Annotated in this window: 87 protein-coding genes, 1 other RNA gene and 2 pseudogenes (1 of these 90 cut by a window edge); 36 read left to right on the forward strand and 54 right to left on the reverse strand. The window is 53.6% G+C overall.

Annotation, left to right across the window (positions count from 1 at the left end; genetic code table 11):
* From rpoN to ABRZ26_RS16100, 7 genes are all read right to left on the reverse strand, one after another.
* On the reverse strand, positions 1-603 hold the 5' end (the start) of the coding sequence (gene rpoN / locus ABRZ26_RS16070) for an RNA polymerase factor sigma-54 (RefSeq protein WP_319605162.1). Its footprint begins 831 nt before the window's first position; 603 of the gene's 1,434 nt are visible here — the first part of the coding sequence; the start codon lies at positions 601-603; the stop codon falls past the left edge of the window.
* 206 nt (positions 604-809) lie between these two features.
* Positions 810-1,535 carry an LPS export ABC transporter ATP-binding protein gene (lptB, locus tag ABRZ26_RS16075; RefSeq protein ID WP_319605163.1) on the reverse strand — a complete coding sequence of 242 codons (726 nt, stop codon included), beginning with the start codon at positions 1,533-1,535 and terminating at the stop codon, positions 810-812.
* A 3-nt stretch (positions 1,536-1,538) separates the two neighbouring features.
* Positions 1,539-2,114, reverse strand: a complete 576-nt coding sequence (lptA, locus tag ABRZ26_RS16080; RefSeq protein ID WP_319605164.1) for a lipopolysaccharide ABC transporter substrate-binding protein LptA — start codon at positions 2,112-2,114, stop codon at positions 1,539-1,541.
* Positions 2,092-2,661: an LPS export ABC transporter periplasmic protein LptC gene (gene lptC, locus ABRZ26_RS16085; protein WP_319605165.1), complete on the reverse strand. Its 570-nt coding sequence runs from the start codon at positions 2,659-2,661 to the stop codon at positions 2,092-2,094. Before lptC ends, lptA begins: the two co-directional genes overlap by 23 nt.
* Complete coding sequence (gene kdsC, locus ABRZ26_RS16090; RefSeq protein WP_319605166.1) at positions 2,658-3,224, reverse strand: 3-deoxy-manno-octulosonate-8-phosphatase KdsC; 567 nt, start codon at positions 3,222-3,224, stop codon at positions 2,658-2,660. Before kdsC ends, lptC begins: the two co-directional genes overlap by 4 nt.
* 39 nt (positions 3,225-3,263) lie before the next feature.
* Positions 3,264-4,250, reverse strand: a complete 987-nt coding sequence (kdsD, locus tag ABRZ26_RS16095; protein ID WP_319605167.1) for an arabinose-5-phosphate isomerase KdsD — start codon at positions 4,248-4,250, stop codon at positions 3,264-3,266.
* A gap of 33 nt (positions 4,251-4,283) precedes the next feature.
* Entirely contained in the window at positions 4,284-5,249 is a 966-nt protein-coding gene (locus tag ABRZ26_RS16100; protein WP_319605168.1) for a calcium/sodium antiporter, read from the reverse strand.
* 305 nt (positions 5,250-5,554) lie between these two features.
* Between ABRZ26_RS16100 and mlaF the strand changes: the two genes are divergently transcribed.
* The 7 genes from mlaF (at position 5,555) to murA (ending at position 10,443) form a co-directional block, all read left to right on the forward strand.
* Positions 5,555-6,370, forward strand: coding sequence for a phospholipid ABC transporter ATP-binding protein MlaF (mlaF, locus tag ABRZ26_RS16105; protein WP_319605169.1), 816 nt, complete (start codon positions 5,555-5,557; stop codon positions 6,368-6,370).
* A gap of 7 nt (positions 6,371-6,377) precedes the next feature.
* A complete protein-coding gene (gene mlaE, locus ABRZ26_RS16110) occupies positions 6,378-7,160 on the forward strand; it encodes a lipid asymmetry maintenance ABC transporter permease subunit MlaE (protein WP_319605170.1) in 783 nt (260 codons plus the stop codon).
* A gap of 4 nt (positions 7,161-7,164) precedes the next feature.
* Positions 7,165-7,725 (forward strand): outer membrane lipid asymmetry maintenance protein MlaD, encoded by a 561-nt coding sequence (gene mlaD / locus ABRZ26_RS16115; protein ID WP_319605171.1) that lies wholly within the window; start codon positions 7,165-7,167, stop codon positions 7,723-7,725.
* Between the two features lie 12 nt (positions 7,726-7,737).
* Complete coding sequence (mlaC, locus tag ABRZ26_RS16120; protein WP_319605172.1) at positions 7,738-8,367, forward strand: phospholipid-binding protein MlaC; 630 nt, start codon at positions 7,738-7,740, stop codon at positions 8,365-8,367.
* 15 nt (positions 8,368-8,382) lie between these two features.
* Complete coding sequence (gene mlaB / locus ABRZ26_RS16125) at positions 8,383-8,685, forward strand: lipid asymmetry maintenance protein MlaB (RefSeq protein ID WP_319605173.1); 303 nt, start codon at positions 8,383-8,385, stop codon at positions 8,683-8,685.
* A 188-nt stretch (positions 8,686-8,873) separates the two neighbouring features.
* Positions 8,874-9,128, forward strand: coding sequence for a BolA family iron metabolism protein IbaG (gene ibaG, locus ABRZ26_RS16130; protein ID WP_319605174.1), 255 nt, complete (start codon positions 8,874-8,876; stop codon positions 9,126-9,128).
* Positions 9,129-9,180: 52 nt separating this feature from the next.
* Positions 9,181-10,443, forward strand: a complete 1,263-nt coding sequence (gene murA / locus ABRZ26_RS16135; protein ID WP_319605175.1) for a UDP-N-acetylglucosamine 1-carboxyvinyltransferase — start codon at positions 9,181-9,183, stop codon at positions 10,441-10,443.
* A 77-nt stretch (positions 10,444-10,520) separates the two neighbouring features.
* On the opposite strand, the gene degS is transcribed toward murA, so the two are convergent.
* From degS to zapG, 3 genes are all read right to left on the reverse strand, one after another.
* Entirely contained in the window at positions 10,521-11,615 is a 1,095-nt protein-coding gene (gene degS, locus ABRZ26_RS16140; protein ID WP_319605176.1) for an outer membrane-stress sensor serine endopeptidase DegS, read from the reverse strand.
* Positions 11,616-11,764: 149 nt separating this feature from the next.
* On the reverse strand, positions 11,765-13,138 hold the full coding sequence (degQ, locus tag ABRZ26_RS16145) for a serine endoprotease DegQ (RefSeq protein WP_319605177.1): 1,374 nt from the start codon (positions 13,136-13,138) through the stop codon (positions 11,765-11,767).
* Between the two features lie 203 nt (positions 13,139-13,341).
* Positions 13,342-13,746: a Z-ring associated protein ZapG gene (gene zapG / locus ABRZ26_RS16150; protein ID WP_319605178.1), complete on the reverse strand. Its 405-nt coding sequence runs from the start codon at positions 13,744-13,746 to the stop codon at positions 13,342-13,344.
* 221 nt (positions 13,747-13,967) lie between these two features.
* Here zapG and zapE point away from each other — a divergent pair, with 221 nt between their 5' ends.
* The 6 genes from zapE to ABRZ26_RS16180 all read left to right on the forward strand — a co-directional run bounded on the left by zapE (position 13,968) and on the right by ABRZ26_RS16180 (position 18,263).
* Positions 13,968-15,089 (forward strand): cell division protein ZapE, encoded by a 1,122-nt coding sequence (gene zapE / locus ABRZ26_RS16155; protein WP_319605179.1) that lies wholly within the window; start codon positions 13,968-13,970, stop codon positions 15,087-15,089.
* Between the two features lie 236 nt (positions 15,090-15,325).
* The gene (gene rplM / locus ABRZ26_RS16160; RefSeq protein WP_319605180.1) at positions 15,326-15,754 is read left to right on the forward strand and encodes a 50S ribosomal protein L13; all 429 of its coding nucleotides are present in this window, start codon (positions 15,326-15,328) and stop codon (positions 15,752-15,754) included.
* Positions 15,755-15,769: 15 nt separating this feature from the next.
* The gene (gene rpsI / locus ABRZ26_RS16165; RefSeq protein WP_048636503.1) at positions 15,770-16,162 is read left to right on the forward strand and encodes a 30S ribosomal protein S9; all 393 of its coding nucleotides are present in this window, start codon (positions 15,770-15,772) and stop codon (positions 16,160-16,162) included.
* A gap of 435 nt (positions 16,163-16,597) precedes the next feature.
* A complete protein-coding gene (gene sspA / locus ABRZ26_RS16170; protein ID WP_319605181.1) occupies positions 16,598-17,239 on the forward strand; it encodes a stringent starvation protein SspA in 642 nt (213 codons plus the stop codon).
* A gap of 5 nt (positions 17,240-17,244) precedes the next feature.
* Positions 17,245-17,745: a ClpXP protease specificity-enhancing factor gene (gene sspB, locus ABRZ26_RS16175; RefSeq protein ID WP_319605182.1), complete on the forward strand. Its 501-nt coding sequence runs from the start codon at positions 17,245-17,247 to the stop codon at positions 17,743-17,745.
* Between the two features lie 110 nt (positions 17,746-17,855).
* Positions 17,856-18,263 (forward strand): GFA family protein, encoded by a 408-nt coding sequence (locus ABRZ26_RS16180; protein ID WP_319605183.1) that lies wholly within the window; start codon positions 17,856-17,858, stop codon positions 18,261-18,263.
* Between the two features lie 72 nt (positions 18,264-18,335).
* On the opposite strand, the gene ABRZ26_RS16185 is transcribed toward ABRZ26_RS16180, so the two are convergent.
* From ABRZ26_RS16185 to gltB, 3 genes are all read right to left on the reverse strand, one after another.
* A complete protein-coding gene (locus tag ABRZ26_RS16185) occupies positions 18,336-19,109 on the reverse strand; it encodes a (S)-acetoin forming diacetyl reductase (protein WP_319605184.1) in 774 nt (257 codons plus the stop codon).
* A gap of 176 nt (positions 19,110-19,285) precedes the next feature.
* Positions 19,286-20,704: a glutamate synthase small subunit gene (locus ABRZ26_RS16190; protein ID WP_319605185.1), complete on the reverse strand. Its 1,419-nt coding sequence runs from the start codon at positions 20,702-20,704 to the stop codon at positions 19,286-19,288.
* Positions 20,705-20,713: 9 nt separating this feature from the next.
* On the reverse strand, positions 20,714-25,174 hold the full coding sequence (gltB, locus tag ABRZ26_RS16195; RefSeq protein WP_319605186.1) for a glutamate synthase large subunit: 4,461 nt from the start codon (positions 25,172-25,174) through the stop codon (positions 20,714-20,716).
* A gap of 654 nt (positions 25,175-25,828) precedes the next feature.
* On the opposite strand from gltB, the gene mnmL reads away from it, so the two are divergent.
* The 4 genes from mnmL (at position 25,829) to mtgA (ending at position 30,914) form a co-directional block, all read left to right on the forward strand.
* On the forward strand, positions 25,829-26,758 hold the full coding sequence (gene mnmL, locus ABRZ26_RS16200; RefSeq protein ID WP_319605187.1) for a tRNA modification radical SAM protein MnmL/YtqA: 930 nt from the start codon (positions 25,829-25,831) through the stop codon (positions 26,756-26,758).
* 125 nt (positions 26,759-26,883) lie between these two features.
* A complete protein-coding gene (gene arcB / locus ABRZ26_RS16205) occupies positions 26,884-29,238 on the forward strand; it encodes an aerobic respiration two-component sensor histidine kinase ArcB (RefSeq protein WP_319605188.1) in 2,355 nt (784 codons plus the stop codon).
* 291 nt (positions 29,239-29,529) lie between these two features.
* The gene (elbB, locus tag ABRZ26_RS16210; protein ID WP_319605189.1) at positions 29,530-30,183 is read left to right on the forward strand and encodes an isoprenoid biosynthesis glyoxalase ElbB; all 654 of its coding nucleotides are present in this window, start codon (positions 29,530-29,532) and stop codon (positions 30,181-30,183) included.
* Complete coding sequence (gene mtgA / locus ABRZ26_RS16215) at positions 30,180-30,914, forward strand: monofunctional biosynthetic peptidoglycan transglycosylase (protein WP_319605190.1); 735 nt, start codon at positions 30,180-30,182, stop codon at positions 30,912-30,914. The genes elbB and mtgA overlap by 4 nt, the downstream gene beginning before the upstream one ends.
* A 163-nt stretch (positions 30,915-31,077) precedes the next feature.
* Here mtgA and dolP read toward each other — a convergent pair whose 3' ends face one another.
* The 4 genes from dolP to ABRZ26_RS16235 all read right to left on the reverse strand — a co-directional run bounded on the left by dolP (position 31,078) and on the right by ABRZ26_RS16235 (position 34,803).
* Complete coding sequence (gene dolP / locus ABRZ26_RS16220) at positions 31,078-31,653, reverse strand: division/outer membrane stress-associated lipid-binding lipoprotein (protein WP_319605191.1); 576 nt, start codon at positions 31,651-31,653, stop codon at positions 31,078-31,080.
* Between the two features lie 10 nt (positions 31,654-31,663).
* Positions 31,664-32,254: a DnaA initiator-associating protein DiaA gene (gene diaA / locus ABRZ26_RS16225; RefSeq protein WP_319605192.1), complete on the reverse strand. Its 591-nt coding sequence runs from the start codon at positions 32,252-32,254 to the stop codon at positions 31,664-31,666.
* A gap of 141 nt (positions 32,255-32,395) precedes the next feature.
* Positions 32,396-32,752 (reverse strand): YraN family protein, encoded by a 357-nt coding sequence (locus ABRZ26_RS16230; protein WP_319605246.1) that lies wholly within the window; start codon positions 32,750-32,752, stop codon positions 32,396-32,398.
* Positions 32,749-34,803, reverse strand: a complete 2,055-nt coding sequence (locus ABRZ26_RS16235) for a penicillin-binding protein activator (RefSeq protein ID WP_319605193.1) — start codon at positions 34,801-34,803, stop codon at positions 32,749-32,751. Before ABRZ26_RS16235 ends, ABRZ26_RS16230 begins: the two co-directional genes overlap by 4 nt.
* A gap of 61 nt (positions 34,804-34,864) precedes the next feature.
* On the opposite strand from ABRZ26_RS16235, the gene rsmI reads away from it, so the two are divergent.
* The 3 genes from rsmI (at position 34,865) to ygiD (ending at position 37,216) form a co-directional block, all read left to right on the forward strand.
* A complete protein-coding gene (gene rsmI, locus ABRZ26_RS16240; protein ID WP_319605194.1) occupies positions 34,865-35,728 on the forward strand; it encodes a 16S rRNA (cytidine(1402)-2'-O)-methyltransferase in 864 nt (287 codons plus the stop codon).
* A gap of 32 nt (positions 35,729-35,760) precedes the next feature.
* An RNA gene (gene rnpB, locus ABRZ26_RS16245) (RNase P RNA component class A) lies at positions 35,761-36,137 on the forward strand.
* Between the two features lie 293 nt (positions 36,138-36,430).
* Positions 36,431-37,216 (forward strand): 4,5-DOPA-extradiol-dioxygenase, encoded by a 786-nt coding sequence (gene ygiD / locus ABRZ26_RS16250; RefSeq protein WP_319605195.1) that lies wholly within the window; start codon positions 36,431-36,433, stop codon positions 37,214-37,216.
* A 46-nt stretch (positions 37,217-37,262) separates the two neighbouring features.
* Here the strand turns inward: ygiD and ABRZ26_RS16255 are convergent, their stop codons facing one another.
* From ABRZ26_RS16255 to tolC, 3 genes are all read right to left on the reverse strand, one after another.
* Complete coding sequence (locus tag ABRZ26_RS16255; protein ID WP_319605196.1) at positions 37,263-38,423, reverse strand: glutathionylspermidine synthase family protein; 1,161 nt, start codon at positions 38,421-38,423, stop codon at positions 37,263-37,265.
* 11 nt (positions 38,424-38,434) lie between these two features.
* The gene (locus ABRZ26_RS16260; RefSeq protein WP_319605197.1) at positions 38,435-39,103 is read right to left on the reverse strand and encodes a DUF1190 family protein; all 669 of its coding nucleotides are present in this window, start codon (positions 39,101-39,103) and stop codon (positions 38,435-38,437) included.
* Positions 39,104-39,326: 223 nt separating this feature from the next.
* Positions 39,327-40,730, reverse strand: coding sequence for an outer membrane channel protein TolC (gene tolC, locus ABRZ26_RS16265; RefSeq protein ID WP_319605198.1), 1,404 nt, complete (start codon positions 40,728-40,730; stop codon positions 39,327-39,329).
* Between the two features lie 344 nt (positions 40,731-41,074).
* Here tolC and nudF point away from each other — a divergent pair, with 344 nt between their 5' ends.
* From nudF to ABRZ26_RS16295, 6 genes are all read left to right on the forward strand, one after another.
* Positions 41,075-41,707, forward strand: a complete 633-nt coding sequence (gene nudF, locus ABRZ26_RS16270) for an ADP-ribose diphosphatase (protein ID WP_319605199.1) — start codon at positions 41,075-41,077, stop codon at positions 41,705-41,707.
* Between the two features lie 4 nt (positions 41,708-41,711).
* Positions 41,712-42,143: a DUF1249 family protein gene (locus ABRZ26_RS16275; RefSeq protein WP_319605200.1), complete on the forward strand. Its 432-nt coding sequence runs from the start codon at positions 41,712-41,714 to the stop codon at positions 42,141-42,143.
* 81 nt (positions 42,144-42,224) lie between these two features.
* Positions 42,225-43,052 (forward strand): 3',5'-cyclic-AMP phosphodiesterase, encoded by an 828-nt coding sequence (cpdA, locus tag ABRZ26_RS16280; protein ID WP_319605201.1) that lies wholly within the window; start codon positions 42,225-42,227, stop codon positions 43,050-43,052.
* Positions 43,052-43,633, forward strand: coding sequence for an esterase YqiA (gene yqiA / locus ABRZ26_RS16285; protein ID WP_319605202.1), 582 nt, complete (start codon positions 43,052-43,054; stop codon positions 43,631-43,633). The genes cpdA and yqiA overlap by 1 nt, the downstream gene beginning before the upstream one ends.
* 126 nt (positions 43,634-43,759) lie before the next feature.
* On the forward strand, positions 43,760-45,655 hold the full coding sequence (parE, locus tag ABRZ26_RS16290; protein WP_319605203.1) for a DNA topoisomerase IV subunit B: 1,896 nt from the start codon (positions 43,760-43,762) through the stop codon (positions 45,653-45,655).
* Positions 45,656-45,734: 79 nt separating this feature from the next.
* Positions 45,735-46,613, forward strand: a complete 879-nt coding sequence (locus tag ABRZ26_RS16295) for a LysR substrate-binding domain-containing protein (protein WP_319605204.1) — start codon at positions 45,735-45,737, stop codon at positions 46,611-46,613.
* A 34-nt stretch (positions 46,614-46,647) separates the two neighbouring features.
* Here the strand turns inward: ABRZ26_RS16295 and ABRZ26_RS16300 are convergent, their stop codons facing one another.
* Positions 46,648-47,229 carry an NAD(P)H-dependent oxidoreductase gene (locus ABRZ26_RS16300; protein ID WP_319605205.1) on the reverse strand — a complete coding sequence of 194 codons (582 nt, stop codon included), beginning with the start codon at positions 47,227-47,229 and terminating at the stop codon, positions 46,648-46,650.
* Positions 47,230-47,486: 257 nt separating this feature from the next.
* The gene (locus ABRZ26_RS16305; protein WP_319605206.1) at positions 47,487-49,883 is read right to left on the reverse strand and encodes a TonB-dependent hemoglobin/transferrin/lactoferrin family receptor; all 2,397 of its coding nucleotides are present in this window, start codon (positions 49,881-49,883) and stop codon (positions 47,487-47,489) included.
* Between the two features lie 397 nt (positions 49,884-50,280).
* Here ABRZ26_RS16305 and parC point away from each other — a divergent pair, with 397 nt between their 5' ends.
* From parC to ftsP, 3 genes are all read left to right on the forward strand, one after another.
* Positions 50,281-52,551, forward strand: coding sequence for a DNA topoisomerase IV subunit A (parC, locus tag ABRZ26_RS16310; protein WP_319605207.1), 2,271 nt, complete (start codon positions 50,281-50,283; stop codon positions 52,549-52,551).
* 151 nt (positions 52,552-52,702) lie between these two features.
* Positions 52,703-53,443 carry a 1-acylglycerol-3-phosphate O-acyltransferase gene (locus tag ABRZ26_RS16315; protein WP_319605208.1) on the forward strand — a complete coding sequence of 247 codons (741 nt, stop codon included), beginning with the start codon at positions 52,703-52,705 and terminating at the stop codon, positions 53,441-53,443.
* A 95-nt stretch (positions 53,444-53,538) separates the two neighbouring features.
* Positions 53,539-54,957 carry a cell division protein FtsP gene (gene ftsP / locus ABRZ26_RS16320; protein ID WP_319605209.1) on the forward strand — a complete coding sequence of 473 codons (1,419 nt, stop codon included), beginning with the start codon at positions 53,539-53,541 and terminating at the stop codon, positions 54,955-54,957.
* A 23-nt stretch (positions 54,958-54,980) separates the two neighbouring features.
* Here the strand turns inward: ftsP and ABRZ26_RS16325 are convergent, their stop codons facing one another.
* Together ABRZ26_RS16325 and ABRZ26_RS16330 are read right to left on the reverse strand one after the other, a co-directional pair.
* Positions 54,981-55,916, reverse strand: coding sequence for a PfkB family carbohydrate kinase (locus ABRZ26_RS16325; RefSeq protein ID WP_319605210.1), 936 nt, complete (start codon positions 55,914-55,916; stop codon positions 54,981-54,983).
* The gene (locus ABRZ26_RS16330; RefSeq protein WP_319605211.1) at positions 55,913-57,343 is read right to left on the reverse strand and encodes a purine-cytosine permease family protein; all 1,431 of its coding nucleotides are present in this window, start codon (positions 57,341-57,343) and stop codon (positions 55,913-55,915) included. The genes ABRZ26_RS16325 and ABRZ26_RS16330 overlap by 4 nt, the downstream gene beginning before the upstream one ends.
* 228 nt (positions 57,344-57,571) lie before the next feature.
* Here ABRZ26_RS16330 and ABRZ26_RS16335 point away from each other — a divergent pair, with 228 nt between their 5' ends.
* Positions 57,572-57,901 carry a hypothetical protein gene (locus tag ABRZ26_RS16335; protein WP_319605212.1) on the forward strand — a complete coding sequence of 110 codons (330 nt, stop codon included), beginning with the start codon at positions 57,572-57,574 and terminating at the stop codon, positions 57,899-57,901.
* Between the two features lie 185 nt (positions 57,902-58,086).
* The gene (locus ABRZ26_RS16340; RefSeq protein ID WP_319605213.1) at positions 58,087-58,824 is read left to right on the forward strand and encodes a GntR family transcriptional regulator; all 738 of its coding nucleotides are present in this window, start codon (positions 58,087-58,089) and stop codon (positions 58,822-58,824) included.
* A 45-nt stretch (positions 58,825-58,869) separates the two neighbouring features.
* Here the strand turns inward: ABRZ26_RS16340 and dkgA are convergent, their stop codons facing one another.
* The 7 genes from dkgA to ABRZ26_RS16375 form a co-directional block, all read right to left on the reverse strand.
* Positions 58,870-59,697: a 2,5-didehydrogluconate reductase DkgA gene (gene dkgA, locus ABRZ26_RS16345; protein WP_319605214.1), complete on the reverse strand. Its 828-nt coding sequence runs from the start codon at positions 59,695-59,697 to the stop codon at positions 58,870-58,872.
* A 205-nt stretch (positions 59,698-59,902) separates the two neighbouring features.
* The gene (locus ABRZ26_RS16350) at positions 59,903-60,562 is read right to left on the reverse strand and encodes a DedA family protein (RefSeq protein WP_319605215.1); all 660 of its coding nucleotides are present in this window, start codon (positions 60,560-60,562) and stop codon (positions 59,903-59,905) included.
* A 239-nt stretch (positions 60,563-60,801) separates the two neighbouring features.
* Positions 60,802-61,995, reverse strand: a complete 1,194-nt coding sequence (gene metC, locus ABRZ26_RS16355) for a cystathionine beta-lyase (RefSeq protein ID WP_319605216.1) — start codon at positions 61,993-61,995, stop codon at positions 60,802-60,804.
* A 348-nt stretch (positions 61,996-62,343) separates the two neighbouring features.
* On the reverse strand, positions 62,344-63,645 hold the full coding sequence (locus ABRZ26_RS16360; protein ID WP_319605217.1) for an anaerobic C4-dicarboxylate transporter: 1,302 nt from the start codon (positions 63,643-63,645) through the stop codon (positions 62,344-62,346).
* A gap of 217 nt (positions 63,646-63,862) precedes the next feature.
* Positions 63,863-65,302, reverse strand: a complete 1,440-nt coding sequence (gene aspA / locus ABRZ26_RS16365; protein WP_319605218.1) for an aspartate ammonia-lyase — start codon at positions 65,300-65,302, stop codon at positions 63,863-63,865.
* A 266-nt stretch (positions 65,303-65,568) separates the two neighbouring features.
* On the reverse strand, positions 65,569-66,564 hold the full coding sequence (locus tag ABRZ26_RS16370) for a LysR family transcriptional regulator (protein WP_319605219.1): 996 nt from the start codon (positions 66,562-66,564) through the stop codon (positions 65,569-65,571).
* Between the two features lie 321 nt (positions 66,565-66,885).
* Positions 66,886-68,046 carry an MFS transporter gene (locus ABRZ26_RS16375; RefSeq protein ID WP_319605220.1) on the reverse strand — a complete coding sequence of 387 codons (1,161 nt, stop codon included), beginning with the start codon at positions 68,044-68,046 and terminating at the stop codon, positions 66,886-66,888.
* Between the two features lie 97 nt (positions 68,047-68,143).
* On the opposite strand from ABRZ26_RS16375, the gene ABRZ26_RS16380 reads away from it, so the two are divergent.
* Positions 68,144-68,497 carry a MerR family transcriptional regulator gene (locus tag ABRZ26_RS16380; RefSeq protein ID WP_319605221.1) on the forward strand — a complete coding sequence of 118 codons (354 nt, stop codon included), beginning with the start codon at positions 68,144-68,146 and terminating at the stop codon, positions 68,495-68,497.
* Positions 68,498-68,619: 122 nt separating this feature from the next.
* Here ABRZ26_RS16380 and ABRZ26_RS16385 read toward each other — a convergent pair whose 3' ends face one another.
* The 3 genes from ABRZ26_RS16385 to ABRZ26_RS16395 all read right to left on the reverse strand — a co-directional run bounded on the left by ABRZ26_RS16385 (position 68,620) and on the right by ABRZ26_RS16395 (position 72,918).
* Positions 68,620-71,289, reverse strand: a complete 2,670-nt coding sequence (locus tag ABRZ26_RS16385) for a DEAD/DEAH box helicase (RefSeq protein WP_319605222.1) — start codon at positions 71,287-71,289, stop codon at positions 68,620-68,622.
* 149 nt (positions 71,290-71,438) lie between these two features.
* The gene (locus ABRZ26_RS16390; protein ID WP_319605223.1) at positions 71,439-71,759 is read right to left on the reverse strand and encodes a hypothetical protein; all 321 of its coding nucleotides are present in this window, start codon (positions 71,757-71,759) and stop codon (positions 71,439-71,441) included.
* Between the two features lie 391 nt (positions 71,760-72,150).
* Positions 72,151-72,918, reverse strand: coding sequence for an HNH endonuclease (locus tag ABRZ26_RS16395; RefSeq protein ID WP_319605224.1), 768 nt, complete (start codon positions 72,916-72,918; stop codon positions 72,151-72,153).
* Between the two features lie 151 nt (positions 72,919-73,069).
* Here ABRZ26_RS16395 and ABRZ26_RS16400 point away from each other — a divergent pair, with 151 nt between their 5' ends.
* The gene (locus ABRZ26_RS16400) at positions 73,070-74,170 is read left to right on the forward strand and encodes a DUF1615 domain-containing protein (protein ID WP_319605247.1); all 1,101 of its coding nucleotides are present in this window, start codon (positions 73,070-73,072) and stop codon (positions 74,168-74,170) included.
* A 27-nt stretch (positions 74,171-74,197) separates the two neighbouring features.
* Here ABRZ26_RS16400 and cfa read toward each other — a convergent pair whose 3' ends face one another.
* Positions 74,198-75,346: a cyclopropane fatty acyl phospholipid synthase gene (cfa, locus tag ABRZ26_RS16405; protein ID WP_319605225.1), complete on the reverse strand. Its 1,149-nt coding sequence runs from the start codon at positions 75,344-75,346 to the stop codon at positions 74,198-74,200.
* Positions 75,347-75,504: 158 nt separating this feature from the next.
* Here cfa and ABRZ26_RS16410 point away from each other — a divergent pair, with 158 nt between their 5' ends.
* Positions 75,505-76,269 (forward strand): helix-turn-helix domain-containing protein, encoded by a 765-nt coding sequence (locus ABRZ26_RS16410; protein ID WP_319605226.1) that lies wholly within the window; start codon positions 75,505-75,507, stop codon positions 76,267-76,269.
* Between the two features lie 115 nt (positions 76,270-76,384).
* Here the strand turns inward: ABRZ26_RS16410 and ABRZ26_RS16415 are convergent, their stop codons facing one another.
* The 6 genes from ABRZ26_RS16415 to ABRZ26_RS16440 all read right to left on the reverse strand — a co-directional run bounded on the left by ABRZ26_RS16415 (position 76,385) and on the right by ABRZ26_RS16440 (position 82,324).
* Entirely contained in the window at positions 76,385-77,077 is a 693-nt protein-coding gene (locus ABRZ26_RS16415; RefSeq protein ID WP_319605227.1) for a CidB/LrgB family autolysis modulator, read from the reverse strand.
* Complete coding sequence (locus ABRZ26_RS16420) at positions 77,070-77,483, reverse strand: CidA/LrgA family protein (protein ID WP_319605228.1); 414 nt, start codon at positions 77,481-77,483, stop codon at positions 77,070-77,072. The genes ABRZ26_RS16415 and ABRZ26_RS16420 overlap by 8 nt, the downstream gene beginning before the upstream one ends.
* Positions 77,484-78,007: 524 nt before the next feature.
* Positions 78,008-79,153, reverse strand: coding sequence for an aryl-sulfate sulfotransferase (locus ABRZ26_RS16425; protein ID WP_319605229.1), 1,146 nt, complete (start codon positions 79,151-79,153; stop codon positions 78,008-78,010).
* A gap of 267 nt (positions 79,154-79,420) precedes the next feature.
* The gene (locus ABRZ26_RS16430; RefSeq protein ID WP_319605230.1) at positions 79,421-80,215 is read right to left on the reverse strand and encodes an ABC transporter permease; all 795 of its coding nucleotides are present in this window, start codon (positions 80,213-80,215) and stop codon (positions 79,421-79,423) included.
* A gap of 16 nt (positions 80,216-80,231) precedes the next feature.
* Entirely contained in the window at positions 80,232-81,059 is an 828-nt protein-coding gene (locus tag ABRZ26_RS16435) for an ABC transporter ATP-binding protein (protein ID WP_319605231.1), read from the reverse strand.
* 116 nt (positions 81,060-81,175) lie between these two features.
* Entirely contained in the window at positions 81,176-82,324 is a 1,149-nt protein-coding gene (locus ABRZ26_RS16440; RefSeq protein ID WP_319605232.1) for a taurine ABC transporter substrate-binding protein, read from the reverse strand.
* A gap of 326 nt (positions 82,325-82,650) precedes the next feature.
* On the opposite strand from ABRZ26_RS16440, the gene ABRZ26_RS16445 reads away from it, so the two are divergent.
* Positions 82,651-83,400 (forward strand): GntR family transcriptional regulator, encoded by a 750-nt coding sequence (locus tag ABRZ26_RS16445; RefSeq protein ID WP_319605233.1) that lies wholly within the window; start codon positions 82,651-82,653, stop codon positions 83,398-83,400.
* Between the two features lie 599 nt (positions 83,401-83,999).
* Complete coding sequence (locus tag ABRZ26_RS16450; protein WP_319605234.1) at positions 84,000-84,731, forward strand: hypothetical protein; 732 nt, start codon at positions 84,000-84,002, stop codon at positions 84,729-84,731.
* Positions 84,732-84,768: 37 nt separating this feature from the next.
* On the opposite strand, the pseudogene ABRZ26_RS16455 reads toward ABRZ26_RS16450, so the two are convergent.
* The 13 genes and pseudogenes from ABRZ26_RS16455 to ABRZ26_RS16515 all read right to left on the reverse strand — a co-directional run.
* Positions 84,769-84,903 (reverse strand): annotated as a pseudogene (locus ABRZ26_RS16455) (tyrosine-type recombinase/integrase); the annotation flags it as partial.
* Positions 84,899-85,313: pseudogene (locus tag ABRZ26_RS16460) on the reverse strand (HipA N-terminal domain-containing protein); the annotation flags it as partial. The pseudogenes ABRZ26_RS16455 and ABRZ26_RS16460, both read right to left, overlap by 5 nt.
* A gap of 374 nt (positions 85,314-85,687) precedes the next feature.
* A complete protein-coding gene (locus ABRZ26_RS16465) occupies positions 85,688-86,635 on the reverse strand; it encodes a nucleotidyl transferase AbiEii/AbiGii toxin family protein (RefSeq protein ID WP_319605235.1) in 948 nt (315 codons plus the stop codon).
* On the reverse strand, positions 86,628-87,023 hold the full coding sequence (locus tag ABRZ26_RS16470; RefSeq protein WP_319605236.1) for a DUF6088 family protein: 396 nt from the start codon (positions 87,021-87,023) through the stop codon (positions 86,628-86,630). The genes ABRZ26_RS16465 and ABRZ26_RS16470 overlap by 8 nt, the downstream gene beginning before the upstream one ends.
* Before the next feature lie 171 nt (positions 87,024-87,194).
* A complete protein-coding gene (locus tag ABRZ26_RS16475) occupies positions 87,195-87,437 on the reverse strand; it encodes a CopG family ribbon-helix-helix protein (protein ID WP_319605237.1) in 243 nt (80 codons plus the stop codon).
* A 121-nt stretch (positions 87,438-87,558) separates the two neighbouring features.
* Complete coding sequence (locus tag ABRZ26_RS16480; protein ID WP_319605238.1) at positions 87,559-88,392, reverse strand: DUF4942 domain-containing protein; 834 nt, start codon at positions 88,390-88,392, stop codon at positions 87,559-87,561.
* A 95-nt stretch (positions 88,393-88,487) separates the two neighbouring features.
* Positions 88,488-88,835: a TA system toxin CbtA family protein gene (locus tag ABRZ26_RS16485; protein ID WP_319605239.1), complete on the reverse strand. Its 348-nt coding sequence runs from the start codon at positions 88,833-88,835 to the stop codon at positions 88,488-88,490.
* A 64-nt stretch (positions 88,836-88,899) separates the two neighbouring features.
* On the reverse strand, positions 88,900-89,373 hold the full coding sequence (gene radC / locus ABRZ26_RS16490) for a RadC family protein (RefSeq protein WP_319605240.1): 474 nt from the start codon (positions 89,371-89,373) through the stop codon (positions 88,900-88,902).
* A 58-nt stretch (positions 89,374-89,431) separates the two neighbouring features.
* A complete protein-coding gene (locus ABRZ26_RS16495; RefSeq protein WP_319605241.1) occupies positions 89,432-90,253 on the reverse strand; it encodes a DUF932 domain-containing protein in 822 nt (273 codons plus the stop codon).
* Between the two features lie 84 nt (positions 90,254-90,337).
* Positions 90,338-90,550, reverse strand: a complete 213-nt coding sequence (locus ABRZ26_RS16500) for a hypothetical protein (protein ID WP_319605242.1) — start codon at positions 90,548-90,550, stop codon at positions 90,338-90,340.
* Positions 90,551-90,662: 112 nt separating this feature from the next.
* Entirely contained in the window at positions 90,663-91,031 is a 369-nt protein-coding gene (locus ABRZ26_RS16505) for a hypothetical protein (protein WP_319605243.1), read from the reverse strand.
* Positions 91,032-91,452: 421 nt separating this feature from the next.
* Positions 91,453-91,983, reverse strand: a complete 531-nt coding sequence (locus ABRZ26_RS16510; RefSeq protein WP_319605244.1) for a hypothetical protein — start codon at positions 91,981-91,983, stop codon at positions 91,453-91,455.
* The gene (locus ABRZ26_RS16515; RefSeq protein ID WP_319605245.1) at positions 91,973-92,467 is read right to left on the reverse strand and encodes a hypothetical protein; all 495 of its coding nucleotides are present in this window, start codon (positions 92,465-92,467) and stop codon (positions 91,973-91,975) included. The genes ABRZ26_RS16510 and ABRZ26_RS16515 overlap by 11 nt, the downstream gene beginning before the upstream one ends.
* Positions 92,468-92,643: the final 176 nt, after the last annotated feature.

Genomic DNA, 92,643 nt, shown 5'->3' on the forward strand with positions numbered 1-92,643 from the left:
AACCAGCAGGCAATCGCGCAGATCGCGCGCCGCCACGCCGACGGGATCAAAACGCTGAACCCGCTTCAGCACCGCTTCGACTTCATCCAGCGTGACGTTTTCATCGCCGATGCTGTCAAGAATGTCTTCCAGCGGCACGGTGAGATAACCCGTGTTATCCACGGCATCGACGATGGATGTCGCTATCGCGGCGTCGGTATCGGAAAAAGGCGTCAGCTCGACCTGCCACATCAGATAGTCCTGAAGGGTCTGGGTGGTTTCCCCCTGGTAGATCGGCAATTCCTCATCGCGATAATCGGTGCCGGTGCCGGACGGCGTGCCGGCGGAATAAATTTCATCCCAGGTCGCGTCAAGCGGCAACTCTTCCGGCATATCTTTTTGTTCGAGGGCTTCACCGGTATCCAGTGAATCGCTGTCCGTGGTCTCAAATGACTCTACTTCTTCGTGATTGTCCGTCTGCTCAAGTAACGGATTGCTTTCCAGCGCCAGTTGAATCTCTTGTTGCAGTTCAAGCGTGGACAGTTGCAGCAGACGGATTGCCTGCTGTAGCTGTGGAGTCATGGCCAGTTGCTGGCTAAGCCTGAGTTGCAAACCTTGCTTCATAAGTTGCGCTAAATTCCTTATATTCCGTTGTGTTTTCCGGTTATAGCGGCGCGTGTTCCGGTCTGAAATCCTGGAAAATCATGCGGTTGTCGCCTTGTTATACCTTGAAGAAAACGCCGGGAGCATTTTTTAACAACGCGCGGCGTCGGCCCCAGAAGACGGGCAGGGCAGCCCGCCATAGGACATGCAATAAAAACTCTACCCTATCAGAGTCTGAAGCCTTCGCCCAGATAGACGCGTTTTACCTGCTCGTCGGCCAGTATCTCCGCCGGTGAACCGTGAGCGATCAAATGGCCCTGACTGACGATATAGGCGCGCTCACAGACATCCAGCGTTTCGCGGACGTTATGATCGGTGATCAACACGCCGAGTCCGCTGTCACGCAGGTGTTCGATTATTTTTTTTATATCAATCACCGAAATGGGGTCAACACCGGCAAAAGGCTCATCCAGCAGAATGAATTTCGGATTCGCCGCCAGCGCCCTGGCGATTTCCACCCGGCGCCTTTCCCCACCGGAAAGCGATTGTCCCAGACTATCGCGCAAATGAATAATATGGAATTCTTCCATCAGTTCGTTGGCGCGATCCTGCTGCTGCTCGGCGGTCAGATCTTTGCGGATCTGCAATACCGCCATGAGGTTGTCATACACGCTTAAGCGGCGAAAAATCGAGGCTTCCTGCGGCAAGTAGCCGATCCCTCTGAGCGCGCGATCGTGCAGCGGAAGCAGACTGATGTCTTCGTCGTCAATCACGATCCGTCCTTCGTCGCGCGGAACGATGCCCACGACCATATAAAACGTGGTGGTCTTCCCGGCGCCGTTCGGGCCTAACAGGCCGACTATCTCACCGGAGTTAACGGTCAGGCTGACATCTTCCACCACCCTACGGCCTTTATACGCCTTAGCCAGGTTTTCTGCGATTAATGTTGCCATAAGTTATTCGGTGACTCGTGGTTTCTGTTGTTGAGAGTTGGGCGTTTGTCCCTTGTCGTCTTTCTGCTGCAACTGGGAAGGAACCAATACCGTGGTAACGCGTTTGCCCTTGTCGCTGAACGCCTCCATCTGCTGCTGCTTCACCAGATAGGTGATGCGATCGCCTTTGACGTTGCTATCCATCTGCTCCAGATAGGCGTTGCCGGTCAGGATCAGAAAATCATTGGCCAACTCGTAGCGAATCTTCTGGGCGCGGCCTTTTACCGGCTTGCCGTTGTCCTGCATTTGGTAAAAGGTGACCGGATTGCCGTAGCCTTCCACCACTTCGCGTCCCTGCGCGCCCTGCGGACGGGTGACCACCACCTTATCGGCTTTGACCTCAATCGTTCCCTGTTTGACCACCACGTTGCCGGTAAAGGTTACGGTGTTGCCTTGCATATCCAGAGATTGCTGCTCTGAATCAATGTGAATCGGCTGATTGCTATCTCCCGTCACGGCGAAGGCTGAAACGCTGGCGGCCAACAGCGAGCTGGCGAGCAGGGTGTTGCGCATCCGGTTATTTATTGTTTTGAATTTCATAAGAGGTTTTTACCTTTTCGATCAACTCGGCGGTCTTCTCACGCAGATTACCACGCATTTTCATTCCGTTAGAGGTGAAACTCGCGCCATACAGGGTGACCTCGTCGTCGGAAGAGACATCCTGCGTCGCCAGATTGACCTGAGCGTTGTCGGTTTTAATCCGCTCCAGTTGCGAATCATTCGTCAGGCTTTTGACCTCGACGTGACCATACAGATAGAGCATTTTGTCTTTGGTCAACTTGGCGCGATCGGCCCGCACCGACCAGGTGGCGGCGCCCTGTTCGTTAAACAGCGTGGCGACGGGCGTCGTGAACCAGCTCAACTGCTCTTCATCGAAGTACTCCGCTTTGTCGGCAATCAGTCGGTAGCTCAGCCTCCCGGCCGGGCTGTAAACCAGCGTGGTGGTTTTTTCGCTGGTGTAAACCGGTTTGACGTTAGCCGGGGTTTCCGGCGGCGACTCCGCATCCTGCCCGCTCAGATTCAAGCCGATCAAAATCAGCACCAGCAGTGCCAGCAAGGCCGTCAGCCAACGCTTTGCTTTACTCATATCGACAACCCTTTGGCATCTTCCAGCTTATCCTGCGAGAGCAGAATCAAATCGCAAAGTTCACGCACGGCGCCGCGTCCGCCGGCGATACGCGTGACATAATCGGCACGCGGCAGCAGCATCGGGTGCGCATCGGCCACGGCGACGCTTAAGCCCACCTGGGACATCACCGGCCAGTCGATCAGGTCGTCGCCGATATAGGCAACCTGAGCGGCTTGCACCGACAGTTTATCCAACAGATCGTTGAAGGCCAAAATCTTGTCCGACTGCCCCTGATAAAGATGCGTGATCCCCAGGGTCTTGCAACGATCGTCGAGCAGCTTGGCCGAACGACCGGTAATGATGCCGACTTCGATCCCGGAAGTCAGCAAACAGCGGATGCCGTAACCGTCACGGACGTTGAACGCTTTCAGCTCTTCGCCCTGATTGCCCATGTAAATCAAGCCGTCGGACAGTACGCCATCCACATCGCAGATCAACAGACGAACATCACGGGCCTTATCCACTACCCGACGATCGACAGGTCCGTAACAGGTATCGATTTGCGCCCCGGTTTTACTCATTCAGGTTTATCCTTGGTTGTTTTTTATACGGCTGGGGCATCACACTACGCCGGCGCGCAGCATGTCGTGCATATGAACGATACCCAGCAGCCGGCTGTTCTCGGCGACCAGCAACGATGTAATATGGCGGGATTGCATCAGATTCAGGGCATCTACCGCCAGCGTTTGCGGCGTAACGCGAATGCCGCCCGCGGTCATCACATCAGCAATGCGCGCGCTGTTCAAGTCTATATTCATGTCGAAAATCCGGCGCAGGTCGCCATCGGTGAAGATCCCCTGAATGTTCATCTCCGCATCGCAGATTACCGTCATCCCGAGATTTTTGCGCGTAATTTCCAGCAGCGCGTCGCGCAGGGAGGCGTCCAGGGGAACGTGCGGGATCTCGTCGCCCGAGTGCATAATATCGCTGACGCGCAGCAAAAGTTTGCGTCCCAGCGCGCCGCCGGGATGGGATAAGGCGAAATCCTCCGCAGTAAAGCCGCGCGCCTGCAAGAGCGCCACCGCCAGGGCATCGCCCATCACCAGCGTGGCGGTGGTGCTGCTGGTCGGCGCCAACCCCAGCGGACAGGCTTCCTGCGGAACGTGAACGCATAAATGGATGTCGGCGGCTTTACCCATGGTGCTGTCGGGATTGCCGGTCATACAGATCAGGAATATTTTCTGGCGTTTCAATACCGGGATCAGCGACAAAATCTCATTGGATTCGCCGGAGTTGGAAATGGCGATCACAATATCATGCGGGGTGACCATGCCCAGATCGCCGTGGCTGGCTTCCCCTGGATGAACGAAAAAGGCCGGAGTGCCGGTGCTGGCGAAGGTGGCGGCCATCTTGCAACCGATATGGCCGGATTTCCCCATGCCCATCACCACCACTTTCCCCTGACAGTAGAATATCTTTTTACAGGCCTGGGTGAAGTTGTCGTCGATGTAGCGATCGAGCTGCGCCAGTCCGTCGCGTTCGATGTTCAGAACCTGTTTGCCCGCCTGTTGAAAATCAAAACCGGGTTGTAGTTCAAAATGTGACATAGCTGGATAATCCTGCTTGTTTTGATGTTCTGGTTAGGAAAAAAAGAACAATACCGAAAGGTAAACGACGAAAGCGCACAATAAAAGCGCGCCGGCGCCCTGTCCGATGCGGCGTTTCCTGCTGAGGCAAAGCGCGGTCAGCAGCGCGCTGGCCCCCAGCATCACCCAGTAATCGCGCTGGAATGCGAGCGGATTAAGCACGCCCGGAGAAAGCAGCGCCGGTACGCCCAGAACGATCGCGATGTTAAAAATATTCGAGCCGATCAGATTGCCCAGCGCAATATCATCTTCTTTTTTCAGCGTACCAACAATCGCCGTCGCTAACTCCGGCAGGCTGGTGCCGATCGCCAGCACGGTCAGGCCGATGGTCAGTTCGCTGATATTGAAATGGCGGGCGATCACGGTGGCGTTGTCGATCACCATGCGGGCGGCCATCGGCAGAATAATCAAGCCGAGGATGAGCCATAAAATGGCGACCGTCTGATTACTGTCTTCCTGCGGCAGCTCCGCCATTTGCTCCCGGGTCAGGCTGTCGGATCCTTCCTGCTGGGCCAGACGCGTCATTCTGAACATCAGCAAGACGAACAGCGCGGCGGCGATCAGCAGTATCACGCCGTCGATGCGGCTCAGGTAGCTATCATGCAGCAAAAAACCGCACAAGACGGTGACCAACAGCATAAGCGGGAATTCGCGGCGCAACAGCTCGGAATGAACCGTCAACGGACGAATCAGCGCCGCGCTGCCGAGGATTAACAGAATATTCGCTATATTTGAACCCAGAACATTTCCCACGGTCATATCGATCTGCTGGTTTAACGCCGCCGTGACGGACACAATCAGTTCGGGCAGGGAAGTGCCGAAACCCACGATGGCGATGCCGATAATCAGCGGGGAGATACCCAGGGAACGCGCCAGCACCGCGGCGCCATAGACCAGACGATCGGCACCATAAACCAGTAAAACTAAACCAACTATCAAGAGTACTGTTGCAAAAAGCATGCAGCGTCCTTTATTGAGGTATAATCACCGGTTTATTAGCCATATAAACCAGCCGTTCTGGACGAAATCTGAACGAAAAGGGTGCTTCTCATCATTAGCGCTAATTCTGACTGTGTGAGACGGAAAAGTAAAACCTATGGCGGTTTTGTTCCGCTCCTTTGGACAAGAACGCGCCGTAATTTTTTGTAAAACTCGGCCCACAAACAAGGTCAGCCGTTACGCTTTACAGTGGCGTTCACATTACAGTTATTCGTCAAACAGCGACGAATATACGTAACCTGCTGATTGGTAAGGAACATAAGATAATGGACCATGAGATTACTAATCTGGTTGAAATTCGCGGTCTGAGTTTTCGTCGCGGGAAACGACAGATTTTCACCGATATCACGCTCAATGTCCCCAGGGGGAAGGTCACCGCCATTATGGGGCCGTCCGGTATTGGTAAAACCACGTTGCTGCGTCTGATTGGCGGGCAGATACCGCCCGATAGCGGCGAGATCTGGTTCGACGGCGACAATATCCCGGCGCTTTCGCGCTCGGCGCTGTATGAGTCCCGTAAAAAAATGAGCATGCTGTTTCAGTCCGGCGCGTTATTTACCGATTTGAACGTGTTCGATAATGTCGCCTGGCCGCTGCGCGAGCACAGCCGTTTGCCGGAGCCGCTGTTACGCAGCACCGTGCTGATGAAGCTGGAAGCGGTGGGCCTGCGCGGCGCGGCCGACCTGATGCCCGCGGAGCTGTCCGGCGGGATGGCGCGCCGCGCCGCGCTGGCGCGGGCGATTGCGCTCGATCCGCAACTGATTATGTTTGACGAGCCTTTCGTCGGGCAGGACCCGATAACCATGGGAACGCTGGTGAAGCTGATCGATGAGCTGAATCACGCATTGGGCGTCACCTGCATCGTGGTTTCCCATGATGTGCCGGAAGTGATGAGCATTGCCGATTACGCCTACATCATTGCCGATCGGCAGGTCATCGCCGAAGGCACGGCGGCGCAGTTGCAAGTGAACGACGATTCGCGCGTTCGCCAGTTTCTGGACGGCGTTGCTGATGGGCCCGTTCCTTTTCGCTATCCGGCGGGTGATTATAAAACCGCGCTGTTAGGTTCGGTTGGGGGTTAAAAAATTCATGTTTTTACAGGCATTGGCGTCGCTCGGACGTCAGGGAATCGCGACCTGCGCTTCTTTTGGCCGCGCCGGACTGATGCTGTTTAATGCATTAGTGGGCAAGCCTGAATTCAGGCGGCAGTGGCCGCAGTTGATCAAACAGCTTTATAGCGTGGGCGTTCAGTCGCTACTGATTATTATGGTGTCCGGCCTGTTTATCGGTATGGTGCTGGGGCTGCAAGGTTATCTTATTTTGAACACCTACAGCGCCGAGGCCAGCCTGGGCGTGATGGTGGCCTTGTCGTTGCTGCGGGAACTCGGCCCGGTGGTGACGGCATTGTTGTTCGCCGGTCGCGCCGGGTCGGCGCTGACGGCGGAGATCGGCCTGATGAAGGCCACCGAGCAGTTGTCCAGTATGGAAATGATGGCCGTCGATCCGCTCAGGCGCGTGGTCGCGCCGCGCTTCTGGGCCGGCGCGATCAGCATGCCGCTGCTGTCGATCATCTTCGTCGCCATCGGCATCTGGGGCGGGGCGCTGGTCGGCGTGAACTGGAAAGGCATAGACAGCGGGTTTTTCTGGTCGGCCATGCAGGGAGCGGTCGAGTGGCGGCAGGACATACTGAACTGCGTGATTAAAAGCGTCGTTTTCGCCATTACCGTGACCTGGATTGCGCTGTTTAATGGTTATGATGCGATTCCTACTTCAGAAGGGATCAGCCGTGCAACGACCCGTACCGTCGTGCATTCATCATTAGCGGTATTGGGATTGGATTTTGTGCTGACAGCACTGATGTTTGGGAACTGAGTCGATGCAAACGAAAAAAAGTGAAATCTGGGTTGGCGCATTTATGTTGATTGCGCTGTGCGCCATCATCTTTTTGTGTCTGAAAGTCGCCGATCTCAAGTCAATCGGCAGTGAGCCAACGTACCGTTTATACGCGACGTTCGACAATATCGGCGGCCTGAAAGCCCGTTCGCCGATCAAGATTGGCGGCGTGGTGGCCGGCAGAGTCGCGGATATTTCGCTCGATGAGAAAACCTACCTTCCTCGCGTGGCGATGGACATTGAGCAACGTTATAACCATATTCCGGACACCAGTTCGCTGGCGATTAGGACATCGGGTCTGTTGGGCGAGCAATATCTGGCGCTGAATATCGGTTTTGAGGATGAAGAGATGGGAACCTCGATCCTGAAAGACGGCGGGGTTATTCAGGATACCAAATCCGCTATGGTGCTGGAGGATCTCATCGGCCAATTCTTATATAAGAGCGGCGGCAATAACGAAGATAATGCCGGTCAGGAAAATTCTGCGCCGGCCGCTACGGCGACGCCGGCGCCGCAGAACCAACCCGTTACTTCACATCCATAAGAGGATAGCTGTATGTTTAAACGTTTACTGATGGCAGCTCTGCTGGTGGTTGCGCCGTTAGCCAACGCCGTGGATCAAACCAACCCTTATCGTTTGATGAGCGAGGCGGCGCAAAAAACCTTTGATCGCCTGAAAAACGAACAGCCGCGTATCAGACAAAACCCGGATTATCTGCGCAGCGTGGTGCGTGAAGAACTGCTGCCGTATGTGCAGATCAGATATGCCGGGGCGTTAGTGCTGGGCCGTTACTATAAAGAGGCGACGCCGGCGCAGCGCGATGCCTATTTCAAAGCGTTTGAAGCCTATCTGGAGCAGGCATACGGTCAGGCTCTGGCGTTATATCACGGGCAGACCTACCAGATCGCCCCCGATCAGCCGCTGGGCGACGCCAATATTATTTCTATCCGCGTCACCATTATCGATCAAGGCGGCCGCCCGCCGGTGCGTCTTGATTTCCAATGGCGTAAAAACAGCCAATCCGGCAACTGGCAGGCTTATGACATGATTGCCGAAGGCGTCAGCATGATCACCACCAAGCAAAATGAATGGGCGGCGACACTGCGTCAGAAAGGCGTCGACGGCCTGACTCAGCAGCTGGAAGCCGCTGCAAAACAACCGATTACGCTGGATAAGCAAAACTGAGCAGAGTAAGAACGAATGGATAATGCACTGAGCTGGCAGTCGCAGCAATCAACGCTGGTTTTAACCGGCGGGCTGGATCGTGAAACGTTGTTGCCGCTCTGGCAGCAACGCGACCCGTTACTGGCCGATAAGACAACGCTGGATGTGTCCGGGCTAAGCCGCGTCGACTCCGCCGGCCTGGCCTTGTTGATTCATTTTTATTATCAACGTTCCCAAAACGGGGGAGAATTGAAAATTATCGGGGCGGGCGATCGGTTAAAAACGCTGATAGCGCTGTATAACCTGAAAGAAATCATCCCTGTCGAACCGGTTGCATAGCCAGTCTCTTATGCGTATCTCCTTCAGGCGTTAGACATCTATCCCATCGCTTTCAAGCCGCTGGCGGCCGACCCGCCTGCGGCTTGAAAGATGAAGGGGCGGGGCTTTTTCTTTGTTTAAGATAGCGCCGGTTTCATCTAATATACCAACCTGTTTATCATCCCCCCCAGACATAGAAATCGAGAGCGATGGAAAATAATGAAATTAAAGACGTGCTGATGAATGCATTGGCACTGGACGAAGCCCACGTATCGGGCGACGGCAGCCACTTTCAGGTGATTGTTGTGGGTGAGCTGTTCGCCGGAATGAACCGGGTGAAGAAACAACAGGCCGTTTATGCTCCGTTGATGGAATATATCGCCGATAACCGTATTCACGCTCTGTCGATCAAGGCGTATACGCCGGAAGAATGGCAGCGTGACCGCAAGCTTAATGGTTTTTAAGCCAGTGGCTTGTGATGCAATATTGAATTTAGAACACTGAGAAACAGCCGCTATGGATAAATTTCGTGTGCAGGGGCCAACCCGGCTTACTGGTGAAGTCACCATTTCCGGAGCCAAGAACGCTGCTCTGCCCATCCTGTTTGCCGCCTTGCTCGCGGAAGAGCCGGTGGAGATCCAGAATGTACCAAAGCTGAGAGACATTGATACGACAATGAAACTGCTCAGCCAACTGGGCGCGCGTGTTGAACGTAATGGTTCGGTACATGTCGACGCCGGCAAGGTTAATGTATTCTGCGCGCCCTATGATTTGGTAAAAACCATGCGCGCATCCATTTGGGCGTTGGGACCGTTGGTGGCGCGTTTTGGTCAGGGGCAGGTGTCATTACCGGGCGGATGCGCCATCGGCGCGCGTCCGGTTGATTTGCATATCAACGGCCTTGAGCAGTTGGGCGCCGAGATTGTGCTGGAAGAAGGCTATGTCAAGGCCTCGGTGAACGGTCGTCTGCAAGGGGCGCACATCGTCATGGATAAGGTCAGCGTGGGCGCCACGGTGACGATTATGAGCGCGGCCACGCTGGCCGAAGGCACCACCGTGATTGAAAATGCGGCGCGCGAGCCGGAAATCGTCGATACGGCAAATTTCCTGAATACGCTGGGCGCCAAAATCAGCGGCGCGGGTTCGGATAAAATCATCATTGAAGGCGTCGCGCGTTTGGGCGGCGGCGTATACCGCGTTTTGCCCGACCGTATCGAAACCGGAACCTTTCTGGTCGCGGCGGCGATTTCCGGCGGTAAGGTGATCTGCCGGCATACTCGTCCCGACACCCTGGATGCGGTGCTGGCGAAACTGCGTGAAGCGGGGGCGGATATTGAAACCGGCGAGGACTGGATCAGCCTTGATATGCACGGTCAGCGTCCGAAAGGCGTGACGATCCGCACCGCGCCTCATCCCGGTTTCCCGACGGATATGCAGGCGCAGTTCAGCCTGCTGAATCTGGTTGCCGAAGGAACCGGCGTAATCACCGAGACGATTTTTGAAAACCGTTTTATGCATGTGCCGGAGCTGATCCGCATGGGCGCGCAGGCTGAAATCGAGAGCAACACGGTGATTTGCCACGGCGTGGAAAAACTGTCCGGCGCGCAGGTGATGGCGACGGATTTACGCGCCTCCGCGAGCCTGGTGCTGGCCGGCTGTATCGCCGACGGCGTGACGGTGGTCGATCGTATTTATCATATCGATCGCGGCTACGAGCGTATCGAAGATAAGTTACGCGCGTTGGGCGCCAATATCGAACGCGTCAAAGAAAGCGACTAGCCAATGAAAGCGGACCGGGCGGCTTATCGCTACCCGGTTTTTTTCTGATTATCTGTCTATCCACGCGGTAAACGCGGTTAATTGACCGGAAACTCCTGGATCGTCATATTCAACGTTATCGATTTCTTATCTCTCTCGATAGTCACCGGAATGACGGTACCCGGATGTAATTCCGCCACCTGATCCATGGTTTCAATAACCGAGCGGGTGGGTTTATTGTTGACGCTCAGCAGAATATCATTCACCTGGATACCCGCTTTATCCGCCGGGCCGCCCGGATCGATGGTTTTAACCAGGATGCCGGCAAACCGGCCCTGACCGATGCCTTTCCTGTCGATATTTTCCATTTGTATACCATTGACGCCCATATAACCGCGGATGACGCGGCCATCGCGGATAAGTTTGCCCATGACCTTGGTCGCCAGGGCGACGGGAATGGCGAAGCTGATCCCTTCCGGCGTTTCTCCGTCGCTGCTTTTATCAAAAGATAAGGTGTTGATGCCGACCAGTTCGCCCAGCGTATTAACCAGGGCGCCGCCAGAGTTGCCGCGGTTGATCGATGCATCGGTTTGCAGCAGGTTTTGCCGACCATTCTGGCGGTTATCCTCGCCGGCGCCGCTAAGCCCGACGCGGCCGGTGGCGCTGATAATGCCCTGCGTAATGGTTTGTCCCAGATTGTAGGGGTTGCCGATAGCCATCACTACATCCCCGATATGCGCCGTGCGGTCTGGATTAATCGGAATGACGGGCAGATTGACGCCGTCAATTTGCAGTACGGCGAGATCGGTCAGGCTGTCTGACCCCACCACCATCGCCTCAAAGAGTCGGCCGTCCTGAAGTGCGACCAGAATTTGTTGCGCGTTATTAATTACGTGCTTGTTGGTCAGAATGTAACCTTTTTCACTCATGATCACGCCGGAGCCAAGCGTCTGGACATTGAGTTCCTTTGACTGTTCCGGATTGGGGACGCGGTTATAAACATTGACCACGGCGGGCGCCGCCCGGCGCACGCCCTGATAATAGCTTAACGGCGCGCTCTCGGCGGCGTTGTCGTTATTATCGTTACTGGACTTAAACAAAGCCGAACCTGTTCGCAGTACCGGAAGCGCGAACAGCAGAAGGCCGGCGACGATCACTCCAATCAGTATGGAACGGGATAATTTAACAAGCATGGGCATGTTTTTACGATAAAAGAAATATGACGTGAGAATATCATGAGATGATTGGATGCCGCATGATGCAGTACCCGATTTTTTACTCCGGCGTCGGGCCGTTTAATCAACGCGCCCGACGCCGGTTGGGTTAAAAAGAGCTTTTGGGGTTAACGCAATAACAGATAAATCGTATCGTCGCCGCGCACGATGTTGAGCGCCAGCACGGAGGGTTTCGCTTCCAGAATCTTGCGTAATTGCGTGATGTTTTCTACGCGTTCACGGTTAACGCCGACGATGATATCGCCTTTCTGCAAGCCCAACTGAGCGGCCGGCGAATCTTTGACGACGTTATCGATCTGGATACCTTTGCCGCCATCTTTCAACTGACCGTTAGTCAACGATGCGCCCTGTAAAGCCGGGTACAGCGTTTCCGCACTGGTCGTGGTCGTGCTGCTGTTATCCAATACCACGCTGACTTCCAACGGCTTCCCATCGCGCAGCAAACCCACTTTTACGGTTTTACCGGGCGCGGTGGTGCCGATTTTGGCGCGCAATTCAGCAAAGCTGCCGATCGGTTTGCCATCCAGCGAGGTCAGAACATCGCCCGCCTTGATACCGGCTTTGGCGGCGGCGGACTGTGGCAGCACTTCACTGACAAAGGCGCCGCGCTGGACGTCAACCTTAAAGGCTTTCGCCATTTCGGACGTCATTTCGCTGCCGCGGATACCCAGTACGCCGCGCCTGACTTCACCAAACTCCACTAACTGCTGAGCCAGGTTTTGCGCCATATTGCTGGGGATGGCAAAGCCGATGCCGATATTCCCGCCGCCGGGCGCTAGAATGGCGGTGTTAATACCGATCAGTTCACCGTTCAGGTTAACTAATGCGCCGCCGGAGTTACCCCGGTTGATTGAGGCGTCCGTCTGGATAAAGTTTTCCAGCCCTTCCAGGTTTAGCCCGCTACGGCCAAGCGCCGAGATAATACCGGATGTCGCCGTTTGTCCAAGCCCGAAGGGGTTGCCCACGGCAACGGCGAAATCGCCGACGCGCAGACGATCGGAGTCCGCCATTTTAACTTCGACGAGGTTTTTGGCATCGACTAGCTGAATCAAGGCGATGTCGCTCTGCTCGTCGCGGCCGATCAGTTTTGCTTCGTATTCACGTCCGTCATTCAGCTGCACGCGGATCTTGTCGGCATTGTTAATGACGTGGTTGTTTGTCAGAACGTAGCCTTTCGCCGCATTGATAATGACGCCGGAGCCCAACCCGGCGAAGGGACGGGCGCTTTGCTTGTCTTGCGGGATGTTGGGACCAAAGAAGAATTTGAACTCTTCCGGTATGCGTTGGTTCTGCGTTCTGGTGCCTTCGATATGCACGCTGACCACGGCGGGTAACACTTTTTCCAGCATGGGGGCCAGACTGGGAAGCTGCTGCTGCCCTGGAACGACCGCAGGCAGCGCGGCGTGCGCCATCGGGAGCGATAACAGACTTAAGCTTATGCTCATTGCCAATGCATTAAATAATAAAGATTTTTTCTTCATTGCTGATCAACTCTCTCACAACCTGCGGATGAATAAAATGATGATATATAAACTTAAACCTATGGTGAAGAGTCAGACGGGCAATCAATGTGTAAAGTTCACTGATGTTTCGTCAGTAGATTGTAACTATAGACGAGGCGATGGATTTTTATGGCTGGCGACGTGAGGCCGGACATGCCTCACGCAGTAAATCACAGGCGGGTTTACTTGCGGACCGGCGGTTCGCCGCGCAGCAAACCGGATGCGCCATCGGAGTAATCACGCGGCGGCATATCCACCGGCGCCTGATCGTTATCCGCTTCCGCCTCGGTTAAGCGATATTTAAAGGGATTATCCTGACCGGGAACGTCCGGCAATAAGTTGTTGGAGCTTTTGGCCATATGCTGGTAAAGCTGACGGTAATCATGCGCCATGTTGTCCAACAGCTCCGCGCTGCGGGCGAAATGCCCGACCAGTTCCTGACGATACTCTTCCAGCTCCGCTTTGTTTTTTTCCAGTTCATGTTGCAATGCCTGCTGTTGCCGCATCTTCCGATTGCCAAAACGCATGGCGACAGCGCCAATGATAATACCGGCAATTAAACCAATCAGCGCATACTCCCAGGTCATAATCACTCCTATTTTGACTTCATTGTTCCGTAGGGTTTTTCACTTACATAATAGTCACTATAACCGCTAACCTTGTCTGAGTGGAATCCTGAAGCGTGATGAGTGAGAGGAATGTTGACTCATCTCTGGCATCAAGGTAGTTAACTGCTACGATTACGGCTCAAATCGACGGCAACGCGCGACAAAACGCCATTAAATTTTTTCTCAGGGACAGCGACATTATGCAGCAAACGACACCGTTAGCGCTTTATCAGCAGGCTCTGTCAGCCGGAGAGTATCAACCCGACGACGTACAGCATCAGACGATGGTGCAGTTGGACAAGGTCTATCGGGAGTTGTGCGCGCGTTCTGCCGGCGATACCGCCGGACGCCAGGGAAAATGGCGCGCGTGGCTGGGCATGGGCGAAAAGCGCCCCCCGGTTCCTGTGCAGGGCTTATACCTGTGGGGGGGCGTGGGGCGCGGCAAAACCTGGCTGATGGATCTGTTTTTTCACAGTTTGCCGACCGAGCGGAAATTACGCCTGCACTTCCACCGTTTTATGCTGCGGGTACATGAAGAACTGAACGGGCTTCAGGGGCAGGAAAATCCGTTGGAAAAAGTGGCCGATGGATTTAAAGCCGAAACGGACGTGCTGTGTTTTGACGAGTTTTTCGTTTCCGATATTACGGACGCCATGCTGCTGGCCGAGTTGTTGCGAGCCTTATTTAGCCGCGGCATCACGCTGGTGGCGACCTCTAATATTCCGCCGGACGATTTGTATCGTAACGGTTTGCAACGGGCGCGCTTTTTACCGGCGATCGCGTTGATTAAACAATATTGCGATGTGCGCAATGTCGATGGCGGCATTGATTACCGGTTGCGCACGCTGACGCAGGCGCATCTTTACCTGACGCCGCTGGACGAGAAAACCGAATCCGCAATGCGGCAGATGTTCACCCGGCTGTCGGGGCAGCAATGGGCGACGCCGGGGCCGACTCTTGAAATAAACCATCATCCGTTGCCAACCCTTGGCGCGAGCGAGGGCGTGCTGGCCGTCGATTTCGCCGCGTTGTGTGCGCAGGCGCGCAGCCAGAATGACTATATTGCGCTTTCCCGCCTTTACCACAGCGTATTGCTGCACAACGTGACGATCATGGGCGGCGCCGAGGAGAACACCGCGCGCCGCTTTTTGGCGCTGGTCGATGAGTTTTATGAACGGCGGATAAAACTGATTATTTCCGCGCAGGTTTCCATGTATGAAATTTACCAGGGCGAGCATCTGAAGTTCGAATACCAGCGTTGTTTATCGCGCTTACAGGAGATGCAGAGCGAGGAATATTTGCGCCAGCCGCATTTAGCCTAAGCGGGCGCGGCTTCCTGGTGGAAATTAAGAAGAAAAAAGGTCGATTTTTGATAGCGACTTCTCTATAATCTTGCGACCCCACGTTACAACGAAGTTTTTTTCCCAAAAACTTTATAGTGCCGGCAATGGCTATTCGAAGGGGTAGGTTTGCTGGACTTGATGGTCGTGTGAGCCTCAACTGTTTTTGAGCGTTTGGGTGTTCACCAACGTGTAACTAATTATTGGGTAAGCTTTTAATGAAAACTTTTACAGCTAAACCAGAAACCGTAAAACGCGACTGGTACGTTGTTGACGCGAGCGGTAAGACCTTAGGTCGCCTCGCAACTGAACTGGCTAGTCGCCTGCGCGGCAAGCATAAAGCGGAATATACTCCGCACGTTGATACCGGTGATTACATCATCGTTCTGAACGCAGACAAAGTTGCCGTAACCGGTAACAAGCGCGCAGACAAAATGTATTACCACCACACCGGCCACATCGGTGGTATCAAACAAGCGACCTTTGAAGAGATGATTGCCCGCCGTCCTGAGCGTGTGATTGAAATCGCGGTTAAAGGCATGCTGCCGAAGGGCCCGCTGGGTCGTGCAATGTTCCGTAAACTGAAAGTTTACGCGGGTACTGAGCACAATCACGCGGCACAGCAACCGCAAGTTCTGGACATTTAATCGGGATTATAGGCAATGGCTGAAAATCAATACTACGGCACTGGTCGCCGCAAAAGCTCCGCCGCTCGCGTATTTATCAAACCGGGCAGTGGTAACATCGTTATCAACCAGCGTAGTCTGGAACAGTACTTTGGTCGTGAAACTGCCCGCATGGTAGTTCGTCAACCGCTGGAACTGGTAGACATGGTTGAAAAACTGGATCTGTACATCACCGTTAAAGGTGGTGGTATCTCTGGTCAGGCTGGTGCGATCCGTCACGGTATCACCCGCGCTCTGATGGAGTATGATGAGTCCCTGCGTGGCGAACTGCGTAAAGCTGGTTTCGTTACCCGTGATGCTCGTCAGGTTGAACGTAAGAAAGTCGGCCTGCGTAAAGCACGTCGTCGTCCTCAGTTCTCCAAGCGTTAATTTCTTGCTGCAACTGCTGCGAAATCAATGCGAAAAACCCGGTGCTTGTCGCCGGGTTTTTTTATGCCGGTCTCTCCCTGAGCGCCATCTTGCGGATCGCAACCGGCGATGTTGAAAATTTATGGCGGCATGTTGCCTCTACCCTTCGGCCGAGGCGGAAATTGCCTGGCCGCAAAGATTATCTTCATCGAAAAAAAATAGTCTTTATTTTCTGTGTGTTAATGATGAAGTTACGCTACCGGCCCCACAGAACGAACAAAATCTGATAAACTGTTCGCCGATTTTATGCCTGTTTGCCAGCAAGTGGTTTTTTTCTAAAACGACTAATTTTGCCAAGTGGTTTTTTATCCCGAATGACAAAATGCAAGAGATGGGTTTGCAGGATAATAGCAGATCGGCTATTCGCCGTATTTTTCGATAAACTTGGAGGTTTTCATGGCTGTCGCTGCCAACAAACGTTCGGTAATGACGCTGTTTTCTGGTCCGTCCGACATTTTTAGCCATCAGGTCCGCATTGTCCTGGCGGAGAAAGGTGTGAGTGTCGAGATTGAGCAGGTAGACATGGATAATCTGCCGCAGGATCTTATTGACCTCAATCCTTATGGTTCAGTTCCGACCCTCGTCGACCGCGAACTGACGCTCTATGAATCACGCATTATCATGGAGTATCTGGATGAACGTTTCCCTCATCCGCCGCTGATGCCGGTTTACCCGGTTGCGCGCGGCAACAGTCGTCTGATGATGCACCGTATTGAGAATGACTGGTACTCTTTGCTGAGGAAAATCATGCGTGGCAGCGCACAGGAAGCCGACGCCGCTCGCAAACAACTGCGAGAAGAGCTGCTGGCGATTGCGCCGGTGTTCAACGAAGCGCCTTACTTCATGAGCGAAGAGTTCAGCCTGGTAGACTGTTATCTGGCTCCCCTGTTATGGCGTTTGCCGCAATTAGGGATTGAGTTAAGCGGTTCCGGCGCGAAAGAACTGAAAGGTTACATGACACGCGTATTCGAGCGTGATGCGTTCCTGGCTTCCCTGACGGAAGCTGAGCGTGAAATGCGTTTGCAAACCAGAGGTTAAACGACATGGCGTTGTCTCAACTGTCTCCGCGTCGTCCGTATTTATTGCGGGCTTTCTATGATTGGTTACTCGATAACCAGTTGACGCCTCACCTGGTGGTCGACGTGACTCTGCCGGGGGTTATGGTTCCGATGGAGTTTGCTCGTGACGGGCAGATAGTGCTGAATATCGCCCCCCGAGCCGTCGGCGGTCTTGAGTTAGCAGATGACAGCGTTCGTTTTAACGCCCGCTTTGGCGGCGTGCCGCGTCAGGTTTACGTACCGATGGCGGCAGTGCTGGCCATTTACGCTCGTGAAAATGGCGCAGGCACGATGTTTGAGCCAGAACCCGCGTATGAGTCGGCGGGAGAGTTTGACAATTTCCAGGATGAAACTGCCACATCCGGCACGGTGATGTCGATCGTCGATAATAATCCGCCAGTCGTGACGGATGAAGACGGTAATCCTGATGATGAACCTCCCGAGCCTCCCAAGGGGGGAAGACCCTCGTTGCGGGTCGTTAAATAGTTCATTCAAACAAGGGCACAGCGATTGTGCCCTTTCTACATCCTGAGTTGACGATCTACATTGTCAGATTATCATTGTTACCCTGATCTCTATATTCTGTAACGGAGGATATGATGAATAGGGGAACCTGCTTATGCGGCGGCGTGACGATTACGACCACGAAAGCGATTAAAGGGGTAACGGCCTGCCATTGCGGTATGTGCGAGAAGTGGAGCGGCGGGCCTTTTATGTCGGTGGATTGTCAGAATGATATATCGATAGAAGGTGAAGACAATATCACGTCATATCGCTCTTCAGAATGGGCTGAGCGGGCGTTTTGTAAGGTATGCGGCTCGCATCTGTTTTTTAGACTACTCTCGCCAGAGAACTATTTCGTGCCGGTTTCACTGTTTGACGACAATACCGAGAAAAAACTTGTCGCTCAGATCTATATCGACAAAAAACCCAACTATTATTCGTTTGCGGAGAAAACTCTGGAAATGACGGAGCAGGAGGTTGTGGATTTATACAACACCTGACGCTTCAGATAAGGCGCGGCGGGGAACAACCGGGCCTGCGGCCCGGCTACGCATCGATATGCGAGTCAGCGATTAGCTGAACACCATACCGCCATCGATCAGTAAGGATTGTCCCGTCATATAGTCAGAGTCAGGGCCGGCGAGATAAGACACGCAGGCGGCCACATCTTCCGGTTCGGAAAGACGGCCCAGCGCGATTTGCTTGGCAAATTCGCTAGTCGCATAACCTGCGGGCTTGCCCGCTTCTTCTGAAACGATGCGATCTCGTTCCCGCCACATCGGCGTATTCACTACCCCAGGGCAATAACCGTTTACGGTAATGCCATATTTCGCCACCTCGCGCGCGACGCTTTGCGTCAGGCCGCGAACGGCAAATTTACTCGCGCTGTAAACCGCCAGGTCAGGGTTGCCCAGATGGCCGGCCTGTGAACAGGCATTAACGATTTTTCCGCCGTGTTTGAGGGATTTAAAGGCTTCAATCGCGGCCTGCATCCCCCAGATAACGCCGTTGACGTTGATTTTATTAACGCGCTCAATGATTTCCGGCGGCGTCACTTCAAACTGCATATTGGGGGCGATACCGGCATTGTTGACGATGACATTGAAGTCGCCGAGCTGTTTCTTCGTTTCTTCTACTGCGGCAAAAACCGCATCGCGATCGGAAACATCAGCCTGAACAGCGATCGCTTTTCCGCCGGCTTGATTGATCTCTTCAGCCACTTTCTTCGCGGTATCGGCATTGTAATCCACGACGGAAACGGCAAAACCGTCTTTTGCCAGTCTCAGGGCGATAGCCTGACCAATCCCTTGTCCTGCGCCGGTTACCAGCGCTACTTTAGCTGTCATGTGATCTCCTTAAGATAAACTAAACTTATAGTTAATATCGATATAAAGCCATATAGCCATACTGGCTACTATGATAGCAGATGACAACTAGTTGATTATGATGATTAATGGCTATTAAGTGAGATAATGTAGCAGGATGTTACCTGAGCCGGAGAATCGGCTCAGGTAAGGGGAGGTTATACTTCCAGGTAGTTCATGATACCGTCGGCGGCTTTACGTCCTTCGGCAATGGCGGTCACCACCAGATCGGAACCCCGTACGGCATCGCCGCCGGCAAAGATTTTGGGATTACTGGTCTGGAAGGCGTTTTCAATGCTTTCCGGCGCGATAATGCGACCTTGCCCGTCCAGCTCCACGCCGTATTCCGCCAGCCAATCCATCTTATGCGGACGGAAACCGAATGCCATGACGATAGCGTCCGCTTCCAGCACATGCTCTGAACCTTCAACGATTTCAGGACGCCGGCGGCCGTTGACATCGGGCGCGCCCAGCGCGGTGCGCGCCATCCTGACGCCGCAAACCTGACCGGCGCCGTTGATTTCAATGCTCAATGGTTGCAGGTTGAATTTGAATTCCACCCCTTCCTCACGCGCGTTTTTCACTTCGCGTTTGGAGCCCGGCATGTTCGCTTCATCACGACGATAGGCGCAGGTAACGTGCGTCGCGCCCTGACGAATTGACGTCCGTACGCAGTCCATCGCGGTGTCGCCGCCGCCCAACACCACCACACGCTTGCCCTGCATGGAGATATAGGGTTCTTCAACCGATGCCTCAAAGCCCATCAATTGCTTGGTGTTGGCGATCAGGAAGGGCAGCGCGTCATAAACGCCGGACGCGTCTTCGTTTTCCAACCCGCCGCGCATGGATTGATACGTCCCCACGCCGAGGAATACGGAATCATATTCATCCAGCAGCTCTTTCATCTGCACATCTTTACCGACTTCGGTGTTCAGACGGAATTCAATGCCCATGCCGCTGAAAATCTCACGGCGCTTGACCATGACTTCTTTACCCAGCTTGAATGCCGGAATACCGAAGGTCAGCAGACCGCCGATCTCAGGGTGACGATCGAACACCACCGCCTGTACGCCGTTGCGCGCCAATACGTCGGCGCAGGCCAGTCCCGCCGGGCCGGCGCCGATAATCGCCACGCGTTTGCCGGTCGGCTGCACGTTGGAAACATCGGGCTTCCAGCCCATCTCCAATGCCTTGTCGTTGATATAGCGCTCAATGTTGCCGATGGTGACGGCGCCGAATTCGTCATTCAGCGTACAGGAGCCTTCGCACAGGCGATCCTGCGGACACACCCGGCCGCAGACTTCCGGCAGGCTGTTGGTCTGGTGCGATAGCTCGGCCGCTTCGATAATCCGGCCTTCATTGGCCAGCTTCAGCCAGTTGGGAATATAGTTATGGACCGGGCATTTCCACTCGCAATAGGGGTTGCCGCATGACAGGCAGCGGTCCGCCTGCGCCTTGGACTGACTTTCCGAGAACGGCTCGTAAATTTCAACAAATTCAATTTTACGAATTTTCAGCGGTTTTTTGGGCGGATCAACGCGCTGTAGGTCGATAAATTGATACACATTCTGACTCATGATGACCTCTTACTGCGCCAAAACCCGCAGCTCGGCTGCGGAACGACTACGGTGACCCAACAATGCCTTCACATCACTTGACTTCGGTTTCACCAGAGCAAATTTCGATGCCCATGCCGGCCAGTTAGCGAGGATCTCTTCTGCGCGTTGCGAACTGGTATGCTGCACATGCTCGGTAATCAGTCCGCGCAAATGTTCTTCATGAATAGCCAGCTGTTCTACATCCAGCACTTCCACCAGTTCAGGGTTGACACGCTTGCGGAATTCGCCGTCTTCGTCCAGCACGTAGGCGAAACCGCCGGTCATGCCCGCGCCAAAGTTGACGCCGGTGCGGCCCAGTACACACACGATACCGCCTGTCATGTACTCACAGCCGTTATCGCCGATACCTTCCACCACGGTGATGGCGCCGGAGTTACGTACGGCAAAACGTTCGCCCGCCCGGCCGGCGGCGAAGAGCTTGCCGCCGGTGGCGCCGTACAGGCAGGTGTTGCCGATAATGCTGGCTTCATGGCTGCGGAATGCCGAACCGACCGGCGGACGAATGGCGATACAGCCGCCCGCCATGCCTTTACCGACGTAGTCATTGGCATCGCCGGTCAGCGTCAGTTCAACGCCGCCCGCATTCCAGACGCCAAAGCTCTGTCCGGCGGTGCCGGAGAAGTAGACTTTAATCGGATCGCTTGCCAGCCCCTGGTCGCCGTGCCGTGCGGCGATTTCGCCGGACAAGGTCGCGCCGACCGAACGGTCGGTGTTGCGGATATCAAAGTAGAGCGCTTTGCTCTGTTTGGCTTCCACATGAGGCAGCGCCTGCGTCAGCAGCTCTTTGTTCAGCAGCCCCTTATCGAAGGGCGGATTGCTCTCGGTGCAGTACAGCGCTTTACCGGGCTGAGGCTGCGCGGTGTGCAGCAGCGGCGAGAGATCCAGTTTGTTCTGTTTGGCGGTGAAACCATCCAGTTCGACCAGCAGGTCGGTGCGGCCGATCAAATCCACCAGACGGCTTACGCCCAGTTCCGCCATCAGCGTACGGGTTTCGTGCGCGATAAAGCGGAAGTAGTTGGCGACCAGTTCCGGCAAACCGTGGTAGTGCTCGCGACGCAGCTTTTCGTCCTGGGTGGCGACGCCGGTCGCACAGTTGTTCAGGTGGCAGATGCGCAGGTATTTACAGCCGAGCGCGACCATCGGGCCGGTACCGAAGCCGAAACTTTCCGCGCCCAGTATCGCCGCCTTGATGATGTCCAGCCCGGTTTTCAGACCGCCATCCACCTGTAGACGGATTTTGTGGCGCAAACCGTTGGCGACCAGCGCCTGCTGCGTTTCCACCAGCCCCAATTCCCACGGGCAGCCGGCATACTTCACCGACGTTAGCGGACTGGCGCCGGTACCGCCGTCGTAACCGGCGATAGTAATCAGGTCGGCATAGGCTTTCGCCACGCCGGTGGCGATGGTGCCGACACCGGGTTCGGAAACCAGTTTTACCGAAATCATGGCTTTCGGATTGATCTGTTTCAGATCGAAAATCAACTGCGCCAGGTCTTCGATTGAATAAATATCATGGTGCGGCGGCGGTGAAATCAAGGTTACGCCCGGCACCGAGTAACGCAGTCTGGCAATGTACGGCGTGACCTTATCGCCAGGCAACTGTCCGCCTTCGCCGGGCTTGGCGCCTTGCGCCACTTTAATCTGAATGACGTCGGCGTTGACCAGATAGGCGGGGGTGACGCCAAAGCGGCCGGACGCGACCTGTTTGATACGGGAAACCTTGTTGGTGCGGTAACGCGCCGGATCTTCCCCGCCTTCCCCGGAGTTGGAGAAACCGCCCAGGCCGTTCATCGCTTCCGCCAGCGACTCATGCGCTTCCGGGCTGAGAGCGCCGATTGACATCGCCGCGGTATCAAAGCGTTTGAACATTTCTGTCGCGGGTTCGACATCATCGATGGAAATCGCGGCGCCTTCCTGTGGTTTCAACGCCAGCAGATCGCGCAGGGTGGCGGCCGGACGCTGATTAACCAGCTTGGCATAGTGTTCGTAATCGCCGTACTCGCCGCTCTTCACTGCGGCTTGCAAGGTGGTGACCACATCGGGGTTGTAGGCGTGGTACTCGCCGCCGTGTACGAATTTCAGCAGTCCGCCCTGATCCAGCGTTTTGCGCTTCAGCCAGGCGCGCTTGGACAGGTTCAGCAAATCCTGCTCGAAATCGCTGAAGTTGGCCCCGCCGATACGGCTGACCACCCCCTGGAAGCACTGGGTCGAGACATCCTGATGCAGGCCGACGGCTTCGAACAACCGGGAGCAACGGTAGGATGCGACGGTGGAGATGCCCATCTTGGACATGATCTTGTACAGCCCTTTGTTGATGCCGTTACGGTAGTTCAGCATCACCGCGCGATGCGGTTTTTCAATGGTGCGGTTATCCACCAGACGCGCCAGCGTTTCGTAGGCGAGATAAGGATAAATCGCCGTGGCGCCGAAGCCCAGCAGCACCGCGAAATGGTGCGGATCGCGCGCGCTGGCGGTTTCGACAATGAGGTTGGCGTCGCAGCGCAGGCTCTTCTCGACCAAACGGCGTTGAATGGCGCCGACGGCCATCGGCGCCGGCACCGGCAGGCGTTTTTCGCTAATGCCGCGGTCGGAAAGCACCAGCAGCACCGCGCCGTCGCGCACCTTATGTTCGGCGGCGTCGCACAGCGTATCAATGGTCTGTTGCAACGTTTGTTTTTCAGGCTCGAACGTCAGATCCAGCACATCCGCGCGATAGTGCTGTTGATCCTGAGAGATCAACTGCTTGAAATCGGAGTAGAGCAGGATCGGCGACTTAAAGCTCAGACGGTGCGCCTGACCTTCCGCTTCGCAGAAGACGTTCATTTCACGGCCGATACAGGTCGCCAGCGACATCACGTGCGCTTCGCGCAGCGGATCGATCGGCGGGTTGGTCACCTGGGCGAACTGCTGGCGGAAATAGTCATAAATAATGCGCGGACGGCTGGAAAGCACGGCAAACGGCGTGTCATCGCCCATGGAGCCGGTGGCTTCCTGGCCGTTTTCGCCCAGCACGCGCAGGATTTGATCCAGCTCTTCGGCGCTGTAGCCAAACTGCTTCTGATAGGTTTCCAGCAGAGTATCGTCGAATTCGCGGCTGCCGACCTGATCGTCCGGCAGATCTTCAAACGGCACCAGGCGCTGGACGTTTTTCTCCATCCACTCTTTATACGGGTGACGGCTTTTGAGGTCGTCATCGGTTTCGGCCGAGTGCAGAATGCGCCCATGGCGGGTGTCGATAACCATCAATTCACCCGGCCCGACGCGGCCTTTTTCCACCACTTCATCCGGTTGATAATCCCAGATGCCCACTTCGGAGGCGCAGGTGATCAGCTTATCTTTGGTGATGACGTAGCGCGCCGGGCGCAGACCGTTACGGTCCAGGTTACAGGCGGCGTAGCGCCCGTCGGACATCACGATGCCGGCAGGGCCGTCCCACGGCTCCATATGCATGGAGTTGAAGTCAAAGAAGGCGCGCAGTTCCGGATCCATATCCGGGTTGTTCTGCCAGGCCGGCGGCACCAGCAGACGCATGGCGCGGATAATATCCATCCCGCCGCTGAGGAACAGTTCCAGCATGTTATCCAGCGAACTGGAGTCAGAGCCGGTTTCGTTGACGAACGGGGAGGCATCTTGCAGGTCGGGGATCAACGGGGTTTTGAATTTATAAGCACGGGCGCGCGCCCATTGGCGGTTGCCGGCAATGGTGTTGATCTCGCCGTTGTGCGCCAGATAGCGGAACGGCTGCGCCAGCGGCCAGCGCGGCACGGTGTTGGTCGAGAAACGCTGATGGAACAGACAGATGGCGGATTCCAGACGCAGGTCGGCCAGGTCGAGATAGAAGCGCGGCAGATCCGCCGGCATGCACAGGCCTTTATAGATCGTCACCAGATTGGAGAAGCTGCAAACGTAGAACTCTTTGTCCTGAATCCGTTTTTCGATGCGGCGACGCGCCATGAACAGACGGCGTTCCATATCGCTTTGCAGCCAGCCGGCCGGCGCATTGACGAAGATTTGTTCTATACGCGGCAGTGAGGAAAGCGCGATTTCACCCAATACGTCAGGATTGGTCGGCACTTCACGCCAGCCAAGGACGGAAAGCGTTTCGTTTTGCAGCTCTTCTTCGACAATTCGGCGGGCGGCCTGGGCCAGCTCTTCATCCTGATTGAGAAACATCATGCCGACGGCGTAATTTTTGGCTAAGCGCCAGCCACGCTCTTCCGCCACCATCCGGAAGAAACGATCGGGTTTTTGCAGCAATAAGCCGCAGCCGTCGCCGGTCTTGCCGTCAGCAAGGATCGCGCCACGGTGCTGCATGCGGGCAAGTGCGTGAATCGCGGTACGCACTACCTTGTGGCTCGGCTCGCCTTCTATATGGGCGATTAAGCCAAAGCCACAGTTGTCTCTCTCTTGAGATGCATCGTACAACATAATAGTGAACCTCCCCGGGCTCTGTATGACTCTCGTAACCTACCGCAAGAAGGCGCTGTGGCGTCGAGCTGCGTATGCCTGCCGCTCTCTTTCTTTGGCCTCTCGTGACGGTCTCACAAGTGATGAATGACTTGTTTTAGAGGGAGTCTTCATTTACTGCATAAATATGACGAGTCGATGACTCATCGGGAAAGCTTCCAGCGGATCCCCAAATTAGCGAGAAAGCCTGTTCAGGTCAAATACCCGTGCAAAATAGGTTATTAAGGAATAATTTTTAGTTATATCTATGAAAGATAATGATTTTTTTAGTTAAAATCTGCCGGTGGGGGATTGTCGGATTTGCCAGGACTGTGAGCTGTATCACTATACATATATCATAATATCTCCCCGACATGCTGCAATATTTCTGCTTTTTGGAATCTTATACTGCTTTGATTAAGTATTATAACTTATGCCACTGTTTTTCATTTTCGCGTCATCTTCTAATGAATCCCGGTGGGAAGATTAGAAAAATTAATCAAGGAAAATATGCGTTTATTTGCATTAAAACCGAATAATAATTCACTTTGTTCTAAGAAAGGGGATTGATCGGCGTCATCGCGACAAAGGAGGCGAAGGAGTAGGCTGCTCTTCCTAAAGAGGGCTAATCAGAATATGCAATTACAAAAATTAATCAACATGTTTGGTGGAAATCTTCAACGTCGCTATGGACAGAAGATCCACAAACTCACGCTGCATGGCGGTTTTAGCTGCCCGAACCGGGACGGCACGCTGGGACGGGGAGGCTGTACGTTTTGTAATGTCGCGTCGTTCGCCGATGAACAGATGCAGCAGAGCAGTATTGCGCAGCAGCTGGCCGCCCAGGCCGGGAAAGTAAACCGGGCGAGCCGCTATCTGGCCTATTTCCAGGCCTATACCAATACCTACGCCGAAGTGAATGTCTTGCAAAGCATGTATCAGGCGGCGCTGGATCAGGCGGATATGGTGGGGCTGTGCGTCGGCACCCGGCCTGACTGCGTGCCGGACGCCGTACTGGATTTATTGTCCGGCTATCATGAACGCGGGTATGAGGTCTGGCTGGAGCTGGGGTTACAGAGCGCCAGCGACAAAACGCTGCACCGGATAAACCGCGGTCATGATTTTGCCTGTTACCAACAGACGGTTCGGCGCGCCCGCGAGCGTGGTCTGAAGGTTTGCTGTCATCTTATCGTCGGTTTGCCGGGAGAGGATGCGCAGTGCTGTTTCTCCACGCTCGATCGGGTGGTTGAAACCGGCGTGGAGGGCATCAAGCTTCATCCGCTGCACATTGTCGACGGCAGCATTATGGCGAAAGCCTGGCGTGCGGGCCGCTTGTCCGCGCTGTCGTTGCAAGAGTATGTGTCGACCGCCGGCGAGATGATCCGCCGTACGCCGCCGGAAATTATCTATCACCGCATTTCCGCCAGCGCCAGACGCCCGACCCTGCTGGCGCCGCTCTGGTGCGAAAATCGCTGGACCGGCATGGTGGAGCTGGACCGTTATCTACAGCAGTTCGGCGTTCAGGGTTCGGCGCTGGGTACGCCTTATCAGTACCAACCCATCTAGCGCCGTCGGGCGCGCAGGATAAAACGCAAATTCACCCGGCGGCGGGCGAACTATATGTGGCGCCGCTACCGCATGCGTCGCCATTTTACGATATGATTCGGTGGTTCGCGTTTAAGGAAACCACTATGAAGCAAATCCGCCTGTTAGCTCAGTACTACGTTGATTTAATGGTAAAACTGGGACTCGTTCGTTTTTCACTGCTGCTGGCTTCGGTGCTGGTGTTGCTGGCGATGGTGGTGCAGATGGCCGTCACCCTGCTGCTCAGCGGGAAAGTGGAAAATATTGACGTCGTGCGCTCGGTCTTTTTCGGCTTGTTGATTACCCCGTGGGCCGTCTATTTCCTTTCCGTTGTGGTGGAGCAGCTCGAAGAGTCGCGTCAGCGTTTGTCGAAGCTGGTGGAGAAGCTGGAAGAGATGCGTCATCGCGATCTTGAATTGAACGAACAGCTTCAGGAGAACATCGCTCAGCTTAATCAGGAAATCGCCGATCGCATCAAATCGGAAGAGGCGCGTTTGCACGTGGTGAGCAAGCTGAAAGAAGAAATGTCCCGCCGTGAACAGGCGCAGATTGAGCTGGAGCAACAGTCCGCGTTATTACGATCCTTCCTCGACGCCTCGCCGGACCTGGTTTATTACCGCAATGAAGAAAAAGAGTTTTCCGGCTGCAACCGCGCGATGGAGTTGCTGGTGGGTAAAAGTCAGAAACAGCTGATCGGCCTGACGCCGCAGGACGTTTATCCGCAGGATATCGCTGAAAAAGTGATGGAAACGGATGAGAAAGTGTTCCGCCACAACGTTTCGCTGACGTATGAACAATGGCTGGTGTATCCGGACGGGCGCAAAGCCTGTTTTGAGTTGCGCAAGGTGCCTTTTTACGATCGCACGGGCAAGCGGCACGGGTTGATGGGATTTGGGCGCGATATAACGGAACGTAAGCGTTACCAGGACGCGTTAGAGAACGCCAGCAGGGAGAAGACCACGTTTATCTCAACGATCAGCCACGAGCTGCGTACGCCGCTTAACGGCATTGTCGGACTAAGCCGTATTTTACTGGATACGCAGCTTGACGCGGAACAGCAAAAGTATCTGAAAACCATTCACGTCAGCGCGATTACGCTGGGCAATATCTTTAATGACGTGATTGAAATGGATAAACAAGAGCGTCGCAAGGTGCAACTGGATAACCAGCCGATAGATTTCACCGGTTTTCTGGCCGATCTGGAGAATTTGGGCGGTCTGCTGGCGCAGCCGAAAGGGCTGAAGTTAATCATGGAGTTGCACCAGCCGCTGCCGCAGAAAATTATTACCGACGGCACTCGCCTGCGGCAGATTTTGTGGAATCTGCTCAGCAACGCCGTGAAATTCACCCCGCAGGGAAAAATCGTGGTGCGCGTATGGCATGAGCAAGGCGACCGCCTGCGCTTCGACGTCGAGGATTCCGGCATGGGGATCCCGGCGGATGAGTTGGAAAAAATCTTTGCCATGTACTATCAGGTAAAAGACCAGAACGGCGGCAAACCGGCGACCGGCACCGGAATCGGTCTGTCGGTGTCAAAACGTCTGGCGCAAAACATGGGCGGAGATATCCACGTGACCAGCGTTCAGGGCAAAGGTTCTTGCTTTACCCTGACGGTTACCGCGCCGGGCATTGAAGACGAACTCGGCAATCCGGATGATGATGAAATGCCGCTGCCGGCGCTGCATGTGCTGCTGGTGGAGGATATCGAGCTGAATGTGGTGGTGGCGCGTTCGGTGCTGGAAAAACTGGGCAGCAGCGTGGAAGTGGCGATGACCGGGCAGGAAGCGCTGGATATGTTCGATCCCGATGAGTTCGATTTGGCGCTGCTGGATATTCAGCTACCGGATATGACCGGGTTGGACGTTGCCCGTGAAATCCGCAGGCGTTACGCCAACCGCCGATTGCCGCCGCTGGTCGCGTTAACGGCCAACGTATTGAAGGATAAAAAAGAGTACCTGAACGCCGGCATGGACGACGTGCTCAGTAAACCGCTGTCGGTGCCGGCGCTGACGACGGTCATTAAACAATATTGGGATCATCAGGTTAGGGATGACGATGCGCCCGTTGCCGAAAAAAACCGCGTCGCGGCAGCGGCTAACGAAGATCTGCTGGATATAGCGATGCTGGAACAGTATCTGGAGCTGGTCGGACCCAAATTGATTTACCAGGGCCTGGATATGTTTGAACAAATGATGCCGGGGTATCTGGCTATTCTTGATTCCAACATGACGGCGCGCGACCAGAAAGGGATTACCGAAGAAGGACACAAGATTAAAGGCGCGGCGGGATCGGTCGGGCTTCGTCATTTGCAGCAGGTGGCGCAACAGATACAAACGGATACGCTGCCGGCCTGGTGGGATAATGTCCAGGAATGGATTGACGAACTCAAGCACGACTGGCGTCATGATGTTCAGGTGCTGAGAGATTGGGTGGCGTGTAAAAACAGCGGGAAAGAGGGTTAACGGTCAGGGAAGCCAGGGATGGCGGTCATGAAAAAAAATGACCCCGACCGAAGCCGGGGTGCGCGAATTATGCGCCAACACCAGGGAAAACAGGCACCTGCATTTAGATATCAGGGTTTGTGGACTCGCAAGTGCGGATATTCATACCTTAATTATTCTACATCTTCATCAAGCAACAAAATAGCAAAAGCGGCAACGTTAGTTAGAAGAATCATTAAAATGTGTGATGTAGATTAGTGTTTGTCAATTAAAAAATCAATTAGTTGATGTAATGAAATGAGGGAAAAGATCATGAAAAGAGTCGGCATTGTTCTCAGCGGGTGCGGTGTTTATGATGGTTCGGAGATTCATGAAGCCGTGCTGACGCTGCTTGCATTGGATAGAGCCGGGGCTGAAGCGGTTTGCTTTGCGCCGGATAAGCCGCAGTCTGATGTGGTGAATCACCTGACCGGCGACGTAACCAATGAGAATCGCAACGTTTTAGTTGAATCGGCGCGGATCGCCAGAGGGAAAATCCAACCGCTTTCCGCCGCTGATGCGCAACAACTCGATGCGCTGATTGTTCCCGGCGGTTTCGGTTCAGCAAAAAATTTAAGCGACTTCGCCGCTCAGGGAGCGGCCTGCGACGTTGATGAAAACCTGGAAATACTTACTCGTGAAATTCATAAGCAAAATAAACCAATTGGTTTTATTTGCATCAGTCCCGCGCTGTTGCCGCGGTTATTGGGCGAGCCGGTAAGAATTACAATTGGTAATGATATTGATACTGCTGAAATCATTGAAAAAATGGGTGGTATTCACGTTGCTTGCCCGGTTGACGACATTGTGGTCGATGCGGAACGCAAAATTGTCACCACGCCCGCTTACATGTTGGCCAACTCAATCAGTGAGGCGGCAAAGGGCATTGATAAGCTGGTCGCCCGCGTACTGGACTTGATTGAATGAGATCGAACCGCCGCGGCAACGGCCTTCTGATGCGCGTCAAACGTTGGGTCGTGCGCTGCCTGCTGGCCGTATTGGGACTGTGGCTGGCCGGCATACTGCTGTTCTCTTTCTTGCCGGTGCCGTTTTCCGCGGTGATGGTCGACCGTCAGATAAGCGCCTGGTTGCGCGGCGATTTTTCCTATGTCGCCCGTTCCTCCTGGGTCGGCATGGATGAGATTGCCCCCTCGATGGCGCTGGCGGTCATCGCCGCCGAAGATCAGAAATTCCCCCAGCACTGGGGCTTTGATTTTGATGCGATTAATTCGGCGCTCAGGCATAACGAACGCAATACGCAACGGATCCGCGGCGCCTCGACGCTGTCTCAGCAAATGGTGAAGAATTTGTTTTTGTGGGATGGCCGCAGCTGGCTGCGTAAAGGTCTCGAAGCCGGCATCACTTCAGGGGTCGAATTGGTATGGAGCAAACGACGTATCCTGACGGTATATTTGAATGTCGCGGAGTTTGGACCCGGTACCTTTGGCGTGGAAGCCGCGGCGAGGCGTTATTTCAATAAATCCGCCCATAGATTGACCGCCAGCGAAGCGGCCTTGCTGGCGGCCGTATTGCCCAATCCGATCCGTTTTCGCGTCGATGCGCCGTCCGGGTATGTGATTCAGCGCCAGCAGTGGATTTTACGGCAGATGCGCCAGATCGGCGGTGAAGAGTTTTTGCGTTCCAATGGGCTGAACTGAATGGGCCGGCTCAACTGATGAAGCCAAGCCGGCCTTACGCCTGTTTACCGCGCTCAAGGCGAGTCGCGTCGCTCCCCGCGACCTGATCGACGGCTTACCCTGAATTCGGCGTGGAAACCGCTGATGTCGCCATCAGCGGTCAGATTGTCGACTAAACCGGCGCTTATTGCAGGTAAGTAAATGCGGTGGTGACGTGTTTCACGCCGCTGACCTTACTGGCGATTTCAGCCGCGGACGCGCCTTCGCGCTGGGTAACCAGACCTAACAGGAAGACTTCGCCGTTTTCGGTGGTCACTTTCACGTTGGACGATTTAACCGTATCGCTTGCCAGGATCTGGGAACGAACTTTGGTGGTGATCCAGGTATCCATTGAGGCCGTTCCCAGCGAAACCGGGTTGCCCTGACGTATTTCGTTATACACTTCGCTCGCGCCTTCCACGCCTAGCGCGATTTGTTTGGCGCGGTTTGACAGTTCGGTGGTGGGCGCTTGCCCGGTCAGCAGAACTTTCCCCTGATAAGCGGTAGCGACGATGCGGGCGTCTTTTTTCAATTGCTCATCTTTGCCGATGGCATTGGTCACCCGCAGTTCCAGGGTGCCGTCATCGACCTGGGTTCCCACCGTGCGGGGGTCGGTGGCGGTTTTGGTGGCAACCGCGGCACTGCCAACAACTACCGCGCCAACACAGCCTTGTAACAAGAGGGCGATAGACAGCACGGCAAATGCAGAACTTATCCTCATGTAGTGCTCCTTAATCGTTCTGGTGTGGGAAAAGTGTGTTATCAATTAAATCGCACAGACAGTTGACTGTCAGCATGTGCATTTCCTGAATACGGGCGCTACGGTGGGAAGGAATGCGAATTTCCACATCCTGTGGACCCAGTAGCCCGGCCAGTTCGCCGCCATCATAACCGGTCAGGGCGACAATGCTCATGTCCCGGGTGACCGCCGCTTCCACCGCTTTGACGATATCCCGACTGTTTCCGCGGGTGGATATCGCGAGTAATACGTCGCCGGTTTGTCCCAATGCGCGAACCTGCTTGGCGTAGATCTCTTCATGCAGTCGGTCGTTGGCAATCGCAGTTAAGACCACATTATCCGCATTAAGTGCAATCGCCGGCAAACTGGGGCGTTCCGCTTCAAAGCGATTAATCATGCTGGCGGCAAAATGCTGAGAATTGGCCGCTGACGTTCCGTTGCCGCAGCACAGAATCTTATTGCCGTTCAACAGGCACTGCACCAGTACGATAGCCGCACGAGAGATGGCATCCGGCAGGGCTTCCGCCGCCGCAATCTGCGTCTGAATACTCTCAGTAAAACAAACTTTTATTCTATCCAGCACGTTAATTTAACCTACTTTAATTAGAGTCCGTGAATTAAGCGCCCCCGTGGCCGGACAATGTCGCCATAACGGGCTGACGCGGCCGCTAATCATGCGCGTCCGTAGGCGGAGGCTTGCTTGCGGGATTATCAATGGCATCTCTCATCCCTGCGCGTTGAAAGCGTTAGGCAGCCAGTTAATCTGGTCGCCGGTCATCGCCACTACGTCGAAACGGCAGTCCGCCGTCTCGAAACTGGCTCCGCGTTGCGCCAGCCAGACGGCGGCGGCATGAAGCAGGCGCTGCTGTTTTCGTCGGGTGACGCTGGCGGCGGCATCGCCAAAGTCGGCATTGCGCCGATAGCGAACCTCGACAAAAACCCATGTTTGCCGGTCGCGCATAATTAAATCCAGCTCGCCGCCACGCAACGTGACATTGGACGCGGCAAAGGTCAAGCCGGCGCGTTCAAGATAGCGCCGGGCCTGACGCTCATAATCCGCGCCTGTCGCCCGGGTGTTCAGGATGCCGGCACCAACTGACCCTGGCGATATTGCAGCCAGGTCATTTGTCGGTTAATTACGCAGTCGGTCGTTGCGCTCAGCGTACCGGTCGCGCCGGCGACCTGATGGCCAGGCATCTGGCGCAGTTCGGCAAAGTGGCTGGATAGCTTCCAGGCATCCATGCCCATGGCATAGAGGCGCACCAGTGAGTAATCATTTTTGAACTGGTTGCTTACCTGCTGCATCAGGGCCGGGTTGGCGCCCGCCAGCAACGGGATCTCGCTGAATTGCAGACCTTCCATTTCCAGACGGAAATCAGGGCCGCTGCCTGCCTGGAAGCTGCGCGAACTGGCATAGAGCGCGGGGCGCGAGCGTGAGGTGGTGCGCATATCGATCATCGGTTTAATCAATGACAGTTCATCCGGGGTGGCAATGATGTAGACCGCATCAATATTACCGCTGATGGATGAATCGATCACCGGCTCCACCTGAGACGGAATGGTTAAACCGCCTATGGTGGCGCCCGACGGCGTCGTCTGCGGCGTCAGGTTGACGGGTTGCCCGCTGAGTCTCAGACCGGCGCCGCTGTTGATCGCCTGTTTCAGCTCAATAGTGCTGCCCAGACGCTGTTGCAGCAGGGTGCCGCCGCCTTGCTGGCTCCAGGCCTGCGCAAACGCATTGACGATACGATCGCCGAGGTTTCCGCGTGGAACCAGCAATAACGGCTGCTGTTTGCCTTGCTGATGAATAAACTTGGCGGCGTCCCTGGCCTCATCTTCCGGCGATAAGGCGAAGTAGCAGATATTAGGGCTATTCTGTACGTGTTCAGGCTGGTTGAGCGCCAGAATACTCAAGGGAGAGTGGTTGGCGGCCAGCTGTTCCACTTCGTTTTTCAATAACGGCCCGATGACGAGAGACGCGCCGTCCTGCTGCGCCTGAGTCAATACGTTCGCTAAAGGCTGTGATGATGTGTCATACACTTTGACCGGCAGCGAACTGGGCAGGGGCGTAGACGACTGCGCGGCGGGCGGATTAATCTCACCGCTGTATTCCGCCGGAGGCTCCGCATTTTGTCCATATTGGTCGTTCTGAACAGCATGTTCATCCTGATCGCCGGCGCCCTCGGCGTTTGGAACCGGCGTCGCGCCGGGTTGATAGCCGCTGTCCGCTGCGGTTTGCGCCGCCGGCAGTGAATCGGCTATCGCGGCCTGACCGTTTTTAGCCGCGTTAAACCCTTGCTGGATGGCGTTGGCGAATACCTGCGCCTGACCGTTTAACGGCAGCAGCAGCGCGATGCCACTGACCTGCGACGGGTGAAAATCGGTAAACTGCACCAACTGTGTCGGCAGCGTTTGCGCCGCCGGATGACGCGGATAACGGGTCCGCCAATCCTCAATCGCCGATTTTAGCTGATCGGGGGACTGGCGATTATTCTGATAAGTGCCAAGCAGATCGATCCAGCCCTGAAGAACGTTCTCATCGGCGTTAATCAGCAGAGCGCCTGACGCCTGGGGCGTCATCTGCACCAGCGCCAGCCAGGTTTGGTCGATATTCGATTGGCGGGCGGCGCTATCCTGCAACAAGGGTTCCTGAGCAATATAGGCGCGCAGCAAGGTCGCCGACGGCTGGCCCTGGTTCGCCAGAATTTGCGCATCATAGTAACGAAGCTGCTGTTGCGCGGACAACGCGCCCACCTCCAGTTGGCTTAACGCCTGATTGGCGGCGGCCATATTGCGCTGCGCCGCGGATAGCTCCGCGCTCAGTAATTGCCGTTCTTGCTTTTGCGCGGCGCTTAAATCGGTCGGCAATGCGCTAAACTGCTGGCTTGCCTGCGGCACTTTGCCTTCCTGCAATAAGGCGCGAATCGCGAGTAATTGCCAGGCAGTCTTGTTATTATCGCCGCTTTGCTGCATCTGTTGCAGATAATAATCGGCAGATGCGCCGGCCTTGCCCTGAACTTCGGATGGCGGGCTTTGCGGCGCCTGACTTGGACAGCCTGCAAGAAACAGCGCCGTTAACAGAACAGGAATAATGCGCCCTGCTTGAGTACGGACGAAACGAAAGGAAAGCATACTGTATCCAATGGTTTTTTTTAAAGATGCTCAATATTAAATCGGCAACCCGGATGAAACAATGAATCAAGACCAACAAGCAGATATTTCTGCATCAACCCTTTACATTGTCCCCACGCCGATTGGCAATCTGGGGGATATCACCCAGCGAGCCCTGGACGTGCTACGGCGCGTCGATTTGATTGCCGCAGAGGATACCCGTCATACCGGCCTGTTGTTACAACATTTTGCAATTAATGCACGGCTGTTCGCATTACACGACCACAATGAACAGCAGAAAGCGGAGTCGGTATTGGCAAAATTGCAGGCAGGGCAAAGCATCGCGCTGGTTTCCGACGCGGGCACTCCGTTGATTAACGATCCCGGCTATCACCTGGTGCGTCGCTGCCGCGAGGCGGGGATCCGCGTTGTGCCGCTGCCGGGCGCCTGCGCGGCGATTACCGCGCTTTCCGCCGCGGGTCTGCCTTCCGATCGTTTTTGCTATGAAGGTTTTTTGCCGGCAAAAACCAAGGCGCGTAAAGATACGCTGCGTGAACTGTCGGAAGAGCCGCGTACCCTGATTTTTTATGAGTCTACCCACCGGCTCCTGGACAGTTTGCAGGACATAACCGACGTGCTGGGGCCGCAGCGTTATGTGGTGCTGGCGCGCGAAATCACCAAAACCTGGGAATCGATTCACGGCGCGCCGGTAGGCGAGCTGCTGGCCTGGGTGAAGGAAGACGAGAATCGTCGCAAGGGCGAGATGGTATTGATTGTCGAAGGCCATCAAGCGGATGCCGAAGCGCTGCCGGCCGAGGCCTTACGCACTTTATCCCTGTTGCAGAAAGAACTGCCTTTGAAAAAGGCGGCCGCGTTAGCCGCGGACATTCACGGCGTGAAAAAGAACGCGTTGTATAAGTATGCTCTCGAACAGCAGGAAGGGTGACAGGTAAAGTAAAACACTATACAATCCGCGCCGGAGTTGACCAGACAGTCGCCGCTTCGCTGCCGTCCCTTCGGGGAGACAGGCGGAGGGGAGGAAAGTCCGGGCTCCATAGGGCAGGGTGCCAGGTAACGCCTGGGAGGCGCAAGCCTACGACAAGTGCAACAGAGAGCAAACCGCCGATGGCCCGCGAAAGCGGGATCAGGTAAGGGTGAAAGGGTGCGGTAAGAGCGCACCGCGCGGCTGGCAACAGTTCGCGGCACGGTAAACTCCACCCGGAGCAAGGCCAAATAGGGGTTCGCATGGTACGGCCCGTACTGAACCCGGGTAGGCTGCTTGAGCCAGCGAGCGATTGCTGGCCTAGATGAATGACTGTCCACGACAGAACCCGGCTTAACGGTCGACTCCCTTCATTTCATGACGCCCCGTTTCGGCGGGGTCGTCTTTGATCGAACAGGCGGTGATGCATGACTGTCCACGACGCTATTGCTGAAAGCGTGGGGCTTCACGGTTAACGCCAGCTATTTTTATACGGTCAGCCTGTATTTCACCAAGCAAGTTGACCGTTTTTTTATCTCTCCGCTTCCCTTCAAATTTATTGATGTTCTTCATCACGGATATCTGACTTTTTCTCATGCGTAAAAGGCGTACAGTAATCGCCATAACGTGCTGTTGCACGACGCCGATATGATTAAGGATACTGTTATGAATAACGCTTCCCGTATGCCCGCGCTGTTCCTCGGTCATGGCAGCCCGATGAACGTGTTGGAGAACAATCCCTATACTCAGGCATGGCAAACGCTGGGGAAAACATTACCGCGTCCTAAAGCCATTGTTGCCGTTTCCGCGCATTGGTACACCCGCGGCACGGCGGTGACGGCGATGGAAAAGCCCAGGACAATTCATGATTTCGGCGGTTTTCCGCAGGCGTTGTTTGATACGCAGTATCCGGCGCCGGGTTCGCCTGAACTGGCCGAAAAAATTCAACATCTTCTGGCGCCGATCCCGGTGGCGGCGGATCGCGGCGAATGGGGACTGGACCACGGTTCCTGGGGCGTGCTGATAAAAATGTACCCACAGGCGGACATTCCGGTGGTGCAGCTTAGCGTGGACGGCACGCAGCCTGCCGAGTACCACTATCAACTGGGGCGTAAGCTGGCGGCGCTGCGTGACGAGGGGATCATGATCGTCGCCAGCGGCAATGTGGTGCATAACCTGCGGATGGTCAAATGGGACGGCGCGGCGGAGCCTTATCCCTGGGCGATCTCGTTCAATCAGTTTGTCCGAGATAACCTGACCTATCAGGGAGACAATCACCCGCTGATAAACTTTATGCAGCATGAGGGCGCGGCATTGTCCAATCCGACGCCCGACCACTATCTGCCGCTGCTGTACGTGCTGGGAAGCTGGGATGGCAAAGAAGCGATGAGCATTCCGGTGGACGGCATTGAAATGGGGTCGTTGAGTATGCTGTCGGTGCAGGTGGGTTGAGCATTGATGCGCAGACAGGCACGGGGCAAACCGTGCCTTAACGTCGTCAGTCCAGAATGATGTGCGGATAGAAGCGCGACAAATCCTGGGTAATCAGATCCCGATCCTCGCGCATACCGATGCCGCAAGGTTGATCATTCACCAGCCAACTGCCGATCAGCGTATAGCTGTCGCCGAATTTCGGCAGTGGATGATACTGCTGGATAATTTTGCCTTCTTCACCATACGGCCCGCCGACGGCGGCAATCTCCTTGCCGTTTTCCACGATTTGAATATTGGCGCCTTCGCGTGAAAACAGCGGCTTGATGACGTAATTCTCCAGCGCCGGGTGCTCATCTTCGGTGAAGTAAGCGGGGAGCAGATTCGGGTGATTCGGGAACATCTCCCACAGCATGGGCAGCAACGCTTTATTGGAAATAATGCTCTTCCAGGCCGGTTCCAGCCAGCGTACGCCGGCATCTTCAAGCTTGGTGGAAAACATCTCTCTGAGCATGAATTCCCACGGGTAGAGCTTAAACAGGTTGCTGATGACCTGATTTTCCAGATCGGTAAACTGGCCTTTTTCGCCGAGGCCAATCTCATCGATATAAAGGAACTCGCTCGGCAAGCCGGCTTCCAGCGCGCAATCCTGCAAGTATTGCACCGTACCGCGATCTTCCTCGGTATCCTTACAGCAGGTGAAATGCAGCAGATTAAACCCGTGATTAAGTTTCAGATCTTCAAATCGTTCGATCAGTTTTTCCTGAATGCTGTTGTACTGATCGGCGGTTTGCGGCAGTTGCCCGGCCTTGATTTGATCTTCCAGCCATAGCCATTGGAAAAATGCCGCTTCGTAAAGCGACGTCGGCGTATCGGCGTTGTTTTCCAGCAGCTTGGCCGGCGTCTTGCCATCATAGGCCAGATCAAGACGCGAATAGAGCGATGGCTGATGGGTGCGCCATGACTGTCGGACGAATTCCCATGTGTGTTTGGGAATGCGGAATTTGCTCAGCAGTTGTTCGCTATCGATGACTTTCTCCACCACCTGCAAACACATCTGATGCAGTTCCGCGGTGGTGTCTTCCAGCTCTTCAATTTGCGCCAGCGTGAACTGATAATAAGCCTCTTCGCACCAGTAACGTTCCCCATACATGGTATGAAACTGGAAGCCGAACTCCGTAGCCTTTTCACGCCAGTCCGGGCGCTCTTTTATTTCAATCCGTTTCATTAAACAGGTCCTCAGCCCCCCATGGAGCGGGTAGAGCCGGAAGCGCTGCTGCGCTGCATGGTAGCCTGTTTGGCTACCGTTTCGCCAAATCCGCCGCGGGTGATGGTGGAGGTGGTGGCCGGCTTCGGCGCCAGCGCCGTTTTCGGCACGTTAATCGTGCGGCCCGTGGTCGCGTTGCCGTAGTTTTTACCGCTGGCGTCAACAAATTGACCGTTGGCCGGGCTGGTCGGCGATTTTGAGGTAAACAGCGGCTGTTGCGCATAACCGGCGCCGCCGCCCATCATTCTGCCCATCATGTAACCCGCCATCAGCGGCATCCAGAAACTGCCGCTCTGTTGCGATTCCGCGGCCGCGCCTACCCCGGCCTGCGCGGGCGCCGGCGCCTGGGTACATTGCGCTTCGCCGAACTCGGCGACGCAGTCTTCGCGGGTGGCGTATTTAGGCGCGGTTTTTTCCGCTTCTTTCAGCGCGTTATTGTAAGCCGTGGTGCATTGCTCGCCTAAGGAGGGATTGGCGCGCGAACAGTCATCGGCATTCTGATAAAGAGAAACCGTTTCATCAGCCTGCTCACAGCCGGCCAGGACAAATACCGTACTGACCGCAAGCGCGACGGGCGCCAGACGATACATCCGCCACCCCTTACGGAACGTTTCCTGATTGATATTTTTGGTACGTTTCATCGTGTTATCCCAGAGAAAAGACATCAAGCCCAATGATTGACAATTGCGCTTAAGAATAGGGGAAGGCGGTCTGAATTTAAAGCGTCAATGGCGGTAACCCGACGACTCTTTACGTTGCTATACATTCGGTTGTGCGGTGCTTCGCTTTATCGGCCGGACGGGCAGGATAACCCGCCATAAAAAAGGGGAACACCCGGTTCCCCTGATTCGCAATGCTTAACGATTACTGACGCGGCGCAGCGGATGTCGTTTGGAGCAATGACGCGCTGCCGCTGCCGTCTGTGACCGGCGGCGTGGTTGAAACCGGCTGACCTAAAGCGGCATTCAGCGCTTGCAGATCGCTTTCATTCAACGTGCCCAGCGCGGATTTAATGTTCAACTGATTAATCAGGTAATCATAACGGGCGCTGGAAAGCTGTTGTTTGGCGTTATATAGCGTCGTCGTGGCATCCAGCACATCGACAATGGTTCGCGTACCGACCTGATAGCCCGCTTCCATCGCATCGAGAGAGCTTTGCGCCGAAACTTCAGCCTGCTTATACGCGTTGATGCTGCTGATAGACGCCGAAATGTTATTAAATGAAGAGCGTACGGTCTGAACCACTGAACGGTGGGCGCTTTCCAGCAGTTCGCTGGCGCTGACGAAACTGTGCTGCGCCTGTTTCACCTGCGAACTGGTCGCGCCGCCGCTGTAGAGCGGGAGGTTAAAGCTGACGCCGACTCTATTCTGCCCGATATCGCTGTCGTTATAGGAATTGCCTCGGGCGTTCGAACCGGAATAGCGGGTATCGCTGACGCTGCTGGAGGCGGTCAGATCGAGCGTCGGCATGTGACCCGTCTGGGCATAGCGGATTTGCTCACGCGCCAGATCCTGACTCAGACGGGCGGACAACAGGTTCAGGTTGCGGTTTTCCGCTTCTTTCAACAGAACGCTGACGCCGCCGGGCGTCTGGGTGGAAAACCGTTTGATGTCCAGGCCCGCCAACTGCGGGTAAAAATTACCGCTGACCTGACGCAGCGCTTCCAGATTATTATCCAGCGTATTGCGGGCCAGCACTTCGTTGGCAAGGACGTTATCATATTCGGCGCGGGCGTTTTGCACGTCGGTAATCGCCACCAGCCCGACATTATAACGCTGGGTCGTCTGATCCAACTGGCGATAAATCGCCTGCTTCTGAGCGCCGATATAAGACAGGGAATCAATGGCGCGCAGTACGTTGAAATAGGCGGTCGCCGTATTCAGGATAAGATTCTGCTGGGCCGTCTGGAAGGTGACGTCTTCAATCCCGGCCTGTTTTTCCTGCAAGGTCAGCGCGCGCCATTTAGACATATCAAACAGCGTCTGGGTTAACTGTAATGATGCGCTTTTGACATCATTGTTAATGCCGTTGCTATCTCGAAAACCATCGGTATAGGTATAATCCGCGCCTAAACCCAATTGCGGCAGCAATGGGCTTCGTGCTTCATTGATCTTTTCAAACGCGGCATCGCGGGTGGCTGCTGAGCTACGTAAGTCTGGATTGGTATTTTTCGCTTGTTGGTATACCTGTAACAGGTTTTCCGCCTGACTCATTAAGCTAAAACCGCTCAGGCTCAAACCAATAAGAAGAGGGAGCAATTTCTTCATTTGCGTTCCTTGTTGTACAGCAATGTCGCTATGATAACGCCGTCTATAGACGAATAGTTTTCGATTCTATCAGAATCTGCCAATAGGATGAGGTAACTGAACGTGCCATATTTCCTGAAGTCAGCCCCGATTAGGAGGGCTTCTGCGCCATTCGGAGCCGATGTCGCAGCGCCTTTATGCACATCAGTTTGCACCTGCCGCACGACAACGGTCCAGACTAAATCGCCCTGTTGGGAAAGATTCCGGAATTATGTAAATTTACCACAAACAAGCGCGAGTATGATGACAGGGATTTTCGCCCTACAATGATCGGTTCCATCGATACCCGTTACAGGAGTTTAATCATGGCGTCTTCAGTATCCAGTCCGGTTACCTTTAGTAAAGATGATGTAGAAATTATTGCACGTGAAGAATTATACAAAGGTTTTTTTTCACTGATACGCTATCGTTTCCGTCATCGCCTGTTTAATGGTGAAATGAGCGGCGAGGTCAGCCGCGAGATACTCGAGCGCGGACACGCGGTCGTTCTGTTGCCCTATGACCCGGTGCGCGACGAGGTGGTCTTGGTTGAACAGATTCGTATCGCCGCGTACGACAGCAGCGTGTCCCCCTGGCTGCTGGAACTGGTGGCGGGGATGATTGAACCGGGTGAAAGTCTGGAAGATGTCGCGCGGCGGGAAGCGCAGGAAGAGGCGGGTCTGGTCGTCGGCCGTTGCCGGCCGATCGTCAACTATCTTGCCAGCGCGGGTGGCACCAGCGAGCGTCTGGCTGTTATGGTAGGGGAAGTGGATACCCGAACCGCGGCGGGGATCCATGGCCTGGCGGAAGAAAATGAAGATATCCGGGTGCATGTGGTCAGCCGTGAACAGAGTTATCAATGGGTTGAAGAAGGGATTATCGATAACGCGGCGTCCGTCATTGCCTTGCAATGGTTGGCGTTGCACCATAAAAAACTGAGAAACGAGTGGGTGGATTGAATTTATGAAGCGCTATACCCCGGATTTCCCGGCAATGATGAGGCTATGCGAAACCAATTTCATGCAATTACGGCGTTTGCTGCCCCGTATAGACGAAGTCGGTGAAACCGCGGTTTATCGCGTTCATAATGCCGTTTATCGCTTAACTATCCTTGAGTCAACCCGTTACACCTCGTTGGTCAAGATTCAGCAGACCGCCCCGGCGGTGAGCTACTGGAGTCTGCCAATGATGACCGTCAGGTTGTATCATGACGCGCTGGTTGCGGAAGTGTGTGCGAGTCAGCAGATCTTCCGCTTCAAGGCACGTTATGATTATCCGAATAATAAGTTACATCAACGTGACGAAAAGCATCAAATTAATCAGTTTCTTGCTGATTGGCTAAAATATTGTTTGGCGTATGGTTCGATGTCGATCCCAGTTTTTGATACCCAATAGATTCAATGTGTAAAGCCAGCGCATCTGCGACTTGAAAGATGACGGGTATAGACAGATTTAAGTAACCAAGGACACCATCATTTGGAAAGCCTGTTGACACTTCCTGTGGCGAGTGGCGCCAGAATCAGGATTTTACAAATAACAGATACCCACCTTTTTGCCGGTGAACATGAAACGCTGCTTGGTGTTAACACATACCACAGTTATCACGCCGTGCTGGATGCGATACAGGCGCAGCAACATGCGTTCGATTTGATCGTCGCCACGGGCGATTTGGCGCAGGATCACTCGCTGGAGGCCTATCGCCACTTCTCTCGCGGCATCAGACAGTTGTCCGCGCCTTGCGTGTGGCTGCCGGGCAACCACGATTTTCAGCCGGCGATGTTCGATACGCTGGCTGAAGAGGGGATTGCGCCGTCCAAACATGTGCTGGTGGGCGATAAATGGCAGATTATCCTGCTGGACAGCCAGGTGTTCGGCGTGCCGCACGGCGAACTGAGCGATTATCAACTCGAATGGCTTGAGCGCAGTCTGCAAAGCCAGCCGGATCGTTTTACCCTGCTATTACTGCACCACCATCCTCATCCTTCGGGCTGTACCTGGCTCGATCAACACAGCTTGCGCAACGCGCATAATCTGGCCGCGGTGTTGGCCCGCTATCCGCTGGTGAATACCGTTTTATGCGGGCATATTCATCAGGAGCTCGATCTCGACTGGCACGGCAAACGCCTGCTGGCCACGCCGTCCACCTGCGTTCAGTTTAAACCGCACTGCACGAATTTCGCCATTGACGATGTCGCGCCCGGCTGGCGTTATCTGGACTTGCTGCCGGATGGCGGGCTGGAAACCGAGGTGTTTCGTCTGGAAGGCAATGATTTCTTGCCCGATATGGATTCGGACGGTTACTGATGCCGGCTTTACTCTATCTGCATGGCTTCAACAGTACGCCCGACTCGGCGAAAGCGACGGCGCTGAAGACGTGGCTGGCGCGCCGTCATCCCGATATCGAGATGCTGGTGCCGCAGCTTCCGCCTTATCCGGCCGACGCGGCCGAGCTGATGGAGTCGCTGGTGATGTCGCGGGCCGGTAGTCCGCTGGGCATTGTTGGCTCTTCTCTCGGCGGTTATTATGCCACCTGGCTGTCTCAATGCTTTACCTTACCCGCCGTGGTGGTGAATCCGGCGGTGAAGCCGTTTGAGCTATTGCTTGATTATTTGGGCGAATATCAGAACCCCTACACCGGCGAACAATATGTGCTAGAGTCTCGGCACGTTTACGATCTGAAGGTCATGCAGGTTGAACCGTTGGAGTCGCCCGATTTGTTGTGGCTGCTGCTTCAGACCGGGGATGAAGTTCTGGATTATCGGCAGGCCCTGGATTATTACCGGGACTGTCGCCAAACGGTGGAATCAGGGGGCAATCATGCCTTTGTCGAATTTGAGCGCTTTTTTTCACCCATAGTGAATTTTTTGGGGCTCGCGACGGACTGAGCATCAGGGTGCCGGCAGCGACGATCGCGACAGCGTAACATGGCGGTTGTCGGTCATTCGTTTGTGAATAACGCGCATCGGTACCGTTCGCCACTTTTCATTTAAAACAACGAATTAAATCAAACCATGACGCAATCAAGTTATAACGCTGATGCGATTGAAGTACTCAGCGGTCTGGAACCGGTGCGCCGTCGTCCGGGCATGTACACCGATACTTCGCGCCCTAACCATCTGGGGCAAGAGGTCATAGACAACAGCGTCGATGAGGCGCTGGCAGGCCATGCCCGCCGTATCGATGTGATTCTGCACGCCGATCAGTCGCTGGAAGTGATTGACGACGGCCGCGGGATGCCGGTGGATATCCACCCCGAAGAAGGGGTGCCGGCCGTCGAGCTGATCCTGTGCCGGTTACATGCCGGCGGTAAATTCTCCAATAAAAATTACCAGTTTTCGGGCGGCCTGCACGGCGTGGGGATCTCGGTGGTCAACGCGCTGTCTTCACGCGTTGAAGTCACGGTGCGGCGCGATGGTCAGGTGTACGACATGGCGTTCGAGAACGGCGATAAAGTGCAGGATCTCACCGTTACCGGCACCTGCGGTCGTCGCAATACCGGTACCCGCGTGCATTTCTGGCCGGATGAAAAATTTTTCGATAGCCCGCGCTTTTCCGTTTCCCGTCTGACGCACCTGCTGAAGGCCAAGGCGGTGTTGTGTCCCGGCGTTGAAATCGTTTTTAAAGATAAACTCAATAATACCGAGCAGCGCTGGTGCTATCAGGACGGGCTGAAAGATTACCTGTGCGAAGCGGTGAACGGTTTGATCACCCTGCCGGAAAAGCCGTTTCTGGGCGCGATAGCCGGCGATACCGAAGCGGTGGACTGGGCGCTGCTGTGGTTGCCCGAAGGCGGGGAACTGCTGACGGAAAGCTACGTCAACCTGATCCCCACCCCGATGGGCGGCACCCACGTCAACGGTTTGCGCCAGGGGCTGCTGGACGCCATGCGCGAATTCTGCGAATTTCGCAATATTCTGCCGCGCGGCGTGAAGCTGAGCGCCGACGATATCTGGGAGCGCTGCGCCTACGTGCTGTCGGTAAAAATGCAGGATCCGCAGTTTGCCGGCCAGACCAAAGAGCGGCTGTCCTCGCGCCAGTGCGCGGCATTTGTTTCCGGGGTGGTGAAAGATGCGTTCAGCCTGTGGTTGAACCAGAATATCCAGACGGCGGAACAGTTGGCCGAACTGGCGATAGCCAGCGCTCAGCGCCGTATGCGCGCCGCCAAAAAAGTGGTGCGTAAAAAGCTGACCAGCGGCCCGGCGCTGCCCGGCAAACTGGCGGATTGCACCTCACAGGATCTGAATCGCACCGAGCTGTTCCTGGTGGAAGGGGACTCGGCGGGCGGGTCGGCCAAGCAGGCGCGGGAACGTGAGTTTCAGGCCATCATGCCGCTTAAGGGCAAAATCCTGAACACCTGGGAAGTCTCTTCCGATGAGGTGCTGGCCTCGCAGGAAGTTCACGACATTTCGGTCGCGATCGGCATCGACCCCGATAGCGACGACCTGAGTCAGTTGCGCTATGGCAAGATCTGTATTCTGGCGGATGCGGACTCCGATGGGTTACACATCGCTACGCTGCTGTGCGCCTTGTTCGTGCGCCATTTCCGTTCGGTGGTGAAGGGCGGGCATGTGTATGTGGCGATGCCGCCGCTGTACCGCATCGACCTCGGCAAGGAAGTGTATTACGCCCTGGATGAAGAGGAAAAAGCGGGCGTGCTGGAACAGCTCAAGCGTAAAAAAGGCAAGCCCAACGTACAGCGTTTTAAAGGGTTGGGTGAAATGAACCCGCTGCAATTACGGGAAACCACGCTGGATCCGAATACCCGTCGCCTGGTGCAGTTGACGATTAACGACGACGACATCGACCAGACGATGGCGATCATGGACATGCTGCTGGCGAAGAAACGCGCCGAAGACCGCCGCAACTGGTTGCAGGAAAAAGGCGATAAGGCGGAAATCGAAGTCTGATGCTGACCCGCGTCATTCAGCCGCTACGGGTTGACGCGACGGGCGGATAACTGGCGTCGCGGTCTCAGGGGGAACGTTGATGAAAGTGACGCTTGAGGAGTTGCAGGCTTTTGTGGCGGTGGTCGATACCGGTTCGATTACCGCCGCGGCGGAACAGGTCGGTCAGACGACGTCCGGCATCAGCCGGGCATTGCGACGCCTTGAGGGCAAACTGGGTACCACCCGGCGGCTGGCCCTGACGGAAGAAGGCGCCATGTTTCTTCAGCATGCGCGCGACGTGATCCGCGCGGTGGAACATGCGGAGGAGCAGGTGGCGTTGCGCCGCGATCAACCCTGCGGCCGGTTGCGCATCAATGCGGCTTCGCCGTTCATGCAGCACGTGATTATTCCCCTTATTCCCGAATTTCGTCGTCGCTACCCGCAGATCATGCTGGAACTGAACAGTGACGATTTCATTATCGATTTACTGGAGCAGCATACGGATATCGCCATTCGCATCGGCGTTTTAAAAGACTCCAGTATTCACGCCCGCGCGTTGGGCGCGACGCGCTTGCGCGTGCTGGCCAGCCCGGATTATTTGCGCCGTCACGGCACGCCGATGAGCGTCGACGATCTGTCTTCGCATAGCTGCCTGGGCTTTACACAGTTGGAATGGCTGAATAACTGGCCGCTGCGGGACGGCAGCCGCGAATTTTATCCCATCTCGCCGGCGTTGGCCGCCTCAAACGGCGAAATGCTGCGTCAGTTGGCGCTGCGTGGCGAAGGCATTGTGCGACTGTCGGATTTTATGACCCATGAGGATCAGGCCGCCGGGCGTCTGGTTCAGGTTCTGAAGCCTGATACGGTGGACGTGCGGATGCCGATCAACGCGGTTTATTACCGGCATACGGCGTTGGCGGCGCGCATAAGCTGCTTTTTGGATTTCCTCAGTGAGAAAATAGCGCGACAGCCGCTTTAGACCGCGGTGTCGCGCCGATGTCGAAGGCGCGCCGTCAGGCAAAAACGTTTGCCAGATGCCGGCGATAGCGGGCGATATTGTTCTCCACATCCGGGGATTTGATCACATCGTTACAGATAAACGTCGGCAGCGGCGATAGGCCGATAAACTGATTAGCCTTATGGAACGGCAGATACACGCCGTCCACCCCGACGCCGTGGAAAAACTGTTGCGGGTCGGTAAAGGCTTCCAGCGGCGCATTCCAGGTCACGGAAAGCATATATTTTTTACCCTGCAACAGGCCGTCGGAACCATACTTTTTGCTGCTGTCGGCGCGGGTGCGGCCGTCGCTGGCATACAGCAAGCCGTGGCCGGTGGTGAAAACCTCATCGACGTATTTTTTCAGTATCCACGGCACATCCATCCACCAGCCGGGCATCTGATAAATGACGGCATCGGCCCACAGGTAATTCTGGATTTCCTGCTCGATGTCGTAACCCTGATCGACCCAGGTGACCCGCACATCGCGGCCTTGCCCCTGTAACTCGGTAATCGCGGCCTCGGTCAGGGTTTTGTTGAGTTTGCCGGTGGAGTGGCCGAATGCTTTTCCTGCATGAATAATCAATATGTTATGCATCAGTGACTCGCTTGTCGTTGGTCTTGCCCGCAACGGGGAATAGAGATTAAGTCTGGCTGATTTTTAGCGCCGGAAATAGATGCGCCATGTCACAACACTCTTGACTGCGGCGCAACAATCTCGCTGGCGGTCGATGGCAAGCGGGAAAGAGGAAAGCACGCCGCGTGATGCGGAATAAGGGACAGGCATGCGGCGCATCGCTTATTCCTGCGGTGAAGAAGGGAGGAAACCGATCGGTTCCCTCCCTCGGCGGTTAATCAGAAATCGACATTGACGCCCAACTGGAAGGTGCGGCCCGGCGCGATGGATAGCTGCTGGTTGTAGTAGTTGATATCGCTGGCGCTGTTGCTGGCAGGCGCTTCGATATTACGGCTGGTTTGATAATCCCAGTATTTGCGATCCGTCAGATTGTAGATGCCGCCGCTAAGCCTCACGTTTTGGGACACGCGATAGTAAGCGGTCAAATCCACCAGCGCATAACCCGGTATATGCATAAAAGTATAATCCTCAGAACCCAGGTTGTTCCCGCTGGAGGGGAGTTTGCGGCCAGTCGCGTAGGTGGCGGTTTTGCCCTTGTTGAAGGTGGCGATCAGCGCGGCGCCGTAGGTGCTGGACGGATCGTCATAGGCGATCCCCACTACGGCTTTTTGTGGCGTTACCGAGTCGAGATTGATGTAAGAGTCCCCGTTGGCGCTGGATTTTGACGCCCCATCGGTATAACCATAGGCCAGACGGGCGCTGAAGCCGTTCGCCTGCTCGAACCAGGTGCCGAGGTTGAATTTGGCGCTGATTTCACCGCCATAGATATAGGCTTTATCACGGTTCTCGGTCAGATAAAGCGTGCTGAGGCTACTCGGCACGTTGGCGAACAGGGCCGGATTATCGGCGCGGCGGTAGTAACCGTTGGCGATAAAGTTTTTGTAATCACTGTAGAAGGCCGACGCGCTCAGCGTAACCCCTTCCACAATCTGGCCTTTCAACCCCAATTCGTAGTTATCGCTGGTTTCGGTTTTCAAGTCCGGATCGCTCAGCACGGCGTAGCTGCTGGAGGTGCCGAAATAGCCGAGCGCCCAGGAACCGTACAGTTGCCCGTCGGTAGGGAACTGAGCGCCGCGCCGGTATTGGAGGTAGGCCATCAGATCGGGCGTGAGGTTGTACTGGAAAGCGATGGACGGCATAACCTGACCGTCGGCATTGGTGCCATACATGCCGGCGGCCTCATCTGACGTCACATTGCCATTGGTGTTGGTAAACAGATTGGAAGCATTTTTCGGTTCGGCGTGCTGCCAGGCGAAGCGTATCCCCGGCACTACCGAGAATTCGCGGCCGGCCAGCTCCCAGGTGATTTTGTCCTGTACGAAAGCCCCCAGATTGATGATCTCGCTGTCCGCTTGCGGACGCCCCAGGTCAATGTTCAATCCGTCTGTTGCCAGATTTTCCGCGGTGAATGGACGTTCCGTTTCCGACTGGCGGGCATTGAAGCCGTAGCTGAAACTGTGGTTGCGCCACTCCTTAGTCGCTTTGCTTTCCAGACCAAAGGTTTTGGTGTCATAGTCGCTCCAGACGGAAGTCGGCGTGGAGGCATCGGTGACGGTATAGTCGTGCGCTTCGGTCTGGCTATAGAACAGTTTGGTGTTCAGGCTGTCGAACAGCGCGAAATCTTCCGGCGCATAGAGATCCGCCAGACTAAATCCCCAGCGACGGGTCTGATTGTCCTGATATGAAGTACTGCCATCAAGCGAAGAGACGCCCCTTGAGTTCATTGTCCAGGTTGGGAAATTAGCGTGATTGGTTTTATGGTAATAATCTACGGTGGCGGTGAGCTGGTGCGCATGAGTCGCTTGCCAGATGCCGGACGCCAGCACAGCATTGGAGTGCCAGTTGGCTGGGGTACTGTCGATTGTGGCGTCGCGCTGGTTTTCGGTTTCATTGCCATCGCGACGGCTGACGACGATAACGCCGCGCAGATAGTCGTCGCCGCCAGCTGCGGTAATGCCGTTGTGAAAGCTACGGTTGGAAGAATCATAACCGCCCTGGTAACCGAAATAGCTGTGCTTGTCTGAGTTGAGATAATCATTGGCGGATTTTGGTTTGAAAGAGACCGAACCGCCTAGCGCGTTGTTGCTGTTGGCGACCGACGTGGCGCCGGACTCGATCTCCACCGAACCGTACAGGTACGGGTCAAGATAGTCGCCGCGGCCAATGCCGGTGCTGCCCGTTTGGCGGCGGCCGCTCACCGTGGATGTGCCGCGATCGGTGGCTGATGGTAGTTCAACGCCGTCGATATCAATGGAAACCCGGTTGTTTTCCAAACCCCGAATGTTGTAGCCGCTGGCGCCGCCGCGGTCATAGCTGCTTTTGCCCGCGCTGACGCCGCTGGTGACGCCCGGCGCGCTAATCAGCGGCTGGTAGCGCATAATGGCGCCGAAATCATTGCCGCCTTCTTTCTGCATATCGCTGGCGGTGATGGTGGTCTTGGTGCCGGCTTCTTTCTCGACTTTGGGAGAATACACCGTCATCGTCTCGCCTGTTGATTCGGATTCGCCGGCCGCATCTTTAGCCGACGTTCGGTTATCCGCGGCGGCGCTGTTTAACGCCGTGCCTGCCAGGATCCCGGTGAGCATGATTTTTCTAAGATTCTTATTGATTAACATAGTGATACTCTATTGGTAGGCAACTGTCCGACCAGCGACCAAAGCCTGATAACGCTGGCAATCAACTTCAGCAGGAATGACGTCAGAGTTTGTTAACGACGCAAAAAAATGTCGTAATGATAACTGTTATCAAACAGTAAAAGTTATCATTCGCTTTTTCAATTATGGTTTTATTAAAAACTCTTAATGAAAATCTCTTGTCGCCGATATTTTCTGGCATGCGCGCTCTTCAGGCATTCAGGCGAACGCGCCGCATTACCGGCCGTCTTTAAGATTGCCGGCCTTTGTTCTCTGTGACAGAAGCCCGCCGGATAAGGTACTATTCCCGCCAAACATACCGCTGTGTAGCGTGTCGGAAAGAGCAATAATCGCGCTGCGATGTGAGGAAATGAGATAAATGAGTGAGATGACGCATGATGGCGCTGAAAGCCTGGCGCTGCACACGTTTACTGAAAATGCGTACCTGAACTACTCCATGTACGTCATCATGGATCGGGCGTTGCCGTTTATCGGCGATGGTCTGAAGCCGGTACAGCGCCGTATTATTTACGCCATGTCGGAGCTGGGGCTGAATTCCAGCGCCAAATTCAAGAAATCAGCCCGTACCGTCGGCGACGTGTTGGGTAAATATCATCCGCACGGCGACAGCGCCTGTTACGAAGCGATGGTATTGATGGCGCAGCCGTTCTCCTACCGTTATCCGCTGGTGGATGGTCAGGGGAACTGGGGGGCGCCGGACGATCCGAAATCATTCGCCGCGATGCGTTATACCGAATCCCGGTTGTCTAAATACGCGGAAACCCTGCTCTCCGAACTGGGTCAGGGTACGGTTGACTATGTGCCGAACTTCGACGGTACGATGCAGGAGCCGAAAATGCTGCCTGCCCGTCTGCCGAACATACTGCTTAACGGCACCACCGGCATTGCCGTCGGGATGGCGACCGACATCCCGCCGCACAATATCCGCGAAGTCGCCGCCGCCGCCGTCGCCTTGATTGATAAACCCGGCGCCTCTCTGGATGACTTGTTGCAGTTCGTTCACGGGCCGGATTTCCCGACGGAAGCGGAAATCATTACCCCGCGCGAGGAAGTGCGTAAAATTTACCAGAATGGCCGTGGTTCGGTGCGTATGCGCGCCGTCTGGAAGAAAGAAGACGGCGAAGCGGTGATTACCGCGCTGCCCCATCAGGTTTCCGGCGCCAAGGTATTGGAGCAGATCGCCAGTCAGATGCGCGCTAAAAAGTTGCCGATGATTGAAGATCTGCGCGATGAATCGGATCACGAGAATCCGACGCGTTTAGTGCTGGTGCCGCGCTCCAACCGCATCGACCTGGATCAGGTGATGAACCATCTGTTCGCCACTACCGATCTGGAAAAAAGTTACCGCATCAATATGAATATGATCGGTCTGGATGGCCGCCCCGGCGTCAAGGGGCTGGTGGAAATCCTGAGCGAATGGCTGGTGTTCCGCCGTGATACCGTGCGTCGCCGCTTGAGTTATCGGCTGGAGAAGGTGCTCAAACGCCTGCATATTCTGGAAGGGTTGCTGATCGCATTTCTGAATATTGATGAAGTGATCCACATCATCCGCACGGAAGATGAACCCAAGCCGGTATTGATGCGTCAGTTCAGCCTGAGCGAAACCCAGGCCGAAGCGATCCTGGAACTGAAGTTACGCCATCTGGCCAAGCTGGAAGAGATGAAAATCCGCGGCGAGCAGGACGATCTGGCGAAAGAGCGCGACCATTTGCAGGCCTTGCTGGCATCCGAACGTAAGCTGAGCAACCTGCTGAAAAAAGAAATTCAGGCGGATGCCCAGACCTATGGCGACGACCGCCGCTCGCCGCTGAAGGAACGCGCTGAAGCGAAAGCCATGAGCGAGCATGATTTTGTGCCGTCGGAACCGGTCACCATCGTGTTGTCGGAAATGGGGTGGGTGCGCAGCGCCAAAGGGCATGACATTGATCCCGCAGGATTAAATTACAAAGCGGGCGACAGCTACCGTTCCGCCGCCAGGGGTAAAACCAACCAGCCGGTGGTATTCATCGACTCGACCGGCCGCAGCTATGCGCTCGATCCGCTGACGCTGCCGTCCGCGCGCGGCCAGGGGGAACCCTTGACCGGCAAGCTGACGCCGCCGCCCGGCGCGACTATTGAGCATGTGCTGATGGCCGCGGACGATCAGCCGCTGCTGATGGCCTCTGACGCCGGCTACGGTTTTGTCTGCACCTTTAACGACCTGGTGGCGCGTAACCGCGCGGGCAAAGCGATTATCACGCTGCCGGACAACGCCAAGGCGTTGACCCCGATTGAAATCCACGGCGAGGATAATACCTTGCTGGCGATCACCGCTTCCGGCCGGATGTTGCTGTTCCCGGTGTCCGACCTGTCGCAGTTGTCGAAAGGGAAGGGCAATAAGATCGTGTCTATTTCATCAGCGGATTTCGCCAGCGGCAAGGATCGTTTGAGTTGGCTGCTGCTGTTGCCGCCGCAGTCGTCGGTAACCTTGTACTTCGGTAAGCGCAAACTGATTCTGCGCCCGAACGATCTACAGAAATACCAGTCTGAACGTGGCCGTAAAGGCACGCTGCTGCGCGGCCTGCAACGTATCGATCGCATTGACGTCGATGCGCCGAAGCGAGCCGGCGACGGCAGCAGCGAAGAATAACCCTCCGCCTAAGGTTCGGGCGGCAATCTTTATTGATGCCGCCCCTCCGCCAACCACAATGGTAAAACTGATTATTGCGTTCAAGGAATCACCGTGTGTTTTATAGCAAAATAGCTATACTAGCGGCGGCAGTTGGCTAATTGAGGTTGTTATGCTATTCATTCTTCGTTTTATTGTGGTGATTGTCTTTTCGATTTTAGTTTGTATTTTCGGATCTATTTACTGTCTTTTCAGCCCTAAAAATCCACGTCACGTAGCGACATTCGGTCACCTTTTTGGTCGCCTGTCCGTAGTTTTTGGCTTGAAAGTCGAGGTGCGGGTCCCGCCGGAGGCCGCGCATTACGGCAACTGTATTTATATCGCGAATCACCAGAATAATTACGATATGGTCACCGCCGCCAATGTGGTGCAACCGCGCACCATTACCGTGGGTAAGAAAAGCCTGTTATGGATCCCTTTCTTCGGCCCCCTGTATTGGTTGACGGGGAACCTGTTGATCGATCGCGACAATCGGGCCAAAGCGCACGGCACCATTGCTCAGGTGGTCAAACACATCAAAGAGGAAAATATTTCCATTTGGATGTTTCCTGAAGGCACGCGCAGCCGGGGCCGTGGATTACTGCCGTTTAAGACGGGGGCATTTCACGCCGCCATCAGCGCGGGCGTGCCGGTCGTGCCGATTTGCGTTTCCACCACCAGCAATAAAATAAAACTGAATCGCTGGAATAATGGTCATGTCATCATAGAAATGCTGCCGCCGATTGACACCAGTTCTTATAGCAAAGAGCAAGTGCGCGAATTGACGACCTACTGCCATGATATTATGGCCGCCAAACTGGCGCAGTTAGATGCGGAAGTGGCGGAACGCGAAGCAGCGGAAAAAAATAATTGAAAACGGCACCCCCCTCTTTGCTGTCCGGTAAGAGGGCTATTTTTCTAATCGAAAGTTAAATCTTTTATACGGTTTAATCGATTTACGGAGTCACTATGTCACTCAGCCGGCGTCAGTTTATTCAGGCATCGGGGTTTGCGTTATATTGTGCGGGCAGCACGCCATTATTGGCCAGGGTAAGCGGTACTTCGACCGTGTTGCCGATCCCGCCATTGCTGGAGTCGCGTAGAGGGCAGCCTCTGTTTCTGACGATGCAACGGGCGCACTGGGCTTTCACCGATACGCGTAAAACGTCGGTCTGGGGCATTAACGGACATTATCTGGGGCCGACGGTACGGGTATTTGACGGCGATGACGTTAAGCTGATTTATAGCAATCGGCTCAATGAACCGGTATCGATGACGGTCAGCGGATTGCAGGTTTCCGGATCGTTGATGGGCGGCGCGGCGCGTATGATACCGCCGGGTATGGATTGGTCTCCGGTATTGCCGATCCGACAGCCGTCGGCCACCTGCTGGTATCATGCCAATACGCCGAACCGCATGGCGCCACATGTGTATAACGGACTGGCGGGACTCTGGCTGGTGGAAGATAGCGCCGCGAAATCATTACCTATCCCCAATCATTATGGCGTGGATGACTTCCCGCTGATTATTCAGGATAAACGCCTGGATAGCTTCGGCGTGCCGATTTATAGCCCGGCGGGCAACGAGGGCTTCGTCGGCGATACGCTGCTGGTCAACGGTGCGCAGAACCCTTATGTCGAAGTGTCGCGCGGCTGGGTGCGGTTACGGCTGCTGAATGCGTCAAATGCCCGTCGTTATATTATGCGGATGAGCGACGCACGGCCGATTCATGTGATCGCCAGCGATCAGGGCTTGCTGCCCGCGCCGATGGCGGTTAACCAGATCTCGCTGGCGCCCGGCGAGCGGCGGGAAATTCTGATTGATATGACGCAGGGCGAGGAAGTGACGCTGACGGCGGGCGAATCAGCCGGGATAATGGACCGGCTGCGCGGGCTGTTTGAACCGTCCAGCATTTTGATTTCAACGCAGGTATTAACCCTTAAGCCGACCGGATTATTGCCACTGGTGACGAGCAATTTGCCGATGCGTTTGCTGGCGGATAATATTATTGAAGGCAGCATCAGCCGTACGCGCGAGTTTCGCCTGAGCGATAGTCCGCCGAGCATCAACGGCGCCATGTGGGATATGACGCGTATCGACGTGCAGACCCAACTGGGCCGCTGCGAACGTTGGATTCTTCATGCCGATACCCCGCAGCCATTCCATATGCAGGGGGTGAAGTTTTTGGTGCGCAGCGTCAACGGCGGCGCGGTACCGGTAGAGGACAGCGGCTGGAAGGATACGGTGTGGGTGGACAGCGATGTCGAACTGCTGGTCTATTTTACCCAGCCGTCCTCGCAGGCGTTTCCTTTTCTGTATTACAGCCAGACGCTGGAATTGGCCGATCGCGGCCTGACCGGTCAACTGGTGGTGCAGCCTTCGGCCTGATCGGGAGCAGGCCGGCAACGCGCTTATTGCCGGCGGGATGCCGGGAAGCGCCGGCGCAGGGTATCCCAGTCCGGCGCGGCCGCCGCGCCCCGACCGGCGGCGACGCAGGCCGCCACCCGATTCGCCAGATCGACGGCGTCCGCCAGCGGCCAGCTCGCGGATAACCCGGCCAGCAAACCGGCGCAGTGCGCGTCGCCGGCGCCAATGGTATCGACAACCTGCGCAGGATAAGCCGCGACGGCCGTCGCCTCGCCGTTCGGCGGGCAAATCCAGGCGCCTTCCTTGTCCAGTCGGCAAATCAGCGTTAAGCCGCTGCGCTGTGCGTAGCGCAGCGCCTGTGAGACCCCATCGCCTTCTCCGCACAGTTGGCGGGTTTCATCGCGGTTCAGGGTCAGAATGGTATTGCTGCCGGCCAGCGCGTGAATAAATTCTCCCGGAATAAAAGGGAGGCGCGGGCCGAAATCGATCAGCTTCTGCTGCGTTTGTTCCAGCGTCCATTGGCGCAGATCCCGTCCGCCTTCGCCGAACAGTTCATATCCGTTAACGTACAGCAGCGCGTTGTCAGGCATCGCTAACTGTTGCAACATTGCCCGGCTACAGTGCGCCTCGCAACCGGTAATGCCGATAAACGTCCGTTCACCGTCAGGCTCCGTCATCGCCAGGCACCAGCCGTTATCCATTTCGCTATGGCGCAATAGCACCGGCAGGTTCATCTCGTTCATCGCGGCTTCGACGGTTTTTCCCCACGGCCCGTTGCCGACCGGCATCCCGTTGATCATCGGCACGTTGAGGCGGTATAAGGCGCGGGCGACGTTAAACGCGCAGCCGCCGATCTGCCGACCGAGATCCTGGCCTTCGATATCTTCGCCGCTGACCGGCAGGCGCGGCAGCGCCAGCAGCATATCGCCGCAGGCGCCGCCGACCACCGCGACGGGGCGTTCGGGCGTAAAGGCTTTCATCGCAATCTCTCCCGCGGCTCGACCAGCAGATAGAGCCGGTAGGCGATCAGACTGATGGCGAATGAGATAAACAGCCCTAAACTGGAGTCGGCGAAAATACCCACCGCCAGCGGTCCGTCGATAAAGCCGGTTTTCGTCACCATCAGACCGGCGACGGCGCCCAGCAGCCAGCAAAATAGCGGCGCCCAGCGTACGCCCAGATTCCTGCCGTGTAAGCCAAATACCAGATCGTCGCTGTAGCCGTGACGGCGACGCAGCAGGAAGTAATCAAGGATGAACACCGCGGACCAGGGGCCGAGGAACAAACCGCAGAAAATCAGGAAGGAGATAAAGGGCGTCAGGAAGTCGCCGGAAACAAACAGCACATAGATGGCGACGCCCACCACCAGTACGGCGTCAATGGCCACCGCGACCGGCTGAGGCACTTTGACGCCGATGGTCAACAGGTTAAGGCTGGCGGAATACAGGCTTAATACGGCAATCGTGATAATGCCCGCCGTGGCGGTTAATAAATAGGGAACCGCCATCCAGGTCGGCAGTACCGTACCGATCAGCGCAATGGGGTTGGCCGAACTGGCGAGCTCGGGCAACTGGGATGACAGCAGAATACCGGCCAGCATCAGCAATATCAGCGGCAGGGCGGAACCGCCCACGACGGCGGCGAACACGCTGCCGCGACGGGAAGCGGGGCTCTGATAACGGCTGTAATCCGCGCCGGCGATAGTCCAGCCTATGCCGGTACCGGCGGCAATGACCGACACGGCGGGGAGAAAGCCGGTTAGCCAGTCGCCGGACGGCAGCGACAACACCTTATGCCACGGCGTATTGAACAGAACATAAATCACCACAATCAGCGTCATGGTGCCGAAAATTCGCGTGATCCAACTTTGCAGCAGGATCAGCGTGTTTTGTCCCAGAATACTGACCGCAATGGTCAGGCCGCCGAACAGCAGTAAACAAACCGCTGTCAGCGTGGCGCCGCCGTTCAATCCCATGGCGGTAAACAGGGCGGATAGCGTCAGCGTGCCAGTGATGAGGTTAACGGCCTCCCATCCCATCAGCGTAAGCCAACTGAATGCGGTCGGCGCGATATTGCCTTTCAGGCCGAAAATGGCGCGAGAGAGCGTCAGGGTGGCGGTGCGGCCGATTTGGCCGGCAAACGAGGTAAAACCGACGAGTGCGAAGCTGGCGACGCCAAGCATGGCGGCAAGGATTGATTGTATAAAAGAGAGGCCGAACGAGACGATGATGGCGCCATAAACAATGCCGAGAATACCGATGTTGGCCGCGCACCAGATCCAGAATAATTCCAGGGGCTTACCGGTGCGCTCCGCTTCCGGGATGCGATCGATGCCGGCGCTTTCCACTTTCCAGGTTTTGTTTTGCGGTTGCCTGTCTTGATGTTGATGGTGTTGTATCTCACCCATAGCGGCATTGCTCCTTTTAGCCTTGGTTGACAACGAATGGCGGCAAAGGGGGAAATCAATCGGGTTATCCTGATTGATGGTGATAAACCATGCCGCGGGGAAAGTACGAATGCCGTTTCATTCGCCGCCCATCGCTGTGGTGAGGGTTCCGATGGTATCCGTACCAGCCGATAAGGGTAGCAGATAAGAGCGCGTCACGCCGAACATTCGGGCGGCCTCGCATGCGGGATGACTGATGTTTTATCCGATGCGCTCAGGCTGGCGCGGTATAAAAAAGAGACGCGTTGGCCCGAACGCATTATCAGATTCGTTAATGTATTTATCGTTAAAACGATGATTTTATATGTATCATCGGTATTTTCGCCTGCGGCCAATGGAACCGCGGCGATATTATTAACCGGAATCGGCAGGCTATTCTCGCGTCAGCTAAAAAATGCCGGCGGACCTGCTTCTACGTTTATAATTCCGGGGAGCTCCCATCACGTTACCGACCATTTACCCGTGCAGGCAGCCGGAAATGGCGTCATGGGGGGAGCTTTGGCGTCGGTCAATGGATGACCCTGGTGTTGGCATCGCGGCATGAGTTTACGGAATTCAATTCACGGGTGCAAGTCCAATTTAATGCCTATAAGATACCAATGTCAGTCCGATGGACTTCGTTTTCTCTGATCATCGATTCAACATTTTTGTTTAACAATTGCGTAGGCTGAATACAGCGTAAAAACAATAAAAAGGCATGCAACATGCAGGAACTACTACTTTGGGTTAAAGCCCGGCTGGGCGAGCCGTCAGCCGCTCCCCGTTATATGCAGCTTGCTTCGCTGCTGAAAGCGGAAATCAAACGGCGAAAGGAGCTGTCCGGCCAGTTTTTACCCGCCGAGAGATTGATTGCGCAACAGACGGGCCTGTCTCGCGTGACCGTCTCACGCGCGTTGGCGCTGCTGGAAGAGAAAGGGCTGATCGTGCGTCAGCAAGGCATCGGCACCCGGGTGAGCCAGCGTTTGCATTATTCTCTGGACAAGGATGAGTCGGGATTTACCGCGCTGGTGCGGCGTAACGGCGGCAAAGCGGGCAATCTCTGGCTGGAAAGAAGCAGAAAACGGCTTCCGGCCGCGATCGCTGAGGAAATGTCTTTGCCCGGCGGCACAGGGGTGACCCATCTGCGGCGGGTTCGGTTGATTAATGGCGAACCGGCATCGCTGGAGATCCTATGGATCCCGCTGGCGTTATTGCCGGACCCGGAACAACTGGAGCATTCGCTGTACCAATACTGGGCGGAGCGCGATATCCACCCGGATAAAAAACGCTATCGGTTAAAAGCGGTGGCCGCGCCGGCGGACGTGGCCGGCTATCTCGGCGTTGCGCCGGATTCGCCGTTGCTGTTATCCCGCCAGCACACGTACGACGCGCAGGGCGATCTGCTGGAATACTGCGAAATCTATTGCCGCAGCGACCTGTATGAGTTTCAGGTAACGGATTGATGCGCGTTGCCGGCAGAAAGCAATCTTGCCGGCGAGAACGTCGCGTCAGATGATTTTCATATTATCCGGGTCGGGACCCAGGCGTTTGCCGCTGTCCAGTTTGGCGATTTCGCCCAGCTCGTCTTTGTCCAGACGGAAATCAAACACGTCGAAGTTTTCTTTGATGCGGGCCGGGGTGACGGATTTGGGGATGACGACCAGTCCGCTGTCCAAATGCCAGCGGATCACGATTTGCGCCGGGGTTTTATCATATTTCGTGGCCAGCTTGCGGATAATCGGCTGGTCGAAAACCCCCTTGCCGCCCTGCGCCAGCGGACTCCAGGACTCGGTTTGAATCCGATGGGTGGCGTTCCAGGCATGAAGCTGACGTTGCTGAAACAGCGGATGCAGCTCAATTTGGTTGATGACGGGAAAGACGCCGGTTTCATCTTTTAACCGCTGTAAATGCTGCGGATGGAAGTTGCTGACGCCGATGCTTTTCACCAGCCCTTGTTCCTGTAATTTAATTAATCCCCGCCACGCATCCACATAGGTGTTTTGTTGCGGTAACGGCCAGTGAATCAGATAAAGATCCACATAGCTCAATTGCAGCTTTTGCAGGCTCTCTTCCAGCGCCTTCTGCGGCGTTTTCTGATCGCTGTTCCAGAGTTTGGTGGTGATAAAGAGCTCTTCACGCGGGATGGCCGCAGATTGCAATGCCTGGCCGACCCCCTCTTCATTTTTATAAATGGCGGCGGTATCAATGGCGCGATAACCGGTTTGCAAAGCGGCGGTTACGGCGGTCACGGTCTCCGCGTTGCTTGCCTGCCAGACGCCAAGGCCCAACTGCGGCATGATATTGCCGTCAGCCAGTTTAAGTTTTAGTTGCGTCATGTCATTCCCCTTTTTTCTACCGTTAATCATCGCGATAACGGAAACGAATAGCCCGTTGATGTCATAGCCGGCGGGCTATGAGCATATTGGGCATATCGATTCATTATAGTAGAGAATGCGGCGGCGATTTTACGCTACGCGGCAGGCAAATTCCCGACGGCGGGAAAATCAACGGCGTCATGCTTCCGGCTCAAGGTGGAAACGCTCAGGCCGCGGCGTGTCTCTTACGCCAGACCATCACGACGAGACCGATCAATCCGCTGACCAGCAGGATCATCGGCAGCAGGATCAGGGCGGTCATCACCTGATCTTCATAGCGTTTTACCAGCGGAATATGGCTCATGGCGTAACCGAGCGTTACGATGCCGCCGACCCACAGAAAACCGCTGAGCCAGTTGAATATCTGGAAACGGGTATTATTCAGCCCGGAAATACCGGCGAGGGTGGGCAATAACGTGCGGATGAACGCCAGGAAGCGGCCAATCAGCAGCGCCAGCAGTCCGTGGCGGTTGAACAGATGGTAGGCGCGCTGATGGTAGTGGGCGGGGAGCTGCAACAGCCAGCCTTTAACCAGCCGGGTATCCCCCAGCCAGCGTCCCTGAAGATAACTGAACCAGCATCCGAGGCTGGCGGCGACGGTCAGCAGAATCATGGTGGGGATAAAACTCATCACGCCTTTGGCGATCATGGCGCCGGCCAGCAGCAGCAGGCTATCGCCGGGAAGAAAAGAGGCCGGCAGCAACCCGTTTTCCAGAAATAGGGTTGTGAATAAAATGCCATACACCACCCAAATGACATGGGGGTCTGCCAGCGCGCTAAAATCCTGATGCCATAGCGCGTGAATAATTTCGTGAACCACACTCATATTACTTCCTGTCAGGTGACTGAAGCCCTAAAAACAAAAACGGGGCGAAACTGCCCGACCATGTTGTACTGCTATACGCTGAAACCAGCGCAGGGCCAAAAACTTATACGGTTGATTAATGCTGATTAGAATAAGCGTTAAGTTAGGGTAAAGCGGTTTTTAGTTAAGATTGTCTTGCCTATGATACACGCTTTACCCACCTCAATGCAGCTAAATCAAGGGCCGGCAGCCTGGCGCCGTCACACTTCCCGAATTCTGTCAAAGCCGCGAGCCAGATCGTCAATCAGATCGTCGCTGTCTTCAAGTCCGATATGCAACCGGATGAGCGTGCCGGTAAAATCAACGCCGGTCGCCGGGCGAATCGACGCCAGCTGTTCCGGCTGATTGGCCAGAATCAGCGATTCAAAGCCGCCCCAGGAATACGCCATGCTGAAATGCTCGAAGTTATCCAGATAGCCGGCCAACTGCGCGGGGTTCAGTTTGTCTTTTAATACAAATGAAAACAGGCCGCTGCTGCCTTGAAAATCACGCACGTAGAATTCATGTCCTTTGCATTGCGGCAGCGCCGGGTGATTGACCACCGCCACTTCGGGGCGTTCAGACAGCCATTTGGCGATGCGAATGCTGCTTTCCTGATGCTGTTTAAGCCGCACGCCCAACGTCCGCAGACCGCGGCTGGCGATATAGGCGGTATCGGCATCCACCATTTGCCCCATCAGATACGAATGCTCGCGCAACTGGCCCCAGCAACGTTCATTCGCCACCGCCGTACCCAGCATGGCGTCAGAGTGGCCGACCATGTACTTGGTGCCGGACTGCACCGAGATATCAATGCCGAAATCCAGCGCCTTAAACAGCACGCCTGCCGCCCAGGTATTATCCATGATGATAACGATTTCCGGATTGATGCGGCGAACGGCCTGTACAATGGCGGGAACGTCGTGGACTTCCATGGTGATGGAGTTGGGTGATTCAAGAAACACTACTTTGGTGTTTTCCTGGATTAATTCGGCGATGCCCGCGCCAATCAGCGGATCGAAATAGGTGGTGCCGATATTCAGCTTGCGAAGAACGGTGTTACAGAAATCCTGCGTAGGCTCATAGGCGGCGCCGGTGACCAGCACGTGATCGCCCGCCGATACGAAGGAGAAGATCGCGTTGGAAATCGCCGCCGCGCCGCAGGGATATAGCGCGCAGCCGGCGCCGCCTTCCAGCTCGACCATCGCTTCCTGTAAAGAGAAATGGGTCAGCGTGCCGCGACGGCCGTAGAATAATGCGCCGTTGGCGCGGTTAACGGCCGCGTTGTGTTTATCCTTCACCGTGTCGAATACCAGAGAGGATGCGCGCTGGATCACGGGATTGACCGAACCCTGCGTGAATTTTTTGCTGCGTCCCGCCGCGACCAGGGCTGTTGCTGTTTTCTTGCTTGTCATAACTGATATCACCTTTCTCTTTTTTGCCGTACCGGGCTGTTCAATACGCCGGGAAACTCGTTTTCTATTTAATGCGCCGCTTTTAATATATCCCAATTGCTGGGCGTTCAATAATCTGGCGCTTTCTACGTTACCACGGCTTAAGCGGCCTGTGGGCGGGCTTTGGCGATTGATGCGAAAAACGGTAAGAGTTGCTGTTTTTACGGCGAGCGAAGGGCATCCTGCTGGCGGCGGGGACGTTAAGAGGGGAAGGGGGGCCGCCATTTGGCGGCGGCCGGAGCCCGAAAAATGCCGGACTCTGTTCAGGGAATAACGAAAGCGCCCGTCAGGCGGCTATTTTGCCCCGGGTTACAGCAGGATATGACTGAGAATAAAGCCGAATATCACCGACAGCGTAATGGTCAGCACGCCCGGAATCAGGAACGAGTGGTTGAACACATATTTCCCGATGCGGGTTGATCCGGTGTCATCCATTTCCACTGCGGCCAGCAAGGTCGGGTAGGTCGGCAGCACGAACAGGGCGGAGACCGCGGCGAATGAGGCCACCGCCGTTATGGGCGAAACCCCGAGCATCAGCGCCGCCGGCATCAGCGCCTTGGCGGTCGCCGCTTGTGAATAGAGCAGCATGGCGGCGAAAAACAGCACCACGGCCAGCATCCACGGATAGTTTTGCAACAGCGCGCCGGCGGTTTCCTGAATGTCGCTAATATGCGCCTTGACGAAAGTATCCCCCAACCAGGCGACGCCCATCACGCAGACGCAGGCGCTCATGCCGGAACGAAAGGTGCTGGCGGTGAGCACCTTCGCGGTATCGATTTTAGCGATAAGGCAGATCAGCGTGGCGATGGTCAGCATAAACACTACGATAGCCTCATTGCGCGGCAATACCGGGTTGGCGATCAATTTGACGTTATCGCTGATGGCGGTGGCATAAAACACCACGGCGATAATGCCGAGCAGAAACAGCAGTACCGACGCTTTGGCGCCGGGTTTGACCGCCTGCGTATTGATATTGCCGACGGCGACGTCGCCTTTTTTCAAACGTTCCTGATAAATTTCATCATCTTTCAGCTCCTTGCCCAGGAAGTTGGTGATGAGCGCGGCCAGCATCACGGCGGCCAGCGTGGTGGGAATACAAATACCTAACAGCGCCAGATAACCGATGCCGTAGGGCTCCAGAATACCGGCGACAAACACCACCGCGGCGGAAATCGGCGAGGCGGTAATCGCCACCTGCGAAGCCACCACGGCGATCGACAGCGGGCGCGACGGCCTGATGCCCTGTTCTTTGGCTACCGCCGCGATAACCGGCAGCGTCGAGAACGCGGTGTGTCCCGTACCGGCCAGCAGAGTCATAAAATAGGTCACCAGCGGGGCCAGAAAGGTGACGTATTTGGGATGACGGCGCAGCAGTCTTTCCGCGAGGCTGACAAGATAGTCCATGCCGCCCGCCACTTGCATGGCGGCGATGGCGGCGATAACCGCCATGATGATTTCGATAACATCGAAAGGGATGGCGCCCGGTTTTATATGGAAACCCAGCGTGAGAATCAACACGCCCAGACCACCGGCAAAGCCAATGCCGATACCGCCGAGTCGCGCTCCCAGATAGATGGCGAGCAGCACGATAATGAGTTCCAGGACCAGCATACAATGCTCCTTAAAACAATGTGATATACCCGACGTCTTTGATGTCGCAGGGGCGGGCCGCGCCCGATCGCCGATCGGTTTCAGCGTTCAGGATTCGTCCGGTTTTCGCCGTACTGCATCTCGAAAACGGTGAGTATAGCCATAATTTTTACTTATGGAACAGCGGCACAGGGTGTGGATAATCCTGTGCCTGACCGTTGTTGTGGCAATCGGGTGATTAAACGGATGCGTTGTCGTCGGTGTAGCGCTTGGCTTTATAGGTCGGATGCATCAGATTTTGGATAGAGAAGATGTCGTTCAACTGATCTTCGGTGAGCAGGCCGCGCTCCAGAACCACTTCACGCACGCTTTTGCCGGTTTCGGCGCAGATTTTGCCGACGATATCGCCGTTGTGGTGGCCGATGAACGGATTCAGGTAGGTGACGATGCCGATGGAGTTAAAGACATAGGCTTCGCACACCGCTTTATTGGCGGTAATGCCGTTGACGCATTTCTCCAGCAGGTTATAGCAAGCGTTGGTCAGAATATGGATGGACTCGAACATGGCTTGCCCGATAACCGGTTCCATGACGTTTAACTGTAGCTGACCGGCTTCGGCCGCCATGGTCACGCAGGTGTCGTTACCGATGACCTTAAAACACACCTGATTCACCACTTCCGGCACCACCGGGTTAACCTTCGCCGGCATAATGGAAGAGCCAGCCTGCAACTCCGGCAGATTGATTTCGTTCAGACCGGCGCGCGGCCCGGAAGAGAGCAGACGCAGGTCGTTACAGATTTTCGACAGTTTCACCGCTACCCGCTTGAGGGCGCTATGCACCATCACATAGGCGCCGCAGTCGGAAGTCGCCTCGATCAGATCTTCGGCCGGTACGCACGGCAAGCCGCTGACTTGCGCCAGATGCTGGACGGCCAGATGCTGATATTCATCCGGCGTATTCAGGCGCGTGCCGATTGCGGTAGCGCCCAGATTGACTTCCAGCAACAGTTCCGCGGTATGCAGCAGATTCCTGTTTTCTTCTTTCAGCAGGATGTTGAACGCGTGAAACTCCTGACCCAGGGTCATCGGCACCGCGTCCTGCAATTGGGTGCGGCCCATTTTCAGGATATGTTCAAATGCTTTGGCTTTACGCTCAAACCCTTGTCCCAACTCGACAATGGCCTCCGCCAGTTTCAGGATGGCGGTGTATACCGCCAGGCGAAAGCCCGTCGGGTAGGCGTCGTTGGTGGACTGGCACTTGTTCAGATGATCGTTCGGGCTGAGATATTGGTATTCGCCTTTTAGATGTCCCATCAACTCCAGACCGATATTCGCCAGCACTTCGTTGGTATTCATATTCACCGAGGTGCCGGCGCCCCCTTGATAAACGTCCACCGGGAACTGATCCAGGCATTTGCCGTTATTCAGCACTTCGTCACAGGCCTGAATAATGGTATCGGCGATGGTACGCGGAATGGTCTGCAACTCGCGGTTAGCCAGCGCCGCCGCTTTTTTCACCATCACCATGGCGCGGACAAATTCCGGAATATCGCCGATGGTATTATTGCTGATATGGAAATTTTCAATAGCCCGGAGCGTATGAATGCCGTAATACGCATTAGCGGGAACTTCACGTGTACCTAACAGATCTTCCTCGATACGGAATTTATTTGACATGATTATTATTCCTTTTTGTTGCACGAAAATATTCAACCCGCTGATTAATAAGACGAGGTTGCCTGTCACGATTTTTTAATCATGACTGAAATATTATTTTTAGAACGACGAATCTCGATAAATACGCCATCACGTATTTATTTTCGTCAGACTTCAGGTGTCATGAAAGACATCCCTTTGTTATGAAATCATTTAGGGTGTTTTCATGGCATGGTTTTATTTACATTGGTCGTATTACTCCCAATTGTTGAAAATATAAATATTCGTTATTCCGTACTGTCTGAATTAATCGAAATCAGTTTTTCTATTCCCCGATTAAGATCCTCCAATTTCGGAATAAATACCGTCTTGATTATTTCGTGCGTGACATCACAGGCTTCGTCAAAGAAGGCGCTGTACTCATCACGGTGTCCGACGATATAAAGCGATCGCTTGATATTCAACTGTTCCGGCATATGCGTTAAAACCTGTCTGGAATAGGTTGCCGACTGGAGAAAACTGATGGGGCTGGTAACGGCCCAGCCGATCCCCGCCGCCACCATCGACGTTAAGGTATCCGCGTTATCGAATTCGAGCATATTGGGGACGCGAATATCTATTCTGCGCAGATAGCGTTCAATCTGCATGCCGATCTGCGAGTTGCGATTGAACCTGACCAGCGGCATCGCGGCGGACAGCTCGCGAATATCTTCGATGGTTTTTATACGTTGTCGATATTCCGGCGGCGTAATGATGAAATAGCCTTCGGAAAACAGCCGGTAACGCACCACGCCGTCGGTATCGATCAGCGGATCGCTGGTGACGATAAGATCCAGCTCGCGTCGCATCAGCGCTTCGCCCTGCTGTGGGCTTAATCCGGTGCGAATCAGCAGCTGCGAAGAGCTTTTCAGCAGACGTTTGGTGAATACGGAGCCGCAGGTGATGGCGAACGAATCAACCAGGCCGATACGCAGATCGGGCTTGATGCCGCGCCCCGCTTCCAGCACCTGCGCTTTCAGGTTGGCGATCTCTTCGGTCAGCACTTCCCCGCGGTTTTTTAATGCGATGCCGTAAGGCGTCAATACAAATGGGCGTCTTGCCCGATTGATCAGCATGACGCCAAAGTCCTCTTCCAACAGCCGGAGCGTTTGCGAAACCGCCGACGGCGTCAAACCCAACTGCGCCGCCGCCGCCGTCATGCTGCCAGCCTCGGCCATCGTCACAAAAACGTGGACGGCGTACATGTCGATCGATTTATTGGCGGACATTGTTCGTTTAGCCATGTTGTATTGCCTGCGTTGCAAAGGCTCAGGGTTGTTGAAGCATTCAGGTATGCGGACAGTTTAGCCCATAATGCCTTGCCGGTAGTCGCGGTAACTGATGCCAGCTTAGTGAGTCAATCTCAGAAAAAACATAGGGCGTATCACTGATTAATTTTTTCTTATAACTAGCTTTAGCGAATCTGCATGTAGCGGGCGAGCAGGCCGTTGCGCCTGTTTATATTTCTGCGGCAATGCCGGCGTCAGGCAGGCGCCGGTGTTGATGAGAACAGCGAGGGGGACTTTTTACAGCCGGGGAAGGGCTTCCTGCCGGCCGGTTTTTACTTATTTGAGTGATGCATGCTTCGATAACGTCGCTTTTTTAAGCAAGAGGTGAAACAGTAATGCGCAACCGGCCACCAGCGCGGCGGCGGGGCCGAGCGCGCGGGCGTTCCAGGTTTGGAGGATGACGCCGCCCAGCATACCGGCAGTACCGATCCCCAGGTACATCGCCGACGCATTCAGGGAGATCAGTATTTGCCCGGCTTCCGGCGCGGCGCTCAGCAAATATGCCTGTTGCGCCGGCAGCAGCAGCCAGGCCGCGATATTCCAGATACATACGCCTATCAAGGCGCTCCAGAGCGTGGTTGCGCTCAGGGGGAGAAACGCCAGCATCACGGTGACCACCGACAGGCTCAGCGATACCGTATGTTTGACGCCCCAGTTGTCCACCAGCCAACTGCTGGCCGCGTTTCCCAGCGTACCGGCGATACCAAACGCCATCAGCACCATTCCTAAGTCGCGCTGAGTCGCCTGCATCGTTTCCGTCAATAACGGCCCGATATAGATATAGACGGTAAAACCCGCGGCTATCGCCAGGGCGGTGACCAGCAAGGTGACCGGCACGCCGGGGAGAACCAAGGCCCGTATCCGCGCGCGCAGCGCGATAGCGGGCGGATTCGCCAAGTCTGGCAGCCAGAAGGTCAGACCCAGCAAGGCGAGTGCGCCAAGGCCGGTTATCAGCCAGAACGCGGCGCGAAAACCACCGAACTCGCCCATCCAGGCGCCCAGCGGCACGCCGATAATGGTCGAGACGGTGATGCCGCCCATGACCAGCGACAGTGCTCGTCCGCGTTGATTCGGGGCGACCAGCATAGCGGCAACCACCGAGGCGCAAGGCGTATACGCCGCCGATGACACCGCAGTAATGATGCGAGCGGCAAACAGCATAGGGTAACTGGTCGCCAGCGCCGCTATCGCATTGCCGACGATGAAAATCGCCATCGCGCCCAGCAAAAGTTTCCTGCGCGGCACGTTTGCGGCGACGGACGCCACTATCGGACTGCTGAGCGCGTACACCGCGGCAAAGCCGGTAACCAGTTGGCCCGCCATGGCGACGCTGACGTCGAGTTGTCCGGCAATATCCTGTAAAACACCCGCGATGATAAAACCATCCGTGCCGATGGCGAAGGTGCCTAAAGCCAGCAAACTGATTCGGTACCACATTATTTTACTCTCCCCAGGAATGGAATTTCCCGTAGCCTAAACCCTGACATCGCTGTTAGAGTCAACGGACATTGCTATCGAGAGGGGAGTAGTGGGCATGAAGATTGGCGAACTGGCTAAGCGTACCGGGGTCAGCGTGCGGATGCTGCGCTACTATGAACAGGCCGGATTATTGACGCCTGACCGTCGGGAATCGGGGTATCGCGAGTTCAGCGTGGCTGACGAGAAAATCGTCGAGCGCATCCGTACGCTCAGCGAGGCCGGCCTTAATCTGGCGACTATTCGCCGGGTGATACCCTGCATGGACGAGCAAGGCTCGACGTTCAAACCCTGCCCGCAGGTGCGTCCGGCGCTGCGGGCGGAATTGGACAAGATAGCGCGCAAGCTGGACGCGTTGACGCAGAGCCGGGATATCCTGGAAAGCTATTTGCAAGCACTTGTCGATCGATGAGATTACGGCGCTATAGCCTACATCTCGCCAGAAGATCTCTCGACGCGTTCAGCGATTATCCCCATGAAAATAAGTGAGTTTTCCTTAGTATGGCTTGTTTTCCTGCTTTTCCCGTTAGCCTGTTATTGCAGGCAATCCGCTAAAAACGCCGTGATTTTACCTTCAATATTGCTATCGATGGTTTTTATGCGGAGTAATGGAATATGGCTTTTGCTCAGAATACTATTTTTTAGCTCATCACGTTCAGCCTGTCGGGGCGTATCGTGATACCCCCCATCCACTTCAATCACGCCTAACGGCGTTTTGCCCACTTTGAAATAGAGTACAAAGTCACAGCTGGCGCGATTGTTCATGAACGAGGACTCGCCTGGCGTAAACGTATTGTTTTTTAACGAAACCAGCTGATTGAGGGCAACCTGAGCGTGAAAAGTGATAGTCTGGTAGTCATCCTGAGACAGGATATCGCGCAATATGCGCGCCGCGATCTGCTCGGATATATGCTTGGAGTCATGCGGATTCAATCTGGCCTTCAATTTTTCCAACGAGCGATCATATTCTTTGTAAAGCAGATCGAAGGCGGAGATAACGGGGCTGTGATGAATCTGTTCATCATCCGCATAATATTCGATATAGCGGATTAACGCGGCAATATGTTTATTATTTTTGGTAAAGACATGATCACCCGTCACCAGCGTGAAATTATTTTTTGCGCGGGATACGGCGACATTAACTAAATGAGGATCGTCGACAAAATCGATATTTCTTTGGCTGTGCCATTTCTTATCCAAAACGGTGGAGAAAATGATCTCGTCACATTCTCTTCCCTGGAATTTATGTACCGTCGCTTTCACGAAATCTTCTGGCAGGTGCTTCTGCGAGAGCGCGATCTGATTATTATAGGGTGCAATAAATCCACGGTTATTTTCCTCGTTCCAGTCAAGCACCTCCAGTGATTCCAACTCTCTCAAATTAGAGTATTTTCTGGTGTGATTCCCTTTCGCGGTGACAATCAGCGATAAAGCTTCTTCTCCCTTATCCTGCGTCATGGGGATGAGCTGGTTGTCATAAAACTGTTTATTACAGAACTGGATTATCTTAGGGTGGCAGCGATAGTGTTCTTTTAACAGCGTCACTGGGATCTTATTCTTAAAAATGCCGATAAACGAGTCCAGTAAACTGTAGTTTACGCAATCATAAAATTCAGACGGCGGAGGTATATCGAGCTTGACCGGAACATGCTGCAGTTGTTTTCTGTCTCCGACGATAATCAGGTTTTTCGCGCATCCCAGTCCCAGAATACCGGGAATAATGTCCTGCTGCGACGCTTCGTCGATAATGACGTAATCAAGCACCGCGTCATTGGCGATAGAGTTAATAATCGAGTGGGTGCTGCTGCCAATGATCGGATAACGCTTTATAAACGTATTGAATTCCTTGAGGTAATTTTCCGCAGTAAAGTTTTCATCATGTGGCGCGAACTGAACGAGGTGCGCTTTCAAATAAGCCATTGAGGCCTCGGTCAGATTTTTCAGCAGCACATTAAAATTATTATCCTGCAATTCTTTTTGACATGCCGCCAACGAGGCCTTTTTCTGCTGCAAGGTTTTTTCGTAATAGTGACGTTGCAGAGAATAAATCAAGGCTTTCCGTTTTTGCCAATCCTCGAACGGCCCCACGCGCAGGATCCTGAAGTTTAACAATAACTCTACCCTGTCCTTGAATGCGATGCGTTTGGTGAAAAGGTAGTTTAAATACGCCATGAGATCGGTGATTTTCTGTGGCGACAGTCGGTATTTTTCGAGCGGTTGAGGAGATAGGGTTACATTTTCACGTTGCCATTGAAGTAGATACTTTTTCTCTATCGATAATTCGTCTATCTCAGCCCGCAGTCGTGCCGCCTGATTCTGGGCAGCCAGATGAGTCTTCAGTTTGTGTAACATCGCATCGATATGCTGAATTTCGGGAGGGGCGGCGAGGTGTTCAGATAGCGGATGCGGCTTTTTAGCAAAAAACTGTTCTCGTTTTTTTGCACTACCTAATTGAGCGACCAGATAATCCAGCCCCGCTTTAGCTAACTTCTCATAGACATTTTCAACAGCCGAATTGTTATTGGATAAAATAGCGACGCTCTTTTGCTGCAATAAAATATTGGCGACAATGTTTAATATTGTTTGTGTTTTACCGGTACCCGGCGGCCCTTCAATAAGGCTGATCTGCGAAGAGAATGCCTGCTCTACCGCTTTCAACTGGCTTTCATTGATGCCAAAAGGAAAAATAAAATGCGATACGGGTTCCTGTGAGCGATTTTTCCCCGAACAGTAGGCATGCAGGACGGTATTTGTATGGGGCGTTACCTTTCCCAACTGGCGCAATATATTTTCAGCAATCGGCCTTTTTTCCTCGTCGGCCAGAGCAATGCGCGCTTGCGCTACCGAAGCGAAATAGTTAAAAACCGCTTCCGCGCTGACATCCTTTTCAAGGATGGTCTCGATATTATCCGTTTCCATCACCTCCAAATGGTGGTTTCGCGGATAACGGACGACGGTATATTTCCCGCCATAGGTGGTGGCGCTCTCAATGGGCGTCCCCCTTGATTTTCCTTTTTCGACCAGAAGGTTTCCATTCTCAATCACCGTGGGGATAATTTGGCAATCGTCTATTGGCCGACTGTAAGTTTTACCCGAAGGGAAATGGCAGGTCAGCCATAGTTCACCTTTGGACTTGTTATACCTCAACGTCCAGTCAGTCATCTGGCCGGTTTTATTTTCACCTTGTACGTATATAGCGACCATTCGATACTCATCCTTAAGCTGTCATTACCTGTCGACTACTATACCTAATGGGAAAACTGCTTAGAAGTTGTACGCTGATAAACAGCGTCAGGACGTGACCTGGGTGTCCTGACGGATTGGCGTTACTTTGGTGATGGGGCGTGTGCTGGCTAAGGGTTGGCCGCAAACTTAGGCGGTAATCCAAGATGATGGGTCTGTTCACATACCGCCAATAACGCCGGAATCAAATGTGCGCTGGCGTTGAGGCAAGCGCCAAGCTGGCAGATGCTTTCCGGCGGGATCTCGTTATCATTTTGCAGCGTGTCGCCGAGATAGTGCAGGCCGTGACACAGGCCGTCGATGGATTCGGCGGCGATAGCGCCGAGGTCGCAGAGCTGGATTTCATCCAATTGCCCGAAGGGCAGGGCGGCGATCAGATCGCGGAAAATGGTAATGGTGCTGTCGGCGGGTATGGCGTGGGGGGGCGTCATGATTGAATCTTCCATTTGCTAGATATTTATGTCATCACGCCTTCAGGTTCCAAACTAAAGGTGTGACCCAGACAGGGTTGGAACTCCGGATCTAGCGACCGGCCAACCTTGCGGTTGCCCTGCCTGAGCCACGAATAAGAGTGTGCATGTAGCTCCTGAAAAAACAAAGCGTTTTCAGCTCTAGATGTTCGGGGTTCCAAACCCGGCGGCGGATGTTGCCGCAGCGCATTTACTTTATTCGTGCGGCGCAAACGGTGAAAGAGACTGGATGGATTTACAGCGGAGTTGCCGCCGGTTTTGGAATGCGGTTCGCAAAAAATGGGGATTTGGGTACAGGAAAATTAAGTCCCTTTTTACTGTTCCCCATTGTTTGCCAACCATTGCGTCGGTCTTACCCTTTGCTCAGAAAAATATGCTGACGATGGTAAGCCATCTGCGACATGTCCGGCGGGTACTGCTCGGGAAGCCGTATCGGACGGCCTTCGTATTGGGCGAAGTTGAGTTCGCTGATGGGGCTTTTCAGTTTTTTGATGCGGGGCGAGAGCAGCATTTCAAGATGGTCGTTAAAGCTAATCAATCCCTGATCAAAGGCTTTGTCGTGCAGGCTGGACAGGCAGAGTCCGTTGCTGGGGTTCAGACGGTGTTCGGCCGCCGTTTTCCACGGGCGGATATGGCTGGCGACCAGCAGCAACGGCTCTTCCAGCCCGGTGACGCAGCAGCGTTCGCCATAAGCGCCGAGCACGCGCTTGCGGAACAGCTGCTGGCCGATGCGGGTTTTAACCGGCGCGACGCTTTCCCCGCCCCGATAATCCAGGTCGATCTCGTCGGCCCGTGACGATGGCGTTCCCGCATCGATACGCGTCATGGCCTGTCGGCACTGCTGTTCGAATAGATCGGGATCGCGATCCATCTCCTGCCACAGTTCGCGATCGGCTTTCGCCACGCGGTTTAGACCGGTGCGGCCGGATCCGGTAATAAATGGATCCAGACTGGCGATATTAACCAGCTTCATCGCCAGCGCGGAAGGCGTGCGGTTGATCAACGCCGCATAGCGAATAATGTCAGGATTGCGCGAGTGCAGCTTGCCGAACGGCATTTGACTATAAAGCGTGAAGGCGATCAGCAATTGATCCCGCGTCCAGAGGTTGGTGGCGGCCATGCGTATTTCCGTCAGAAAGGTGGCGTATCCGATTAGCGATATCGATAACTATGCCAGGTAACACGTTAAAATGCATGTCGCCTTGCGGCTGGATCATCCTCTCCATCTGCGCTAACGTTGCGGCAGCCCTATGCCACCAAGCCGAGATACCATGTTTAATCACCGCGTTTCCCTGTTTCGTCCTCTGTGCCTCGTCGCGTTATTCGCGCTGGCGGGCTGCGCCGACAAAACCGCTCAGACGCCGGAGCCGCGACCGGCGGATGTCCGGGCGCAATTGCTGAAGCTGTTGCCGGAAAATGTCGGCGATCGTCAGGGGTGGGCCACCGATATCGCCGCCGCATTTGCCGCGCAGAGCCTCGATCCCAGTAATGAAAATCTCTGTTCGGTACTGGCGGTCACCGAGCAGGAGTCGACGTTTAAGGCCGATCCGCAGGTGGCGGGGTTGTCGAAAATCGCCTGGCGGGAGATTGATCGTCGCGCCGAGAAATTACACGTTCCGGCGTTTCTGGTGCGCACCGCGCTGCTGATCAAATCCCCCAACGGCAAGAGTTACAGCGAGCGACTGGATAAGGTTCGCAGCGAAAAAGAGCTGAGCGCCATTTTTGATGATTTCATCAATATGGTGCCGATGGGGCAAAAACTGTTCGGCCGTTTGAACCCGGTGCATACCGGCGGGCCGATGCAGGTGAGTATCGCCTTTGCCGAAGCCAACGCGAAGGCTTACCCGTATCCGCTGGACGGCACCGTGCGTCGTGAAGTGTTCAGCCGTCGCGGCGGGATGTATTTCGGTATTATGCATCTGCTGGGATATCCGGCTAATTATTCGCAGTCGCTCTATCGGTTTGCGGACTTTAATGCCGGCTGGTACGCCAGCCGTAATGCGGCGTTTCAGCAGGCGGTGAGCCGTTTGAGCGGTATTTCGCTGGCGTTGGACGGCGATTTAATCCATCACGGATCGGATAAAGCGGGCGCGACCGAACTGGCGGTACGTTCGCTCGGCAAAAAACTGGACATGAGCGATAGCGCGATCCGTCGGGCGCTGGAGAAAGGGGACGCGCTGGAATTTGAAAAAACCAGCTTGTATGAACGCGTCTATGCGCTGGCGGATCGTGCCGCCGGAGGCAAAGCGCCGCGTGAAATCCTGCCCGGCATCCAGCTGGAAAGCCCCAAAATCACCCGCAAACTGACGACGGCCTGGTTTGCCAAGCGGGTGGATGAGCGTCGCCGGCGCTGCCTGACCAGAGCGCGATAAATCAGAACCTGCGCCTTTTCTCACGGATTAATGCGGCACCTGCAATCCATTATGCAGGCCGCGCGTAAAGACGACTTGCCATAACTGAATATTCCTGGCGCGGAATGCGCCGGCGCAGGCATTAAGATAATAAACGAACATTCTTTTGAAGCGGTCGGAATAATTATCTTTTATCTGGGGCCACGCCGCGAGAAAACGCGCATGCCAGGCCATCAATGTTTTATCGTAATCGGGGCCGAAGTTATGCCAATCCTCCATAACGAAATGATCTTCACTGGCGCCGGCAATCTGTTTTACTGAGGGAAGACATCCGTTGGGAAAAATATATTTATTAATCCACGGGTCGACATTATGCGCCGTTTTATTAGAGCCGATGGTGTGGAGCAGGAATATACCGTCCGGCTTCAGACAACGGTCAACCACGTTAAAATACGCGTCGTAATTTTTCGGGCCGACGTGCTCAAACATACCGACGGATACGATACGGTCATACTGTTGCTGAAGGTCGCGGTAATCCTGTAGCAAAATATGAATATCCAGATCTTTGTAGCGTTCTTCCGTAAAGGCTTTCTGCTCGGCGGAAATGGTTACGCCATGCACGGTTACGCCATAGTGCCGCGCCGCGTAGGCCGACAGTCCGCCCCAGCCGCAGCCGATATCCAGCAGCATCATGCCCGGCTTGAGTTGCAGCTTCTTACAGATCATATCGAGTTTATCGCGCTGGGCGGCATGCAGATTATCGGCCTGCTTCCAATAGCCGCAGGAGTACTGCATGTAGGGATCAAGCATGCGGCAGAACAGGTCGTTGCCTAAATCATAGTGCTCTTTCCCCACAATCCAGGCGCGTTTTTTAGACTGGAGATTGCTGAGGCGAGCGACGGCGATGCGCAGGATATCGTTAATTCGGGAAGGCATTTTTTCATCGAGATGGGCGCGGAGTATACGGTCAAAGAACATATCCAGCCGGGCGCAATCCCACCAGCCGTCCATGTAGCTTTCCCCCAGCCCAATCGACCCCTGTTGTAATACCCGTTTGAAAAACTGCGGATTTTTAACCTGAATGTCCCAGGGTTCGGCGCCATCAATGGTGATGCCGGCCTGACTGAGCATATCTTCTGCAATACGCAGCCATTCGCTTTTATCACTACAGCCATCGGCCGCACATATATTACTCATAATATCTTCCAATCCCTGTTCTTTCGTGGAGCCTCAAGTAACGGTGATTTATTATCAGGCAAATCAAACCGACCGCTGTTATCATAAAAGGACAATTTCTGTTGATTACCGGCCACTCTATGTCACGCATGTCCCGATTAACCCTCAATGAGGACGCGGTGAGTCAGCTTGTCGCGGTACCTGAACGGCAGGCATTGCCACGCTCCGTTTATTTCCGCACCTGCCGGCTGGAAAAGGGCGTGCTGGTCAGACAGCATCAGCACCCGTTTATCGAGTTTCTGTACGCGTACGAAGGCGGCATGTGGGTGGAGATTGAAGGGAAAACGCTGATTGTGCCGACGTTCTACGGCATATGGATCCCGGCGAATGTGCCGCACCGTATTCTGACCACCAGCGATGTATTATTGGAGAGCCTGTACATCGAGCAGGATTGCGTGGCAATCCATCCCAGCAGTTGCCGAGTGGTGCTAATCAGCAGCTTTATCAGGGAGTTCATCCATTATGCGACGGAACATGTACCCGAGCAGTATGACAGCAGCGGGGATGACGGCATGCTGGTGAATGTCCTGATCGCGCAGATTCAGAAATTGCCGGACGCGGGTTTTTCCGTGCCGTGGCCGACTTCGCCGACCTTGATGCGAGTATGCCGGGAATTTCAGGAAACGCCGGATGAGGACCACAGCATTGATAATTGGGCGGCCAAAACCGGCATGTCGGTACGCACCTTTTCGCGTCGCTTCAAAAAAGAGACGGGGCTGGCCTTCAGCGAGTGGAAAAAACGTATGCGCCTGCTGGAGTCCGTTATCATGCTGAAAAATAACCGCAGCGTAACCCAGGTGGCGCTGGATCTTGGCTACGCCGGCACCTCGTCTTTCTCTAATGCGTTCAGGAAAATGTTCGGCGTGCCGCCGACCCGTTATTAGGTAACCCGCCTTGCCGATGACCTGATACCCGCGTTGCGCCACGCGGATATCGCTGTTCCTTCCCTGGCCGCCTTGCCGCAACCCGAATGACTCAGGCTATATCCCTTCAGATCGCTCAATGCATTGCTATCAGCAACGGGAAGAGAAAAGGGGTCACCAGCGAGGTAATAATCCCGCATATGACCAGCGCAAGAGAACTGAACGCCCCTTCTTCGTAATCCAATTCGGCGCAGCGCGCGGTTCCCAATGCGTGAGAGGCGGAACCCATCGCCAGGCCGCGAGATGCCTTGGTGTGGATGTGCATCGCATTCAGAATGATATGCCCGAAGACCGCCCCCAGGATGCCGACGAAGATCACGCAAACGGCGCTGATGGCGGGAATACCGCCGATACTCCCGCCGACGGCCATGGCGATCGGCGTGGTGACGGATTTCGGCATAATGGACGCCGCGATAGCGGGCGTCGCGCCCAACTGCAACGCGATCAACGTACCGGAGATCATCGCCACCACGCTGCCGAGGAAACAGATGCTGATAATGGATTTCCAGCGCATCCTGATCTGATGCAACTGCTCATACAGCGGGTAGGCCAGCGCCACCACGGCGGGCTGCAACAGGCTGTTGAGTATTTCGCTCCCCTGAAAATAACGCGGGTAAGGCATATGCGTCAGGCTCAATAAAACAATCAGTATGACCATCGAAATCAGTAATGGATTGAATAACGGATTATTCAGCCGCATCGCCACCCAACGCACCAGAAAAAAGACGAGCAGCGTTGCCGGCAGCGACCACCAGATATCATTAAGCATGCTTGATTCCCTTCTTTTCTTGCGCGTCATTAAGCGATGTTTTCTCTCTGTGCAGCGCGTGTGAACACCAACTGACCGTTATGAGCACGATAAGCGTGCTGGCGGCGCACGAAATGACCACCGGCGCGAATTGCGCCCGCAATAAATCAAAGTACTGCATGACGCCTACGCCGATGGGCACAAACAGCAAAGCCATATAGCGGATCAATAAATGACACCCTGGTTTTACCCATCCAGGGGGAATGATTTGTAAAGACAAAAGCGCGAACAGGATTAGCATGCCGATAATGCTGCCCGGCAGGGTTATCGGCAGCAGTACCGCAATACCCATCCCGAGATATAAGCAAGCATAAATCAGCAAAAAGGCCCGCGCCTGATGCCAGATACCGGTGATAAAAGGATGCATGACGTTTTTCTGCCAAAAGATAATGTGTTTTGAGGCGAACTGTCGGCAATCCCAGGAATAACTCCCGGCGATCTCCCTGCAACCGCCTCGGATAGGTTTTCAGATCGGTGCAATCGGTTTTGCATCACGCCGCGCGAACATCTCTGTCCTTGAACCAGAACTCATTATCAACCAATTGATATGGCTCTTTTTATTAAATGGAGACATTTTTTGTTTATTTGAGGACAAGTTGATTGCTGGGGGAGGGAATGCGTTTCTTGTGTGAGGCGGTTAAAGGCGCTGCGCTATTGCTACATCGTGAGCAGAGGCGTTGTTTTCTGCCCACGTTGGGTCAACAGATAGTCCACCCCACCCAACATGGCGTTTCCTGATGATTCTCGCACCTGAAAGGAAACTGACATGCTGAGCAGAGATGAACCAGTAAGCCGCCATACCTGAGTTTTCAGCGTACGAACGTACGCTGCGTGAAGTTTGGGGCGGCAGACATCGACAAATTCTCGCGAAAGCGGCCTTATTTCGACAATCTATTGAGCCAGATTCGGCAACTGTTCCCTGGCGTAGCGGAACGAGCGGAAAATGCTGTTCATGGTGCTCCCGCCGTAATAGCGGAATAAAGACTCCGGTATCGATTTGTCGCGGTTGTTGAACAGGAACTCGGAAAAATAGGGATTGACGTATTCCCATACCACTTCCCTGGCGGGCGTTACCTCGAAAATCCGACCGTTCAGGCCTTCGGTGATCAAGGTATTGCCATTGGGCAGGCGCTGAGCGCCAGAAATAAAGGCACTGTAAAAGTTATAGGCTGGCGTATCCTGATATTCCCAGACGATATCTTTAGTCTTTCGGTCAACCTCGATGACGCGGGAATAGGTATGGGAATCATGCAAGCGTTGGGTGCCATTGTCGAAAATCAGGAAATTGCCGTTTTCCAGCTCCACCGGGGCATGCTGTTGCGAAACCACATCGTGGCCCAAGTCCCAGATGATCTTCCCGGATTGTCGGTCGACCACCACGACATGGCTTATGCCCCGAAAACTCAGCAGCAGGTTGCCGTCACGCAGTTCGAATAGGCTGTTAGCATGCGGCCAATGATGCGGATCCTCCGAGGCATGTACCGGGAAATCCTTTAATTGGTCGAAATGCTGCCAGGCGTGCCACTCCCACACCACTTCTCCATTGGCGTCGAGTTCGACGATCTTGTCGTTCCAGACATTATCCTGGGCGATTTGTCCCTTGATCTTGCTTGCCACCTCGGCCGGCGTTTGCTCGATGCTTAACAGATAGGTGTTCCCGTTGTGCGCCCGGCGGGAATCGTGATGATGGTCCGGATTGTGATATTCCCAAACTATGTTGCCGTCCCAGTCGACTTCCAGGATGACGCCGGCTTTGTACAAGGGCCAATGGTCGAAGCGGACATCGCCCGGTTCGATCGGCGTCCAGCCATTGAAATAGAGATTGCCGTTGGGGAGAAGCTCTGCGTAATAGGGCGAGTAGGGCAGTTTCCACTGGTGGACAACCTGGCCGCTTAGGTCGATTAAATAGACGATGCCGTCGCCGGATAAGGTGGTAAACAAGGTGTAGCCGGGATAGGCTTTGTCGGCGTTTAGCGCAGTCAAGCCGGTGCCGCGGCGGATTTGAGTTTGCTGCTCTGGAATGGCTGGTAGGCTCATTTAGTGTGGCTCCTGATCTAAAAAATTTAAGCGAATGGATGACTTTGTTGCCATGGCGTCCATCGGTACGCTGGAAAAGTCAGTGAATAAATGCGCGTTTCCTTAGCACGGCGCGCCGGGTAACAAGGTGACTCGACTTCGATTAGATATTGGCCATATTCGCTTCTCTCTATTGGTTTTTGGGCAGCTTCAATTGATGGTGTTGAAGCCATTTTTAGCATCCGTACTTTTCAGTAGGCGATGGAACGACGCCTTTTCAGATGCATCTCATCGACGGCCTTCCCAATGAACTACGCGACGGCCGACATAAACCAGGAGGCGATCGGATATAAACCCGACCATGCCGATCACGATAATTCCGCAAAAAACATAAGCGGTACGGAAGAAATTTGCCGCATCGAGCACGATGAACCCGAGACCACGGTCTGCTCCCAGTAATTCCGAGGCAACGAGAATCGACAATGCCGTACCCAGCGCGACGCGCAATCCGGTCATGATTTGCGGAAGCGCCGATGGAAACACCACGAATCGAAAAATTTGATAGCGGCTGGCTCCGCAGGTTTGCGCGGCTCGGATCGCGTCAGCCTGACAGCTTCTTGTCCCTGCCTGAGCGCTCACCATCATGACCAGGAATACGGAAACGAAAATCAGCAGTACTTTCGACAATTCACCGATACCGAACCACAGAATGAACAGGGGAATGAGACCGAGCGGTGGGATCGGCCGCAGCATCTCGCCCGGAACCAGAAAGATCGCATCGACGTTGCCGATCCGTCCGCGCAGCATACCGATGGCAATGCCTGATACCGACCCGAGCAGGAATGCTATTCCCACCCTGCTTAGGCTTGCCAGCACATGATCGAAAAGGCTCACGCCGGAATAGCCATTGATCAACATGTCGGAGAAGCTGGTTGCAACTTCAGCGGGGGTAGGCAATAGGATCGGGCGCACCCAGCCAAATTTCGAAACGACCAGCCACAAAATGAAAATCAACAACGGCGAAGCAATCGCGAGCATCCAGTATTGTGGTCTCGATTTGATATTTTCCAGGGATTTCAACATATTCTCCTTGCCGGCTTCACGACGCCTCTGCCCGCATGGCGCGATATATCTTTTCACGGACCGACAAAAATTCTGGGTGCAGCCTGTTTTCCGCGGAACTGCGCGGCTCAGGCAGATCAACCACAAATTCGTCGAATGCGCCCAGTTGTCCTTTGCGCATCAGGAATACCCGATCCGAGATGAAAACGGCCTCATCGATACTGTGCGTGATGAAGATGATCGTGCATTGGGTTTCCGTCTTGATACGCACGATCTCTTCTTGCAGCGTTTCGCGTGTTTGCACGTCGACCGCGGCAAATGGCTCGTCCATCAGCATCACGCTGGGGTTGGCGGCCAATACCCTGGCCAGTCCGCAACGCTGTCGCATGCCGCCGGACAATTGATACGGGAAGTGTTTTTCAAATCCCTGCAAGCCAACCAGCGCTACCATTTTTGTGGCGACCGCTAATTGTTCCTGCTTGCTCTTCCCGCCGCACCGCAGACTAAATGCGATATTGTCCTCAATATTCATCCAGTCAAATAACGCATAGGACTGGAAGACTACGCCCCGATCAGGACCCGGTTCGGTAATTTCGTGGTCGTTCACCTGTGCCAGACCGCTGCCAGGCCGCAGGAAACCCGCGATGATATTGAGCAGCGTCGTCTTCCCGCATCCCGATGGCCCCAGTATGGTGATAAGCTCTCCGCGCTTGACTGAAAAGCTTAAGTTTTTCAATACGTCGCGGCCGTCATATGCAAACCCGACCTGTTCGAGCCGTAAAATCGGCCCGGCAGTTTGCACAACATCTTCCGGATATGGCTTAAGCGACTGTGGAAAGCTTGCTTGGGAAACAGACATGCTCATATGTGACCTCTTCGCCTTGGATCTTCAATTGCAATGCGGATGCATAGCGATTGCACTAACCTGCGACACAGGGAAACACAGTTGAACGCAACGGACGCGCTGCTCGGAAGCCACCTTTACTGGCTTTTTTCCGATGCAATGACTTTCTGTATAGGCCCGGTGTTGAATAGCGACGCCCAGTCTTTCGGCGTTTCCTTGATACGTTGTTCCGAGACGAGGAAGGCGCCGATACTCTGCAAGTGCTTCATTAATCTCGAATCAAGTTCTTTACCAGGCGCGCCCATAAAGTCAGCCGTTAACACTTTTTCGAAACTGGGATTTTCCACCGACTGGCGTTCAATGAGCGCGTCAAATTCCTCGGGTGTTTGGCCAATTCTCTTGGCCTCGTATTGGCGCACTGCCTTGGGGTTAACGACATAATCATGTTGTGCTTGCCGCCATGCGCGCAGAAAGGCTTGCAATACTTCAGCATTATTACGGCTTAAATCCTGTTGCCCGACCCAGACGCCGCCAGTAATCATGCCTAGCGAGCGTGTCGTGGCTATCGGAAGCGCGCCTGCCTTTTCTATGATTCCGACATTCGGTTCCCAGGTGACAGCGGCATCGATCTGACCGGCTATATATGCCGGAGGCATATTCGCTGGGGTTAGATTTACAATTGTTACGTCAGACTGTTTCAGACCTGCCTGGGCAAGGGCTTTCAACAAATGATAATGGCTTGAAGATCCGACTGATATGCCAACCTTCTTGCCTTTAAGGTCGCCGATATTTTTAATTCCAGCCTTTGGATTTCCCACCACACGTATATTGGTGTAGTCGATCCGTTCCATCATTAAAATTTCGATCGGCATGCCATTCGAATATCCGGTGATGCTTGGGAATTCACCCATCCACGCTAAATCAATCTCCTTGGATGCCAGTGCAGGAAGCATTGCCGGGCCGGCGGGGAATGGAATCAATTTAACGTCGATTTGCTGCTTTTCAAATAGGCCGGCGTTTATCGCATAGGTTAGCAACACATTCACTTCGCCAGTTTGATAGCCGACGCGTAACTGTTTATTCTGGGCGAATGCGGATGTCGTAAAGAGTGAAAACAAGGTCAAAAAAATGAAAAGAATGCGCATCAAGGTATTCTTTTTAATAGGGGTAATAAATAGCACGGTCGGTTGAATTACCGCATGCCGCAAGTTCGCTTTCACACTCATGAAAAATTCGATGAGCAAGTCGTTTACTGCGAGATGGTCATGGCTTCCACGGGATTTCATGATGTTTTTCCTGAGTAAAGTTGTTATAACAGGATGTGGTCAAATGAACACGCATCGGTCCGCTCCGAGGGGCTATAGAGAGTCTATAGATATAGCCAAAGTGCTGGCATCCAGTGCGAGCACGTCCGCATCCAGCGAATTATCTGCGGGTTGATAACTTGTCATGGGATCTTTATAAACGTATAATTTGTACTAAACATGTAATAACATGTTGTGGACTTTACTCGCCGTGACCTGAAAGACTAAATAATTATTTCGTCTTTACTTATTTGTCGGGCAAATAAAACTGGCGATATTCTTCTTTCAATTTCCTGGGTGATAACGACATGCTTTCAAATGACAAAGATGCAACCAGTCCTTTGCACTTACGCGTGCGCGAAGCGCTGACTGCTCGCATCTCAGATGGCCGCTATCAAGCCGGCGAGCGATTGCCTTCAGAACACATGCTGTGCAAGATGTTCGATGTAAGCCGCATTACCGTGCGCAAGGCGCTGGCCGACTTGGATCGCGTAGGCGCCATTGAGCGGATTCATGGGAAGGGGACTTTTGTGGCTCGTCCCAAAGCATTCCAGGTCGTTACGCCACTCCAGGGATTTTCTGAGGCAATGACGCCACTAGGCCATGAAGTCCGCAACCAGCTCCGTGGGTTTCGCTATTTCTCAGCCACACCTGATCTGGCTAACCGGCTTCGACTGGAATCAGACGCACAGGTAGCCGAGGTAAGTCGTATTCGTTTTCTTGATGATCAGCCGATCTCATTTGAGGTCACTTATGTCGCGGCTGCTTTGGGGCGTCAACTCGCCAGCGCTGACTTAGTCACGCGCGATCTGTTTGATATCTTCGAAACCGACCTGGGGCGTGCGCCCGGACACGCACAGATTGCCATTGATGCGTCAATTGCAGACGCTAATCTAGCCGACATACTTGTCGTGCCTGTAGGCGCGCCATTGCTTAATGTCGAACGGCATGTATTCGATAAGGAGGGCGAGCCGCTGGCCTTAGAACGGTTATTGTTGCGATCGGATAGGTTTCAATATCGGCTGCGCATCGACCGGCTAAGCAATACTGTGGCATAACAAGTCGTCCAGCCGAACGCCGAGCGGTTATTTTGTGGCTTGCCGCCTTGAACCCTGGCTTGATTCACGGCGTCCAGCCGAATTTTTTGATCCTAATATCGCGACACTTTTGCCGGACCATGTTTCTACTGCGAAACGGGCTGGCAACTACCGTTAATGGCCTTCTGGTATAGCTATCGAGGCGCTGAAGCAGTTCGGGAGTTATATAGCGGGAAAAATGAATGGCTATCTGATTTAATCAAAAAGTCCCCCGAGGCGACTTTTTTTCCGCGAAGGTGAGGGCCGGACTCGAATATTTATTAATGCTTGATGATTTAAAATAATAAATTGCTTTATTGACAGCCATATTGACTCCAATGTGAGTTATACAATGCCGTTTGGACACTCTTTACGGAAAATCTGAGGGGCGTTGTCGCCTAAATAAGCAGCCGAGGGTTTGTCATTTCTACTAAGTATTTTTTAAATGCTGAATACCTGTCACTTTAAATATAGTACTCCTCAATATCTGTCGTTGTCATTACATCGATATACTATGGCATTGTGATTTCAGGCCATGTATTATCGTCTTATTATTCGATTACATTATGGATGTTTCTGTTATGCTCACATCTGACGCACGTTATCAGCTTTTAGCCATGTATAGCGCCCAACATCTACGCGCTGTCGCTAACAGAGTCATTGCTCGTGCTGAGCTACCCCCGCTGAATTTTTCCGCACTGCTCTGGCGGAGAATGTGGGTATCGCCAATCCCGCCTGTTTTACAGTCAGGGGCGGCCAATGAATTTTTACAAGCAAATGGATGTCCCTATCCACGACCTTATGGCCTTGAGTCTTGGATCACCCCCAGCAATAAAAGCATTCTTGACACCCACTCTTCCGATAAACTTATATATCTAGCCAATTTTATTGAAAAGGACTGGCATCTTGGTCGGCAAATGCCGATATGGAGAAAACATCCTACGAACAGGCTCAATGGCTATGCATATAATATTATTCAGATTCTCATGCATGATAAAATTTCGGACGATTATCCAGCAGAATACTATGTTACATTCCAATACGACCTATTAAGTAAAACATTAAAAAGCAAAAGGCTTAATAATTGGATTGATACATACCAAAAAAATTCAAAAGACCCATTTATTGTTGCCTCAATGGAATTGACACGTATATCGAATATGAGGTCAATATTTTTATGGCGAATTACACTTGAGACAGTACAGGGGCTATATACTTGCTTTGCCGTGGAGGCAACGCCGGGGGAATCATATTTAAGTTATGCTCATCCTGTTAGACAAAAGCGGGCTCATTCGTTTATAGGTTATATTTGAAGTTTTAGTCTGTTGCGTGTTAAAAGGAAAGCGAAATTACATCGCGCCATACCCGTCCGGCGTGTGTTTCCGACCAGCGGTTTTGACTGATGTTCCGGTGCCAGTCCTGCGCGACCTTCGCGAAGGTATTTAACGCCTCTTGCGCCTGCGCTTTCTCTTCTTCGCGCTTTTTCCTGCGCACCAGCAATCGATAAATGCAAATCGTCATTATCATCCTGCCGACCTGGCAACAATGCCGCTGTTGTATTACGCAATATAGCGGCGATCTCAGCTTCAGAAAGCAGGCGATAATTTACGGAAAATAGATCTGTGGGCTCCCCATTACCATTCAGTAACTGTATTGCACCAATACAGTCTCTTCCCAGTTCAGCCAACAGATCAAAAGGCTCAAGGTTGCCAGCCTGGTAACGCGTTGCTAAACGCCTGCGGATACCTTCGCTGTCAGGCAATAAATTATCAAAATAGTCGGCGAACAATATTACCGCGTCACAACTGATTACCGGGAGTGAAGGGTAAATAGAGCGATAAAGGTCTTCCCTGTTCATCGGTAATCCATTCGGGAAGGTATTGTAATGAATTTTCTCATAATCGAAGTGAATTGACCCTCATCTTGACCCCCAAATTATCTGGATGTCAATGGACGAAAAAAGACCAGCGTGGATAAAACAGGCAAAAACGCAGAGAGAGGAATGAAATTAAAATTGTTATTTTACAGATGGATATGGACTTAAGTGGACGATTATGGACATAAAAAAAGCCACCCTGAGGTGACTTGATTTTCATACGATGGTGCGAAGGCCGGACTCGAATATTTCATATAACCTCATGATTTAATATTAATTTAAATAAAGACTAAAGACATTATACCAACACAGATACCAACGCTTGAAATTATTAAATTTGGGACTCGAAGCCGCGCAGATATTTTAGAAGGGGAAGATTGGCATCTGACGATATCATTGCAACACATCTAATGCGGTTTGGCGAAAACAGGAATAGGCATCTTCCCATGAAACGTGGGTTTCACCAAACACCATTGGCGCTAAGAATTGTTGATAGCGCATTTTATAAACAGGATTCACTGCAAGCTCTTCCAGCCCTCTTTTGAGTTCCTCAATAGGCGATTCGCAGAACTCAGGATACTGATTGCCGTAACGTTCAATATCTTGCTCAATGCATTCCTGAATGAAATGAGTTAAAGCAGGAACATTAACGCCTTTCTCCCTGACAATACAAAAATTGTCGTAGACATGGCGCACCAGTGATTCATCCTCTGCTCGCTCCAAATCACGCATACTTGCAGCCGTTCTTCGCATCATCGAGATAAGCTTTTCAGCCTGCGTACTGACTATAGTGGCACACGGAAAAGCTCGAACCATTTCCCCTTTTTTCGTGACATCAGTTAGCAATGAACAAATATCACGTGTTTCTGATGATTCAAGCAAGTCTGTTTCCATTAACTCCAGTTTAATAAATGGCCGCAGGCAAGGGATTTGTGAATACATCTGCGGATAACGTACGGGAATTTCATTGTAACGATATTCATCGCGAGTGACTTTGGGATAGTCATCGTCAAAACTAAAAACCCCTGAAGTAACAATCGTTTCGGTAATCGTTCGGATGATATTTTTACGGATATTCTTACGCTGACTTCTTGAGCTTTGTTGCAAAAAATTAGCGGTAGGAACCAGCTTAATATCTACATCTTCTGACATCCGGTTTAACAATATTCCTGCTTTTGATAACGCTGTGCCTCCGGCAAAAACCAGTTGATGCGTATCAAAAGTCAGATGCTGAAGCAGACGTAATAATTCAACGATGTAATAATCTTTCTCCACTATGGCGACAGACTCGATTCCCAGTGTATCGGCAACGTCAGGAAATAATGCAGTTAAGTCATCCATTTAACTTGCTATTCCCTACTGACAACACTCGCTTAAAACGTGGAGGTGTTTTGATTTCCACTGACGCCGGAACCTGAGTTGACTTGCCGCTATTGTAAGCGCTTGCTGCATCAGCCAGATGATAGTCCACTTTCAAGCGCTCCAGCGCTTCGATCACCACCGCAGCAGAACCACCGGGAGATGCGGGCATTAACCTACCCGTAATCACATTTTTCCGCGCTTTGGTATAGACGCCATAACCTACTTTCAGCAGTTGGCCTTCTTTCACCAGTTCACGCAGCGCTCTGCCAACTTGATCGTAGCCAGCAAGATCTTTGAAGTCGTCACGAGTGAAAACATAACGCTTTGAGCGTTTCAGCCGCGACTGAATACGAACTTTTGTAGTCATGCCATCCTCCTTTGAACATTTATCAAGCATAGCAAACATACGACATTTTCAATAGCAAACATACGACATTTAATTTTGCCATTAACTCAAAAATGAATGAGCTTTATGTGTGTATTTCTGGGTGGAGAATAACAAAAAATAATTTATAATTAATACATTAACTTCAATAAATCATTTTAACTTATCAATAATATTAAGCATATCAGAATGTCTAACGACACGTCCTTCTTCGACATCAACAAGTCCTTTCTGGATCGCCTGATGACGTTGCTCTCTGGCTTCAATCATCGCAGTCAATGCTTCTTTAATCACCCAACTTTTGGATCTATCTAGTTCAATAGCCAGGCTTTCAACCGCAGCAGCAAGCTCAACGGGTATCTGAGCACTGATCGTCTTTTTTGCTGGTTGTCTCAAGAGCATCACCTTTTAATTGAAGTTAATAACACTTATTAAAATAGCATGATTTTGTTAGCATCACTACCTGTGGCAAGTACGACGTCAGCATCCCTGCTGTGCCATGTGGAAAGAGGGGCGATCACCTCGCCGCCAACATCCCCGGATAATGCCTGGCGATAATATCGTTCATCTGATCGATTAAGTCGGGACGTTTAAAAGTGAGATGCCCGGTGCCTTTCTGAAAATAACGAATGCTGAAGAACTCATCCTCGTAAGCCTGTTGATGCGGATTATCGCGGATATGATCCATCAGCCGAATGGTGATATCGCCACGGTTATCTGGAATGGGTTTGCCATCCAGCAGATACAGCATGCGCTCCAGATCGGCCAGTTGATCGCGTCGCCAGCCCCAGTTCAGGCCGAAGCCCCAGCGGTGGTGCGTCACCAGATTGCTGATGATAATTTTCTTGCCGAAGTAGCAAGGATGGTTGGTCTTGTAATCCCAAGACAACCCCTTAAATACGTTGATTACCCCACGTTCGAACACTTCCAGCTTGCTCTGGTGAAGTTGTTTAAAAGTGCTGAGGATATTGGCTTCGCTGATCGGCGGCAGTTCGCCCTCCTCCAGATTCTTGTGCCACTGGCTGCGGGCTTCTGCGTCCATCAGCGACAACATGCCGGATTTCAGCATCAGCTCGCGCCAGATGTTGCGATCCAGAGTGCGGGTGATGGCCTGCATTGCCTTGTCCGGAGTATCCATCAGCCAGCAGTCATAACGATGTCCCTGCTTCAGCGCCCAGTCTTCGACTGTGCCGCCGCCAATATCGGACGTAAGCAGTGAAATAGACTGTAACTGATGGATAAGCTGCTCTATCTGTTGCAGAGCGGCGTCACGCCCGGCAACGATGCGCTCGATGCTGGTCGAACACATCAGATCGCAGTGTTCGGTCAATACCTCGGGTTCAGTTTGCATAGATTGTATTCCGTACATAAAAGCAAACACGCCTGCCGGGAGCGGCAGGCGCATTATGCAACGGGACAAGGGAGAAGAAACTTCAGGCAGGCAATTCAGGAAAGTGGCTCGCAATCTTTAGCAGTTCGCATTAACCCAGTGGCGCGTCGGGCGCGGAGAATATCGACCGCCGTAATAAACGGCGACTGTTCTAGCCAGGAGAAGCCGCGTCGGTCGGTGCGTACCAGCTCATATTTTTCCACCATAAAGTTCAGGGCATCGGCCAGCGAGATATCGGCATCGATATGCTCCTGGATCACTTTTTCTTCACAGAACGGCGTGTCGTTAAGCGTCAGCCCATAGTGTTTTTCCAGCAGATGGCTCAGTAACCGCTGCCAGATATTAACCGCCGGCAATACGCTATTACCCGGCACGCCGGGTGCCGGTATGGAGTTGTCAGACATAATTTTTCCTTTATATAGGAGAGAGATAAAACTGAGGTGAATGTTGGTGAAAAGTTTCGTGGCGTTACAGCCAGCCGCGTTCGGCAAACGACACCACATCGGTGCCGCCGATCACCAGATGGTCAAGTACCCGCACGTCAAGCTGTGACAGCGCCTCTTTCAGCCTGTCGGTAATATGTCGATCGGCCTGACTGGGTTCGGCGTAGCCGGACGGATGGTTATGCGCGACGATCACAGCTGCGGCATTATGACGCAGCGCCGACTTGAGGATTTCGCGCGGATGCACTTCGGTATTATTGATGGTGCCCAGCGCGGTGATCTCCTTTGCTATCAGGCGATGCTGGTTATCCAGATACAACACCATAAACACTTCACGCTCCAGACCACTGAGCTCCAGCATCAGCCAGTTTTTGGTGTCGTCTGACGTTCTGAACTGACGCGCATTTTTACGCACGCGCTTTTCCAGCAGGGAGAGCGCCTGATGGATAATGCGCTTTTCTCTGGACGCAACGCGGTCTGTCAATTGACTATATGACATGGATGATTCCTTGATTAGGTGATGGATACAGAGCGAAAAAGCAGGAGAAAAGCCGGATTCAGGATGCCAGTTGCAGCATATTTTCAGCCAGTACCCACAGCGCCCGGTTGAGTTTGATATCGCCATCAATACCTTTTACCGCACGGGTTATGGCGCGTTTTCCTTGCGTAGTCCGGCCTGTTAATCCGCCTTTTATCAAATTTTCCTGAATACGCTGATACGTGGTCCACAGATCATTGTGCTCATCCTGCCAGCGCCGGGGAGCCAGAATCTGCGCTTCCGTCACCGGCTGGTGCTCTTCGCCAAAACGGTACGTCAATGCCGCTTTTGCCAGCGCCTGCTGCGCCGGTGGCGGCAATATCAACGACTGCATGGCGTCACGCTTTTCGGCGATACGCTCAAAGGTATCCAACACCTCGTAAGCGCCTTCAATTACCCTGCCGGCCACATCGCCTTTATGCGGCACACGAACGTCGCCGAAGGACTCACCGCAAATCAAACCATTTTGACAAACCGATCTGAATAACCCCGGCAGCATCTGGTAACTGCTTGAGCCGTCATGACTGTTCAGCAAAATGATTTCCGGCACCTGCTGGCCGGTTATCTGCCCTTCACGGCGCAGACGCAGCATGTGCTTGGTGTGCCCGCGTTTTTCCGCATCACGGACACGGGTTTGACAGGCAAAGAATGGCTGAAACCCCTCGCGTTGCAGGTTGTCCAGTAACGTAATCGTGGGAATATAAGTGTACCGTTCACTGCGAGATCCGTGCTTGTCCTCACCGAATACACTGGGGACATAGCGGGCCAGTTCATCGTGCGTCAGTGGTCGGTCGCGTCGGATCAAATTTACAGCGCCGAAGCGGGAAGCCAAACGGGGCATAATGTCCTCCTGTCCGTACCGGAAAAATATTCCCGGCACGGAGCGATTAATAAAATGAAAGAGAATATGGGGCAATAACAAAAATCAGGATGGGAAAATGGCGCGCAGAATAAAATCCATCACAGCGCCGGTCAGGACACTCATCAATAAAAAAGCAGCCTCGCGGGCTGCTTCGATCTCTTCTTCACTGCAACCGGCCCGCTGGAAGCGCTCGGTCACGAAACGTTGCGCCTGGATACTGGAGCACCAGGCAATTACATTTCCCAGCGCCGTAACCAGCATTTTTACAAATGCCATAAAACTACTCCTCAACCGGAAATCGTCATCCGGATATCAGATGAATCAGAGTATTTGGATATATCAGGAAAGGATTTCACTCATTTATCTGGCGCGATTACATACATTAAGGCTATTCGTCAAAAGTGAATGTCCATCCGCCTTTATCAGTTAACACTTCAACCTCCGAGGCAATGCAATTATTGTAAAATGGCACCTTGACGGATTCGCCATAGCGGAGAGTCGCCGGGATAATCGTCTCTTTATTACTGGAGCCAAAGTATTTCAGGTTTCCAATACGGCAGTTACCCCGGTTAACGCTGATATTATTAATGCGGATCGTATCAGTTCTGGCTGTTACAACGACATTAACATAACGGGTTCCCGCCGGATGAATATTGTTATAGGCCATTAATTTTATTGGCACTGACGTTTCAGTCGCCGTCGCCATTCCGGTAGCTAATATTGACAAAACAGGCAGCAACCATTTTATATTATGCATGTTTATTTTCTTGTGTGAATTAACAATAGATCAACAACAATGTTGGTGATAAGCATTTTTAATTGATGATAAATCAATATATAAGAAACATACTAACAGGACATATATTATCAGATTTAATTGATAACCATTAAGCCATTAACGATAAGCATAGGGGTTTAAAAATCATTTGGTATTTATAGATAAAACACTCCCTAAAGAATTCTACGAGATATTATTTTTTCATAAAATTGAGATATGAAAACACATAAAGACAAGAGAAATAATATTCATTTTCAGCAATCAAAAATGACCATAAGGTTATTGATGTTGGTTTTATGTTTTTTTTTAAAACAAAATGTAGTTCTTTCTATTGATTAATATATAATTGAAATTTTATTGATAACGAACCGTGGCAGAGTTAATGCCACGGAGTTTATGCTCACATTTCATCGTTTACTTTTTTGTAACGCTCATTAATTAACTTCTCAAGAACATCGCTGATACGCATTTCATAATACATGGCTAATTTATCTAATCTCTCTTTAGTTTCATTTCGCAGATAGCAATTAATTGCTTTTTTATCAGTGCGAAGTTTACGGAGTTTACGTTGATTCCATGCTTTATTTAAATTAATCATGAGAAGTTTTTTACTATCGAGTGATTCATTCCATAAATCACATGTGACACAAATAGCAAGGTAACGTTCCATATTATCTGATGGTTTAAACATCTTTATAAAATTTGAAGGGGTCTCAAACACAGACATTCTGCCGATTTTTTCCTTTAGACAATCCCATACCCATATACAGGATTCTTCATCCTTTTCAGGAAGCCACCTTAATGGTTTTGGTTGATTATATATTACTTTCCATTTTTCTTTTAGTTTATCTAAAATTTCCTTTTTTGTGGATAGAAAAGAAAGACAATTTTCAGAACTTAAATTTAGTCTATCAAAAAATTCAATAATCACATCTAATCGTTCTTGACTTGACTTGACTTGACTTGACTTGACTTGACTTGACTTGACTTGACTTGACTTGACTTGACGATGGTGAAGGTGCCAGTTTTAATCTATGGTATGAATTTTCTGATGGTGGAATCCCTTGATAAAAAGGAATCCCAATAGTGGAGTCACTTTCCAATAATAAATACCCCCATAGCCAAAATGTAGCTCGCTCACTCTGCCGTAGCCAGTCAAATTCATTTTCAGGAAGAATGTTTTCCCGACAGGCATCATCTAACCCTTGTAATAACTTTCTTTCCTTATCTTGTTGAGGCGCCAATTGATTAATAGCTCGATTAATTGCCCGTCTGTAACTTTCCAAATCATTGACCTTAAACTCACCTAAATTAATTCTGTGATTTACATTCAGATACATTGCATAAAATCGATACTCCCGAAAATCACCTGTTTTTATAGGACTATTACTTTCTGAAGAATGGTGATTTGCCATTTTACCCCCTCAAGCAACAACTACTAAGTAGTTGATCCTACCCACGAATGGTGGACACGCTGTTAAGCGAGTAAAATCGTTAACAAGGTGAACCATGACGCAAGCAAAATCTGTGAAGAAGACATCCCGTAATCAATATACCCCGGAGTTTCGCCAGCAGGCGCTGGCGCTGGCTG

Source organism: Brenneria sp. L4-2C (genome assembly GCF_040240335.1).
In the GTDB taxonomy this organism is placed as follows: Bacteria; Pseudomonadota; Gammaproteobacteria; order Enterobacterales; family Enterobacteriaceae; genus Brenneria.

Coding starts and splice junctions, on each gene's coding strand:
- ABRZ26_RS16500 (WP_319605242.1), bottom strand. CDS start 90,550: ATGGCATTTGTAAAAATGCTGGTTACGGCGCTGGGAAATGTAATTGCC.
- ABRZ26_RS16335 (WP_319605212.1), top strand. CDS start 57,572: ATGACTGATGTTTTATCCGATGCGCTCAGGCTGGCGCGGTATAAAAAA.
- metC (WP_319605216.1), bottom strand. CDS start 61,995: ATGACAAGCAAGAAAACAGCAACAGCCCTGGTCGCGGCGGGACGCAGC.
- zapG (WP_319605178.1), bottom strand. CDS start 13,746: ATGACCTGGGAGTATGCGCTGATTGGTTTAATTGCCGGTATTATCATT.
- ABRZ26_RS16305 (WP_319605206.1), bottom strand. CDS start 49,883: ATGTTAATCAATAAGAATCTTAGAAAAATCATGCTCACCGGGATCCTG.
- ABRZ26_RS16505 (WP_319605243.1), bottom strand. CDS start 91,031: ATGCATAATATAAAATGGTTGCTGCCTGTTTTGTCAATATTAGCTACC.
- ABRZ26_RS16485 (WP_319605239.1), bottom strand. CDS start 88,835: ATGTCTGACAACTCCATACCGGCACCCGGCGTGCCGGGTAATAGCGTA.
- mlaE (WP_319605170.1), top strand. CDS start 6,378: ATGTTTTTACAGGCATTGGCGTCGCTCGGACGTCAGGGAATCGCGACC.
- aspA (WP_319605218.1), bottom strand. CDS start 65,302: ATGTCAAATAAATTCCGTATCGAGGAAGATCTGTTAGGTACACGTGAA.
- ABRZ26_RS16370 (WP_319605219.1), bottom strand. CDS start 66,564: ATGGCTAAACGAACAATGTCCGCCAATAAATCGATCGACATGTACGCC.
- ABRZ26_RS16400 (WP_319605247.1), top strand. CDS start 73,070: ATGTTTAATCACCGCGTTTCCCTGTTTCGTCCTCTGTGCCTCGTCGCG.
- ABRZ26_RS16415 (WP_319605227.1), bottom strand. CDS start 77,077: ATGCTTAATGATATCTGGTGGTCGCTGCCGGCAACGCTGCTCGTCTTT.
- ABRZ26_RS16425 (WP_319605229.1), bottom strand. CDS start 79,153: ATGAGCCTACCAGCCATTCCAGAGCAGCAAACTCAAATCCGCCGCGGC.
- ABRZ26_RS16470 (WP_319605236.1), bottom strand. CDS start 87,023: ATGACTACAAAAGTTCGTATTCAGTCGCGGCTGAAACGCTCAAAGCGT.
- ABRZ26_RS16515 (WP_319605245.1), bottom strand. CDS start 92,467: ATGGCAAATCACCATTCTTCAGAAAGTAATAGTCCTATAAAAACAGGT.
- arcB (WP_319605188.1), top strand. CDS start 26,884: ATGAAGCAAATCCGCCTGTTAGCTCAGTACTACGTTGATTTAATGGTA.
- gltB (WP_319605186.1), bottom strand. CDS start 25,174: ATGTTGTACGATGCATCTCAAGAGAGAGACAACTGTGGCTTTGGCTTA.
- ABRZ26_RS16375 (WP_319605220.1), bottom strand. CDS start 68,046: ATGTGGTACCGAATCAGTTTGCTGGCTTTAGGCACCTTCGCCATCGGC.
- mtgA (WP_319605190.1), top strand. CDS start 30,180: ATGAGATCGAACCGCCGCGGCAACGGCCTTCTGATGCGCGTCAAACGT.
- lptC (WP_319605165.1), bottom strand. CDS start 2,661: ATGAGTAAAGCAAAGCGTTGGCTGACGGCCTTGCTGGCACTGCTGGTG.
- cfa (WP_319605225.1), bottom strand. CDS start 75,346: ATGAGTAATATATGTGCGGCCGATGGCTGTAGTGATAAAAGCGAATGG.
- ABRZ26_RS16450 (WP_319605234.1), top strand. CDS start 84,000: ATGCTCACATCTGACGCACGTTATCAGCTTTTAGCCATGTATAGCGCC.
- ibaG (WP_319605174.1), top strand. CDS start 8,874: ATGGAAAATAATGAAATTAAAGACGTGCTGATGAATGCATTGGCACTG.
- degS (WP_319605176.1), bottom strand. CDS start 11,615: ATGCTTGTTAAATTATCCCGTTCCATACTGATTGGAGTGATCGTCGCC.
- ABRZ26_RS16445 (WP_319605233.1), top strand. CDS start 82,651: ATGCTTTCAAATGACAAAGATGCAACCAGTCCTTTGCACTTACGCGTG.
- degQ (WP_319605177.1), bottom strand. CDS start 13,138: ATGAAGAAAAAATCTTTATTATTTAATGCATTGGCAATGAGCATAAGC.
- zapE (WP_319605179.1), top strand. CDS start 13,968: ATGCAGCAAACGACACCGTTAGCGCTTTATCAGCAGGCTCTGTCAGCC.
- radC (WP_319605240.1), bottom strand. CDS start 89,373: ATGTCATATAGTCAATTGACAGACCGCGTTGCGTCCAGAGAAAAGCGC.
- tolC (WP_319605198.1), bottom strand. CDS start 40,730: ATGAAGAAATTGCTCCCTCTTCTTATTGGTTTGAGCCTGAGCGGTTTT.
- ABRZ26_RS16440 (WP_319605232.1), bottom strand. CDS start 82,324: ATGAAATCCCGTGGAAGCCATGACCATCTCGCAGTAAACGACTTGCTC.
- ABRZ26_RS16420 (WP_319605228.1), bottom strand. CDS start 77,483: ATGCATCCTTTTATCACCGGTATCTGGCATCAGGCGCGGGCCTTTTTG.
- ABRZ26_RS16330 (WP_319605211.1), bottom strand. CDS start 57,343: ATGGGTGAGATACAACACCATCAACATCAAGACAGGCAACCGCAAAAC.
- rpsI (WP_048636503.1), top strand. CDS start 15,770: ATGGCTGAAAATCAATACTACGGCACTGGTCGCCGCAAAAGCTCCGCC.
- ABRZ26_RS16390 (WP_319605223.1), bottom strand. CDS start 71,759: ATGACGCCCCCCCACGCCATACCCGCCGACAGCACCATTACCATTTTC.
- yqiA (WP_319605202.1), top strand. CDS start 43,052: ATGCCGGCTTTACTCTATCTGCATGGCTTCAACAGTACGCCCGACTCG.
- ABRZ26_RS16325 (WP_319605210.1), bottom strand. CDS start 55,916: ATGAAAGCCTTTACGCCCGAACGCCCCGTCGCGGTGGTCGGCGGCGCC.
- ABRZ26_RS16360 (WP_319605217.1), bottom strand. CDS start 63,645: ATGCTGGTCCTGGAACTCATTATCGTGCTGCTCGCCATCTATCTGGGA.
- parE (WP_319605203.1), top strand. CDS start 43,760: ATGACGCAATCAAGTTATAACGCTGATGCGATTGAAGTACTCAGCGGT.
- rsmI (WP_319605194.1), top strand. CDS start 34,865: ATGAATCAAGACCAACAAGCAGATATTTCTGCATCAACCCTTTACATT.
- rplM (WP_319605180.1), top strand. CDS start 15,326: ATGAAAACTTTTACAGCTAAACCAGAAACCGTAAAACGCGACTGGTAC.
- ygiD (WP_319605195.1), top strand. CDS start 36,431: ATGAATAACGCTTCCCGTATGCCCGCGCTGTTCCTCGGTCATGGCAGC.
- nudF (WP_319605199.1), top strand. CDS start 41,075: ATGGCGTCTTCAGTATCCAGTCCGGTTACCTTTAGTAAAGATGATGTA.
- mlaD (WP_319605171.1), top strand. CDS start 7,165: ATGCAAACGAAAAAAAGTGAAATCTGGGTTGGCGCATTTATGTTGATT.
- mlaF (WP_319605169.1), top strand. CDS start 5,555: ATGGACCATGAGATTACTAATCTGGTTGAAATTCGCGGTCTGAGTTTT.
- kdsD (WP_319605167.1), bottom strand. CDS start 4,250: ATGTCACATTTTGAACTACAACCCGGTTTTGATTTTCAACAGGCGGGC.
- ABRZ26_RS16380 (WP_319605221.1), top strand. CDS start 68,144: ATGAAGATTGGCGAACTGGCTAAGCGTACCGGGGTCAGCGTGCGGATG.
- ABRZ26_RS16385 (WP_319605222.1), bottom strand. CDS start 71,289: ATGGTCGCTATATACGTACAAGGTGAAAATAAAACCGGCCAGATGACT.
- murA (WP_319605175.1), top strand. CDS start 9,181: ATGGATAAATTTCGTGTGCAGGGGCCAACCCGGCTTACTGGTGAAGTC.
- ABRZ26_RS16100 (WP_319605168.1), bottom strand. CDS start 5,249: ATGCTTTTTGCAACAGTACTCTTGATAGTTGGTTTAGTTTTACTGGTT.
- ABRZ26_RS16430 (WP_319605230.1), bottom strand. CDS start 80,215: ATGTTGAAATCCCTGGAAAATATCAAATCGAGACCACAATACTGGATG.
- lptB (WP_319605163.1), bottom strand. CDS start 1,535: ATGGCAACATTAATCGCAGAAAACCTGGCTAAGGCGTATAAAGGCCGT.
- dkgA (WP_319605214.1), bottom strand. CDS start 59,697: ATGACGCAACTAAAACTTAAACTGGCTGACGGCAATATCATGCCGCAG.
- ABRZ26_RS16185 (WP_319605184.1), bottom strand. CDS start 19,109: ATGACAGCTAAAGTAGCGCTGGTAACCGGCGCAGGACAAGGGATTGGT.
- ABRZ26_RS16300 (WP_319605205.1), bottom strand. CDS start 47,229: ATGCATAACATATTGATTATTCATGCAGGAAAAGCATTCGGCCACTCC.
- ABRZ26_RS16465 (WP_319605235.1), bottom strand. CDS start 86,635: ATGGATGACTTAACTGCATTATTTCCTGACGTTGCCGATACACTGGGA.
- ABRZ26_RS16395 (WP_319605224.1), bottom strand. CDS start 72,918: ATGGCCGCCACCAACCTCTGGACGCGGGATCAATTGCTGATCGCCTTC.
- ABRZ26_RS16295 (WP_319605204.1), top strand. CDS start 45,735: ATGAAAGTGACGCTTGAGGAGTTGCAGGCTTTTGTGGCGGTGGTCGAT.
- ftsP (WP_319605209.1), top strand. CDS start 53,539: ATGTCACTCAGCCGGCGTCAGTTTATTCAGGCATCGGGGTTTGCGTTA.
- ABRZ26_RS16315 (WP_319605208.1), top strand. CDS start 52,703: ATGCTATTCATTCTTCGTTTTATTGTGGTGATTGTCTTTTCGATTTTA.
- lptA (WP_319605164.1), bottom strand. CDS start 2,114: ATGAAATTCAAAACAATAAATAACCGGATGCGCAACACCCTGCTCGCC.
- ABRZ26_RS16235 (WP_319605193.1), bottom strand. CDS start 34,803: ATGCTTTCCTTTCGTTTCGTCCGTACTCAAGCAGGGCGCATTATTCCT.
- parC (WP_319605207.1), top strand. CDS start 50,281: ATGAGTGAGATGACGCATGATGGCGCTGAAAGCCTGGCGCTGCACACG.
- dolP (WP_319605191.1), bottom strand. CDS start 31,653: ATGAGGATAAGTTCTGCATTTGCCGTGCTGTCTATCGCCCTCTTGTTA.
- ABRZ26_RS16255 (WP_319605196.1), bottom strand. CDS start 38,423: ATGAAACGGATTGAAATAAAAGAGCGCCCGGACTGGCGTGAAAAGGCT.
- mlaB (WP_319605173.1), top strand. CDS start 8,383: ATGGATAATGCACTGAGCTGGCAGTCGCAGCAATCAACGCTGGTTTTA.
- ABRZ26_RS16180 (WP_319605183.1), top strand. CDS start 17,856: ATGATGAATAGGGGAACCTGCTTATGCGGCGGCGTGACGATTACGACC.
- ABRZ26_RS16480 (WP_319605238.1), bottom strand. CDS start 88,392: ATGCAAACTGAACCCGAGGTATTGACCGAACACTGCGATCTGATGTGT.
- mlaC (WP_319605172.1), top strand. CDS start 7,738: ATGTTTAAACGTTTACTGATGGCAGCTCTGCTGGTGGTTGCGCCGTTA.
- ABRZ26_RS16340 (WP_319605213.1), top strand. CDS start 58,087: ATGCAGGAACTACTACTTTGGGTTAAAGCCCGGCTGGGCGAGCCGTCA.
- ABRZ26_RS16190 (WP_319605185.1), bottom strand. CDS start 20,704: ATGAGTCAGAATGTGTATCAATTTATCGACCTACAGCGCGTTGATCCG.
- kdsC (WP_319605166.1), bottom strand. CDS start 3,224: ATGAGTAAAACCGGGGCGCAAATCGATACCTGTTACGGACCTGTCGAT.
- sspB (WP_319605182.1), top strand. CDS start 17,245: ATGGCGTTGTCTCAACTGTCTCCGCGTCGTCCGTATTTATTGCGGGCT.
- ABRZ26_RS16350 (WP_319605215.1), bottom strand. CDS start 60,562: ATGAGTGTGGTTCACGAAATTATTCACGCGCTATGGCATCAGGATTTT.
- mnmL (WP_319605187.1), top strand. CDS start 25,829: ATGCAATTACAAAAATTAATCAACATGTTTGGTGGAAATCTTCAACGT.
- ABRZ26_RS16435 (WP_319605231.1), bottom strand. CDS start 81,059: ATGAGCATGTCTGTTTCCCAAGCAAGCTTTCCACAGTCGCTTAAGCCA.
- ABRZ26_RS16495 (WP_319605241.1), bottom strand. CDS start 90,253: ATGCCCCGTTTGGCTTCCCGCTTCGGCGCTGTAAATTTGATCCGACGC.
- sspA (WP_319605181.1), top strand. CDS start 16,598: ATGGCTGTCGCTGCCAACAAACGTTCGGTAATGACGCTGTTTTCTGGT.
- ABRZ26_RS16260 (WP_319605197.1), bottom strand. CDS start 39,103: ATGAAACGTACCAAAAATATCAATCAGGAAACGTTCCGTAAGGGGTGG.
- ABRZ26_RS16275 (WP_319605200.1), top strand. CDS start 41,712: ATGAAGCGCTATACCCCGGATTTCCCGGCAATGATGAGGCTATGCGAA.
- elbB (WP_319605189.1), top strand. CDS start 29,530: ATGAAAAGAGTCGGCATTGTTCTCAGCGGGTGCGGTGTTTATGATGGT.